We start from the raw sequence: 115343 nt of genomic DNA on the forward strand, positions 1-115343 counted from the left end.
AAACTATCAGAGAAATGATCCCGTGTAAATTGGAACTGTCTATTATCTTACCAGTATCTAAATCAAACACATACTTTTCTTTATGGGCTGTCTCTAAAATAAGTATATTATTTTCATCATTAACATCTATCGATTCGTAATATGTAAGAGAATTATTAATTTCCATTATTTTCATAAAATTAATTAAATCTGACTTTTGATAATAATTAACTTCTTGCCCATTTTTGTAGAATGTTATGTCTCCTTTTTTATGATTATTAAAACGAACGATACTACTACCGTCTAGAGACATATATACCATGAACGTGTACCAATCGATTGTCCAAATTGGATTAGATGTATCTTCGATATTGTACAAACCACTCTTGTTATATATTAATGAATTGCCTACATTTTTTCTTTCACGCTCCAATTGTTTTGGATCAAGGGCATTCATAATAAATATATGTTTACCATCTCGAGTTTTCTGTTTCCAAGAATAAGGTGAATTTTCCACCAGTCCCTGACATAGAAAAGGGGCAATTAGAATTACAAATAGTAGTTTTTTCATCATTTAAAAATTATAGTATCCGCTGCTTTTACATTATATTGTAAACGACCGTCTGCAGCATCATTTATAAATAATCTTTTTGGGCGATAACTTCCCATTATAAAACCAGTAATTGTGTCAGAATTGTTGATTAATTGCGTATTTGATGGGTACACCGGTTCTTTACTATCAATTTGACTCTTATTAGGCCAATCTCCCCCTGCCTCATATGTTCCATCAGAATTAAAGTATGCATAATCATCAATACTAATTTTGGAACCGTGTGATGTTTCGTGAATAATGATCCATTTTCTATGGTTATCTGTAAAGGCTTTAGTCCAAAATTGATTAGATAATAAATACTTTCCAAACAAACCAGTGTATTGTTCACTTTGATACCCCGCAACGCCAGCACCGAGCTCTATAAACTGCTGACATTTGAAAGAAAGTCCATCTTTAAACTCATCTAACATACCTTCTAATACTCCGTAAACCCTTTTTATATCATCTACTCCTAAATCTAAACTCGAGTTAGGATTATTACCAAAACCTGCCGCAAAATATCGGTTAACGTCAGAAGTGTTCGGCATCTTTGGTCTTTTTTGAGAAAAACACCACGAATCGCAAAAAATGAAGCGCACCTAAAGGCTTATCTCTAATTCTATAAAACACCTATCAGAATTAAGGTCTCATCCGGGCAGGGGTAGATTACAAGACCCCTGCGAAGCATGCGTCTATATTTTAGTTTTGTTTACTTTGTGCAATTGCATCATCAAGTTCTTCAACTGAGGCATAGCGCAGGAAAAAGAACTGTATCATCTCCATTTGTCTTAAAGTTGGTTTCTTGCCAAACAAGTCAAACAGCATGATGGCGGCGATAAGCGCCGAATACATTTGTATTGCGACACCATTGGAAGATTCAGCGAGTAGTTTGCGACAGCCTAAAATGGATTTAAGCCATTTAAAAAACACTTCAATTTGCCAGCGCTGACGATAAATCGTACTGATAATAGCGGCATTCAGTTTTTCAGGAGCTTCTGAGGTTACCAAAAGGATTTCTTTATCATTAAATGCGCCCGTTCTTACCAGTCTTATTGGCTTGAGTTCGCGATCAGTGTCCCCAAGGTAGACTAACTGGTCAGAGATTACCCCTTCCTTGCGATCCTTTTCGGTGATTTCATACTCTTTGATCACAGTAAGTTTGGGTTTATTGCGAATGCGAATAGTAAAAAGTGCTCCACGTTGTTGAAGCTCTTCAAATAACTGTAATCCAAGCCGTAATAACGGTCGCAAACATACATGACGCCTGGTTGAACCATCTTGAGAAGAGCTTTCCGTTCACAGCTATTCCCGGCAGTTATAACAGCATCAACAGCACTTTGCTTTAGTAGAGAAAAACCCAAATGAAGCTTTGCTGCTTTGTGGTTTTCATCGAGCCATTCAGCCCAGAGCACCCTCGTTAAGGTTTGAAATAAAGATCCATCTACTGCAACTAAATCCTTGACAGCAGCTAAGAGACTTCGATCCTGGATTTTATTAATGGGAATTTTTGAGGATAACTTTTGAACTAAATGTTGTAAAGAAGTCGCATCAAAAACATGTTGTGCCTCGGAAAAGCTTCCTAGACTTATTTTTCCAAGGGTCACATGTTCTTGAACTTTTTTTAACTCACTGGCAGCACAAAGCCCTCGCATAGATTTCAACACAGGGTTAAACAAAGTAAAGAGAATAGCTGAGGCATAATCGAGGTAATGCAATTTGCGTCGAGGGTCATCTTCGGAGGGGTGACGCGGATGGTGCTCAAGCTCTTTTGTCAGTTTCTCTCTGAACTCTTGAACCAAGCACCAGCGCTTAAGGTTTCGTTCTTCTGTTTTGGTCATCTTCTTCATAGTTAGGAAGATATAGATATAATCCAGAAAGTAAAGTGTTCGTAAAGCGTTGATTTAAAGCAGTTTACAAAGTCTACAAATAGAGTGACCCTAAGTACAGTTAGTCTCTTTTTTTGATCATGACAGAGGAAGAGTCGTGTTAATTACTTACGAGTGCGGTGTACTAAGCCTCAGGACGAAAATAAATTCACCTATAAAAAAATCGCGAATTTTGGCACAATTACTGGTGGGATTAAAAAGGTTTAACTTTTTTCAAAATGCTTAAGCACTAACTTAAGCATTTTCGATGCCGAACACTTCTGCGGTTAACGTTTAATTCAGTTCTTGCTGTCGTTGGATTCAGCTCTTCTTTGTTAACCAACTGATGTACTAAGGCTGAAACCATAACATATGACTTATATGTTTCTTTATACGCTTCTGATATTAACCTTTCTAAAACTTTAGCAGCTTCCTCTTCAGAACAACAATTTTCAACTTCAAATGATATTTTTCCAGTTTTATGCCTCTCAAAATCATATTGATCAAAAGCTCCTGCCGAAACTTTCACTGAAAATTCTCTTTTTAATTTTAAACCACTGGGATCTACCCCAAACTGTCTCGCAAAATACCCACTGTACATATTCATGCCGTCTACATACTCAAGTGGATCACGAGATATGAACTGGCCTAGTTCAGTTGAGTAGTAACGGGCTCTAAAGTCATCCGAATTGGCATCATAGGCATTGTGTGGACTTATGGAATCGTATTGCTTGGGGGAGGCGTCGTAGTTGTATGAGAAGATAAGGAATATAATGCAATAAGGGGTTGGGCTGTAGAGGATGTTGCAATTTCGATTTAGTTTGAGTGTGGTGCGATAGTCGAGAGTAGAGGTGCGGGTATCGTAGGCATAGTCTAAAGCAAGAGTATTACTATTGGGTCGATGAAGTTTTACGGGGAGAAGGCTAATGTTTTGGGAGTCGTAGGTATAGTTTTTATCTAGGGAGAGACGTAGAGCGTAGGCATTTTGATTGAAGAAAAATGCCATGAGTAAAATAAAGGAGGTGTGAGTAATTTTAATGATATTATGCAGCTTTATAGATTAGGAGGTTTCGTTGTGAAGGTGGTGGCAGGCGACTTGGTGGTTGGTTTCAATTGCTTTGAGTTCCGGGCGCTCGTTCTTGCAAAGGTCGCTGACATGCGGGCAGCGACTGGCAAAGGGGCAGCCGCGAAGGATTTCGGATGGCGAGGGGATTTCGCTATTATCCATTTGGATTGAGGGGCTTTCTCGTTCGCGTTTGGGGTCGGGTAGTGGATTCGAAGAGTTGAGCTTTTGCGTGTAGGGATGCTTGGCGTGGAAGAAAACTTGATCCGCAGGACCAATTTCCATGATTTGACCTAAGTAGAGCACGGCAATGCGATCAGAAATGTGGCGCACCATGGAAAGGTCGTGAGCAATAAAAAGTAAAGTGAGACCAAAGTAGTTCTTAAGCTTTTGCAGGAGTTTGATAACTTGTGCTTGAACTGAAACATCGAGGGCAGAAATAGGTTCGTCACAGATCACAAATTTAGGTTCGACAATGAGGGCGCGGGCAATACCGATGCGTTGACGTTGGCCTCCTGAAAATTCATGAGGGAAACGAGAGGCATGATCGGGATGAAGTCCCACTTTCAGTAGCCAGTCTTGAACTTTCTTTTGCACAGAAGCTTTGGCTTCTTTGCGTAAGCTTAAGCCCTCCCCAATAATTTCACCAACTGTCATGCGGGGATTGAGTGATGAGTAAGGGTCCTGAAAGATCATTTGGATTTCTTTGGAGAGCCTAAGGAAATCTTTGGCCGAGTATTCATCAGGTAAAAGCTCGCCATTGTATTTGATGGAGCCCTTAGTTTTTGAATGGAGTCCCGCAATAACTTTGCCAAGGGTGGATTTGCCGGAACCGGATTCACCCACGAGGCCGAGGATTTCGTTGGCGTGAATTTCTAGGCTGACTTCATCGAGAGCTTTGATGTGTTGCCCCTTAGAGAGGTGAAAGTGTTTGGAGAGCTGATTGATTTTGATCATTTGCGATCTCCGCAAAAAAGTTCAGGCTGATCTGGAGCTTGAGGGTGCTGTAACCAACAACGACTCAAGTGATTTTCTTCGGGCTCAAAGATTGCTGGGGCGCGATCTTGGCATACTTGATAAGCCATGGGGCAGCGAGCGGCGTAAGCACAGGCTTTGGGAGGTGAGAAGAGGTCGGGTGGGATGCCATCAATGGGGATGAGTTCGGAGGATTTTCCCTCTTGTGAATTGGGTAGGGCTTGTTTGAGACCGAGAGTGTATGGGTGAGCGGAACGATAAAAAATGTCGTCAACGGAACCGGTTTCTACGATTTGCCCAGCATACATCACGGCCACTTGATCAGCCATGCGAGCGACAACACCGAGGTCATGGGTAATGAGGATGAGTGACATTTCGTATTCTTTCTGGAGATCTTTTAATAAGGCTAGAATTTGGTCCTGAATTGTCACGTCGAGTGCGGTGGTGGGTTCGTCAGCAATGAGCAATTGCGGTTTGCAGGCAACGGCCATGGCAATCATCACGCGCTGGAGCATTCCACCAGAGAATTCGAATGGGTACTGATTGAGGCGTTTCTTGGCTTCGGCAATGCGTGTGAGTTCAAGTAAGCGCAAGCTCTCTTTGAGCGCCACATGTTTGGTCATGCCTCTATGGATGATCAGCGATTCAGCGATTTGATCACCAATCTTTTTTGTGGGATTAAGGGAACTCATGGGGTCTTGGAAAATCATGGCGATTTGCGAACCTCGCAAACGGCGCATTTCACTTTCTTTGAGTTTGAGTAAATCTTGTCCAAGAAAGTTGGCGGTACCAGAAGCAATGCGTCCTGGAGGCATAGGAAGTAAACCCATGATTGACTGAAAGCTGACTGATTTGCCGCAGCCCGATTCACCAACGACGGCTAAAGTTTCTCCCTTAGCAACGCTGACATCGAGTCCGCGCACGGCATGCACCACGCCACCATAGGTATCGAACTCTACATGAAGATTATTTATTTCGAGTACATTTGTCATTCTCGTGACCTCATTTTTGCGTCGAGTGCATCTCGTAGACCATCACCTAGGATATTGAAAGCGAGTACGGTGATACTAATAAAAACAGAAGGGACAATGAGTAAATAGGGGTAAGTGATCATCAGTTTGACGCCTTCGTTACACATGGAGCCCCAAGAAGTATCGGGCAGAACGACGCCCATGCCGATGAAAGACAGGAAGGCTTCCGTGAAAATACAGGAGGGAATCGCAAAACTTAAGCTCACGAGGATGACCCCAAGTGTATTGGGAAGTAGGTGCCTGAAGATGATGTAGAGCGGGCTACCACCTAGGAGGCGTGACGCTTGTATGTAAGGCTCTTCTCTGAGTTGGAGGACTTGGCCGCGAATTAAACGTGCACTTCCTGGCCACGAGAGGATGATCAAAGAAATTAAAATGATATTAATCGAGTTTTCTGATGAATTGCCTGCGGCGACTTTAAAAAGGATCATGAAGAGGAGGAAGGGCAAGGCAATGACAAAGTCTGTAAAGCGCATGATGAGGCCGTCGGCTTTGCCGCCGAGATAGCCGGAGATGCCACCGATGAGGATGCCGAGGAAGATGTAGATGAGTGGGGCAATAATGCCGATGTAAAGTGAGACTTGCCCCCCTTTCATGATGCGAGCGAGAAGGTCGCGACCGAGGCTATCTGTGCCGAGAGGATGCGCGTTGAGAGTGACGGTATCGCCGACTTTTACATCGTAGCCAAGTCGTTTGGCATCGGAAAGACTAAAGGCCTGTTCAACATTAACTTGCAGGGTGCTGTAAAGCGGACTTTCTTCACCATTCTGATCAATGGCGACCACGGAGTAATAGTAGTCGATGAGTTCGAGTTTAAGGGCGTCGCGGTATTCTGTGCCTTTGACTCTAGCGAGAGGAACGCCAAGGGTTTGGCGATCGAGAGGGACTAATTCATTGCGGTAAATTTGGAAGGCATGGGCACATGGGGGTGCTTGCCAAGATAAATGAATTTGTACTGTGCTCGCTAAGCCGCGGGTCTCAAGGCCAGAAACGGCTGAGTTGAGTTCGCCAGCTTGAGGAATAAAAGTTTGTGAATCTGAACTGTCGGGGTCGGCAATGATTTTAGCTGCGCGGCCTTGGAAACTCCAAGATGGCGCCTGTAGAGCTTCGTTGAGTTGCTGTTGGTTAGGGTCCACAGTCCAAATGAAGGGGCCAAGTAGGCAAATGCATAGCATGAGAATTAAGCTGAATGCGGCGGCCATGGCGCGCTTGTTTTTGACAAAGCGACGCATGGCGTCCTGCCAATAGGATTGCGAAGGGCGCATTTTTTCATCGGCAGCATCGACTTTGGGTAATGGTGTGAAGTCGAGTTCGGCGATCTCAGGAATTTCGGTAGATTTTTTCATTTTATTTCTCCACCTGGATACGTGGGTCAATGAAACCATAGAGGATGTCCACGGCTAAAACAGTGAGGACTAAAAAACTTCCGTAAAAAACGGTGGTTCCCATAATCACCGTGTAGTCGTTTTGCTGGACTGCTTGAACGAAAAATTTTCCGAGCCCAGGAATGGTGAAAATCGTTTCGATAACAAAACTCCCTGTGGTAATGGCCGCAATAGCAGGGCCAATAATTGTGATGACGGGAAGTACTGCATTGCGCAGTTCGTGGCTGAAGAAAATTTGTTTTGGACTTAGACCTTTGGCGCGTGCGGTACGGATATAATCTGAGTGAATGACTTCAAGTAGCGAAGATCGCATAATTCTTGTGAGGAAGGCCATGGTGCCAAGGCCTAGGATCATGGCGGGAACAATTTGCGAGACAAATGATTCGGTGCCACGGTAGGGTAAATTCCAGCCAGTGGCAGCATTGAGTTTAACAATGAGTAATTGAGTACCACTGGCAAAGACAAAAGAGGGCACAGAGATAAAGAGGATGACGAGAATCATGCTCGTATAATCTGGTAGTCGATTGCGGTATTTAGCAGCAATTGCACCCCACATGATGGCGCCTGTGGTGGCAAAGAAGATGGCGAGTAAGCCGAGCTTAGCTGAAACGGGGAAGTGATTAGCAATAATATCATTGACTTTTGTGTTGCGATTCGTGTAGGAGAAACCGAGATCACCTTCGATAAAAGTCTTTTTGAGGAAAATGCCGTATTGAATCGCAATGGGTTTATCGATGCCATATTCGGCTTCAAGGGCCTTGCGAGTTTCGGGTGTAATCGCTTTTTCACTACTTAGAGGATCGCCCGGAACCATGTGCATGGCAAAGAAAGTGGCGGTAGAAATAAAGAGGATGGTGATGATGCCGTGCCAAAGTCGCTTGAGAAGATATTTTTTCATTCTTCAATCCTCGCATAAGTGAAATTGGGGTCACCGCCAGAAATGACGCGGAGAACATTTTTCAACCTTGAGTCTCTAACGTAGATGCCACCGCCTTCGAGAAGTGGGTGAATGGGACATTCTTCTGTGAGGATTTGGTGCATGCGATGAAAATTACGACTGCGCACATGGGGGTCAATAGATTTATTCGCTTCGATCACGAGTTGATCGTATTCCTCGTTTTTAAATTTGCCGCGATTATTATCGTTCCAGCTCGCGAAGAGGTCACCAAAAGTCATGGGGTCATAGTAGTCTGGTCCCCAGCCCGCACCAACGAGGTCAAATTCGCCGCGGTTTGATTTTTCGATACGCAGTTTAAAAGTTTGAATATCGAGGTTGAGGTTTATATCGAGCTTGTCTTTGAGTTGGAATTGAATGTATTCTGCAGTTTTGATTGAGCCAGGAGAATCGGTGACTAGGTAGTTGAGCTTGATTTCGTCAATACCTAATTCTTGGCGAGCTTCGGCAATGAGTTTTTGAGCTTTATTGTAGTCGACGGGATTGGGTACGAAGTTGTGTTCGCTATGGAGTTCCTTTTCGGCTCCAGGAAGCCAGGAAGGAAAAATACTTGGGGCAGTTAAGTTGCCTGGCGTACCGAGGACTTTATTGACCACGTCGTAGGAACTAACGACCAATGAAATGGCTTGGCGAAGTTTTTTGTTCTGCGTGAGTCTTCCTTCACGTTGGTTGAATTCCACATAGAGCACAAAACCCGATTTATAGGTCAACATGGGGAGGCGTTGTTGCAGGGCACTTTTGATATTGTCGGCATCCAGGGAAGCCATGCTGACATCTTTAGAAACAAACATATTGAGAACCGTTTTTGGTTGGTCAATGATGGGCATTTTGATTTTGTTGAGCCAGACTTGGTCGCGATTCCAGTAATGCGGATTCTTGGTGAGGTTGATTTGAGTCTCTTTGGTCCAGCGAGTAATAGTGAAGGGGCCATTGTAGAGGATTTTCTCGGCGCTAGAGGCGTATTCGCGACCTGGGAATTTCTCGAAAAAACTTTGTTTAATGGGCATGAAACTAACAAAAGTTGTGAGGGTAGGGAAGTAGGCGCAGGGATAGGCGAATTCTACTGATAGGGTGTGGTCGTCGAGGGCTTTGACTCCCAGTTGATCAGGCTTGAGCTTCCCTTTTGCGACTTCCGCAGAATTTTTTAAGGGCGCCATGATGAAATTATATTCGTTCTTGGGCGAGCTGGCGATGCGCCAACCATAGACGAAGTCGTGGGCAGTTACTGGGGATCCATCGGACCATTTGGCATTTTTGCGAAGTTTGAAAATGGCGGAGTCTTTTTTGATATCCCAAGATTCAGCCACTCCACCTACAAGCTTTTTGTTTTCATCCATGCGCATGAGGCCTTCGTAAATGTGTGCTTGCACCGTAAAGGCGACGGATGAAACGGGACCGATTGAGCTTAGTGTTGGGGGTTCTTGGGAGAGTGAGTAGGAAATACTACGCTCAGTAAAGTTAACGCCTTCACCCTCTTGTTCACAAGAGCAGAATGCTAATGCGAAAAGCGCAAAAGTAATGATGCGAAAAAATGACAAATTGACAACTCCTAATTGATCTATGTATTTTAATCGGATCGAGCCTGTATTCAAGCGAGTTTTTAGGGGAGGCGAAGATTATCTGAACTCTTATTTTATTGAAGTTTTCTGTTTTGAATAAGCAAAATTTTTCTCTAAGCAAAGATAAAAGGATAATTTCGCTTGTAGAAGGACTAAGTTTTCACTACATTTTAGTAAGATAAAGAGGAGTGTTTATGTATAAGTGTCCAGGATGTAATAGCGAAATTAGTCTAGATGATGTGAATGTGAGTACTGATATAGCTTTGTGTAGGGCTTGTGGTCAGACGAATTCTTTCGCCGAAATGAACGAAACTGCGGGGCTTCCTGATTTTAATGAATTAAAGCAACCTAAACATATTAGGATTGAGCCCGACTTTAGCGATGGGAAAAGTTTAGTTTGTAAAAAAATGAGTCCGATTGCGCTGTTTCTGATTCCTTTTACTGCCGTGTGGAGCGGGATGTCGATGTGGGGGATTTATGGGACACAGTTTATGAAAGGGGAATTTAACCTAACCATGTCATTGTTTGGTCTGCCCTTTTTATTTGGGACAGTTGTTTTAGTGAGTGTTTGCCTATTTTCTCTTTTTGGAAAACGAGTAGTGACTATGGGCAATGGGCGCGGCTTAGTTTTTGTGGGCGTTGGTCCTCTGGGATGGAAACGTCGCTTCTTATATACAAAAAATTTAAAAGTCAGCGTGGACTATTCGGCTATGCGACAAAATAACCGCCCAGTAAAATGTATTTACATTAAGGGTGGATCGAAAGAACTTAAATTAGGCTGGGGAATGAAAGATGAGCTTTTGGAATACATTGCAGCTTTCATCAGATACGAAGCCGATAAAGCTTAAAATCATAGGATAAATATGAGTAAATACGATAAGATAGATTTGTGGGGTGACTTATACCCAAACTTGCCGAAAAGAGTAACTTTAACGCCTTTTGCGCTCGAAAGTGGTGAAGATTTTGCAGCCGTCTTAGTTTTGCCTGGCGGTGGTTATGGTTTTTGTTCCGAGCAAGAGGGTGACCCCGTAGCCGCTTGGTTTAATAGTATGGGGATGAGTGCTTTTGTGCTCGACTACTCCGTTGAGCCTTGCAGGTATCCTCAGCCCTTAAATGATGCTCGCCGTGCAATGCAGTACATTCGCACCCATGCTAAAAAGTTTAATATTGACCCGAATCGTGTGGGTGTAATTGGTTTTTCAGCTGGTGGTCATTTAGCTGCTAGCTTATGCAACCTGCATGATGAAGCCAATATAGAGTTAAGTGATGAGCTTGAAGCTGTGAGTGCACGCCCAGATTTATGTATTCTTTCTTATCCCGTTATTTCTTGGGGAGAGTTTGTACACGAAGGTTCTAGAGGAAATCTTTTGGGCGAAAACCCAGGTGAGGCCTTGCTCGATCACACGTCTATGGAGAATGCAGTGAAGCCATCAACGCCACCGACCTTTTTGTGGCATACCGCTGAAGATGAACCAGTTCCCGTGGAAAATTCTTATCTCTATGCAATGGCTTTACAAAAAAATAAGGTCCCACATGAATTGCATGTGTATCCTGATGGTGAACATGGAGTGGGATTAGGTATGATTGATTACCGTCGGGATGCTCACTACAGTCAGTGGCGTCATTCTTGTGAGAAGTGGCTCTTAAAGAATGGGTTTTAAAACACCTTTGTTTTAAAGGGTTTACAACTAATTTCGGTTAAATGTATAAAAGAAGTGTAAGGAATTGCGGTAAAAAAGGAATTGTCTACAGATCTTCAAAATTAGATAGGATAGAAAACATGAATAAACTTTTACTCTTACTTTGCTTCTTTGCGAGTCAGATGACTTGGGCGCAATTTGGTGCTCCGTCGTATGAGGAGCTGATTACAACAAAAATCATTCCTGAGTATAGCTCTTGGGAGAAAGAGACTCAGAGAGTCTTAGTTAAAACCACAATTGCAGATGGTTTTAGTTATTACTGGCGAAATGGTGGTGAAAGTGGGGTGCCATTCAATATAGAAGCTAACTTACCTGAAGGTGTGGAGCTCGTCGAAGTCCTGTGGGGCTCTCCTAAATATAAAATGTTCTTTGGTCAAAAAACTTTTGCCTACGTGGGGGGCTCTTATCATCTTCTAACGGTAAAGAAGAATTCGGATCTAAGTGGTGAATATGATTTTGATCTGAATAATCTCTTTCAGGTCTGCAATGATGCGAACTGCTTTGCTCCCAAGCGAGTGAAATTTACTGGTAAATTCAATATAGGGTCAGAACAAATTAACCCCGAATTTGCTGAGTACTATAAAAAGGCTCAAGCTTATTTACCTCAAAAACCAAGTGATGATTTGGGGATTTCTGTAAAGCGCGATGGCAGTGGTTTTAGCTTAAATTTAAATAAGCAGGCAAGTGATGATAAACTCTTTTTCTTTAATGACTCAGAGAATCTCGTTGCTTTTGGACAAGAATGGAAGGAAGAGGGCGAGTCTCAAGTAGCGCGTCTCGATTTTAAGGAGGATTCAGAGCTTAAAGAAGAAGTTTTAAAAGGAACTTTGCTCATTAAGTCAGCTGCTGGTCAAAAGGCTTACTTAATTGATAGTTCAAAGTTAGCTGATGGTGCAATGCTAAGTGATGCTTCCGCAAAAGAAGAAATTCCTGTGGATGAAATGGTTGTCGAAGGTGAGAAGCCAAATTTCTTTATTACGATTGCTTACATGTTTATTGGCGGTTTACTATTAAACTTAATGCCTTGTGTATTCCCTGTTTTAGCCTTAAAAATTCAAAGCTTCCTCAATCAATCGTCTGAAGGTAAAGGTAGTGCGCTTAAGCACGGTTTGGCTTACTCATCTGGTGTGTTGATGTCCTTTTGGGTACTCTCTTTAGTTATAATTATTCTTAAATCAAAGAACGGTAATTTGAACTGGGGTTTCCAGCTTCAAGATCCTGCCTTCGTACTTGGCATGGTGGTCTTACTCTTTGTCATTGCCTTGAATTTCTTCGGCGTCTTTGAAATGGGTGTTTCTTTAACCGGAGCAGGACAAAAAGTGAAAAAGGAGGGTGCGGGCGGATCTTTTATGAGTGGAGTACTCGCCACAGTCGTTGCAACGCCTTGTGCAGGTCCATTCTTAGGTGTGGCACTCGCAGCGACCTTCAGTATGTCTTCGTTCCCCTTATTGCTATCTTTTACCGCGATGGGCTTAGGTCTGAGTTTTCCCTATTTGATTTTGGGTGTAAAACCCGAGTTGCTTAAGTTTTTACCTAGGCCAGGAGCTTGGATGGAGCGCTTTAAGCAATCAATGGGCTTTTTGATGTTGCTCGCAGTGGTTTACTTCTTTTGGACTTTAGCCGCAATGATTGATGTGGACTGGGCGGTAAGAGTGTTGGCTTCTTTGGTCGGCCTTGCTTTAGCACTTTGGATTTACGGTGCATGGGGCGCTCCATGGGTAGCTGCAAAAGTTCGTTGGACATGCATAGCTTTAGCCGTCTTAGTGGGTGGTTTCAGTGCGGTGTTTGCGTATGACGCCAGTCAGCAAGGTGGAGTTATTACTACAAAAGCTCCTGATGAAATTGTATGGCATCCTTATAATGAGGCGGCAATAGAAAAAATTGAAGCCGAAGGCAAGCCGTACTTTGTCGATTTTACAGCTAAGTGGTGCAGTATTTGCCAGTGGAACAAAAATACAGCCATTCGCAAAGAGGAGACTTACCAAGCGTTTATTGCTAAAGGTGTAACTCTTTATGAAGCAGATTTAACCAAAGAAAACATAGAGTTATCTAAAGCCATGAGAAAGTATGGCCGTACAGCAGTACCAGTTTATGTATTATTTGATGGTAAGGAATGGAAGATCTTGCCCAATACTTTGACTCAAGGTTTACTCATTGACGCAATCAATGAACTTCCATAAGTACAAATAACAATCATAAAAAAAGCCCCGCATCAATGATACGGGGCTTTTTTATAAAAAAGAAATGCTCTTAAAGAACTGTAAGGTTTACAGCTTGAGGACCTTTCTGTCCGTCTTCAACATCAAATTCTACTTTTTGTCCTTCTTCAAGAGTTTTGAAACCTTGACCTTGGATTGCGCTAAAGTGAACAAAAACATCTTTGCCACCATCTTGTTCGATAAAGCCGAAGCCTTTCGTTTCATTGAACCATTTTACACGGCCTTGTACTGTAGACATAAATAATCTCCAATTTTTTAATATTACCATGTGATACAAAGTACCACAACGACTGGAAAGATGCAGAAATTATTTACTTACCAAGAACGGAACGACTTCACTAAAAGTTGTGTTGCTATAAAGTAGATACTGAAATCTTACCTGCAGAAAGGTACAGGGTATTTTTTATAATACTCAGTCAACTGCATTAAAACATTATTGATTTTTCGCAAATTTTCGATGAAAATGAGCTAAATTCCTCAGAATTTGAAGAAAAGAGGGATAATTATCGCTGAACATGCAATCACAATGAGTGAAAGAGGAAGTCCACTTTTTAGGTAATCAGAGAATTTATAATTACCGGGTGCATAGACCATCATGTTGGTTTGGTAGCCAATGGGAGTGGCAAAAGATGCGGAGCCCGCAATGGCGAGGCCAATCACAAAAGGCAATGGCGAGACAGTCATTGAATTGGCGACATCGACCACAATCGGGAAAGTGAGAGCTACAGCAGCGGTATTAGTGATGAGCTCAGTTAAAAACCAAGTGAGTAAGCAGCAAAGAAGTAAAGCGAGATGAGGATTGTCGGCGGGGATTAAAAAAGTGAGCCCATGGGCAATTTGTGCAGCAGCACCACTACTTTCTAGTCCAACCGAGAGTCCGAGTGCTGCACCAATAACAACGAGGATGTTGAGATCCACTGATTTTAGGGGGCTGACTTGAAGGTCTTTTTCTAGAGCAATCATCAGTAGGGCAGCCGTTAAAGCGGAAGTCATGATGTTAATGATTCCCAAAGCTGGTAAGGCTGACATGATGGCTGTAATTAAAATCGGGTATAAAGGTGGACGACTTTTTTTCTCTTCAGTTTCTTCAATCTCTGATAAAATAGTGAAATCTGAGCTGTTTTTCCAGAATTCTACAAAGGTTGGGCGAGCTGCAATGAGCAGGGTGTCGCTCGTTTTGAGCGAAGTACTGAAAAAGTTGTCGATCTCTTGAGAGCCACGGTGGAGTGAAAGTACGGCAGCCATGTAGCGTTGACGGAACCAGATTTGCTCAATGCTTTTACCGGTGAGAGCTGAGTTTTGTGGGATCAGCAATTCATAGAGCTGATATTCTTCGCTATCGGCATCTAAATCAACGGGGACGAGCCCAGGAATATCCTGTAGTTCATCCATGTGACTTTTTTCACCTGAAAAAGTCAAGATATCACCACTGAGCAAGATCCAATTTCGAATATTGGTGTTGGCCGTATTGCCGGAGGGACGGCTGGCACTCATGATAACAAGGCCATCGATTTTTTGTAGGTTGGTTTCTTTGACGCGCTTGCCGTCGACAGGGCTTACGGGGCTTACTTTCATTTTCATGATATAAGTACGAATTTGTTCGCTATCGTGACTGTTGTTTTTCGGAAGTAACTTAATGGCGAAAAAGATGATCCAAATGATACCGAGGGCGAGGCAGAAGAGGGCGACAGGAGAGAGTGTAAACATACCGAGGCCCTCTTCGAGTGCAGGGATGCCAGAGCGGCGCATTTTACCATGGACAATGAGGTTGGTTGATGTACCGATAAGTGTGCACATGCCACCCAGAGTCGTAAAAAATACCATGGGGAGCAGCAGTCGTGAAGGAGAGATTTTATGTTGATTCGCCCAGCGCTTAATAGCGGGGATAAACATCGCCACAACGGGGGTGTTGTTCATAAAGGCCGAGAGCGGGGTGACAACACAGGCGATTCGGAGGGCAGCTTTTTTCTCATTAGTTTCATTATTGAGGATTTTTTGTGAGGCATACTCAAGCCAGCCACTGCAGCGGACCCCCTCGGCAACAACAAATAGGGCGCCTACGGTGATGAGGGTTGGTGAGCTGAAGCCAGAGAGAAGTTGACGGCTGTTTTCTAGGACTTGTTCACTTGTGAGGCCATGTTCCTTGTCGTAGATAACTGAACCGAGAAGCAGGAAGGTGAAGCTACCACCAGCGCAGATGGAGGGTTGTGCCACGTCTTTAAAAATTGACAGGAACATCAACCCGGTGAGTAACATGGTGAATGTGGCAAAGGAGAAAAGGTCTAGAGTAAACATGGCGATGAGGATCATGCCAGGAACAATTAAGTAAGTGCAGATGCCACCAGGTTTATTCACTTTTAAGCACCTCGATACAGTCATTGACGAGAGTCTTGATTTCGGGGAGTTTATTCTTGCCATCTTCTTGGCGCGGTTGGATGAATTTTACTCCTAAATCAGCGAGGCTTTTCATTGAGTCAACGAGGATTTGGTTATGCATGATACCATTCATGCAAGGAGCAATTAAAATCGGAGTTTTCCGAAATTCTAAACAGCCAAGGGCGCAAGCCATAGCAGTCGACAATGCATTGTCAGCAATTCCCTGTGCCATTTTGTTGATGCTATTGTAGCTGGCGGGAGCGATAAGAAAAAGATCGTAGGGATAATCAGATTCGAGGTGCTCTGCGTCGGCGCTTAAAGAAGTGATGACTGGATGGGTGGAAGTCCAGTGAAGGCTGGTTTCGCTGACGAAGTTGAGGGCGCTTTCGCTAGCAAAGACTGTGACAGATGCGCCATTTTTGCGAAGTTCGCGAATGAGGTCGGGGCAGCGGTAGGCAGCGATGCTGCCAGAAATGAATAGAGCAATATTTTTACCTGATAGAGCTTGGCTGCTGGGCTTAACGGCATGATCACTTAGATCACTGAAAGCGGGAGGTGAAAAATTCCACTCACTCATTTTGACTATCCTATTAATTTGGACTCAATATAAGACCTTGTGCGAAAGTCGCAAGTTTAGCGGGATGAGCTATCGGCTAAATATGAAGAGGGTTTCTCGGGAGATGAGAGAGGGGCTTACTTTACAACCGTTGCAGCTTCTGTGTTACCACAAAGAATATTTTTAAGTACGCCTTCTTGGTGGAAGTCAAAAACAACAATCGGGAGTTTGTTATCCATGCATAAAGTGAAAGCGGTTGAGTCCATAACTTGAAGTTGCTTGCTTAAGCAATCGGTATAAGAGATCTCTTTGTACTTCACTGCATCGTCGTATTTGACGGGGTCCTTATCGTAGATGCCATCAACTTTTGTACCTTTAAGGACAAGTTCAGCGTTGATTTCGTTAGCTCTAAGAGCCGCAGTTGTATCAGTAGAGAAATAGGGGCTGCCAGTTCCGGCAGCAAAAATCACGACGCGACCTTTCTCTAGGTGTCTTACGGCTTTACGTCGGATGTAGGGTTCGCAGATCTGCTGCATAGCTATGGCAGATTGAACGCGAGTGGGGATGCCAAGACTCTCCAAGCCATCTTGAAGAGCCAGGGCATTGATGCAAGTTGCCATCATTCCCATGTAGTCACCTGTGGTACGATCCATTCCTTTGCGAGAAGCACTAAGGCCGCGGAAAATATTTCCACCGCCAATAACAAGCGCAACTTCGACGCCCATGTCAACAACTGATTTGATGGCTTCGGACATTTCTTGAACGATAGCCGGGCTAATGCAGTTGTCGTCGGAGCGAAGAACTTCGCCACTGAGCTTTAGGATGATTCGTTTATATACAGGTGACATGGGCAATGATTACTTGCCGATCTTGCAGAGAGCGAAACGCTTTACAGAAGCTTTAGGGTAAGCTTGTGTAATAGTGATTTTGTCATCCATGATCCAAGGTTGGTTAACGAGACATACGTCTTTGAACCATTTTTGAACTGAACCATTAATGATTTTGTCAGCGATTTCAGCAGGCTTGCCTTTTGCTTTTTCAGCGAAGATATTTTTTTCTTTTTCGATGTCTTCAGCAGGAACGCCAGTTTCATCAACATAAGAAGGGTTGAATGCAGCGATGTGCATGCCGATAGCTTTGAGGCCAGCTTCGTCGATTTCGCCTTCAACGTCAACGAGAACGCCGATGCGACCGTTACCGTGAATGTAAGTGTGGAGTTGACCTTCAGTAGTCCAAGACTGAGCTGAAACGATCTGCATATTTTCGCCAATAGTAGCGATCATAGTTACGAGGTCTTCTTTCTCTTGACTTGCTAACTCTTCAGTAACGTCGCCGTTAGAGTCTTTAGCAATAGTCTTGTCGAGGAGTGAAGCTGCATAGTCGCGGAAACGGTCAGTGTTACCTACGAAGTCAGTTTCACAAGAAAGTTGAGTGATAGCAGCTTTGTTACCGTCAACCTTAGCAACAACTACACCTTCGTTAGCTTCGCGACCAGCTTTTTTAACAGCCTTAGCTTGGCCTCTTTTACGGAGGATTTCAACAGCTTTATCGAAGTCGCCTTCAGATTCAGTGAGTGCTTTTTTGCAATCGAGGAGGCCGCAGTTAGTAGCTTTGCGGAGTGCAGCGATGTCTTTAGCAGAAATAGCCATTTGTCATTTTTCCTTAAGTTTTGTTTATGCGACCCGAAGGTCGCATGGTATCAAAAAGTTCTTACGCTTTAGCTTCAGGCTCAGCAGCCTCTTCAGCTTTTTCTTCTTTAGCAGGAGCAGCTTTTTCAGCAGTCTCTTTCTTAGGAGCGGCTTTTTTAGCTTTAGTCTCTTTCTTAGGAGCAGCTTTTTCAGCTTTTTCTTCCTTAGCAGGAGCAGCCTTTTCAGCTTTAGCTTCTTCAGCTTTTTTAGCTTTAGCGTCAGCAGCTCTCTTAGCTTTAGCTTCTTCAGCTTTTTTAGCCTTTTCAGCTTTAGCTTTCTCAGCTTTCTCTTTGTCAGCTTTGATTTTCTCAGCTTTTTCAGCTTTGGCTTTCTCAGCTTTGATTTTGTCTTCTTTAGCTTTTTCAGCAGCTTTAGCGTCAGCAATACCTTTACCCGCAACAACAGCAGCGCTGAGTTGGTCGAAGATAACTTGTACTGAACGTACAGCGTCATCGTTACCAGGGATACCGTAAGCAACAGTGTCAGGATTTGAGTTTGAGTCGAGGATAGCAACTACTGGAATACCGAGTGATTGAGCTTCTTTAATAGCGATGTGTTCTTTGTTGATGTCAACAATTACAACAACTGCTGGTGGTTTTTGAAGGTCAACGATACCAGAAAGAGAGTTCTCAAGTTTAGTTTTTTCACGACGGATTTGTGAAGCAGCTTTCTTCTTCATTGCGTCGAGAGTGCCGTCTTCTTCCATCTTAGTGTATTTTTTAAGCTTAGCAACACTCTTACGGATAGTAGTAAGGTTAGTAAGTGTACCACCTAACCAGCGGTATGAGATGTAGTGCATGTTGCTTGCTTTTGCAGCTTCTTCCACAATCTCTTGTGATTGACGCTTAGTACCAATGAAGAGTACATCGCCGCCATCAGCAACTGTTGAATAGAGGAATTTACAAGCATTATTAAGAGCAACCATAGTTTTGCTCAGGTCGAAAATGTGGATACCGTTTCTAGAACCATAAATGTATGGCTTCATTTTTGGGTTCCAGCGACGAGTTTGGTGGCCGAAGTGTACGCCGGCTTCAAGTAGGTCAGTAATTTTGATTGACATATCTCTTCCTATTGGTTTTGAATGCTTTGGTTTCGGTAGTCAAGCATTCTGGATTAAATTTTATTTTTGGTAAAGTTAAATTATTTGCTAGCTTTATTTAAAGCGAGATTAAGACGTGATTTTCTACGGTCAGCAGTTGCTCTTTTGACGACGCCTTTTTTAACGGCTCTATCGTATGCAGAGAAACAAACTTGAAGAGCTTTTTTAGCTTCTTCAGTGTTGCCTTCAGTAAGTGCAGCGTTGAACTTCTTTTCAAGAGTCGTGATCGCGCTTTTGCGAGCCTTGTTGCGGACGCGTTTTTTCTCGTCGGCTCTTATATGTCTTTTCGCAGAAGGTGCGTGTGCCATATTTAATTCCTATGATTTTGTTTATAATTATGCTTGTCCTCATGTCCTGAGACAAAAGGTCGCGGAAAATAGCGTTTCTTCTATGACTTTCAAGCTAGTAAAATACTTTTTTTTAAGTCTGTGGAAATGAAGTGATTTATGTGAGAATTTTGACCTTTGAATAAAGCTGTTTTTATGGACTTATAATGAAGTGCTGTTAACCCTATATTATTTGCAACATAGAGTTTATATATTAACTTAACTACAATAAATAAGTTTAAAGGGTTTCATGAAAAAGTTCATGGTTTTATCGGCGTGTCTCTTATCGGGAGTGTTATCAGCAGAATCAACAGTGGCTGAGCAGGCGGAACAGATTTTTAAAGAGCGTTGTACGGCTTGCCATTTGGATGATGGCCATGGCTTGAAATCAATGAAGGTGGCTTCGATTGCGGGTTTGCCCCGCTGGTACGTAGCACAGCAATTACGGCATTTTCGCGATGGCAAGCGTGGTGCGCATATCAATGACGTGGAAGGCAAGATGATGCAAAGCATGACTCAAACATTAGATGATAAGAGTGTGGCTTTTTTAGGAAAGCACATCCAGGGAATGAAGCCCCTTAAAAAACGTCAGACAATAAAAGGAGGCGATAAAGTCGTAGGTGAAAAGATCTACAAAAAGGATTGTGCTTCTTGTCATGGAGAAAATGCTGAAGGTGTAAGGAGTTTGCTAGCGCCGCCTTTGACAGTTCAAATAGATTGGTATTTAGAAGGCCAACTCAAGAAGTTTAATGAAGGCATTCGCTCACATGTTGAGGGGAGCAAGAATCCTACGAAAGATCAAACAAAAGATTTGCTAGCTTATTTATCGAGTATAGATAATAGCAAAGATGAGGAAAAGTAAGGTAAATCGAAACTCATTAGGGGGTTTTTGATTTCTTATAAAAATCCAAAACTTCTTCAGCTGAAAAAGCGCGTCGATGAATAGAGAGGAAGTCCACCTGTCCAGGTGTACTTCTGATATCTTGAGAATTTAAAGGAACCCAATTCATTAAGTCGCACCAACCGATAAAAGGTGGTGTCATTGATTGTTGGTGAATTTTTGACTGCTTGTCAATACTTTTACCATTGAGGTAAAGATGAATTCCTTTTTCTTCTATGTTAAAGGTAAATGAGATTAAAAGCCACTGCCCAAGGATTTGTTCAGGTTTTAAGAAAATGCTGTTATGGACAAAATTTTCTCGACTATCAATTTTGAAAAAAGCACCTTTCGGCAAAGTAACATACTGTAAAGTGATCTGATTGGGATCCCATTTTTCACTTAGGAAAATTCCCAGGTGATTGTTGTTTTTATTGAGCTCATCTATTTTTACCCACATATGATAGGTCATGGCATCGAACTTTTCATTTAGGAAAAATTTGACGCGATCATTGGGGCTGTCGAATTTTAAACTACTGGTACCAGGGAAGCGTCCTTGATCCCAGTTTGCGCCAATGATTTTACCATGAGCGGGCTCGACTTCACTGCGATGTACTTCTTGGATGAGTTCCTGAGGGTTGTTGATATTTGGAGCAAACTGATAGAGGAAAGCTGTGTCGGGATCATATTTAAGTTGATGAATATAGCGACGCCAAGCAGCTAGCTTTTCTTTTGAAGCAAGTTGAGCTTCTGCACGAACACTTTCGGTGCTTTCGTAAATTTCTTGCTCAATGAATTTTTCATCTTTTAAAGAATAGTTTTGACCTGCATGGATCATTTGCACCAGTTCGCCATCAATAAACGCGACTTCTCCAGTGAAGCAGTTGCTCGTTGCAATAGAATCTTCGATGTGAACGCCAAAATCGGCTCCTTGATCACTGAGCTTGCCGTGTTTGGTGATGACTGAAAAGCCTTTTCTTGCCAATGAAGATTTAAGTCGCATTTTTCCATAGTCTAATTTTAGAGAGCTACTATCGATGAGTTCGATTTTTGCAGGAGCCTCGACACTGATTTCCATGCCACTACTCATTCCTAGGATAATTTTCCCTTTTTTGAGGGTGAGCCAGCCAGCTTTGAGGTCTTGGCCTTTTTTGAGGCGAGAATCAAAAGTGTTTATACTTGAGCTAATGGTGGCAATGTGATGTTCAAACTGGCTAGGGATGTCTTCTAATGTGGGCTCAATTTTTTCAGAACTATGATTTGATTTCAGAGAACCGATTGCGAAACCCGCAGCTAAAAGGCTGACGATAAGAAATAATTTCAAGAAAAATTTTGAGGACTCTTTGGGTTCTTGAGGGGAATCGACAAAGCCCAAGACCTGATCATTAGTACGGCGATTTTTTAAACGTTCGTCGAGACTGATGTGTTGATCACGTATGCTGAGAAAGATGAGGCGAAGCTCTTCGCTTTCTTTGAGTAGGGTATTGAGCTCAAGCACTTCTTTCTCATTGAGTTCAGCTTCATGGGATTGATGGATGAGCTCAAAAAGCCGACGTGATTGACGGTTAAGTTTTAGTTTTTCCATTAGGCATCACCTCTTTTGCTACGTACGCAGAGGTAAAGGTTTTGCCTAATTTTTTGCAAAGCTTTACTAAGAGCATTGGCTGTGGTGTTCTGCTTTTCGGCGAGATCATTAATTTTGCCATCTTCGCAATAACGATATTCGATGAGACGACGGTCGCTATTTTTGAGTTTACAGATGCATTCATCTAGAGAGGCTTTGAGATCATCGAGTTGGGATGAGTACTTTTCTGAGGTGTCGACTAGTTGATCAATGCAGTCGGGGTCGAGGATGAGTTTTTTCGTTTTCTCGTTTTTGCGGTAGTAATTGCGCATTTCATTATAAGCAAATTTATAAGCCCAAGGAAGGAAAGGTTGATCCTCTTTGTATTGTTCGTGTTTTTTCCACAAAAGCATGGCAGTACTCTGCATGATGTCTTCGGCATCACTAGAATTGAAGACGAGTCGCTGAATATAAGCGCGGACTTGGCCTTCGTGGCGGATGTAGAGATTAACGAACTGTTCTGAAGGATGCATAAAATAAATTGACTTTTTCTTTATTATCGTGCCTAAAATAAGAAATCTGCTTCAGTAAATGATAAAAAAGTGAAAAAAATTTCAAAAAGCTAGGCAGATTGATGAAATCATTGACGAAAAGAGGTGGAATGAACGAAAAAGGAACCCTAATGAAAAAAGTATTTATCTCCACCTTCTTACTCTTCAGCCTCGTTTTAGGCGCAGAAGAAAAAATTAGTTTTAATGAACAAGTTCGCCCAATTTTGGCCGACCGCTGTTATCATTGTCACGGGCCAGATGCCAAAGAAATTAAAGGTAAGCTTCAACTACATACAGAAGACTTGGCCACGCAGGAAAGGGTTTACAAAACAAAGAGTGGGCGCGAACGCCGTCGTGATGCAGCGATTATTCCTGGCAAGCCTCATGAGAGTATTGTTTGGCAGCGTCTTATTACAGATGATGAAGATGAGATTATGCCGCCGATTGATAGCGTTGCAAAGCAATTGACTAAGGATGAGAAAGAAATTATTCGCAAGTGGATTGAGCAGGGTGCCAATTACGAAAAGCACTGGGCCTTTGTGCCGCCTCAGAAAAAGAAAGTTGATCTAAAGAATGATGACTGGTGCAAAAATGATATCGACCGCCATATAGGTCGCCAACTTGAGGACTTAAAGCTTCAGCCCAATCCGGAGGCAAGTAAAGAGCAGCTAATTCGTCGTCTTTCATTGGACTTGAGAGGTACGCCACCGAGCCTTAATGAGGTTGATGCCTTTTTAGCGGATCAAAAAGAGGGTTCCTATGAGCGTCTAGTCGATCGCATACTGGCAGATAAAGCCGTGGGAGAACGCTTGGCTGTTGAGTGGCTCGACGTAGCGAGTTATGGAGATTCGCAGGGGCTTTTTGAAGATGGAGCCAGAAGTATGTGGCCTTGGCGTGACTGGGTCATGAAAGCCTTCAATGACAATAAACCTTTTGATCAGTTTATAACTGAGCAGGTTGCAGGTGATTTACTGCCGAACTCTAGCCGCGACCAAAAAGTAGCGACGGGTTTTTATCGTAATAATCCTGTGTCAAATGAAGGTGGAATTATCGACGAAGAGTACCTCCTTCAGTATGCTGGAGATCGCGTGCGCACAACCTCAGTTGCTTTCTTGGGCATGAGTTTAGATTGTGCTTCCTGTCACGATCACAAGTACGACCCCTTAAGCCAGAAAAATTTTTATGAGATGTCAGCCTTCTTTAGAAGTATTGATGAAAAGGGTAAAGTGGGCAAAGGTGCTGCTGCACCATTTATTAACTTACCTTCTAAAGAACAGTCAGGAAAGAAGACGAGCTTAGAGGAACAGATGGCTCAGCTTCAAAAAGATTTAAAGGCTGAAAACGATAAGGCAAAAGCTGAATCTATCTTAGTGAAGAAAGTTAAGCTCTTTAGAAATGATAAGTCTCCACTCATTTTAACGGGTGTGAAGTTTTTAGACTACGTGGGAAACAATCCAAAAGTGAAAGCCTCTAAAAAAATTAAGTCAGATCCATTATTTCTTATTGATAATAAAGATGAGGTTCGAGTTAATGGTCACAAGGCCTTTATCGAGTTTGAATTTGAAAAAGAAATTCAAATCTCTGGCTTAGAACTACGAGCGACAAAGAAAAATATACGCTTCTTAAAAGATGCAGAGATTCATTACTTTGATGCAAAAGGCAAGCTTGTGAATCAGGATAAAATCTTAGAAAGCGCTGAAGTGTTAGTTCGTAAGCCTAATACAAAGAAATACATAAGCTTATTAGCGCAACTCAATAAAGCTGATCGGGAATTGAAAAATTTGAATGGCACGATTCCGACAACGCTTGTAATGAAAGAGCGTAAAGAGCCGCGTAAAACTCATATTCTCGAACGTGGTAGCTACGAAAATAAAGGCGAAGAAGTTTTTCCTGGAGTGCCAGAAAGTATCTTAGTTATGGATCCTTCTTACCCCAAAAACCGTTTGGGTTTAGCCAAATGGTTAGTAGATGAACGCAATCCCCTAACTGCAAGAGTTACCATTAATCGTTATTGGCAGTTGCTCTTTGGTCGAGGCATTGTGAGAACGGCAGAAGACTTTGGACTTCAAGGAGATTTGCCTACGAATCAAGCCTTACTAGATTACTTAGCCGTAGATTTTGTTGAGAATTCTTGGGACCTTAAGTATATGATCAAGCAAATGGTGATGAGCGCGACCTACCGTCAATCGAGTACCCAAGTGAAGAGTAAAGTCCAAGTTGACGGTGAAAATAAATACCTCAGCTACTTTAGTAGAAGACGTTTGGATGCTGAGTTTATACGTGATAATGCCTTAAGTATTAGCGGGTTATTAGTGGATAAAAAAGGTGGACGTCCAGTGAAGCCTTACCAACCCGCAGGGCTATGGAAAGAAAAGGGGAATGCAACCTTCAAGCAAGACAAGGGTGAGGCTCTCTACCGTAAGACGGTTTATACTTTCTGGAAACGCACGGTACCACACCCTTCAAGTGTTGTCTTTGATGCGACTGATCGAACAACTTGTGTAGCCCGTAGGAATCCGACAAATACACCACTACAAGCACTTGTGACTTTGAATGATGTTCAATACGTCGAGGCAGCTAGAGCTTTAGCTCAACGCATGATGCTCGAGGGGGGGAGTCAGTTAGATCAACGGGTTCAGTTTGGCTGGCGCTTAGCGACCGCACGCAAAGCAAACTCAGCAGAATTAGCACTCTTGAAAAAAGAATTTAATTATCGCTTAAATGAATACAAGAAAAACCCTGCTTTAGCCAAAGAGCGACTCACAGTGGGAGATTCAGTTCAAGTAGCTTCATCAGATAAAAATGAATTAGCCTCTTACATGGCAGTCGCTCAGTTACTATTGAATTTAGATGAAACAATTACACGGAACTAAGGAGAAATAAGATGAAAAACAATTTTGCTAAACCAATGGATCGTCGTGGATTTTTCAAAATGGGTGGAGCTGGCTTGGGAGGCCTAGCTCTAAGTTCCATGATAAACCCTGAAGCCATGGCAGCTGACATCCAGAAACAATTACCTCATTTTGCGCCTAAGGCCAAAAGAATTATTTTCCTCTTTATGAATGGCGGTCCCTCACAACACGACCTCTTTGATCACAAGCCACTTCTTCGTGAACATCATGGTAAAGAACTCTTTATACGCGAAGGGAAAGAGGGGGGCTTTATTAAATCGGAACAGCGTTTAACGGGCATGAGTTCTGGACAAGCAAGTTTTCCGATTGCGGGCCATCAATGGGATTTTAAACAACATGGCAAGAGCGGTGCCTGGATAAGTGACCTGATGCCACATACGGCTAAGATTGCCGATGATCTCTGCTTTGTGAAAAGTATGTATACCGAGGCGATTAATCATGATCCTGCCGTAACCTTTTTTCAAACGGGTCATCAGATTCCGGGTCGTCCTAGTTTTGGCTCTTGGTTGAGCTACGGCCTAGGTACTGCCAATAAGAACTTACCAGATTTCTCTGTTTTGGTTTCTCAAGGGACGGGCCGCCCAGGTGGTCAGCCAATTTACACGAAACTTTGGGGCAATGGCTTTTTGCCTTCAGTTCATCAAGGTGTTCAATTTCGTGCGGGTAATGACCCTGTACTTTATTTAAGTAATCCCAAGGGTGAGCGTCGTAAAGACCGTCGTCATTTATTAGATAATTTAAATGGACTGAATCAATTGGCGATGGAGCAGCATCATGATGCTGAGACCCAGACGCGTATCGAGCAATATGAGATGGCCTACCGTATGCAGATGTCGGTTCCCGAGGCGCTTTCCTTGGGAGATGAGCCCAAAAGTACTTTTGAGCTCTATGGTGAAGCTTCGAAAACACCGGGTACATTTGCGGCGAACTGTATTATGGCACGTCGCCAAGCGGAACGAGGCGTACGCTTTATTCAGCTTTATCATCGCGGTTGGGATCAGCACAACAATATACCTACAGCTTTACCGAAGCAGTGCATGGATGTGGATCAAGCTTCTGCAGCTCTTGTAACAGATTTGAAGCAACGTGGCTTACTTGATGACACCCTAGTTGTTTGGGGCGGAGAGTTTGGCCGTACGGCATATTGTCAGGGGAAATTGACTGAAGATGAGTACGGACGCGATCATCACCCGCGTTGCTTTACTTATTGGATGGCTGGCGGCGGTATTAAGCCAGGTATCACTCATGGTGAAACGGATGAGTTTGGGTATAACGTGGTTGATGGTGGAGTACACGTACACGACTTCCATGCAACGATGTTGCATCAGTTAGGGATTGATCACGAAAAACTCACTTTTAAGTATCAGGGACGTGCTTTCCGTCTCACAGATGTTCATGGGCATGTGGTCAAGGACATTTTAGTTTAATTTCAAAAGATTTTTTTTGGTCTGAATGAACTTATTCTTGTGAGTGTTTAAAAACTTCTTCCCAGAAAACGGGGCTCAAAAATGAGTCATGACCCCCAGGAAGGATTTTGAAACTTAAGCCCCGATGGCAATGCTTTTGCAGTTCTTCAAAGGTTTCAGGGGGAGCGACGCTATCAATTTCACCAGCGTAGAGGTGAAAGTTTAAATGAGGCGTGTTTTTTAAAGCTTTGGCAATGTCTTTGGGGCGCAAAGGGTCGGCCGGGCCTAAATCATAGCTGTCCGCCAAGTTATGCATAGGAGCATCTATGCAAAAATGCATGAGCGCTTCTTCACCCATTGACCATTTGTCAGTGTCGATGTCCTGCTTTTTGAGTTTAGTAATAATCTCTTTATAATAGTTACTAAGTGATTGGCCAACTTGCGTTACATAGGCTTCATGACGATTGAAAACCACATTGAGAACATCTTGTTCTTTACCGAGGTGAAGAAAGCTTTTGTTGAAATAGAAGTTGTTGATCATGAGTTTTAATTTATGGGGATCAACGGTGTTCTCTGGGCAAATCATCGTTAAAATATTTGATAAATCCTTCCAGTAATTGGGTGCAGAGAGAAAAACCATGCCAGCAAAGGAGAAGCTATGCCGTCCCTGGATTTTGATTTGGGGTTCATTTTTTGGCGAAAACGTATTTGTTTTGCAATATTGAGCAATCAATTCCAAGCGCTTTTTATCTTTGGGATACTTCTTGAGATACTCATTTAAGACTTCTTTGTGTTTAATTATGCGCGCTTCTGCAAAGGGTGTGGGTAAAGACGTGGCCGCAAAACCATGTGCATGGGCCGAGTAGAGTGAGTTTGGGTACATAGTGATATACCGTTGGATAATGAGCGAGCCAAAGCTTTGGCCAGTGACCACCCAAGCTTGATGATCAAAGATTTTTTTGCGAATGATTTCAGCATCTTGGACAATGGCTCGACTCAGGTAGTTTTTATAGCGCAGGATATCGGAGTCGTGCTGGATTTTAGGTAGGGGAGAAGAAAGTCCAGTGCCTCTCTGGTGGATGATGAGGATGCCATTCTCTTTGGTCATGGGCAGTAAGGAATGCACCGCTGAACGAGGATCTAGCCCAGGACCACCATAAAAAAAGCAAATGGGACGTTTGTTTTTATCTGTTTTTTTTGGAAGGCGGTATTCGTAAAAAACTCTAAGTGTTTCACCGTCTTTTATTTGGTGACTTTCAGGAACTTGCACCCAATCAAATATGACTTGATCCGGAAGCTTTTCTATATAGTGCCGATCTTGCGCACTCAGCTCAGATTTTAAACTCTCATAAGGAAATTGCGAGTTTGCTGCTTGCTCTCCCGCATGAGCAAACAAGTAAAGAAAAGCGATACAAATAAATAAACGCATAAAGACCTCCTAATTAATCAATCTCTTACTCTGTTTTGTACTTCATACATTGCAAGGGAAATGAATTAAAAGCTCTTTGAAAAGCAAGAGACTCAGAGCGTGATTTAGAAAATTATCATCGCTCGGTCTAATAAACTGTATTTTAGAGTTTAGTAAGATGTAAATCTTTAATTTGAAATTTGCCGTGAAAAGCCCCGAATTGAATAGAGATATGGGGGCGGTGTTCTTTTGAAGCTAATTCCTTTGCAGTAAAGGTGTAGGAATGGTTCTGCCAAGTCTTCTGAGGGCTTACATTTTTAGTGAGGCCCATGGGAACAAAACGGTTAAGTTTGATTTTTTTTGCTTTAAGATCCAACGGTGGCCTAGATACGAGGCTAAATCTTAATTCGCCTTCACCTTGCGCCAGAGTGCTGATATTAAGTTCATAAGTTTCTCCGGGTTTTACGTCTACTTCAGTAATTAATGAGAGATAAAAGCTTTCTGAACTATGGGGAGTTTGGATGGTGAAAAGGTTTCGTGAAAATCTAGGTTTCACCTTAGAGAATTCAGGTTTCTTTTTTAAAATCCAGTATTTTTCCTTGTGCTTAAACTGAGGGTCTTTAAATAGTTCCTGGGCACTTAGGCAAAAACAAAAAATTGTTATAAGTAGAATAAATTTTTTCATAGTGTTCCTAGTAAAAAGTTGTGAATTGATTGGAGTGAGAGATTTCTTTCTCAAGTTGATTGACGCGGTCTTTTAACCACTTTATGGCATTCTGTCTAAACTCATCTGGCTGCGATTCGATTTCTTGTGCAGCCCACATATTATAGGAGTGGAATTCGTGCCAAAGGCGAGTTTTGTGTCCTGATTTTTGATCGATGATTCCAAAACCTTTGAATTTGTGATTAGGGTATTTTTTTGATTCAATTTCTTCATTATGATGGATGCCCCACCACAGCCAGAAAGGGGTTCCCCATTCCAGATTAACTCGAGCAGAAAGTAGTGCTAATCTTGCCTGAATGAGCTCGGCTTCCCGTTCTTTGACTTTGTAGGAATTCATAACGTGAACGATTGGGTAACCGATTTCTCCAATTCCGATGCGTTTACCGATAATTCCAGGGCGAGGCGGAAGTGAATTTTCTACATAGTTGAGGTCATTATAGAGGTCAGCTTTTAATGAATCTGCACTGTGAGGACTCGCCCAGGCTACGATTCCTTGAGTTTCATAACTGGAGATAGATACATAATCCAGGTATTCACAACGTGGGAGCACGCTGTTGGTCATGCGCTTGAGTCCAGTTTTGCGGGAGTGGCGAACTAAGTTGACTTCGGCATAGAAAAAAACTTTTACATTGTTGTGAGCCACTGTTTTTTTTGCATCGTCGATGGCTTTGCCACGGATATTCATCCAGCTAACCATTTTATCGATTTGTTCGGGAGTCATGTCTTCGTTTTGACCCACTTCCTTCGCTCCCATGAGCCAATCACCTTCCCAGTTACCAATCATGAAAGTTTTACCGGATTCGTTATAGTTCTTCAGTAGGTAGGAAGTAAATTCGTAGAATTCATCATAAATTTCCTGATCCTTAGAGGGCTTATAATACTTGAAGAGGGTTTTTCCGTGGGCCCAAAAGAAGGCTAAACGATAGGGAAGATCCAGACTATTTTGATAAACCTGATGTTGAGCTAAGTCGGCGAGACTTGTGTGTTTGTCGACCTTATACCCTTGTTTGTGAAGGGTTTTGTGGCTTAAGCTGAGTTTAATAATGTCTGATCCGAGGTCCTTTGTGAGGTGCTGGGTCGTCCAAAGTAAAGTCGCTGTGTCACCATGAATTTCAGGGTTGCGTTCTTCCAAGGGGAGTGCGTGGGGTTGCTGCGGAGCAATCATAAAGCTCTGCAAAGTATTTTCGGAGGTGATTTTTTCTTGAAGAACGGATTCTTCTTTTACAGTATTTGAAACTGACTTTGTGTGGTTTTGAGTATAAAACATTCCTGGTTGATCGCAGGAAATTAAAGTGAAAAGTGTGATGAAAATAAAGCGCATGGGAAACCTTAATATTTGTCTTTATTACTTATTCGCGTGTGAATGAGAAAAGGGACAGGTTATTGAGATTTCTTTTGAGAAGGTCGCTTCCAGTTGATCTGATTTGCTTTGGAGAGGTAAGCATCCATCGCTTTGCGCATGTCGCTAAATTTTTCAGGGTGTTTTTCACTCAAGTCTTTTTTTTCAAAAGGGTCATTTTTGAGATTAAAGAGTTCGTATTGAGATTTTTTACTATTGTTAACCAATTTCCAGTCATCTATTCGCAGGGCATGTTTTTTATAAATCTGAAGCCAGGTATAAAACTGCTTTCGTTTTGTGAAATTTTCTTGTTGACCAAATAGAAGCTCGGGTAAAAACGATTTGCCATCCATGTGCCCAGAGTAATCAATATTGACTGCATCCAAAAGGGTGGGCATGAAATCCATCGTCATAGCTCTAAAATCTGATAGGCTTTTGGATCTGATTTTTTCAGGCCAAGTGAATGAAGTACAGACGCGAAGACCACCTTCATACATGTGAGTTTTATCAGCGCGTAATTCGCCATTGTCTGCACCATATTTGATTTTTCCGCCATTGTCGGAGGTGAAAATAACTAGAGTGTTTTTGTCGATTTCCAGCTCATTCAAAGTATCTAACACACGCCCTATTGAGTAGTCGAGGTGTTCGATGAGACCACCAATCTTGGCGCGTTTTTCACTCGTGTTTGGCTGTTTCTTTTTAAAATATTCGTAATATTTTTTAGGAGGGTGGATGGGGTCGTGAGGAGCGTTATAGGAAAGGAATTGAAAAAAAGGTCGCGGATCTTTTTGTGCCTGTTTTATTTCCTCGATTGCCCAATTTGTAAACAGTTCTGTGGCGTGGGTGCCCTTTGTTTCAACTGCTGTTGAATTATGGTACATATAGGCAACTCCATGTCGAGTGTGCTCCCAATAGTCATCCATCATATCCCCAAGGAAACCATGGAAAATTTCGAAGCCACGCTCGTTAGGGTGGTTAGGCGATTGCAGTCCAAGGTGCCACTTGCCAATAAGACTCGTGCGGTAGTTATTGCTTTTGAATACATCGGCAATGGTGACGGCTTCTGGGTCGAGGTAACCCCAGGAATTATGGTCATGGGTTCTAACGACGCCTGGGACGCCAACCATGTCCTGATTGCGACCTGTTAAGAAGGCGGCTCGTGATGGGGAGCAGACACAACTATTCGCAGTGAATTGCGTAAAGCGCATTCCTCTATCCATAAGTTGATCTATTTGTGGGGTTTGAATATCCTTGGAACCATACGCCGAGAGGTCACGGGAGCCTAGGTCATCGACCATGATGAAGAGGATATTGGGTCGTTCGTTGCTAAGTGATATTTGAGCTAGAAGGAGTAAAAGTAAAGTAAAAGATTTATGGAGCATGGAAAACACCTTTTTAATTTACTTGTTCGTCACGAATTGAGCTGACGGGACAGGTCGTTTATAAAACTTCTATGTAGATCGATGTTTTAAGTTTATTAATCTGTTTTGATGGCAGTTGACCCCGATGAATAATAAGCTTTTTGAGACTTTTAACTTTATAGATTTTATCGAGCTGCGATATACCGCTATTACTTATGTCCAAGGTAGAGATTTTGAGGCCTTCAACTTCAGTAATATCTTGTATTGAGGTCTTAGAAATTTTTAAGGTGCTTAGGTTGAGAAAAGAGAGTGGGTTTTTTCCGGAGGCGTAATATTCGGGACTCTTGAGGAATTCAATACCTTGTGAATTTATGATCAAGGATTGCTCACGATAGGAATAGTTAAAACCCTTCGCATCCCACTTGGGATTGATCATTTTTAGTAATTCAATGACGACTTGGTCATAATAATTTGGGTTCCCTCTCACACTGCTGTCGTAGGCAAGTAATCGCAAAGCCACGGGGTAATCGTATCGTATGTTATTACGGAGGTCGGCTATTAGTTTAGCTAGAGATTCAATTTTTAGTAAGCCAATGGGGGCTCGAGTTGCATCTACATATTTTTTGCTGAGGTCGCGAAGTGTTTTGGATTCTTTATAAGGCAGCTCGTTGATTTCTTTGAATCGCTGCATGAGAAAAAGCGAGAGGATTAAATGATGCCTAGCAGCTATGTTTTTAGGATCTATTTTCAGGAGCTCCTTGGCATTGGTGAGGGTTTTGTTGAGAGATTGGCGGGGGTACTCATAGATAAAAGTTTTTGAAGTTAATTCAGATTCGGAAAGGAAGCTGTTCATAAGGCGATTGACGAGTTCTTTACTTTCTTGGAGTAATTGATCTGATTTGTTTTTTTCTTGTTCAAGATTATGAGCTGATTCTTCGGCTCTCAAGGTTTCTATTTGAGCCACTTTGACTTGTTCCTGAAGGGCATTGATGAAATAAAAGCAGAGTGCAAAAATGATCAGAAGAGCACTGAAGCTGGTAACTGAAGCAGCTTTATTTCGCTTGATGAGGAGTCTTAGTTCTTTGAGAAGACTCGCTTCTTCAGCTTCAGTAGAAAAGCCTGAGAGATATTTTTGTATATCGAGTTTAACTTGAGCGACGGAATTATAGCGTTCGTCTTTGTTGACTTTCATACACCGTTTAATGACGGCAAGTAAACTTTGTGGAAGAGGTCGCCCTAAATTATTTGACGGTTCAAGAAAATCACCCTGGCGTGTTTTTTTCAAAATATCCTCAAAAGTACTCCCTGAAAATGGAGGCTTTAGACAGAGGATTGAGTATAGCATACAACCAAGAGCAAAAACATCTGCTTTTTCGTCTAGTAGGCTTTTAGTTTCTGTTTGTTCTGGTGCCATGTAGCCCGGTGTTCCGATGATCTCGTTTCTTTGAGTAACGTGATTGAGTAGATCGGTATTGAGAAGAAGCTCCTCGAAGTCCTGAGTTTCATGTTGGTTGAGTGTTTTGCCGAGGCCCCAATCACAGACGAGGACCTCACCAAAGCGACCCACTTGGATGTTAGCAGGCTTGAGGTCTAAATGGATGATTCCACGAGAATGAGCAAAGGAAATTGCATCACAGATTTTTATGAATATGAGAAGAAGTTCATGTAGAGGGTAAGTGTTTTCATAATGCTTATCACTTTGACTAAGTCGTCGAAGGATGTCTTGGAGTGAATTGCCTTCCTTGAGATCCATTGTGAAAAAAGGGAGACCTTTTTCATTGACGCCAATATCGTGTATTGAAATGATATTGGGATGCTCGAGCATAGCGGTTAAGCGAGCTTCTTTGAGGAATAATTCATTGAATGAGGTGTCAATATCAGGGAGGAGCTCAGCCATGGCGACATGACGAGAGGTCGATTGATCAAAGACTTTGGTAATTTTTTTCATCCCGCCGGTGGCAACGGTTTCGACAAAGCGGTAGCGACTTTCGATGTCTTGAAGTTCCGCATAAATGGGGGTGTTTTCAGCGGGTTCTTCGTGAAAGAGGTCGGAGAATTTTCGAGCAAAGTCTTGGTTATTATTACTCATTAAAAAGGTGCATTTCCTGTTTTAAAACTTGGATTTCACTTAGAAGTCTTTCTTTGACTCGGTTTTTTAGTTTGTTGACCGAGTTGCGTTGCAAGTCGAGTTTTTCTGCAATGACATCTGAAGGGATGCTTTCCATACTCATCTTAAAGACTTCCATCGCTTTCCCGGAGAAGATGGGAGTGACGCGATCCATGGCGGCTTGGACAACATAGACTTCCCACTCAGACTGAATGAGTTTTTCAATTTCAGGCTGAGAAATCGGAGCACTCAACTCCTCTTCGTTACGAAATTTTTCGATTTTATTTGATTGACGATGGACTTTTCGATAGTGATCCATGACACGGCGGTGGATAATGGAACTCATCCAGGTGCGGAACCTGGCGCGATTGCTATCAAACTCTAGCTTTGGCAAAGATTTCCATAATGAGATTAATACTTCTTGTGCAAGATCGGCTTTGTCGTTTTCATTTACGCCCATTTGATGAAGGATGACCATGACAAATTTATGATAGTAGTTGGCGAAGTCATCCCAAGCCTGCTCATCGTCAGGGTTCTGTGCTCTTTGCAAAAGAGTTAATCGTGTATTCCAATCACCTGCGCTCATAAAATGCCTGCTTTTCTATTCTAAAGATAATCTTATTTAATATTTTAAAACCTGTGAAGGAGAAAAACAATTTAAAGATTGGCTGGTGATACAAAGAGTTCTTTGTTTTTTCCAGTACCACCAATACGATTTTTAAACCTTTTCCATTGAATTGACAGGGCTCTCTTGATTGATTCTGCATCTTGCTTTTCCATGAAGTACGCAAGTTTTTCAGGTGATTGACGATTTTTCATGGCCTCAAGAGCATAATCATTGATTTTAGTCATGTGTTGAGTGAGTTTCATGCGCATTTGTTTAAGTTGATTGAGGTATTCAGGGTTTTGAGCGAGATTGTTGAGGCAGTTAGGGTCTTTTTCTAAATCATAAAGTTCTTCAAGTTCTCTATAGACAAGGTGATTGTAGCGTTTGGCAAGCTCGGAGTCAGTTTTTGCCAATTCTTTAATGACCTTGTATGATTTATGGAATGAAGAAGCACTCGTAAAAGATCTGCTACCATCAGACCAAGGATTGAAGACGTAGGCAAATTTTTTATTATGAACAGCGCGTGTGGGGAAGACATTGCCGATGGCATTTTCGTTGAATTCTGCAAAAATATGATCGCGATGTTTTTGGGTTTTTCCTGCGAGAATCGACGCAAATGAGCGACCTTCTAGCCCTTTGGGTTTGCTGATCTCGCAAATATCTAAGATAGTTGGCATGAAATCAACTGCAGAGATCATGTGTTCGGTGTCGACTGATTTCGGTTTAATTTTATTGGGCCATTTGATAACCCAAGGGGTTCTAATGCCATGTTCATAAAGAGATGATTTGGCAAAGGGCAGGGGCATGCCGTGATCAGAGATAAAAATGACGACAGTATTGTCTTCGTATGTGCTCTCTTTGAGGCTCTTGAGTATAGCCCCTACACAGTCATCGGCACGTTTAACAGAGTTGTAATAGTTGCGCATTTCAATGCGCACACCTGGGTGTTTGGGGAGGAATTCAGGAACGGTAATTTCCGAGGCAGCGTAAATGCGGCTGGGACCATATTCATCGAAGCCAGATTCAGTGGATTTTGGGTCATTGAAAAAGGGTTTGTGTGGGTCAGCAATATTGACGACACAGTAAAAGGGCTGTTGCTTTTGATCGACGATAGCAAAAAACTCATTCATTCCTTTTTCATAAGTTATTGCGCCACGCTTTTCTGCACCTTTGAGAATAGTGGAGTAATCCCAAAATTGTTCGTAATTCCCGTGAAAACTCGTGTCGCGAGGTTTATTAATAACGGCGGTGAAATAACCCTTGTTTTTAAGTACTTCAGGGAGCATGGGATAATTGGCATCGACCATATAAAAGCCGCGCATGCCACTGCTACTTGGGTAACGTCCGCTTTGGAAAACGACTCTTGAGGGTGAGCAGTTAGAAGCTTGTACATAAGCGCGTTCAAAAAGCATGCCTTCAGTAGCTAAGCTATCTATATGTTGAGTGATTTCTGGAATTGGACAACCATAAGCACCAACGGAGTCCCAGTTCATGTCATCTACAGTGATGAAGAGGATGTTGGGTTTTGCGGACTCCGCAAGGAGTAAGGGGATTTGGGAAATGAGCAAAAGCGTAGCTGTGAGTATCTTGTAAAACATAAATAACCTTTGGATTAAGTGAGCTTAGTTAATAACTTCAGCTTCGTGATTGGTGATGTATTTTTGACTAGGATTTGAAACGTCTTTAATCTTGTTTTTAGGAACTTGATGTTGAGAACGTAGTTTTTGCAGTTCTTGTTTCATGTGGGTGAGCACGGAGCTGTATTCTGGGTTGTTAAATTGATTGGTCATTTCTTCTGGATCAGCTTTTAAGTCGTAAAGTTCCCATTCGTCAATATCGTAAAAATACATGAGTTTATAACGACCATCATAAGCTCCTTCATGACGTTGAACCATATGCCACCCTGGGAATTCATAATAATGGTAGTAGTGGCTTTTTCTCCAATGTTTTGGGTCCTCTCCTTTGAGTAATGGAACGAGGGATGCACCCTGCATATCTGAAGGAATCTCTTCTCCAGCAATCTCTAAAAATGTTTCTGCAAAATCTAGGTTAGAGACGAGTTTGCTAGTTTTTGAGCCTTCCTTCGTGTGTCCAGGCCAGCGGATAAGCAATGGTGTGCGGTAGGATTCATCGTACATGAAACGTTTGTCAAACCAGCCATGTTCACCTAAATAGAAGCCTTGGTCAGAAGAGTAGATGACAATGGTGTTTTGAGCGAGGCCTGATTCATCGAGGTAATCGAGGAGTTGGCCAAGCGAGTCGTCTACAGACTTGATGCAACGCAAGTAGTCTTTGACATAGCGTTGATATTTCCAACGAATCAGATCTTTTCCTTGAGGTTTTGCCTCTAATAAAGCTTGGTTTTTCGGTTCGTAGGCTGCGTTCCAAGCTTTGAGTTGTGCAGCTGTCATACGTTTATGAATACGTCCTGCGAGATGACCTTTTTTGTCAAATTCTTTAACTTTTAAGTCTTTGCCGAGTTCCATAGAAATATCAATAGACATGTCTTGGTTGCGGGCGGCTTTTCCCCGTCCTTCATAATCATCAAAAAGACTACTAGGTTCTGGCATCTTTACATCATCAAAAGCATTGAGATACTTGAGGGCAGGTGACCATTCGCGATGGGGAGCTTTATGCTGAACCATGAGCATGAATGGTTTTGATGAGTCTCGTTCTTTTTTGAGCCATGTCAGTGCTTTGTCTGTGACGACTTCGGTGCAGTAGCCTTCTACTCTTGAGCGTCCTTGTGGGCTATCAAAGTCGGGATTATAGTACATGCCTTGTCCAGGAAGAATGTCCCAGTGATCGAATCCAGTTGGCTTGGATCCAAGGTGCCATTTTCCGATGATGGAGGTTTCATAACCCGCTTTTTGAAGGAGCTTGGGGAAGGTTTGTTGTGCGCCATTAAATGTAGTTTTCTCATTCACCATAAAGCCATTGAGGTGACTATATTTTCCCGTGAGTATAGTCGCGCGACTGGGGCCACAGATGGAATTGGTAACCATGCATCTTTTAAAGAGCATACCTTCGTCAGCAAGACGATCTAGATTGGGTGTGGGTGCGACTTTAGCAAAGCGTCCTCCGTAAGCACTGATGGCCTGAGTGGCATGATCGTCACTGAAGATAAAGAGGATATTAGTTTTATTGGCAAGTAAAGAAGAAGCCAAAGCAAGGCTAAGAGTGAGAGTTTTTTTAATCATTTAAAAATCCAAAGTTAAATTAGGGAATCCAAAATTCAGTCGTGTTGGCTTCGCTACCAATAATCAGTAGTTGACTACCAGTGAGAACGCTTACATGTCCATCCAAGTAAGCTATATTAGCGCGACTTTGGTGGCGGATGATAGCCTGTTGATCGTCGGAATCATAGACCTTATTCTCGACAAGATTGTATTTGAATAGAGTGTTTTTTACGTACCATGAATCCATGTAGGAAACTGTTTTGTTGCCATGAGTGCTAGTGATCGGGTAGGGTGTGTATGTTGTACCATTTTCATCAATATGACCTAATCGGTAATTTTGTGAATAATTGTTTGTGTAGTAAGTGACAAGAGCTGACCCATTGGGGCATTTGTAGGGGCTAGAATTCTCGTTGCTGGTTGACGCAGTAATTTCAGGTAGATAGCCTTGCTGAGAAAGTCTTGCTGACCAATATCCATTATTCGAAGCATCGTTGAGCGGTGCGTAGTTATCATTGTCATCAGAATAAATGAATGATGCTGAGGCAATTTGTTTAAGCTTGTTCTTACATAGACTTGCCTGCGCTGTTTTTCTAGCGTTTGCTAATGAAGGTAGAAGTAGGCTAGATAAAATACCAAAAATGGCGACAACGACGAGCAGTTCAACGAGACTGAATTTTTGTTTTTTCATTAGGCGACCTCAATTTTGATTACACATACCAGTTCGTCGTTTAGAAAATAAGAGGGACAGGTAATAATTAATTTTTCTAATTTAATTCATTTTTCATCAAAAAGGAAGTCTAAGGTATCCAGAAATTTGTAGTTGAGGCTTCACTTTCTATTTGGATTAGACGAGTTCCGTTCATAGATTCTATGTGGCCATCAAGGAATGAGGTGTTGGCTTTTTGTAGATGTCTTGCAACACTTGTATTTGGGTCAGCATTAAAAACTTTATTTTCTTGTAGGTTTCCCTTCCATAGCGTTATAGCAGTTCCGAAGGAGTCCATGTGCAAGACGGTGGAGGAGGCATGCTCACTACTCATGTTATATTTTTCGTAGGCTACTCCGCCCTCAGACCTTAAGCCCAATCGAAAATTTTGTGAATAGTTACTGGTGTAATAGCTGTCGAGTTCGGCACCTTCTGGACATTTATAGGGGCTCGTATTTGCATTGCTATTAAGTGTATTAATTTCTGGTAAGTAGGCTTGGGTAGAGAGGCGTCTTGTCCAATAAGATGTTGCAGAAGAATCATTGTAAGCGGCGTAGTTATTGTTGTCAGTTGAATAAGCAAACGTGGCCATGCCAATTTGTCTGATTTTACTTTGGCAGAGAGTTGAACGTGCTTGTTTTCGCGATTTGCTTAGTGTGGGTAATAAGAAACTCGCCAAAATGCCAATAATGGCGATTGAGACCAATAATTCGATAAGAGTGAAATGTTTTTTCATGTTGCTCCAGCTTTTGTTGTTTTATAATTTTTCGCTGGCTGTTACTTTTGGGGGACAGTGGTGTAATGGTTTTATGTAAAAGATTCTGAATTTTAAAACCTAAAGGAATGTCAATGAGAATAAAATTTGCTGTTTTATTTATTTTGTTTGCGCTCGTCGCAAAAGCTGAAAAACCGAATGTGATTATCATTTTTGCTGATGATATGGGTTACGGTGATATGAGCTGTAACGGTAATCCATCAATTAAGACGCCACACCTAGATAGGATGGCCTATGAAGGCCAGAAGTGGACTAACTTTTACGTGGCAGCGCCAGTCTGCACGCCGAGTCGTGCGGGGCTTTTAACAGGCCGTTTGCCTATCCGCAATGGCATGTGTTCTAATAAGAGACGGGTGCTTTTTCCTGATTCTCAGGGTGGCTTGCCACAGAGTGAGTACACGCTCGCGGAAATGTTTAAATCGGCAGGTTACGAAACGGGTATGGTGGGGAAATGGCACTTGGGTCATAAGGCTGAGTTTTTACCCATCAAGCATGGTTTTGATTCTTGGTACGGGATTCCTTACTCGAATGATATGGATGCCAATCGTGAGCTGATTAATAAAGTGAAAAAAGATAAATCTTTACCCTGGCACAAGGGCAAGCACTGGGAAGAGCCGAAGTCTGAATACTGGGAAGTCCCCCTCATGCAAGGTGAGACTGTTTTAGAACGTGCGCCAAATCAAGAATTACTTACAAAGACTTATACTGAGAAGTCGCAACAATTTATTAGGGTCAATAAAGATAAACCTTTTTTCCTGTACTTAGCGCATAGTATGCCGCACGTACCCTTATTTCGATCAAATAAATTTAAAGATATGAGTACAATGGGTTTGTATGGCGACGTGATCGAAGAACTCGATTGGTCTGTGGGGCAAGTTCTCAAAACTGTTAAAGAAATGGGTTTAGAGCAACAGACTATTGTTGTGTTTACATCTGATAATGGACCATGGTTGAGCTTCAAGACTCAAGGTGGGATAGCAGGCCCATTACGAGATGGCAAAGGTTCGACTTGGGAAGGTGGCATGCGGGAGCCCACAGTGATTTGGGGGCCAGGATATGTGAAGCCGGGGATTATTCATGATTTGGGAAGTACTCTTGATATGATGGCGACCTTCGCAAAAATGAGCGGGGGTAAAATGCCAGAAGTGAAACACGATAGTTATGATCTCAGCTCAGTGTTGCAGTATAAAAAAGCAAGTCCGCGCAAAGAGATGTTTTATTACCATGGCGAAAAACTTCAAGCAGTGCGTTCAGGTCGACATAAAGCTATTTTTAATCAAGCTGGCAAAGCGACTGAGTTATATGATCTTAATCTCGATCCCGGAGAAAATTACAATCTCCTAGACAAGAAACTTGAAGTGATCACAGAGATTAGTTCATTGCGTGAGGCACACCTCAAGGGCGTAGAGAAAGCTAAAAATCAGCTTATTTTGCGTTAAACTGTCAATTTTCACCTCTTTTTGATAATAAATATCTTTAGAGGCGTAGTTATCTTAGATTAGGTGACGAATAAATGCCGAAGCTTCTATTAATTTAATTAAATTCAAGGATCCAGATGAAAAAAATTCTTTCTCTATGTACAATGTTTACTATGGCAACGAGCTTGATGGCTCAAAAACCTCATGCCCCTGAGAAGCAGGCTGAGTTAGATGCTCAGGTTGTCAAAGCTATGCCGTCGGTGAAGGCACTTGCGAAGCCCGCAAAAACGCGCAAAATCCTCGTCTTATCCAAGGTTGCGGGTTGGTACCATAGCTCAATTGAAACGGGAAAGACTTGTTTCAAAGAAATGGCTAAGGTAAGTGGTGCGTTTGAGGCGGTATTTAACGATGATTCATCTTATTATACAAATGCGAACCTCGCAAAATATGATGCAATTCTTTTCAATAACACATCTTATTCACAAGATTATTTTAACGCTGAACAGCGCAAGGCGATTCTTGACTTCATTCGCAATGGCGGTGGTTTTATTGGCGTTCATGCAGCGTCAGATTGTGGGACTTCAGCTAAAAAGGCAAAAACGACTTGGCCTGAAATTACAGAGATGATTGGTGGTGCGTTTGATGGCCATCCCTGGACGAGAAAAGGCATGTATGGAATTCGTAATGAGGATCCCGAGCACAAAATCCTTCAGCCCCTAAAAGGTAAAGGCTTTAAGATTTCCGATGAACTTTACAAGTACAAAGATTACAAACGTGAGAATCAGCGTGTTTTATTGACAATTGATATGGAAGAGTCCTATCACAAAAATGGTCGAAAAGATCACGATCACGCCCTTTTGTGGGTTAAGAATTATGGTAAAGGGCGTGTTTTTTTCAGTGCCTTCGGTCACAATGAACATGTTTTCTATAATCCAATGATACTTCAAACATGGTTGAATGGGATTCAATTTGCACTCGGTGATCTCGATGTAAAAACGGAAGCGTTACCAATTCCTAAAGAGCATAAGGATTTTAAGCCGCAAGAAAATAAATAATTTGCTGTTTGGAGATTTGTTATTTTTTTAAATATCCATTGATTTATTAAAAATGGATATAGAAAATGTTTTATAATACCTCATACAGAAACAAAAGTATAGACAAAGAGATTGATGGTCACTTGGGAGAATCTTACGGCTTAATAAAAACATTTCAGTTAAGGGGTAAAGGTTCTGGGAGGATGTTAATTGAAGAAATGAGTCAAAAGTTATTTGACAGTTTAGATGGTCACGCTGGGATGCATTTCACAAATATTGAGCAGAGACCTAAAGGTGTATTGCTTTTTTTTAAGAGAAATACAAGTGAATTCACTTGGGCAGTGCCCTTTCATCATTTATCGGTTTTTAAAACAAATACTTACAATATCCATGCTCAGGGACAGTATGTGAAATTGCGATTATCCACGGTGTTTCCCTATAACGAAAAGTTTTTAAAAAGAATGCTGAAGTTTCGTAATGATTATATGGAACTAGGTATTTGTGGATAATAGAACTGGCTAGTTTTATTAAAGATCACGCTTAACTTTTTTTTTGATGTTTCCTGTTTCATTTTAATTTTCTTAAAATGAAATGACTCTTCGGCCAATTTTAATATTTGACCTTTCCTTTTAAAAATATATTGGCTTATTTTCTTAAGGCCGTCAGGCATTCCTTAAATCTAGCCTTTTTTTTGCTGTAAAACAATTACCTCATCGCGTAAGTCAGTTTAAATCTAAAATTTAATTAAAGTTTTCTAGGTTTTTAAGCTTCGGTCAGTTCACTGACAAACTCTTCGGCTAAATGATCTTTTTTTTTAACTCTAAATTTTAAATCTTTTTCTTGATTGCGCGCGATATCTTTTTACGTGTTAACTCCTCTGGGCCATTGCTCACAAGCATGCGTTGTTATTCATAGGAATGGTCTGGATGGCTATCTAACTCGTCAGAAAATACTGATACCTCGGCTCTTTCGAATCAATGACTTTTATTAGCTAAAGCTTCTCTGATCTACTAATATGTTCTCTTACTTATTTTATTGATATATAAAGTGTACTTATTAGCTTATTGATAAAAACACCATAAAATCTGACTATTTCCTCACATACTTTTCTACTTTTAAGTTTACTTTTTTAACATATCAATACAAACAAATGTGTAAAAAATGGATAAAACAAAAAAAAAGACTGCAAATAAGATGATTTTGATAGGCACCAACTTATGTAAAAAAAGTGACCTTGGAATACACAACAATTTATTTGGCGGCACTATGCTTTCTTGGATTGATGAAGCTGCAGTAGCCTATTGCGCAGCGGTTTGTTATACTCCAAACCTTGTTACTCTCAAACTTGATGAAGTTACTTTTAAAGCTCCAGTAAAAGAAAATAACCTAATTAAGCTTTATGGCGAAGTCATAAAAGTGGGAGGTTCAACAATAACTATCCACGTGGAAGCAAGAAAGTTTAACGTCTATACTCATGAAGAAACAACTGTAACAGATACTAAACTAATTTTTGTTAGAATAGATGAAGAGGGGAATCCAGTGCCAATTGCCGAGCATGTAAGAGAACGTTTTTAAACTAAAGCGATTGATTTGAAGTTAGACTTAAAAACGAAACTTTATTTGTGTAGACGCAATTACTTGTCTTAAAATCAATTTTTTGTTTTAGGACTTAAAAAAGTATAGTTTCTGGTATAGCACTTAGGATTTCCTGTCATATCAAAAAGTACGTAACTAAAAAATACTTTTTGTAGTTTTTGATTTCTAGCTTATGACTTTGTGCTACGCTGTTATTGTTCAGGTTAGTGTTTCGTTTGGGTTATTAAAACTCAAATTCACAACATCTCAATTTTGAACTTTTAAGTGACGAAGGACAAATAGAACAATACTATATCATTGTAAAGTTGTTGAAGTCTTCCTTTGAAATAGACTTTTTATCAAACTCATTTCCAGGGAGATATTTTTAAATTGTAAATACTCATTTCTTTTTATAGCTATGTTTTCAAGATTTATTTCAGAGCTATATTAGCGGCTATATTTAATTTAGGATTTACCCATATGGACTTTACTGATTTAATCGGCAAGACACCGCTACTAGAACTTAAAAACTTGTCTCCCAATAAGAAGGTTAAGGTCTTTGCGAAGCTTGAGGGGAATAACCCAGGTGGTAGCGTTAAAGATCGTGCTGCTTTTTATATGATTTCTGATGCGGAAATGCAGGGCACCTTAAAGCCTGGAATGAAAATCATTGAGGCTACTAGCGGCAATACTGGTATTGCTTTGTCAATGATTGCTTCAGTTAAAGGTTATGAAATTGAGTTGGCTATGCCCGAAAACTCTACTCAAGAACGTGTTGATGCTATGAAAGCTTTTGGTGCGAAAGTTACTTTGACAGAGTCTATGGAGACGGCCATTGACTATGCGAAAAGCAAGGTGGAAGAGGGCGGTTATGTGATGCTCAATCAATTTGGTAATAAAGCTAACCCTGAGGCGCATTATCGTGGGACTGCTCCAGAGATTTGGGCTGCGACTCAAGGTCAAGTAACTCATTTTGTATCTTCAATGGGAACAACTGGTACAATTATGGGAACTTCACGTTATTTAAAGGAACGTAATCCAAATATTCAAATTGTGGGCTGTCAGCCTGCAGATGGAGCAAAAATCCCTGGTATAAGACGGTGGCCTAAGGAATACCTTCCAACAATTTATGAGGAGGACCGCGTCGATAAAATTTACGATATTAGGCAGGAAGATGCCGAAGAGATGATGCGTCAGTTAGGTCGTCAGGAGGGCGTCTTCTGTGGTATCTCATCAGGTGGTTCTGTATGGGCCGCAATAGAGTTAGCAAAGACTTTGGAAGAGGGCTTAATTGTTGCTATTGTTTGTGATCGTGGTGATCGCTATTTATCAACAGGGCTTTTTGGTCAATAATTTTTTAATTAAGGAAGAAACATGAAAGCACATTTAGAACAAATGAAAGAAGAGCTAGCAGCTGGTACAGCACAGCTTCTCGACGTAAGAGAATTTAATGAATGGCAGGAAGGCCACCTCAAACAAGCTCTTTTCGCCCCTCTATCAAATCTCGAAGCAGGTGATGAACCTGATGATGTAGATTTAGAATTAAAAACATACCTCCATTGCCGCAGTGGTCAGCGTGTGCACATGGCTGCTCCACTTCTCGAAGACCTTGGCATTAATGAAGTCATCCCACTCGATGAAGGTTTTGTTGAATTAGTAACAGAAGGTTTCGAAGCCTAATGGAAATCAAATTAAAACGCGTTGAGGGAATGCAGTTTGACTGCGTCAGTGGTGAAGGCCACACAGTAAGAATTGATGGTCCTCCTTCAATTGGTGGTACGGATACGGGTCCTCGCCCAATGGAAATGGTTTTAGTGGGCCTTGCGGGTTGTTCAGCAGTTGACGTGTTGATGATTTTAGGCAAGCAACGCCAAAACCCTGCTGATGTTGAATTGACTGTCACGGCTGAACGCGCAGATGCCGTTCCTGCGGTATTCACAAAAATTAATATCCACGTAAGTTGCATTGGTGGTGACGTTAGCCTCAAAAAATTAGAGAAAGCTTGTGAGCTTTCTATGGAAAAATATTGTTCTGTTTCACGCATGCTTGAGCCAACGGTAGAAATCACCCATACTTGCGCTGTAAAATAGTATTAATTTTCATGGTTGAGTCGAATAGAGTCACTGTGATTTCGAAAGTTTATTCTTGTACTAAAGCTAAAGCTAAAGATAAGTGAAATAAATGAAAAAAAAGCTCCTAGTCATTAATGCGGTCGGTTTAACGGAAAGTTTAATTAACGATGACTGCCCTAACCTTAAGTATTACTTCGAAAAAAATCGTCAGTACTTAAAGCCGCCGCTTCCAGCGGTGACTTGTACATCACAGGCAACGCTTTTGACCGGGAAGAGTCCTCAAGAACACGGCATAGTTGCCAATGGTTGGTACTTCCGTGATTTAGCTCAAGTCTGGCTTTGGAGACAGTCGAATCAGTTAGTGGCTGGAGATAAAGTTTGGGAAACTCTTCGTGAGAAAGATCCTAGCTTTACGACCGCTAAAATGTTTTGGTGGTACAATATGTACTCCAGCGCCGAGTGGTCAGCCACACCACGACCCATTTATCGTGCCGATGGCGCCAAGCACCCCGGTTCTTATACCTACCCCATGGAGCTCAATGATGAATTGGAAGCTGAGCTTGGAACCTTTCCCTTGTTCAAGTTTTGGGGGCCGATGACGACGATTGAATCGACGAAATGGATTAGCGATAGCACAATTCATGTGATGAAGAAAAATAAACCCAATTTATCACTTGTTTACTTACCCCATTTGGATTACAATTTGCAGAGATTAGGTCCCAATGACCCTGCGATGGCCAAAGATGTCCGTGAGCTAGATGAATGTATTGGCGATTTACGCAAGTGCGCCGAGGAGCTTGATTACGAAGTTCTTATCCTCTCCGAATACGGTATACAAGAAGTGGATAAGCCGATCCATATCAATCGCGAACTTCGCAAAGCTGGACTTATTAAAGTTCGCATGGAGTGCGGTGAGGAACAATTTGATGCGGGGGCTTCGGATGCTTTTGCAGTTGCCGATCACCAGCTAGCCCATGTCTACGTCAATGATAAAACTAAGCTTGCAGAAGTAGAAGAACTTTTAAAGAAAGTCGATGGCATAGCCGATGTATGCAGTGGTGCGGATCGTGCAAAATATGATTTAGATCACGAACGTTCAGGTGAAATTGTGTGCTTAGCAGAAAAAAATGCCTGGTTCACTTATTATTACTGGTTAGATGATAGTTTAGCACCTGATTATGCGCGAGCGGTGGATATTCATCGTAAGCCAGGTTATGACCCCGTTGAACTCTTTATGCGCAAAGGCGGTGAACTGAGTGCGGCAAAAACACTTTTAAAGAAAAAATTAGGTTTTCGTTATTTGATGGATGTGATTCCATTGGATGCAACTCTCGTCAAAGGTTCGCATGGAGTGCACCCTGAGAAGCTACAAGATGGTCCCTTGCTAATTGGGGACTTGAGCCTAGGAGATGAAAAAATTCGTGATATGAAAGATTTTAAACAACTTGTCGAAGCTTACTTCGAAGCATAAAAAAGGATAGAGATGAAGTCACTGTACATAGCTGCAACCAGCCAACACGTAGGTAAGACAACAAATACATTGGGGATGCTAGCTGCTTTGCAGAAGCGCAATGTGAAAGTGGGTTATTCAAAACCTTTGGGACAGCAATTTCATACAGTTAAAGGAAAACGTGTAGACAAGGATGCGGTTCTTTTTTCCGAAACTTTGAAGACTTTTGAACTTATCCCAGATATTCATTCGCCCGTCATTTTAGGGCCGGGCGACACCGCGGAACTTTTGGATGATCCAAAAACAGATGTACTTGAACGTAAAATTCTCCATGCGGCGGAAACCCTCAATAAAGATTATGAATTCACTCTCTACGAAGGGACTGGGCATCCTGGTGTTGGTTCCGTTGTGGGCTTGTCGAATGCACGTGTTGCGGAGCTCTTAGAGACCCGTGTGGTGTTAGTTCTCGAAGGTGGAATTGGTAATACGATTGACCGCTTGGCCCTCTGTAAAGCTTTATTCGATGCTCATGGTGTTCAGATTGTTGGCGTCATTCTCAATAAAGTACTACCTCAAAAAATGGATAAAATTCGTCAGTATGTGGAGCCTTGGATCGAAGCCAATGGAATGCAGTTGCTCGGACTAATGCCTTATGATTCACAGCTTGTTTATCCATCGATTAAGCACGTCGTTAAAGTCGTAAAAGGTGAAGTGATTAGTGGAGCTCAGGAAACGATGAACACTCTAGTGCATGAAGCTTTGGCGGGTGGTACTTCAAATCCTAGTGGCGATCACCCTCCAGAAAATCTTCTTTTGGTCGTGAGTCGTGGCCGTTTCTTAGAGTCTTTGCATCATCAACAAAAATTAGCAAGTGAGCAAGGTCGTGACTTTAAGCTCGCAGGTGTGATGTTAACTTCCAAGGGGCATGTGAGTTCAAAAGCTCTGAAGATATGTGAAGAGCAAGGCATTCCAGTGATTACAACTGATTTTGATACCTATCAGGCAGTCGTTAAGATGAGCCACCTCGTGGCAAAGATTGATACCAAGAGTCCTGCAAAAGTTCAGCGAGCTATCGATCTTTTTGAAGAGAATATTGACATGGAAAAGCTTCTCAAGCTCGTCGAATAAATTATCGACAAGTCATAAAGAAGATGACGGCGATAACGACGCCTATAATGCAGCCGACGTTATTGTTTTTCTCTTCGGGACTTTTGTAGAGTTTCTTCTTGGATGAGAGCTTAAGTTTTTTCTCGAGTTCACCCTGAAGTTTATTGATAATGATTTGTTGACCTTCGATGCGCTTTTGGAGTGCTTCAATCTGAGAGTCTTCTTTGGGTGAGGCCTTTTTTGCTGAGAATTCGATGCGCTCTTTATTGAGTTGTTCTTTTTCTCCGACCCAGCGCTTACGTTCTTTGAGGAAGGCCTCATTGGTTTGACTTAGGTCATTTTGGAGTTTTTGGATTTCCTTTTGAAGTTTTTTGATTGTCTCTGATTTATCTTCTGAAGTTTCAGCCTTTTGCCTGTCGAGATCGGTTTGCAGTGATTCACGGAGCTTCTGTTCCTCTTTGAATAATTCCTCTTGTTCGCAGCGTAGGTTCTCTGAGGCTAAGAAATTATTTTTCATTTGGGCGAGTGATTTGCGAAGCTTTTGGTTTTCGAGATCGCTGGCCATGAGTTCAATATCGCTTTCTCTATCGCTATCATCATCAAAGTTTGAATCTGATATGATGTCGACTGAATCAGAGCTTAAATTGATTGGGTCTGATGTGATTTTTACTGGATCAGAGGAGGGCTCTTTGCGTGCTTGTTCCATCGCGATAATCGCAGATTTTTTAAATTCGTCTATGGCATTTTGAACTTCTTCTAATTCATTTTCGATGAGCTCTTTGATATTGGGCTCTTTACGTTCGATCTCACGCATGGCGCGTTTGGCATCGTAGGAATTTACCCCTTTGTCTTTATCGATGTTGAGTAGGTAGTGATAGGCTTTGGTGCCACCAATTTTCCCGAGGGCTTGAACGGCATAACGGCTATTCATACCTTTGCCTTGGGTGATGGGAAAAATGACGTCGGAAGCTTGATAGATTGCCATGTCCCCGGCAATTTTAAGGCAATCGCGTTGGAGTGCTTCATCCTCCATGTTCTGGACGAGCTTAATAACAGAGTTGGTGAGTTCTAAACCTTTTTTCGCTGTGCGAATTTTTCTGAGTGCGGTTCTTCTGACAACAATGCTGACCGACACATCCAGAGCGGTTTTGATTAGATCATCTAAATTATACATAAATCCTCCTGTAGATTAATCCAACATACCATAATGGAAGCCTTAGATCAAATGCAGATTAGAGATAGCAGCGTTGGACGAAGGGAGTTTGATTGAATATTGGGGGAGAAACTCGATCAAATTGTTTAGCAATAGCTGGGGAACAGTCAATTATTTTACACTTAGGGTAAAGCTTGCTAATTTCATCTTTAATAAGGTGATAATGCGTACAAGCTAAAGCAATGGTGTCGAGTTCTGCAATATTTGCGAGGGGCGCAAGTTCTTTGCTAAGTGATTCCTGGCAAAAAGATTGATTAGCGACGTAGTTTTCACTAATGCTGGCTAAGAGTGGAGTCGGGATGAGATGGATTTTTGCGTCTTGCGCAAAATCGTTAATAAGTTGTTTTGTGTAAGAGCTGTGAGTTGTTGCCGGAGTGGCGAGTAGTGCGATGCATTTGTTTGGGCTATTAGCGACGGCCAGTTTAATAGGCGGAACAGTGCCGATGACGGGGCAATCAAGGATGTTTCTGAAAATTTCTAAGGCATGAGTACTGGCGGTGTTACAGGCTAGGATGAGAGAAATAGGTTTTGTGTTCTTGATCGTCTGAGCTATTTCTCTGAAATTTTCTTCAAGTTGGGCAATGCTTTTGTTGCCGTAGGGAAAAAAGCTTTTGTCTTCTATGATGATATAATTTGAGTTGGGACGGAGTTTTTTACATTCACGACAAATACTGTGTGCCCCCGCACCAAAATCTCATATCATGACTGCCGATTGCATCATATCGAGTTCACAGAATTTGACGAGCTTGGGCAATGTCATGTTGGATCTGCTTTTTTAATTCATCTGGTGAATCAAACTTTTTTTCGTCTCTAATAAATCTATGGATATGAATACTCACTTCTTTGTCGTAAAGTTCTCCTGAAAAGTCAAAGATATGAAGTTCCACATGTTGGTTGTGTTGCTGTTTTTCTAGAAAAGTAGGCGCGGAACCAATATTTAAAATTCCTGTGTAAACTTGGCGATCAATTTTTGCGTGAACGGCAAACACACCCGATATCGGCAAGAGTGGGATGCCAGTATCAATATTTGCGGTTGGCGTTTTTAGTTTTTCGCTAGCGAGTCCAAGGCCTTTGACGACTTTGCCCGAAAGATACCACTTGTGGCTGAGCAGGCGCTCGGCTTCGGCGAACTTGTGTTCTTCGAGCGCTTTGCGGATGCGAGAGCTAGAAACTGCTTCGCCATCGAGGAGGTATTCGTCTACGGGGTGAGTGGTAAAATGGTCTGAATATTCTTGAAGAAGATTGATGTCGCCCTTACGGTCTGCACCAAAGAGCCATTCGCGACCAACGCAAAAGTCAGTCAAATTGATTCCACTTTCTAAAAGGTGATTTTTGATGAAATCACGAGGTGGTGTCTCGGCTAATCCTTTGTTAAAAGGGAGGATGACGAGGGCTTTGATACCCAGTGACTCAAAAGTCTTGAGTCGCCTCTCTAATGAGGAGAGGGTGGGGATGCATTGGCCTGTAAAGAATTCTCGCGGATGTGGAGAAAAACTTAAAACCACTGGTGTGGAATTGTTTTCTTTCCCTTGATCGATAGCTTTTTGGAGAAGCTTGCGATGTCCGCGATGAATTCCGTCAAAGTTTCCACAGGCAATGCTGACATCATTGATGCCATGGTTTTGAAGTTCCTGTAAAGAATGGCAGAGGAGCATTTTAGTCTTCGGCTATTTCCACTTGATCAATAGGGATAATAAATTTCTCAGCGTCTTCGCGCTCAATTGTTTTTAAGTGAGCGACTTCAACGGCATTATCGAGTAAGAATTGTCCGCTTTGCGTTCTTCGCAAATTGCTCATGTATGCGGCTGTCTCAAGCTTTCTTCCCATGTCGTGGCAAAGAACCCGAACATAGGAGCCTTTAGAACAATGAAGTGTGAAGTGAACTTTTGGGAGATCAATTTTATCGATGTCTAGACTATGGAAAGTGACGGGGCGAGCTTCGCGTTCAACTTCAATTCCTTGGCGTGCGAGCTCGTAAAGTTTTTTCCCATCTTTTTTGAGAGCAGAAACCATGGGCGGAATTTGCATTTGATCGCCAGTGAAATCTTTGGCGCATTGCTGGATTTGTTCTTCAGTCACGTGATCAAAGCTCGCTTCGCGAGTTGTTTCCCCTTCTTCATCATGAGAGGCTGTCTCGCGACCTAAAGTCATTTCAGTGATATAAGTTTTATCATCGGAAGTAAGTTTGCTAGCGAGTTTTGTGGCTTTGCCAATAACGACGACAATGAGCCCCGTCGCTAAAGGATCGAGTGTGCCACAGTGGCCAACTTTGTTAAATCGGTAACGATTGCGAACTAAGTTGACAACGTCATGAGATGTCCACTCTTTGGGCTTGTCAACGAGGAGGATGCCATCAAAATCTGGTGTGGGGTTTTTTCTACGGCGACGTCCCATTTAGTCTTCGTCTTCGCTAGGGATATCAATAGAATCGATGAGTGAAGAAAGACGATCAGCCGTTTCTGGTGTGTCATCACAATGCCAGTGAATCACTGGGGTGAACTTCATGCGAATACGCTTACTGAGGTGATTAAAGAACTCTTCTGAGCGGTCGCGGAGAAAACGAATGACGTCTTCTTTTTGTTGGTTTGACCCCATCACGCTGACGTAGACGTTGCAGTGCCTGAGATCAGCAGATGTTTTAACGCCAGTTACGGTAATGAGGCATTCGAAGCAGGGGAAGACCTCTCGGATGAATACTGAACTGAGCTCTTTTTGGATCGTTGAATCCACGCTACGCATTCTGTCTTTTGACATTTGATTTTCCTTTATTAAATAAATTTCGAGCAATATAGGCTCAAAGTATCGATTTCCTAATTAAGCCGAGTAAAAGAGCTGAGTATTGATAAAAGTGAATCTGAGTAGTGAAAATATTTCTTTAAATTAATGGAAAGATGGAATATGCTTAGGCATGAAATTAATAAATCGAGGGAAACGACATGCAATCAGAAATTGAACATATTGAGTCATTGGTAAAGCCGGGGGATTTTGTTTTCACGCGCATTGATAATATTCTCTACAAAAAGGTGGCAGATACGAGTTGCAGTTGGAGTTCTCATGTGGGACTTATCATAGATCAAAATGATGATGGTTCTTTTGTGGTGGCCGAAAGTAAAGTTCCTCGCAGTACCTATTCAGATTTTCGTAGTTTTGTGGATCGCTCTGAAGGGGGGCGCTTAGAAGTTAGGCGCTTGAAGGGTGGTTTAGAAAGCAAGCAGTTACTCAAGTTACAAAAAGAAGCAGAATCTCGCATGGGTTTGTGGTATCATTTTCGATTTAATTATGATAGTAAAAAGCAGTTTTGTTCAAAGTTTGCCTATGATGTTTATCGTCACGCTCTAGGAATTGAAGTAGGGCAGATCGAAACCTTTACAGAGCTTTTGCATAGGAATCCTCAGACGCCAATGGGCTTTTGGAATTTATGGTTCTTTGGTCGCATTCCCATGGGTCAGCGCACCGTAACTCCAGCAAGTCAGCTGGAGTCCGATAAACTCGAGACGGTTTATAGCAACCTCCATAAGTTCTGAGGATGTTAAGCCTTTAGAGTCCACTTAAGCTTTTTCTCAATAGCATAAATCATTTCTGCAGCGATGTCTTTGCCCGTGGCGGTTTCAATTCCTTCCAAGCCTGGAGAAGAATTGACTTCTAGAAGAAGAGGCCCGCGACTCGAGCGAATAATATCCACACCAGCTACTGCGAGGCCTAAAGTCTTTGCTGCTTTCAAGGCAATTTTCCTCTCATCAGGAGTGACTTTTACAACTTCTGTCGACCCACCTTGGTGAACATTAGCGCGGAACTCGCCAGGAGCAGCGGTTCGCTGCATGGCGGCTACGACTTTTCCATTGATAACAAAAAGGCGTAAGTCTTTTCCATTAGCTTCTTTAATGAATTCCTGAACGAGTAGGTTTGCGCGTAGTGATTTAAAGGCATTGATAACCGATTCTGATGCTTTCTTTGTTTCTGCAAGTACAACGCCACGGCCTTGAGTACCTTCAAGTAATTTAATGATTAAAGGAGCTCCACCAACCATATCGATGAGGTCAGTTGTGTCAATTGGTGAGTTGGCAAAACCGGAAGTTGGAATCTGTAGGCCACTGCGCTGAAGTAGTTGTAGTGAAAAAAGTTTATCTCTAGACTGAGTAATAGCTTCTGCAGTGTTTAGTGGATAAATACCTAGGCTTTGAAAATGTCGCGTTAGAGCACAGCCATAAAAGGTTAAGCTAGGTCTGATTCTTGGTATGATGGCATCTAAGCTATTTAGTATACTGCCACCTCGATAGTGAACTTCAGGTGTTTCGGCATCGAGTTTTAGGTAGCATTGCTTGATGTTGAAAAAGGTAATTCTGTGCCCTCGTGATTCGGCGGCTTCTATGATTCGGCGATTACTATATAATTCCGGATCGCTAGCTAGAAGGCCAATGTTTAGTCCATTGGGTTGGCTATCGGATGAGCCGTAGAGTTTGTGCACTTCATTAGAATCTTTATCTCCACCCAAAAAGCTACTTGAAGGGTCGACAAGAATTCTGTCATGCATAGCCTCTCTTCCAAGAAGCATTCTATAGCCCATCGAGTCGCGATTTGTTAAGGTGAGTTCCACTTCCCAGCTTTCTCCATTGTAGGAGATGGGGGTGCGAATGACATATCGTCTTTCTGTTGTTCCATTGGAACTTTTAATTAGGCGTTTATCAATGACAGGAGCCTGGCAATGAACGACTGTTTTTCTATTGTTTTGAACAGGATGGATATCAAAGCTGACCCAAGTGCAGGAATCCCTTTTAAAAGTTTTGATATTAAAAGCGTGAATTGATGAAGTTTTGGCACCGGAATCTACTCTTGCTTTAATTGCGGGTACTCCAAGTTGTGAAAAACCGCACCACTCCTCGCTGCCGACGATAATTTTATTCGAAAACATTTCTATCTCTATATAAGTTTTAATCTAGTTAGGGGAATGTGTGACGCAGAAGTTAAAAAGGACGATAAATCATTAGGAAGAGGTAAACACACATTTGAATTCGTTAAAATATAATTATAGGGTGAGTCAAGTGCAAGAAAGATAAAGAATGATTTTGGTCATTTTTCTGTTAAGAACTATGGCTAAAGATTAACTTTCTTTTGGCTTTTCAGCCTATTCGTATAGTTTTGAATTGGTAGCAGTGTTCAGAGAGTCTTTATATAAAATTGTTTTCATCTTTATTGATGTGTTTCGTTAACTGAAGCCTGCAAAGACTAAAGTGATATTTAACAAAGTATATAAAATTTTGGAAATTATGAAAAAAGTCCGACTCCTTTTACTTTTATCCATGTGTGTTGTCTTGTGTAGCTGTGGAAGCTTTTTTCAAGACCTAGATGATGACGATAAATATTCTTACCGTAGAAATAGTGCTTACAGCAATTTGACGTGGGAGCAAAGAGTCCAGAAAACCATTGATGGTTTTTGGTATTGGTTTATTGCTTTGGACGATGTTTATGAGGGGCCGATTTATGACTGGAAATACAATTCGTCGAAATCGGTAGAAATCTTTGGTGCTAAGTTTAAAATCACCGAAATTAATGGCCTCAATAGGGTGCCGATGAAGCGTTGAATTCTTTTTTAAAACAAGGCGACTTTCTGCTTTTGAAAAAATGACTTTGGCGTGTAAACTTGCTTGCTCTTAAAATCTAATATAATATACACAGAGGTTTATTAATGAACTACTACAATACTTTACCCCAGAGAATTAAGCTGGAAGAACTCGGTACTTGCCGCTTTATGTCAAAAAGCGAATTCAACGGCGTTGAAAAGCTTAAAGGCAAAAAAATCGTTATCGTTGGTTGCGGTGCTCAAGGTCTTAATCAAGGTTTAAATCTTCGCGATTCAGGTCTTGACGTTTCTTACGCACTCCGTGGCGCGGCAATCGAATCTAAGCGTCAGTCTTTCCTTAATGCGACTGAGAACGGTTTTGTAGTTGGTACTTATGAAGAGCTCATCCCATCTGCGGATCTCGTAGCTAACCTCACTCCTGATAAACAGCACACAAACGTTGTTGAAACAGTTATGCCTCTTATGAAAGATGGTTCGACTCTTCTTTACTCACACGGTTTCAATGTTGTAGAGGAAGGGATGCAGATCCGTGAAGATATCACGGTCGTAATGGTGGCTCCTAAGTCTCCTGGTTCAGAAGTTCGCAACGAGTACAAGCGTGGTTTTGGTGTGCCAACTCTTATCGCCGTTCACCGTGAAAATAATCCTAACGGCGATGGCCTTGATATTGCTAAGGCTTACTGCTGTGGTACTGGTGGCGATCGTGCTGGCGTTCTCATGTCATCTTTCGTTGCTGAAGTAAAATCTGACCTCATGGGCGAGCAAACAATTCTTTGCGGTCTACTCCAGGCGGGTTCTATCCTTTCTTTCAACAAAATGGTTGAAGAAGGTATCGATGCTGGCTGGGCTTCTAAGTTCATTCAATACGGTTGGGAAACAATCACTGAAGCACTTAAGATTGGTGGTGTAAGTGGTATGGTTGATCGTCTTTCTAATCCTGCAAAAGTTAAATGTTTCGAGCTCATCACTGAGTTGAAAACAATCATGCGCCCACTTTTTGAGAAGCACATGGATGATATCATTGAGGGCGACTTCTCAGAAGGCATGATGGCTGACTGGGCTAAGGACGATATTAAGCTTCTCACTTGGAGAGAAGAAACAGGTCAAACTGATTTCGAGAAAACTCCTGCTGGCGACGTAGAAATTTCTGAGCAAGAATACTTCGACAAAGGTGTTCTTATGGTTGCTTTCGTAGCTGCTGGTGTGGATCTTGCTTTTGATGCAATGGTTGAAGCTGGTATCAAAGAAGAGTCGGCTTACTACGAGTCACTTCACGAGACTCCACTCATCGCTAACACAATCGCTCGTAAGAAGCTTTACGAAATGAATCGTGTTATCTCTGATACGGCTGAATACGGTTGCTACCTTTTCTCACACGCATGTGTGCCACTCCTCACTGATTTCATGAAGTCAATCGACACTTCAGTTATTGGTAAAGAGTACAACGAAGGTGGTTCAAACTCTGTTAATAATAAGCAGATCGTTGAAATTAACCGCGCTCTTCGCAGTACTGGCTGTGAAAAAGTTGGTGAAGAACTTCGTGGTTACATGACTGCAATGAAAGAGATTATTTAAGTTTTTTACTTAAAATAGTTTAAAAAAGCGAGTGCATATGCACTCGCTTTTTGTTTTTATGGAAAAATGCGGTATGTTCTGAAAAATTGTAGGCAATTGATATAATAACGCAAAGGAAAAAAAAATATGAAAAAATTAATGTTACTTGGTATGGCTTGTTTCATGGGTTCAGCTACCTATGCAGAAAGTGTAGATGACAAAGTTTTAGCTATTATGGAAGAGCTTGGTGCAGCTAAAAAACTTAAGCGTTTGGATAAGAAAAAAGATTATAAGAACGCTGATTGGAATAAGTACTCGATGGAACTCATCGAAGAGTATAATGGTATGAAAGACATTAAGCATAGCGAAAAAATGTTCAATGATTTCAATGTAAAAATGTTAAAAGCTCTCGAAGACTACAAGAAAGTTCTCGAAGGTAAAGACTATGATGCAATTGCTAAGAGCTGGAAAGACGTTGGCGCTGCATGTAAAGCTTGTCACGAAGAGTACAAGTAAGTCTCACTCAACGTAAAAAAAATGGCCTCTCGTTTGAGAGGCCATTTTTTTTATTTAAATTAGTTCTATTGAATCATAAAGATTAAAAAGTAAAATAGGGCAAAGTTAACACCTGCCAAAATGCTGATGACAACTTGGCTTTCAAGGCTTAGTTGTTTGCCTTTAACTTTGTCGACTTGTGGAGCGTTATAAAACTCTTCGTCTTCGACAACTATTTCTTCTATGGCGTTCTTGCTTCTCTTCATTACTGTTCCTCCAGTATTAATATTTCGTCCATTGAGAGTGACATTAATACATGGAGCTTGTAGAGGCAAATTTTAGTTGTAAAGCTTTGGGGTAAAAATATTCCGTAAGGTAATTACTTGGAATAAATCGGTGGTAAAGCGTTGTTTGAGTCGTTTTAGACTTTTTCTAAAGTGACAAAGCTGTAGTCATAATCGTTTTTGCTATCGGCTTTATGGCGCTCTCGAGAAGTTTCTTTCCACTGGCTGTGGTCGAATTCAGGGAAGAAAGCATCTGCTACGATTTCGGCATCGATTAGCGTTAGATGGAGTGTGTCGACTTCGTCAAAAAGGATTTCGTAAATTTGTGCCCCGCCAATGATGAAGACTTCTTCTTCCTGAGCACAGTTTTCACGAATCTCATCATAGGACGTGAAACATTCAGTTCCAGGGATTTCTAAATTTGGATCACGTGAGAGAATTAAGTTTCGTCTTCCAGGTAAGGGGCGTCCAATAGATTCGTAAGTTTTACGACCCATGACAATAGCCTTGCCCATAGTGAGAGCTTTGAAATGTTGGAGGTCATTGCTGAGTCGCCAAGGTAAAGTGTTTTTATAGCCGATACCACGGTTGCTCGCCATGGCACAGATCATGCTTGTTTTCATATGGCAACCGGAGCCTTAATGTGAGGGTGGGGGTCATAGCCTTCTAAAGTGAAATCTTCGAAAGTGAAAGAGAAGATATCTTTGACATCGGGATTGATTTTCATTGTCGGCAGAGGGCGTGTGTCACGGCTGAGTTGTAGTTTAGCTTGTTCAAAATGATTGCTGTAGATATGAGCGTCACCAAAAGTGTGAACGAAGTCGCCGTATTCTAAGTCGCAGACTTGAGCGACCATCATCGTGAGTAGAGCATAGGAAGCAATATTAAAGGGTACGCCTAGAAAAATATCTGCGGAACGTTGATAGAGCTGGCAAGAAAGTTTGTTATCGGCAACATAAAACTGAAACAAGCTATGGCATGGAGGTAAGGCCATGTTATCCACATCAGAGACATTCCATGCACTTACAATGAGTCGGCGTGAATCAGGCTTAGTTTTAATCGTTTCAATAAGCTGTGCGATTTGGTCAATTGTACGGCCATCGGGAGTTTTCCAGCTACGCCATTGGTAGCCATATACGGGCCCGAGATTGCCTTCTTCGTCAGCCCATTCATCCCAAATTGAAACGCCATTATCTTTTAAATACTTAATATTGGTGTCTCCGGTGAGAAACCATAATAACTCGTGAATAATCGATCTTAAGTGGCATTTTTTTGTGGTGACTAAAGGAAAGCCATCTTGAAGATTGAAGCGCATCTGGTGACCGAAAACACTACGTGTGCCTGTTCCAGTACGGTCACTTTTGTCAACGCCATTTTTTATGACGTGATCGAGTAAATCGAGGTATTGTTTCATTGCGTTATTTCCTAAAATTGAGCAGTTTCAATCAATCTAACTTAAGTTTGAAAAAATCCTATCGTAATAGGCAATGAATTAAGGCTGCGTAAATTGTGAAAAATGTAAAGATTTTCATGACTTATTCTGCATTTGAGAAAGGGATTTTTTGACAAAGGCACATAGATTAGTTAATGAACCAAAAAAATAATTAATTGCACACTATCGGAGTTCAATGGAAATTTTCATCTACGTTCTTCTGGGGATAATCATTTGTATATTAGTGGTTATTCACTTGTTGAAAATACGGGAGTTACAGGAAGCCAATCGCCGTTATGGCGAAGATCGCAAAGCTGTAGCGAATTTCCTGAATCGTTTTGCCCACTCGGTAGCAATGGCAGGTGGGAATATTGATTCCACGATGGTGTCTTTGGGACGCTTTATTGTAAGTACGATTCACGCTGAATCACTTTGTATATTTTTCACCAATGATGATGAGAAAACGATGGACGCCGTTACGTCAATAGGTCCCTTTCCTTCAATGACAGCTTTTGAGGGTGGAGAAAAAGTTGATATTGCCTCAATTCTCGAAAGGAAATTTGTTATTGGGGATGGTTTTTTTGGGAAGATATCTAAAAACATGAAACCGACTTTGGTGGGTGAGTACGAACTCTCAGAAAGTCAGGTGGAAGCAGGAATCAAATCATTGATGGTCGTTCCCATTGTCTTGTTTGACGAAATGCAGGGTATGATCTGTGCCGTGAATTCTCAAGGTGTGAGTGGGCGTTTTGAGCAGGATGACTTAGAACTTTTTGCCTCCTTAGCGGTGGTCGCAACGCTTTCTAAAAATATGATCGAAACTTATAGTCAGATGGCCGATCAGCAAAGAATGCAACAAGAGCTTGAGTTCGCGAGACAAATTCAGCAGACTTTGACACCAGAAGAAATGCCCAATTTCGCTCACTTAGATATTTTTGCTCATAATATTCCAGCCAAGGAAGTGAGTGGCGATTTTTACGACTTTATTAAAATTGATGAGCATCGAACTTTGTTTGTACTTGCAGACGCTAGTGGTAAAGGTCTACCGGCTTGTCTTATTATGATTATGACTCGTTCAGTATTGCGAGCAATTTGTTCTCGTTTTACTGACATGGAAAGTTTACTCTTAGAGTTGAATCAATATTTGGTTCAAGATACCGATATGGCGCGTTTTGTGACCATGGTCTTCTGTTTAGCGGATTCGAGTAATAACACTATGGAAATGGCTCGTGCCGGTCATACTGAAGTGCTCCTTAAAAATGAAGGCGGTGAAGTTTTTGAAATTGTTCCAGAGGGTCCTGCAATTGGCTTGATGCCAAATGATATGGGAGTGAGTTTCGATACGTTCTCAATGGCTATGCAAGAAGGGTTTTGCTTCCTGTTCTACACGGATGGTTTAACTGAAGCTGAGAATGAAGATGGAGCGGAATATAGTTTGCCTAGGTTGAAAGAAACTTGGTGTCATCATGAGGGGAGTAGTAAAGATCAGGCAATGGGGCTACTGAATGATATTCAGCGTTTCACTGGTGATTATCCTCAATCCGATGACCAAACAATCATGATTATGTCTGTGAGTGACCTTTACCGTGATTAAGTGGTTTAAGGCAGGCTTGTCTTTTGTCCTCTTTTGCGTTGTGGTTATTTTGGCACTGCCAAAGCTTTTTCCTGCCTTAGACCCCTTAATAAAAAGTTTTTTCAGCCCTTTTTTACCTGAAGAATCTTTCGTCACAGAAATGACTGTACGTGAAGAGAACCGTGAGTTTCGTCGTCAGCTATCACAGAAAACATTTGACGAGAATGAATTGCTTCGCCTCAAAGAAGAAAATAGTGAGTTGCGTAGGCAACTCAAGTTAAAAAACATTAATTTCTATACGACAGAAGTCCTTCCCATCTATCAACGTCATCCCAAAACATGGAACTATGAATTTAGTGTTCAAACGGCAGGCTCGAAAGCCATTAAGCAAAATTACGGAGTGATGATAGGGGGCTATTTAATTGGTAAAGCGCGACGAGAGAATAAGGAGAGTTTGCGCATAAAAACATTTTTGAGCTCAGAAGAAGAGTTTGCGGTCAATATAAAAGGTACGCCTTGGAATGGCCTTTTGAGAGGAGAGTATCAAAATGAATCAAAAAAATCTGGACGTTTGCTGTGCCTCGTAGATTACTTGCCTCGTGACGCTGAAATTAAAGAAGGAATGCTTTTGCAAAGTACGGGCACCTTGGGTATTCCGAAAGGCTTACAAATTGCTCGCGTAGTTAGAACTGAGCGTGATGAAGTTGTTCAGAGGGCTTATGTAGAATTACTTGCTCCCCTAACCGAGGCAGGCTATGTAAGTTTAATTGTGGATGCTGAAAAATGATTTTCCGGGCCTTAAGTTTTTACTTGCTTAACTTTTTTTTTGTGGCTTGGGCGGAAAGCTTTTGTGCTAGCAAAGGTTTTTTCTTGCCTTTATCTGCGATTTATGTCTTCTACCTCACTGTTTCTAGGGGGATTTATCAGTCGCTAATTGCTTCGGCTATTTTGTTGGTTCTAGTCAGTGCAATATGTTCGTATAATAATGCTTTGTTTAGTTTAGGTGCCTTTTTTGTCGCCTACCTTTGGCGTGATATGGGGGATTGCCAAAGCTTCCCTCCTCAGATATTGCCTATTTTTTGTGCTCTATTGCCCGCCTATCTTTTGGAGTTTGGACTTTCATCACCGTGGTTAATGACGAAGTTTATGCTGCCTTCAATTATTATTAGCTCTTTATTAGCGCCGCTTTTTTTGTGGTTTTGGGATTTTATTTCCGATTCATTGACATTGCCTCGTTTCTCTGTTTTAGATAATTATGCAGAAGATGTTTGAGCGATGAGTTTTAAGGAGAGGTTCAACAAGGAGTTTAGTCCAAGGATGTTGGTTTTGCTGATTTTAGCAATATTAATGTCAGTGGTTTTGGTTTGGAGGCTCTATTATGTCCAGTTACTCGATCGCGGTGAGTATACAGATGAAATGAAAAAACAAATCATTCGACCCGTTAGAAAACCGCCTGTACGCGGGAGGATAGAGGCTCGAAAAGGTGAAATCTTAGCTAATAATCAACCCTCGTTTTCATTAGATTTTTATTTGCCTGAATATCGTCGTCCAGGTGTGTCAAAATATTGGACGGCAGCAGAAAATGTGACTCTCTTTGTCAAAGAGATCGAGAAACGGATTCATCATAAAGCAAAACTCAGTACTTCGATGATTGAAAAGGATTTGAGAAGACGAGAGAAAGATCTCGGGATCACGCAGAAAAAAAAACCTAAGGATGAGAAACTTTATAAAAAATATAAAGAAGAAAACAAAAGTTTACGTCAGCAGAAAATAGCAACTCGTCTTGTTTTTAGTGGCGTATTGCCTGGTCTTATTGATCAAGTGAAAAGTATTAACTTACCTGAGTATTTAGAATGGCAAGATGATCAGTTGCTGTGTCATTTACACAAAGTTCCCGTGGATGAGGGTTTGGGTTCTTATAGCCGTACTGCTAAGGCTTTAATTCAAGAACTTGATGCCTTGTGCTTAGCAATGGATAGATCTCATGAAGTGACGATGGATGATATAGTCAGGCACCTCTATCGTAAACCTGCACTACCTTTTCGAGGCTTAAGCGATTTGAGTCTTAAGGATCGTTCAATTTTAGCGGGGCGAAAAACAAAGCGTTACCAAGTTGTGATGACGCCCAAGAGGATTTATCAAAATGATTATGCTTTTTCTCATATTACGGGCTACACGGGCCGCAGAGAACCCTCGACTCATGAAGATATAGATGAGTATTTTTATTTTACTCCAGAGTTATGGGGGCGCACGGGAATTGAATATGCCTATGATAAACTTTTAGCAGGAAAGGGGGGGAAGGAATTACTATATGTTAATCGTACTGGCTTTGCTGTTGATAAAGTTAGAGATTTAGAGGGGAGTGATTCACTAATCGAAGCCAAACATGGTGAGAATATAAAGTTGACCATCGATGAAGAGGCTCAGAAAATTGCTTATAATCTCATGAAAGATAAGCATGGCTCTATGGTGGTGATGGATATATATACGGGTGCTATTCTAGTGATGGTTTCGACTCCCTCTTTCGATTTAAGTCGAATTAGAGAAGTGGATTATTATAGACAAATAGTTTCCGATGATAAGACAAAGCCTTGGGTTCAACTGCCTCGTCCCATGCATAATCGTGCTGTACAGGGAGCTTATATGCCTGGATCTATTATAAAGCCCTTAGTAGCTGGTTTGGCTTTGGAGCGTGGAATTATTGATGAGCATAGTACATATGATTGCGATGGCGCCTATCACTTAGGACCTCGTAGTAGAATAAGATGTGCGGCTAGGTGGGGGCATGGCAAGATTAATGTGACGAAAGCTTTGGAAGTCAGTTGTAACCCGTTTTTTATTGACCTTGCGGTGCGCTTGGGGATGGAAGATTTGGTTGGCTTTTATGAGCATGTAGGTTTAGGTAAAATGCCGATTTATGAAGAGGGCGTCCATAAGCGTTTGTCTTATGAGAGCGCTGGGACTTTAGCAGATGTGGAAATCCACAATCGAATAGGTGAACTGGCTTACCTTGGTATCGGGCAGGGCAAGATTGAGCTCAGTCCTGTGCAGGCTTGTGCGTATATTGCGGCTATCGCAAATGGAGGCAAACTTGTTAAGCCCTACATTGTTGATGAGGTATGGAATTCATTAGAAGAAAAGATGATCAGTAAACACAAAAATTACTTTCATGGAGATTTAAATTTCTCACCAAAAACAATGAATTTAGTGAGTCAGGGAATGTATGATGTGATTCATGGTCGCAATGCTTCTGCAAAAACAGCGCGTTCTGATGATGGCATTGTTTTAGCGGGTAAGACAGGTACGGCACAGGTGCCCTATTATGAAAAAAATGCCGAGGGTAAAACAAAGCTTGGTCCAGATGGTAAAGCTATAAGGAAAATCCAAAAGAATTGTTGGTTCGCAAGTTATGGCCCCTATAAAAGTCCAAAGTATGCAGTTATTGTTTTGGTGGAAGCAGGAGAGAGCGGGGGTACGAGTGCGGCCCCAGTGGTGCGTCAGTTTTTTGATACTTGGAGCGAGACAAAGCCTGCTGAGTAAAGAATTTAGGCAAAAAAAATGACAAGAACAATAGTCGCTCAGTCTTATAATAACTTTAGGGCTGCAAGGCCCGGATGCATGAATTACACAGAGGATTGTTCTTGTCGTATTAATATAATAATCATAAAAGAATGAATAGCAAATAGCTGTCGTAAAGAAAGTGGGAATATTCTGTAACTGATCTGTATAAAGTATCCTTGAGCAGGACGAAAAAAGCCGAACAGAATTTGTTCGGCTTTAAGAGTTGTCTTTAGCGCTTGCTTATTCCCAAGTGCTGATCTCATCACCATCTTTGTCTAAACACCAAAGAGCGACTTTGTCAGCGACGTCTTGGTCAGAATTTTTGCCTATGCCAGTGATTTGATTTGTGTAGTCATCGTCTACTGCTAGGTTGTAGACACCTCCCCAAGGGTTTTGGTTAAGTTCACCCTTGATAAAGGATTGTTTTCTAGCATTCGTCGGGTTGCTTTTATAGGGGGCTCCTGTCAAATATGCCCATGTAGTTTCCCAGGCAGGGTCGTCGCTTTTGATACTTGTTCCGGTAAATGGAAACTCCTTAAAGGTTGATAGGTATTGCGTAACCGCCATTTTAATTTGTTGCATTTCTGCTTTAGCTCGGGTTTCTCGTGCGGACTCACGGGCAATGCCGATACCAACGAGTAGCATGCCGACAATCAAGGAGATGATGGCGAGGACGACTAACATTTCGATAATTGTGAATTGTTTAGATTTTTTCATAAGTGTTTACCTAATTAGTTTTAAATCTTATTAAAAGCTAAGACAAGGGGCTACGCTTGTAAAGCGAGTTTGTGTGAAATCTATGTGACGCTTCGTCGAATTTTAGATGAAAAAGCAGTTTAGATGAAAAAAAGAGCGTTTTAAATAAAGTTAGGCCCTAATGCTGAAAAATTTGCCTTTGGTCTCGTGGTGCATAAGTTTAAATATAATCTTAACGAAAAATAGGAGACAAAATATGGGTTTACACGGACGTGGTAAAAAGCCAGTCAAGGCTTATGAAAATATGGATTTCATCAACTCTTCAGATGGACGGCTTCTGCGGATAATGTCGGAAATGATTGAGCCTCGCCGAAGGTTTACTAAGCAGAATGTACGCGATAGTATAGCTTTTTTTGGTTCAGCTCGACTCTTGTCTAATGAAGATGCGGGGATTATGCTCGAACGTGCAGAGCTTACGGGTGATGAAAGAAAGATAAAGAAAGCTCAAGCAGCAGTGAAAATGTCGCGTTATTACGAGGATGCGGCTGAGTTAGCGGAGATGCTAACCAAATGGTCTATAGAAAATGACTTCGGTTATTATATTTGTTCGGGTGGTGGCCCGGGAATTATGGAAGCCGCCAATCTTGGAGCGACTCGCGTCGAAGATGGACAATCAATTGGTTTAAATATTTCCCTGCCTTTTGAGCAAGAACCAAACCCCTATATTAGCTCTGAATTAAATTTTGAATTTAATTATTTCTTTATTCGCAAATTCTGGTTCACTTATTTAGCCAAGGCGATTGTGGTTTTTCCTGGCGGTTTTGGAACTTTTGATGAGTTTTTTGAAATATTGACTTTAATTCAAACGGGTAAAACTACCAAGACTATTCCAATTGTACTCTACGGTAAAGAGTTTTGGAGTAATATTGTGAATTTTGATTACTTGGTTGAAGCAGGAGTCATATGTGAAAAAGATTTAGATCTCTTTATATGGGCAGATAGTCCAAAAGAAGTGTTCGATTACTTAACTGCAGAACTTAAACTGCAGCGTCGTTTACATTCTGAATTCTATCAGTAATTCACTGATTATTATCTCGAGCCCCTTGGTGTTGACATCAAGGGGCTTTTCTTGTTTGTAAGCTTGCAAAAGATCAGGACTTTGAGCTCTCGGCTTGCAAAGTTCCAAAGGAGGTTTTAATTCTCCCGAAATAAAGAATAATTTTAGGTTAAAAATGATTGATATTAGCGAACGCGTAGAGCGCCTACGAATGCGATTTAAGCAGGTGGAAAGTGAGTTGTCAGATCCATCAGTTTTTGACGATAAAGACCGTTATCAGGATTTGAGTAAAGAGCACCAACGTCTTTCGTCCTTAGTACAGACTTATGATCGTCAAGAAGAAGTAAAAGCTGAGCTTGCAGATAATAAAGAAATGCTTTCAGGTGAGTCTGATGAAGAGCTCAAAGAAATGATAAAACTGGATATGGCGGGTTTAGAAGAAGAATTGCCCCTTCTTGAAAAGAAACTCATGATGCTCATTGTTCCGCCCGACCCCAATGATTCTCGCAACTGTATCGTAGAAATTCGTCCTGCTGCAGGTGGTGATGAGGCGGCGCTATTCGCAGAAGATTTAATGAAGATGTATCAGATTTACAGTTCGAATAAAAGCTGGAAAGTCGAGGTTATGGAATACACTCCTAGTGACCTTGGTGGTTTAAAGGCTACGGTATTCAGCGTTAAGGGAGAAGATGTATTTCGTGAATTAAATTTCGAAAGTGGTGTTCACCGTGTCCAGCGAATTCCTAAGACTGAAACACAGGGGCGTGTCCACACGTCAACTGTGACTGTAGCGGTGCTTCCCGAAGCCGAAGAAGTTGATTTACACATAGATCCTAAAGAATTGAAATTTGATACCTATCGTTCTAGTGGTGCTGGTGGTCAGTGTGTAAACACAACTGACTCGGCTGTTCGCGTTACTCACATTCCTACCGGTTTAGCTTGTTACTCACAGCAGGAGCGTTCTCAGCACCAAAACAAAGAAATTGCTATGCAGTTACTACGTTCAAAATTACTTGATGAAAAAATTCGTCAAGAAAAGCAGAAGATGTCGGATGAACGCCGTGGCCAAATTGGTACGGGTGACCGTTCAGAGCGTATCCGCACTTACAATTACCCTCAGAGTCGTATTACTGATCACCGTTTTGGTGTGACAGTGCACAACCTTCCCGATGTGATGGCAGGGAAGTTTGCTGATGTGATGGATAAAATCCTCGCAATTGATGCTGAGCAACGCTTAGCTGAAGAAATGTAGTCGCGGTAACTAGAGAGTCTTATGTTTCGATTTGATAATATTCGTAAAGCCTATGCGGGACGCATGGTCTTGGATGACACTAGTTTTCACGTTCATCCAGGTGAGCGTGCTGGTTTAGTTGGCCCTAATGGCGCAGGTAAAAGTACGATTTTCCGTATCCTTACGGGGCAAGAAAGTTCTGATAAAGGTGATGTGAAACTTCGCAAGAATATTCGCATCGGTTGGTTGCGTCAGAATATTCCCGATGAATTGAAACATTTACCCCTTTTAGAATTCGCTTGTAAAGCGCGCCCGGATTTAGAGGCCATTCAAGAAAGAATTATTGAATTAGAAAAAGGTTTTTCTCAAGCAGCTGATCAGGATAAACTCTTGGCTCAAATTGGTGATCTTCAGCACGAGTTTGAAGCAGGTGGAGGTTACCTTATCGAAACGGCGGCTCGGACGTGCTTGTCTGGCCTAGGTTTTAGTGAAGCTGAATTAGAAAAACCTATTTGTGAATTTTCTGGTGGTTGGCAAATGCGTGCCGAGCTGGTGCGAGTGGTGATTTCTGATCCGGATTTACTCTTACTTGATGAGCCAACAAACTACCTTGACGTACCTGCAGTAGAATGGTTACGTGAGTTTATGGTGAACTTCCGAGGAACTTTATTGCTGATCTCGCATGACCGATACTTACTCAATGAATTGACTGATGTGACTTATGAAGTTTACGGAGGTCAGGTGACGCGTTACCCAGGTAATTATGATCAATACAAAAAGGTTCGCGATGAACGCATGGAGCGTTTGGAAGTTGAATCAGAAAAACTTGAGCGCAAAAAAGAGAAACTTGAGGGCTTCGTTAATCGCTTTAAAGCAAAAGCGAGTAAAGCCACACAGGCTAAAAGCCGCATGAAACAACTCGAAAAGCTTGAGAGCGTTGACACAATGGTGAAAGTATCGAGTGTGGATCTTCGTTTGGGTACACCGCCTGCGGGAAGTCCCGTTCCGGTTGAACTCGAAGATATGAGTAAGACTTACGATGGCGAGCGCTACATTTATCAAAATCTTTCTATGGCGATTCAAGATGGTGAAAAAATTGCTGTGGTTGGTTCTAATGGTATGGGTAAATCGACTTTGTTAAAGATTTTGGCTAATAAGCTTCCTATTGAAGAGGGTAAAGTGAGCTTTGGACATAAAACAACTATTGGTTATCATGCGCAAGAGCTAACTGAAAATTTTAGTAACTCCCTTAATTTGATCGAGCAATGTAAGTCATTTGCAGCTGACACGACTGAAGGTCGTTGCAGGCAGTTGCTCGGTAGTTTTGGTTTTCATGGGGATGATGTTTTTAAATTGACTGGCGTTTTATCTGGTGGAGAGAAAATTCGTCTTTCCCTTCTTAAACTTTTGCTAGCTCCGCAAAACCTTTTATTACTCGATGAGCCCACAACTCACTTGGATATTCAGGCAGTGGAGTCTTTGCAGGATGCCCTCAAAGAATTTCCAGGTACAGTTTGTTTTGTGAGTCACGATATTGAGTTTATCCGAGGCGTGGCCGATACGATTTTTGAAGTGACTCCCGAAGGTTTTAGAAAGTTTCATGGTGATTATGATTACTATATGTCGAAGATCAAGGATGAAGTGACTTTAGAGGAACAGCAAGAAAAATCGAAAGTTCAGGAATCATCTGGTTTAAATCGTAAAGAGCAGCGTCGTAAGGAAGCTGAAGAGCGTAAGAGCTTGAAGAAAAAACGTGGCCCTTTAGAGAAGCGTACACAAGCCCTTGAGAAACTCATTGCTGATTTAGAGGCAGAGGAATCGGCTTTGGTCGAAGAGTTTTATCAGGAGCCTCCTTCAGATCGGATGCAGGTAATGAATAATCGTTTAGATGAAATCTCTACAGAAAAAGAATCTGCTGAAGCAGAATGGGAAGAGAAGTTAGGCGAACTCGAGCTCGTTTTGGCTCAGATTGAGGAAGGGAGTTGAGCCCAGCGATCCATGCATCGCTCTTAGTCGTCGTTATTTCTGCAGCTGGTTTTATCGCTCATAGAAAAGAGGTCATTAAGCAAGGGCATAGTTCGAGCTTAACGAATTTACTGATAAAAGTTCTTATGCCAGCACTCATTTTTTCTTCTATCACACAAAATGAAAGTTTTTTGACTTCTAACTTGGTGTTCATGGCGCCGATCATGGGCTTTGCTTTTGTATCTATTAGCTTCATTGTGAGTTACATTTTTGCTAAGCTCTTTTTGCGAGGTAAAGATCTTAGTGATTCGGAGAATATCAGAAGTTTTGTCACTGCCTGCGGGATGCAAAATTATGGTTTCGTGGCCATTCCAGTTATTGTCACATTATTTCCCAATGAAAATCTAATTGGCCCTTTATTGATGCATAATGTTGGAGTCGAAATCGCTATGTGGACGGTTGCTTGTTCAACTTTGCGTGGGAATTTTGATAGAAAGTCCTTAGGACAGATTTTGAATATGCCCTTTATAACGGTAATTTTTTCTTTAATTGTCTTGTTTTCCGGTGTGTATAAGTATATACCCGCTTTTTTTGCGGATGCCGCGAAAGCAGTCGGTCAGACAGCGATACCCATTGGTCTGATTTTAGTGGGAGCGACTTTAAGTGAGCTTATTAAAGAAGGTCTATTTGAAGGGAAGACAAGCCGTGTAATCAAATTGTTGAGCTTAGGGCTGATTAACCGTCAAGTTTTACTTCCCCTCATTTGGTTTGCCTTGATCGCAATTATTCCCATGAGCGCGGAGTTAAAAAAGATTATGTATGTTCAGGCAGCAATGCCGGCAGCTTTCTTTACTATTGTCTTGGCGAAGCATTTCGGAGGCAACGTAAGAACGGTGGCCGGCGTTTCAGTGGCCTCTTTTATCTTGTCACCCATCTCAATCAGTATCTGGCTGAGTTTGGCGCCAAGTTAATTACTCTTCGCCGAAGCGGATTTGTTTGTAGAAGTAATTGTTGTGGTAGTCTGCCAAGGCGCGCTCGAGTGAGCGGTAGTTGTGGCGGAAGCCAGTCTTCTTGAGACGTTCCATATTGAGTCCAGCAGGAAGAATCTTGTAGTGCTGAGGGAGTTCAATACTAGGGTCGAGAAGGTGAGATTCTTTACCGCAGGCTTTAAGACAGAGCTTGGAGATTTGGCTCAAGGAAAATGAGGTGCCTGTGCCGGCGTTATACAGCCCATTGAGTTCGGGGTTGTCCATCAAGAACAGCAGGATTTCCACGGCGTCTTTCACATAGATCAAATCAATGACATAATCTTTGTCTTCATCTTCAGCCGTATAGACGGTTTTTCCATCATCAATCGCATTAAAGTTATTGGTGATGAGGCTAGGCATCTCTGTTTTGTGATATTCATTAGGGCCAAAGACGTGTGAGAATTTGAGGCCGCTGATACGATTGAGGATTTGGTTTTTGTGTGCCCACATATCAAACATCTGCTTTGAATAAGCGAGAGGTGTGGTGGGGCGAAGTTCTTCGATTTTTTCTTCACTATCATTTAGCGAGGCCTGGCCTTTGCCGTAAGTAATTGCGGAAGACGCATAAATAAAGCGAATATGTTTATTTAAGCAGTAGCTGGCTAGGGCCTGAGAAAACTTAAAATTACTCTCGGTTAAATAGGATTTATTTTTTTCTAAAGGGTCAGTACAGGCGCCAAGGTGAATCACGGAGGTGATGTTGTCTGGGAGTGCATCGCTACTCATTGCCTGAAGAAAGGAGTCTTTCTCTATGTAGTCAATATAACTAAGTGGGACGAGGTTGCGCCATTTTTCTGATTCGCCCAAGTGATCAACAATGAGGATGTTTGAACGATTTCGGCAGTTGAGTGCCCAGACAAGTGCGCTTCCAATAAAGCCTGCGCCGCCAGTTACTACAATCATAATGAACCTTTAGATAAATTGAGTTAGATTAATAAAGTCGCTGAGAACTAGAGAGAAAAGAATTCTTTCCAAGTTTCTTCTTTAAAAGCGACCATGGCTTTGTCGCCATCAATCACAAAGGGACGCTTAACGAGGTTGCCGTTGCCCATGAGTAAATCGAGTTGTTCGTCTAAAGAGAGCTCAGCAAGCTTTTTGCCGAGTCCTTGGGCGCGGTAGTCTTGGCCGGAAGTGTTAAAGAGTTTTTTGATGTTGCCGTCATAGGCATCGAGCATTTGGAGGAGTTCGTCTTTACTTGGTGCTTGCTCGCGAATGGGGATGGAATCATAGCTGATATTATTGGCTTCTAGAAACTTGATGGCTTTAACGCATGTGCCACAGCGTTTGTATTGATAGATTTTTACTGACATGGCTTAAGTTCTTTGTTAATTAAAGTGAATGAAACTAATTTACTCCCTCACTTGCTTCTTTATATAGAATGTGTGTAAAAAGTCGTGGTTTTTTGACTTTGATTTGAGCGTGAGTTTTAAGTGACTAGTTATTGTTGATGGGGGCCTAAAAGAGTCATGGAAAGGTCGTTTTCTTAAGTTGGTAATTGTTAGTGGCTTATAAATATTGACTTGCGCTGGATAAAAGCGATAAAGCTATTTGCGCTTTTTGCATCTTCGGTTACTTTACCCGTCTCCGAAATCCCTAGGGGTTAATAGGTGCTTTTGATTCTTAGTTTTCAATTAAAGCTAAGATAGGTATCTAAAAGAAAACAGCAGAAAGCTAAACAAGGAAATAAACATATGGTCAAAATCAGACTGACAAGAACGGGTAAGAAGAATGCCCCCAGTTACAGAATTGTTGTAATGGACGCTCGCGTTCGTCGTGACGGTGCTTACATTGAAAAACTCGGTCACTATGCGCCACTTCGTGATGAAGAAGTTGTGAATGTTGAAAGAGCAGAATATTGGATCGCCCGTGGTGCTCAACCTTCAAGCACAGTAAGTGACATTATTAGAAGAGCAAAAACTGGCGAAGCAACTCGCGGTCTGAAAGGCCAGAAAAAGAGTGAAGAGCCGAAAGCTGAAGTTAAAGAAGAAACTGCTGAAGCAGTAGAAGAAGTAGCAGAACAAGTAAAAGAGGCTGCTGAGGCGGCTGAGTAATGCTAAGTTTTCTCAAAAAACTTTTTGGTCTTGAGTCATCTAATGCTGGTGATTTTTACCCTCAGCCTGTAGGCGGAGATGAAGATTTGGTGCAATTGGTGAAATTCATGGTCGTACGTATGGTTGATGAGCCTGAAGCAGTTCAGGTTCGTGGCGAAAACAACGACAAAGGATTTCAGATTACTGTAAAGTGCAACCAATCGGATATCGGTAAAATCATTGGTAAAGCTGGTAAGAATATTCAAGCTTTACGTGCCCTAGTCAGCGGAGCTGGCGTTCGTGGTAGTCGTAGAGTGAGCGTTGAAATAGAGGATTAATCCCCATACTTCATATAGATATCATTACCTTATTTCCGGAAGTTTTTACTGAACCCATGTCGAGCTCCATTATTGGACGGGCAGTTGAAAGCGATTTAGTAAAAATTTCAATCCACAATTTGCGTGAGTATAGCACTGATAAACATCGCAGAGTGGATGACCGCCCTTACGGAGGTGGACCGGGAATGATTATGTCTTGTGAAACGATTTTTAGAGCTGTTGAAGATTTAAAAACGCCCACAAGTAAAGTTATCTACATGAGTCCAAGCGGTGAAGTGTTTAAGCAACGCCTAGCCGAAGAACTTGTTGAAGAAGAGCATTTGATACTTCTTTGCGGTCATTACGAAGGTGTTGACCAGCGAGTTTTGGATGGAATTATCGATAGAGAGATATCGATTGGAGATTATATACTCAGCAACGGAAATCTTGCTGCAATGGTTATAAGTGATGCAGTTATTCGTTTGATTCCAGGAGCCCTAGGCTGTAGCGAATCAGCAATTGACGAATCTTTTAACCAAGAAGATGGACTGTTGGAACATCCGCAGTACACAAGACCCGAAGAATTTAGACACATGCGTGTTCCAGAAGTTCTCTTATCTGGAAACCATAAAAAAATTAAAGAATGGCGTAGTGAGCAATCCTACCAGAAGACGCTGACTCGCCGACCTGATTTATTAAAGGAGAAATAAAGTGAATAAGATGCAACAAATTGCTCGCGAAAACGAGCGTACAGATCTTCCTGCATTCAATGTAGGCGATACTTTAAAAATTCAATACCGCATTGTTGATGGCAATAACAGCCGTTTGCAGGCGTTCCAAGGTAGCGTAATCGCTATTAAAAATAGTGGTAATAGCAAGACTTTTACACTTCGTCGTGTAACAGCTGGCCAAGGTGTAGAAAGAACTTTCCCTTTCAATTCACCTAACCTTGATTCTGTTTCAGTAGAAAGAAAAGGACGTGTTCGTCGTTCTAAACTTTACTACCTCAGAGAGAAGATTGGTAAGTCTGCACGTATCAAGGAAGCTAACTAGTAGCTTAGTCCTTGGACGAATTATTTACCATGCCGGAGCCGGATATGTTCTTTTTCGAAGAACATTACCGGCTTCTTGGTTTTCAGGCCATTGGGGGCGTCGACGAAGTCGGACGTGGGCCACTGGCAGGCCCTGTAGTGGCGGCCTGTTGTATAATTAGAGAAGGAGTAGTATTGCCCGAAGGGGTAGATGACTCAAAGAAGTTGAGCAGAAAAAAACGCCGACTTATTTACGATCAGCTACTAGAGGTAGAAGGTGTGAATTACGCCTTGGGAATCGTAGAAGCTGAAGAAATTGATGAAATAAATATTTTACAAGCCAGTCATTTGGCGATGCGAAAAGCAGTTAAAGCGATGAAGGTTAAGCCAGATTATCTATTGATTGATGGTTTGCCTGTCCCGGGTTTTGAGCAAGATAGCCGTAGTATTGTGAAAGGGGATTCCCGTTCGGTATCTATTGCAGCTGCGAGTATATTAGCGAAAGAATTTCGCGATGATTTAATGATTGAGTATTCAAAAAAGTATCCCGAATATGGTTTTGAAAAACACATGGGTTATGGAACCAAATTGCATATGGAAGCTTTGAAGAATTGCGGTCCTTGTCCACTTCATCGACGTTCCTTTGCTCCAGTGAGAAAGGCAGAAGATGAATTTAAGTGATTTACAGAAAAGAGATTTAAAGCATTTGTGGCATCCTTGTGCTCAGATGAAAGATTATGAGAGTTTTCCTCCCATGGAAATTGTTTCGGCTAAGGGAAGTTTACTTCAAACGGCAAATGACGGAGAAATGATTGATATCATTAGTTCATGGTGGTGTAAGAGCTTAGGGCATGGTCATGAAGATATTCAGCAGTCAGTGAAAAATCAGATGGACAAGTTTGAGCATGTAATTTTAGCAAATACCTCCAATGAACTCATAGTGAATCTATGTGAAAAAATGATTGCTTTAAATCCTGCTTATGATAAAGTTTTCTTTGCAGATAGCGGTTCAGATGGTGTTGAAGTGGCCGTTAAGATGTCCCTGCAATACCAACAGCAGAATGGGCAAGAGCAGCGTAAGAAATTCATGTCTTTACAGAATGCTTATCATGGCGAGACAATACTTACCTTAGCCTTGGGTGATTGTGGTCTTTATTCAGCTCCTTATGCAGCGTTGATGCCCGAAGTAAAAAAGATTTTAGATGTTCCCTATGTTACGGGACGAGTTGAAGACTTGGAAGAAGAAGATTTCTCAGAGCTGTTAAAGCCTCTTGAGGAATATGAAGACGAATTAGCGGGGATTGTTATAGAGCCGGTTCTTCAGGGAGCAGGTGGAATGTTGTTTTATCACCCGAGTTTCATAAAAGCCTTGCGCGAATGGACCAGTGAGCGAGGAGTTCACTTGATTGCAGATGAAATTCTAACTGGTATAGGGCGTTTAGGTAAGGCGCGTGCTTGTGAGTTCGCAAATGTAGTTCCAGACTTTTCGGTCTTTTCGAAGAGTATGACGGCTGGTTTTACTCCGATGAGTTGCGTTTTGACCACTAATGAAATTTTTGATGGTTTCTATGACGAATACGAGAGTGGCCGCGCTTTTATGCATTCGAATACCTATACAGGGAATGCGATTTCGGCTGCTGCTGCAGTCGCTGCTATTGATTATTATGAGAGGGAGCAAGTTTTTGCGAGAGTCGCAAAGGATTCTGCTTATATGCACCAGCTTTTTGAGGATGTGGCAAAAGACACAGGTGCACTGCTCAATGTGAGAAGTTGTGGCTTTGTAGCTGCCGCTGATTTAGATGTGAGCTTGAAGGGTTTAGATAAAAAGCGTTGTGGTTATAGCCTGTATAAAAAGGCTGTTAAGAAAGGCTTACTCCTAAGGCCGTTGGGGGATACGGTTTACTTCCTGCCACCGTTAAATACTTCAAATGAATTGCTTGCGAAATCCGCAGATATTATGAAAGAGCTTATTTTTGAGGAGCTTCGTTCTTAGCTTCATCTTTGGCGGGCTCCTTGCATTGCTCGTCTTGATCAGAGCAGCAGGGGCCGTTGTGGACTTGTTCGATCCAAGCTTCTATTTCTTCGGGGCTTAATTTTGACATTATTTGCTCTGTGAAGCGTACCAAGCAGCGGCTTTTCTGAGGCCATTAACGAGGTCGGTTTGAGGCTCATAGCCGAGGTATTTTTTGGCGCTCGAAATATCGGCTACATAATGAGTGACTTCACCAACGCGCGAAGGTTCAAAGCTGAGGTCGGCCTTTACGCCAAGTTCTTCTTGGAAAACGTCTGCAACAGTTCGCAGTGGATTGCCAGAGCCATGGGCGAGGTTGAAAGTTTTGTTTTGTACTTCGCCAGTAAGGATTTTATCGACACCAGAAGATATACCCGCAACACAGTCATCTACATAGGTGAAATCAAGGACTTTATCTTCACCATAAATAGTGATGGGTTCGCCATTTTTGATTTTCTCATAGAAGAGGGGGATGACACGTTCCATTCTTTCAATATCATTATCGTAGCGACCGTAGACGTTGCTAAAACGGTAGCAGATATAGGGTAGGCCGTAGCATTTTGAATAGGAGTAGAGAAAAGCCTCTCCAGATATTTTACTTGCTGAGTAAGGGCTTTCAGTCGTATGGAAACTTGCATCAGCCTCGTTGGTTATGTAGCGCTGGATATCGCCATAGACTTCACGAGTAGAGGAGTAGATGATAGGGATGTTGTTATTTCGACAGTATTCAATCATGTTGAAAGTCATCATGAAGTTATCTAAAGCTCGTGTTGGGTATTCGACTAATTCATGGACTTTGGCATTTGCCGCTAAGTGAATAACTAAATCTACTTTCCCGTAATCTAGGCAGCCGAGGCCGTCTGTGAAGTTGTCGTAACGGCTAGATAAATCTTGGTGGACTGTCGTGAGGTCATTTGTCCATGTGTTCTGTCGTTTATCAATACCAAAGATTTCGAAACCTTTGTCGATGAGATTGTAGGCTAGGTTTGTTCCGATTTGGCCACTAATACCAGTAATTAAAATTCGTTTCTTCAAAGTATGTCTCCGATTAAAATTCAAAGTCGTAGTATTTCGCACCAGGGTGCTTAGCTAAAGGTGAGTTCGATATGCTGATGTTTTTGGAAGACATGAGGTTTTCTAAGTCTACTAAAGGGAGTGCCTTTGGGGCGTAGTCAAATTCACTAGGGTTGAAGTCGATTTTAGGGTGCTTCCATTTATTAGCAGCGAGAATGTAGCCATTGTCTTGATAGATTCCGGCAGCAATTTCTTTGCGTTTAACGGGGAGCGCAATTTGAATGGCTTGCTTGCGAAGGCCTTCTACAAGTGTTGTTGTGGGCATCCACTTATTTCGATACATAGATATGCCGTATTTTACATAGATGCCTTTACGGATTTTGTCTTTTATTGCAGTAATTTGGTTTTTCTTTTTAAAATTATAGTCATGCTCAAGTCCATTGGCGTAGTTTTTGACAAGTTGAACAGCCTTTTCGGGAAAGAAGCGGGCGGTGTCTCTTCTGCTGATATCAATTACAGGGATTCTTTTGTTGCCAATCTTTAGCATGCCATAAGAGTCGACGCCGTAGAATTTGCCTTCAACTTTAGGGTTGCTGCCAAGGGATTTTGTCTTATAGATGGTGATTGTGTCTCCCTTCTTATAAGGAGCATAGTATTCTTGTGCTTCTGCTAAAAAATCCTTAGAGCTTTTTGCGTCATTTGATTTTGAATACTCCTTTTCAGCGGCAAGTACTACGAGTTTTTCTGTTTCAGCAATGCTTTGTGCTTTTGGGGCAGGCCAAATTATTTTGTGTTGAGCGGCGATCTTTTCAGTTGTGATTTGTTCTTTTAAAGCTGTGGCGGCGGCTTCTCTTGCCTGGGAAATGATTTCTTGGTTAGAGAGGACGGTTTGGTCTTGTGCTTGAAGGGCAAAGATACTGAAGAGTAGGCAAGGAAATAATTTCACAAAAGCTCCCTAAATATTTTTGTTGAATAGATTCTTGTTGTTGGTAAAGTACCTATAACCCGAAGTGAGGGTTATATATGCAGTAACAAGCATGAGGATGTTGATGAAAGTAGATAGGTTTTTGTTGTGGATGACTTGAGTGTTGCCTTTGATAGTCCAAAATAAAGCAATTATGCCAAGATAGGTGAACTGTAAAACAGTTTTTATTTTTCCAAATTTATCGGCTTGGATGATTATGTTTTTACTGGCGGCAATTTGCCTTAAGCCCGTTACTGCAAATTCACGTGTCACAATAATAATGGCAAACCAATCGGGTATTACGCTCTTTTTACACAAAACAAAAAATGCTGCAGCGACTAAGATTTTGTCAGCAAGGGGATCCATGAGCTTGCCGAAATCAGTGATGAGCTTGTGTTTTCTCGCAAGGTAACCATCTAGGAAGTCGGACAGTGCCGCAGTGATAGCAACAAGGAGGGCTGCCCAGCGAAAGAAGGCATTTGAGTCAAACTGAGCTAACACGACAAATACTAATGTTAAGCCGAAACGGCTCACTGTGATTTTGTTGGCGATATTCATTCTGCGAAAACAATTTCCTTTTGGTTTTGACTGTACTCAATATATTCAATGGGTAGATAATTGCCATTGGTATCAAGGTGGAGTTGGCCTTTTTCATCGATTGCAAAGCGTCCAGAAGCGAAATCATTGACTGATGGAGGGAATACAATCCAATCTCCATCAACTTTAAGGGCTTCTTGGTTTTCGTTTGCCATGTCACGAAGAGCGTCCTTTGCTTTGCCTTGGCGCTGTGCATAAATGGATTTGTATGACTCGAGATCTGTGTTTTTGAAATCTATGTCAACTTCAGGGGATAGGCCAATGATTGAGCCTTCGTCCATGCCTGCCCCTGAGCTGCTATAGGCACTGGCTACGATGACGGTAGTTCGCATGTGATCGAGATTGTTGATGACAGCAAGTTCGATGGGGATAGCATGTAGGCCAACTAGTAAGCGTTGCTTGTTGTCGTCGACCACTGTTAAGTCTCCCGGGTGCACGTTGAGGCATGGGAGTTTTTCTGTGATATTGCAAAGTGGAATGAATCCTGCGAAAATCGCAAATTCTAGAGGGAATTGTTCGAGTTTAGTGATTAGCCCTTTGGTCCAGGCTTCTCTGGCTATTCGTCCTTCTTCTGATGCAAGAGAGATGGTCTTGAGTCCAGCCTCTTTATAAAATGTGAAAATATCATGTTCTATAAGCGGGATATTGAACTGCTTTGCTATGTCACGAGCAGCGCATCTTTCGGGTCTATCGGTAACGATGCAGGAGGGGATGAAGTTGCAGTTTTCGGGGTCTTTTTGCCAAAACTCTAGGATTTTGACTGCATTGGTACCGGAACCACTGATAAAAATGGCTGTTCGAGCTTTGCCATTGGGAGGGATTTCGAAGAATTTTTTCATACAGGTCTTTGTGGAGCTTGATTTCAGATTTTATTTACAAGGATCAACACTATATTGAAATTGCATTTGCCTCAAGCAGGCAGGGAAAAATAAAGATTAAATTTAAGGTTCGTTTTTTCATGAGGAATTTATTAAAAGTTTCAACTATTTTCGTATTAGCACTCTTTTTTGTTCTACGCCCACAAGCTGAAGCAGCAATTGAGAATAAAGAAAGTGATGTGAGTACACTGATTGTTACAGGTTATTCATTGCATTCACGTTTGTTAGCAGATCTTTTGCAATTTCATACAAAGCAACCGGTGATTTTCATTACGAGTCCAAATGCTAAAGAAGTTTTATTTGTCCCAGCACAGAGGAAAGATGTGCCAGCTCAGAAGCCATTGAAGGTTTTGGCTGCTGAGTTTCATAATTTTGTCAACTTCGCACATCCAAAGCAAGTGGTGCTTTTGGGGGAAGAGAAATTCATTCCAAAGCACTATCGTGATGTACTCAACCCCAATATCAAAACATATGCATTGACGGATAAAGATTGGAAAATCATTGCGACTCAGTGTGAAGAGCTCTTCGGCATTAGTGGCCTTGCGGCTAAATTCCAAGCTGAACTTGATCGTTTAGCACGTGGTGGAGCCAATATTGGTACACAAGAAAGCCGTGAGCCTCAAATCGTTTTGCCAAAGAAGTAGCAAGCGAATTTGCACAATACATTCCACATCGCGCGTGGAGCTTTTTTAGAAAGCCTAAGAGATCCCGCAATTATAGTGATCTTTTTTGTTACGGCTTTAATTAATATTATTTTACCAGTAACAGCATTGTTTGTATTTAGAGAGCAGTTCCGCATGATTGTCGATAATTTCATGGCCACTATTTTATTGGGTGGTTTGATATTATCAGTTTTTAGTGCCGATCGTGTGATGGGCAAAGAAATTTCTCAAGGAACAGCGGGTTTTATTTTTTCTAAACCTGTAAGCCGTGTTGAATATGTCTTAGGTAAATTGTTAGGTGTAATGACTCTGATGGTATTTTACGGTTTCTGCAGTTCAATGGAACTGTTGATTTCTTTAAGGTGTGCAGGAGACCAGTTTAGACTTGAATGGGGAATTTACGCAATGCTTATTGTTGCGAGTTTAGTCCTTCCTTATTTAGGGGGAGCTTTACGCAATTTTCTAAAGGGTGGAAACTTTTGTCAATCTAGTATGCTGATATTGCTAGTTTCATTAATAGTAGCGACTAGCATTGCTCATTTCTTGCCAGGCCACTCAAAAGGAGAAGAAGGACTTAATGGGCAAGTGGCCATAGGTTTTATGATACTGAGTTTTGCTTTAGCATTAATGGGTAGTGTTGCGATAACAATGATGACCCGCTTACGAGTTACAGGAACCTTTATTATGATGTTTTTAGTTTTTTTAGGAGGCGCCACTGCGGATTACTTCTTTGGGATTGCAGCTGATAAAGGAAATGTTTTTGCTCGCCTCATGCATGTAATGCTGCCGAATTGGCAGTCTTTTTGGCAGGCTGAAGCTCTGGCAATTAAGATTAATATACCAACTGCCTATCTTATATGGTCTTTTATTTATATGTTGACTATGATTTGTTTCTTTTCATCATTGGCATGTTTTTTATTTCAAGGCAGAGAATTACATGGAGAAGCGAGTTAATGAATATAAATCTACATCATTTAGAGTTGTTCTATTATGTTGCTGAAGCAGAGGGAATTTCCAATGCAGTAAAAGTAATGCCTTACGCTATTCAACAACCCGCAATTAGTCAACAGATTGTGAGTTTGGAGAAGCATCTAGGGGTCAAGCTATTCGAAAGACGACCTTTTTGTTTAACAGATGCGGGTCGAGTTCTTATTGCGGTAGTGGCTCCGTTTATGGAAAAACTAGCTACAATAGAAGATGAATTGCGAGACCTAGATAAGCAACGTTTACGCTTGGGTTGTGCTTCGCTCATTGCTGAGCATTATATACCTCAGATTTTACCAGATTTAATGAAGAAATATCCTAAACTGATGCCCGTAATTAACGAGCTTGAAGGGCGCTCCCCATACAGAGACTTAATTAGTGGGGATCTAGATGTGGTGATTTCCTCAGAACCTTTGCCGAGAAGCAAAAAATTTAATAACGAGACTTTGCTTACTATTCCCTACAGAGTGATTGTTAAAAAAGAGAGTCCTTTGGTGCAAAATTTCCAATGGTCGGAGCAGTGTTTAGATTCAATGAGTTGGGTTGCTTTACAGGAAGATAGTTATAGTATGAACTTGCTCAAGCAAGAGATGAGGAAGCATGGTTGTGCCCCCGTATATGGAGCCTTGACTAATACAATTTCTGCAGCTTTAAAATATATTCAGCTTGGTTTGGGAGCTGGTTTTATGATTACTCCGCCAAAGTTTTTGTTAGAAAGTCATGGTTTAGTTGCACTCAATACAGATTTTCTTGCGGAAGCAGAAATAGGTCTAGCCTGGCGAGAAAAAGATGAGCTCAAAGATATTTTATCGTCGTTTCGAGAGTTAGCACGTGATTTGATTATGAGTCGCCGTAGCGATTTTGTGTCATGAAAAAAGAAGTTTTATTAGCGACAGATGGGGCATGCAAAGGGAACCCAGGGCCCGGAGGATATGGAACAATTCTAATATTTAATCAATATAGAAAAGAGTTTGCGGAGGGATTTCGCCTCACAACAAATAACCGTATGGAAATGCTAGCGGTTATAAAAGGTTTGGAGGCTTTGAAAGAAAGCTGCAAAGTGAAAGTACTAAGTGATAGCAAGTACATCGTAGACAATGTCAAAGGGGGTCATCCTTGGAAATGGCAAGCACGGGGCTGGGTATTGGCGAGTAAAAAACCTGCAAAGAATTCTGATTTGTGGGAGGATCTTTTAAACTTACTCGCTAAACATGAGGTCGAATTCGAATGGGTGAAAGGCCATAGTGGGCACGAACTGAATGATCGAGCTGACGAGTTGGCGACTGGCGCAGCTGAACAGGGAACTTTGCTAGAAGATTACGGTTTTGAAAAATAAATATGATTAAAAAACTTCTATTATTAGTCACTGTGATTAATTTGGCTTTTGGAGCTTACTACTATTATAAAAAGAATTCTATGAACCCTAAGTTTAGTGAAAATTTTTATTTACTTGAAGAAGCGAGTGATAAATTAAAGAGTTCTTATGTGGACGAAAGTAAAGTTGGGAATGAGGATTTGACCAAGGGCGCCTTGAAGGGGATGCTTAAAGGTTTAGATCCTTATTCGACCTATTACACGCCTAGTCAAAATAAAGATCAAGAAGAAGATCTCAAAGGGAAGTTTGCTGGGGTAGGGATTCTTTTTAGAGTTGAAGATGATGGTGTTTATGTAAGGAAGGTGTATGAAGATTCTCCAGCAGAAAAAGCTGGTGTTCAAGGTGGGGATTACGTAGTACAAGCTAATGAAGTTAGTCTAGTCGGCCTTGATAGTCGTGGTGTAGTTGGAGAGTTAAAAGGTGAGCCAGGTTCAAAGCTAGATGTGCATGTAATAAGGGGAGAGGATAAGTTGACTTTGACCTTAGAGCGTGGGTATGTAAGTGTTCCCACAATTAAATTGGCCAAGATGTTGGACGATGAAATTGCGTATATGTATATTTCTCAATTTGGAGCATCAACCTCGAGTGAATTTAGAAAAAAAATAGGTGCATTAACTGAAGCTGGTATGAAGGGCTTGATTCTTGACTTGAGGTTCAATGGTGGCGGTTATTTGAACTCCGCAGTGGGGATTTGTTCAGTCTTTTTAGAATATGGCTCTTTAGTAGCTTATAAAGAAGGTAGAGATGCGGATAGAGAAGATCTTTTAGATATGACGGATGAATCACTGGATCACATTCCTTTGGTTGTGCTAGTCAATGAAGATAGTGCGTCAGCTTCTGAAGTTACGGCGGCTTGCCTAAGGGATTATGAGAGGTGTATTTTGGTAGGCGAAAAAACTTTTGGGAAGGGGTCAGTTCAAGTTATTACGCAGTTGAGTAATGGTGGTAGTATTCGTTTTACCATTGCGAAATATTTTACACCAGGAGGTTATATAATCCATGGTAAGGGTTTAGATCCTGATGTCGAAGTGGAATTGAACTCGACTGAGAAACAGGATTTGAGCAAGCAAATATCAAATTATTCTACAGTGGATTCTGAAGATCCGAAGGATAAGCAATTTGTTAAAGCTTATGAGGCACTTCAAGTAGAATTGCAGTCCTCAAGAACTAAGGCTCCCTTTTTTGTTGAGTTAACGAACGATGAAAAGTGAAGACTTAGAAAATCCTTTAGAAGAGAAGCCAAATTCTCGCCCTAGGTTTATGAGTTGTGTCTATAGTGCGACACTATTCTCAGCTAGTATGCTAGTCAGTTCAGTTATTTATGCATTTTTTGTAATCTATTTTGTTCCAACAGATGTTCTAGAAAGTGAAAATTGGCAAGTCTTTTCCGCGTTTGAACACCTTGGAGTCATAATGCTTGTGAGTATGATTATGATGCCATTTGTCGTTCTATTTCAATTAATTACGGGTGTGTGTTTATCGCGAAAACGCTTTTTGATCGAATGTATAGCTTTTCTTTTAAGCATCTTATTTTGTTCGCTTTTTTTCTGGCCAGGCATTTTTGTGTAGATTTCAGTAAACAAAAGAGTTCTTTTTATGAAATTCAGAATTTGTAACCTTTTATTTGCTATTTTAGTCATGTAAATTATCACCGAAATTAAGGTGAGTGTCGTTATGAATTTTGCAGATTTATTAAATCCAAAATTAATTTTATGTGACCTTCAGTCAGAAAGTCATGAAATGGTGTATCTAGAAATGCTAGAAGCACTTAAGGGGCAATGTAAAGATATTGCGGAGCCACGTGATATATTAAAAGATATACTTGAGCATGAAAGCTTAGTTGAAATGCCTTATAACTCGGGTTTCGCTATTCCTCATACGCGTTCGGCAGGAGTAAATGATCTTCATTTAGTTCTGGGGATTCACAAGCAAGGAATTAAGCTTCAAGAACATGATTTAGAAAAAAGTAAGATTATTATTTTATTTTTAGTTTCTAAAGAAACTTCCAAAATTTACTTATTAATTCTTAAGGCTTTGGCACGTTATTTCTCTAATCCAGGTGTGAGTGACCAGCTCGCTGAATGTGCAACGGCCCAAGAGGTTACGGACGTTTTTCAAAAGGATAAAGTTGAGGTAAATCATAGTATTACAGCTGAAGATATCATGAGTGACTCAATGGACTGTATGCCGGGATCAGGAATGTTGGGTTCAGCGATAGATGTACTGGCTCAAACCAAGCGCTTACATATTCCTATTGTAGATGGGGATGGAAGATTGATTGGAGATTTTAATATCGATTCCATTCTCAAAGGCTCCGTGCCTGATTATATAAAAATGATGGATAATCTAAGTTTTTTACCAGAATTTGAACCCTTTGACAAAATTTTAAAAAATGAAGATAAGACACCCGTTGATAAATTTATTGATCATGAACCAAAATTTTGTAAACGTGAGACGGCATTGATGGAAGTTGTGATTCGCTTTATTAAAGATCAAGTCAACTGCCTGTATGTGGTAGATGAATCAATGAGGCCTGAAGGTATCATTACCAAGCATGAACTCATAAATAATTTGTTGAGGTCGTAGATGTTCTGGATAGGAACTCTAATATTTGTGGGGACATATATTGTTATTGCAAGTGAGAAAGTTCACAAGAGTGCAGCTGCCATGGGTGGTGCTATGCTTATGCTTTTGTTTATACTCGAAGGTCCCAGTCATGGAAAGAAAGCCGATGCAAGTTTAGATCAGAATGGTCAGACTACAGAAATTGTGCAGCCGAGTGAACCTTTGGTTTCTCAGTTAGATTCTTTCGCTCAAAATATCAATTTCGATGTTATATTTACTTTAGCGGGGATGATGGTTCTCGTTAATATCCTAAGTGAAACGGGTTTATTTCAGTATGTAGCTATTAAATCAGCAAAAGTAGCAAAAGGTTCTCCGCTGAATACGCTGTTGCTTTTAGTGTTTGCAACGGCGATTTTATCTGCATTTTTAGATAACGTGACCACCATTTTATTAATTGCACCTGTGACATTAGTTGTTGCTGCTGAATTGGAAGTCCCTCCAATCCCTTTTTTATTATGTGAGACGATGGCATCCAATATTGGGGGTACCGCAACCTTGATTGGTGATCCGCCCAACTTAATTATTGGTTCCTATGCAGGTCTATCTTTCAGTGCCTTTATGGTTAATTTGTCCCCATTTATTGTGGTTGCTCTTCTGATTTATATGTTTGTCTTATGGTTCTATTACCGCGATAAAATGAAGGTGACCATCGAGAAAAGAGCTCGGATTATGGCCTTTAATGAGAAAGAAGCTATCACGGATAAAAGTAAACTTCGTAAAGGTGGTCTCATTATGATTTTTACTTTAATTGGCTTCTTATTACATGGGATGTTGCACTTAGAGCCTTCAGTTGTTGCCATGGCGGGAGCGACCTGTGGTTTGATTGCCTGTTGTGATAATGTGGACCATGCTTTAGAGAAAATTGAATGGGGAACTCTATTCTTTTTCATTGGGTTATTTATTCTCGTGAAAGGAGCAGAAAAAGCTGGTTTAATGGCCGAGTTAGGTGAACTCCTTGTTCATATGAATGACTGGCACCCATTAGCGATTATGCTGACAATTATGTGGGTTGGCGGTATATGTGCAGCGATTATGAATAATGTATCATTCACGGCGGCAGCCGTAATTATCATCGGTCAGTTTATGTCCACACATGAATTCTTCCAAATTCGACTACACGAAGAACTTCTCTGGTGGGCTTTGGCTTTAGGTGTTTGCTTAGGTGGTAATGGTTCGGCTGTTGGTGCGGCGGCTAACATGTGTGCAATTGGTATTGCCGAGAAAAATGGTCATAAAATATCTTTTAAAGACTTTTTGATCTATGGTGTTCCTGTTACTATTGTTAGTCTTATTGCTGCGAGTCTTTATGTGTCTCTGAGATATTATCAGTTGGATTTATAGACTTATAAAACTCATCCCAAGCTTCACGATTTTTTAACTGCTGTTCTAAAGGCAATTCTTTCATCGTATAGAGAGGGCGAGAAGCTCTCATGCCTAAATAGGAACCTTTGTCATTGTTAGAATGCGTAAAACGCATGGCAGCTCTGGAGTACTTGAGATCCATAGCCCAAGCACCACCACGTACTATTTGGTAGCCACTTTTATAGCGCTTGTACTCGTTGTAGCCCCATATTTCTTCGCCAGGATTCCAAGTGAAGTCATTGTTTTTGTCGTTGTAATAAAGGTTTCCATTAATGCCACGTATTTGGTCGAATGTAGAAGTGTCAGTTTCTCTGTTTTGGTCTCCTCTCCAGATGAAGGTGTCCCTATTTTTTTTGTAAACGGGATCTAAAGAATCTTTTGTGGACCAAATAATTTCACTGTTTGTCCAGAGGCCATCGCCATTAGCATCATGAAAGTAAAGGCCTGTTTGTCTCCCTTTCGTTCTGATTTCGACATTAAAATTATTTCTTGGCAGGTCAATGTCTTCAGGGTGGTCACCATCGTATATTTTAAAGTCCCAGGAATGGGCATACTGATTTTCTTTACACTCATAGATAAAAAAGGGTGAGCGCGTAAACTCTTGCATGTTGCCGTGAGTATTGAAAAGGCCAAAAGCATTTGGTAATAGGTGACCTTTTTCATATCGTGGATCCACATTATATTTTGATATTACATAAGCGGGGGCTAATGATTGGTCGTCCCCAAAATGCCAAGGGGTATTTGAGCCGGCGCGAGTGGCGTATTCCCATTCTTTTTCTGAAGGGAGGGTGTAGCTATGTTGTTCGAGTCCCAGTTTTTTGTTGAGTTCTTGGAAAAAGATGAGGCAGTCATTAAAACTCACATCTTGGATGGGGAAATTGAGTCGAGGCTCCTTTGCGGGGTTTTGCTTACGCACATCGACCCAGGTTTTTTGAGTCGTTTCAAATTTTTGTAAATAGAAGGGGTACTTGATTTCACTCTCATGGAGAAGTTCAGTGTGGGTACGGCCCACTTCATTCTGTGGACTGCCCATCAAAAATTGGCCAGGAGGGATAAGTCGAAACTTCATTCCAAACTGATTTTCAACTTCAAGTGGTAGCCCGTATTTGATAAGGCTTTCTCTCTGCAAGATTAGGGTTTCGTGCATTTCTGGATTGTCTTTCGGAGCAATGATAAAGCTATAAACATCAGAGCTTTTTAAGTCAGTAGGTAATTGTGAAAATGGTGGAGAGAAGTTGGCTTTCTCCACATAAGAAATGAGTTCACTTTTATCTATGTGATGAGCGATAGCAACTTTTGAGCTTCCATCCAAGAAAGATAAAGCTAGAGCTAGACTAACTAATAACAGACCAGCGAGTATAAAGATGCTCTTGTTACTCGATTTTTTTACCGTGTTTAATTGGTTTTTTAGTTGCTGTTCAGCTAATTTGACCTTTAAGTCTTGAGCTAATTTTAGTTGTTCTTTGCTTAAGTTGTTTTTTTTACTCATGGGTTCAGTCCTTTAAGCTTGTGAAAAGTCCAAAGCTTATGAATATAAATGTGCCAATACCCGCAGCCATCATGGGTGGGAGAATGTCGTTGCGACCAAGATTAGTGAATGCACTATTTATAATGTAATAAACAAGCATGATACCAATGGCTCGTGATGCAGCACTCATGCCCGGAGAGCGCTGGCTACTTGTGGCTAAAGGTATGCCAAGTAAAACACCTATGAGGCATGAGAAAGGGGAGAATATTAAGGAATATTGACGTGTTTCTAGGAAAGCTTTTCTTTTTGTATCGACAGGACGCCCAGAGTTGAGCTCGCTTTTGATTTGAGCAATTGAAGGAGTGCCTTTTAATTCATCAATATTACTAAGTATAATGGGGTCATCTTTTATGTCATTTCTCAAATAATTATCATGTTTTTCAATTTTTTTGATCCGATGATCTTCTGAAAATTCGGCTATGCTTACATTTTTGAAATTCCATCCTATTTCAGAGTTAAACTCGCCAGATAGCGCTTCGATTTCTCTAGTTAAATTATTGTTTTCATCATATTCTAAGATTTGTATGGCTGAAAAATTATTATCTTCATCTGAGCTGACTGCCCATTTACGTTTTTGCTTGCCATCAAAGGCAGTGAAAATATGAAATTCATGGCTCCGATCCATGGACTCTGCTCGTGTATTGAGCTCAAAAGTTTTAAGTCGACAATAAGGTTCTAGGTACTGACTCGATAAATAAAGTGAAATGCCGACCAAAACAGAAAAAAGATAAATGGGGGCACTGAGTTTAGTTAAAGAGAGGCCAGCACTTCTCATTGCAATCACTTCGTGGTTACGGTTGAGACTTGAGAAACAATAGATAGTGGCGAGTAGCAACGACATCGGTGCGATGTACGTAAACTTATCAGGTATGAGCAAGAAGTAATAGATGATAATATCTTTTGTATTATCAAGTTTTAGCATATCTGATAGATCATCTTGAACATTGGCAATGAAGAAGATGAAAATGAAGCCGCAAATACAACAAACAAAAGGGAGAAGCATGCTGCGCATAATATAGCGCGAGAGAATGGAGAAGAACATTTTTGTCTAGCCGAACCTTACATTCACTATTTTAGTTCCTGATAATATCTCATGTAAACTCTTCTTTGTTATATAAACTACAAAGGGTTCAAGTGGTAGAAACAAGAAGAAGAAAACGGCATACAAAAAGGATTTAAGGAGCATGACAGGCTTATTGTCGGTGCTTACAGCCATTATGCCATAAAAGCGCTGGCCGGGTGTTTGAGCAAAAAAGCCGATGTTAATCGTGTAATAAAGGACAAAGATAAAGTAAATACCTGAAATTAAGTAGGCTATAGAGCTGCCATAAGCTTCGGTTGCTTGTGCAGTGTCTGGGCTTAAGTTGAGGCCGCCAAGGTGAGTATTTAGCACAAAGGCGAGTGCATAAATGATGCCGTAAATAATGGCTAAATCAATGATGAATGCAGTCAAACGATGTTTTTTGATCGCTAATTTTATTGAATTAGCCGTTCGGTTCAGCGGTTTCATCTCAACGGGGCCACTGTCTTCAGCTTTATTCTCTTCTTTGACGACGTCTTTTAAAAAAGGTAGTTTTTTGGCTTCCTGTGTTCGCTTCATTAAAGAATTGCGAATAAGTGTAGAGGCATCTATGTCGCCACTTTTGGCCATATCAATTAGAACCTCTTCGGGATAAGGTCCGAGTTCGGTGTTTTTATCTTTGACTATGAAGAAATTCATTTAAATCACTTGGCTTATTTTTTATGTGTGTCTAATGTGGTTTAGTAATACTCTTAAGATAACTCTCAAAAATCAAAAAGAAAGAATCTCGCACTGTGGATAAGCATAAAAATCACTTAGTATCATACTTACAAAGTACTTTATTAGTATTTGTGATTCTGTGCGTGAGCTCTGTAGAGGCGATTTACTTGGGAGTGTACTCACTTATAGCAGTTGTATTAGTTCTCCTTATTCAGGCAGCTTTTTCACGGATTTATTTATCGAAAAATGAAGAGAGTCAGTATCCACTGCTCTTATGGGTTTTTTGCGCTTGTCTCATTCCCTTTTCAAAGTTTTATAGTGATTATTCCTCAGATACCTATTTTTTGATCATGAATTGTATCGCAGGTGTGGCTGTAGGGCGCTTGTTAGCGTGTTTTTGTAGGGGTTTGGCTGATAGTTTTGAGAGTTTGGATGAACAGAATTTAGTTGGCGAATCGATTATTTTTGCGAGAGCGTTGGAACTCTTACCAATGGCCTTTGTTGTTATACTATTTTATTTACTTATGAGTCTACAAAATGGGATCAATGGCTTAGTACTGGTCGGCGATTTAACCCTAGTATCAAAATTTCCTATAATAATGTTGATTGGATCGGTATTTCCAATGATCCTCATTATGAAAGCTTTGACGATAATTCACAAAAGAGAAAGAAGTAATGACTAAATTAATTGTGGCTTTAGATGTAGATTCTTTAGCAGAAGCTGAAAAAGCTGTTGATAAACTAGGTGGTAAAGTTGAATGGTTTAAAGTTGGCAAGCAATTGTTTACGGCTGAAGGACCTGCAATTGTAGAGATGTTGAAAAAGAAAGGATTTAAAGTTTTTCTTGATCTTAAATTTCACGACATTCCAAATACGGTGGCTCAAGCAGTGAAATCTGCCTTGTCCATTGGAGCTGACATGGTTAATTTCCATGCTACAGGAGGAAGTGAAATGATTCGTACTGCCGTTGAAAAGAATCGTCCCAACTACCCTAATGCGGAATTAATAGCTGTTACAGTATTAACAAGTAGCGGTCAGTCAGTATTAGATGAACTTCAAGTTGCAGGAACACCAGAGGATGCGGTACTTCGTTTTGCGGGTCTCGCAAAAAACGCTGGAGCAGATGGCGTCGTTTGTTCAGCGCTAGAAATTGAAGCGCTAAAAAAGGCTTATGGTTCGGAATTTAAAGTGGTTGTGCCAGGTATTCGCCCCAAAGGTAGTTCCGTAGATGATCAGAAGCGCATTATGACTCCAAAGCAAGCATCTGATCTAGGCGCCGATTATATTGTAGTAGGTCGCCCAATTATGAAAGCAGCTGACCCCGTCGCTGCAGCCGAAGCTGTGTTAGCAGAATTGAGTATATAATTATTTCTTAATTGAATTTAGTTTTGAAATATAGTCACGCACTTTTTGCGTGGCTTTTTTTTCGCCTAAATAATGGATTAGGAAATAAAGCCTATCACTTTTGCTCCAGTTTTTTGTACGACGATTAAAGATCGCTATATCCTTTAAAGAGCTATTGCGATCTAAATAACTAATTCTGGCTCGTTCTAAATCAATGAATTTACAAGGCAAATCATTGTCTCCAGTGAATTGCACATTAAATAAAGACTTATGAACAAAGATGTGCTTGGAGTAGAGGCTTTGAATTTTTATTTTTTTATCGTGAGCTTTAGCAACTAATTGAGCACAGTGATAAACAATATTTCTTTTTTGCTTTTGGTTTATTTGATCAAGTTTTAATTTTTGCTCAACTACATTTAAAGGGAGGTAGTCTGAGAGAGACTTGGTAATCAATATGGCATAGTGATTGCCATTCTTTTTTTGCATTCCAAAAAAAGCAGCATCTAAGCTAGGGATGTCGAACTTTTTAAATAAACAGATATTTTTGAATTCTTTGTGAGCGAGGTTTTCACCCAAGGGGTGAAAAAAGTTGGCCTTTGTATAGTTCTTCTGTTTTTTAATGAAAAAATCTTGGCCTTCTAAGCTTATTTTTGAAACACCACTCCAGCTATTCTTATTCTTCCCTTCATTTGGAGCTTCAAACCACTCGACTTTCTTATCCCAAAGTTGTTGGAAATCACCTAGTTCATTTCTCTGAAACAATTCAGCTATATAATTATTTTTAAACATTTTCCACCTTGATTTGATCCCAGATTTTGTCGAGTTCTTCTAAGGTGTATTCTTTCCATTCTTTGTCAGAATCTTTTACGACGCGTTCAACTTTTCGAAAGCGTTGATCAAATTTGTTATTGGCAAATTGAAGCGCTTCATCGGCTTCAAATTTGAGGCTCCTCGCGAGGTTGGTCATAGAAAACATCAGGTCGCCAAATTCTTCTTTGGCTTTATTGAGCTCATTGTTTTCAATTTCTATTTTAAGCTCATTGAGTTCTTCTTGGATTTTGTCGAAACTTCCTCGCCAGTCTTCCCAATCAAAACCCACTTTTGCGGCGCGTTTTTGTATGGTTTGCGCTTTTCGCAAATTGGGAAGGTGTTTAGGTATGCCATCTAAAACGGAGTCTTTTTTGCCCTTTTCTTTCTCTTTGACTTCTTGCCAGATTCGATCCACATCTTCTGAGTGTTCAGCATTTTCGTCAGCGAAAACGTGTGGATGTCGACGAATCATTTTTTCGGAGATGTTTTGGGCAACATCGTGAATAGAAAATTGCTTGTTCTCTTGCGCAATTTGAGCATGAAAGAAAATATTCATAAGCAAATCACCTAACTCATCTTTCAATTCGTCTGGGTCTTTGTTATCGATTGCATCGAGAACTTCAGAGCATTCTTCGATGAGGTATTTTTTCAGTGTGTCGTGATCTTGTTCTCGATCCCATGGGCATCCATTAGGCGCTCTAAGTTGTGCCATGATTTTTGCGAGTTCTAAAAGCCAATTTTGATTCATGAATCTTCCATTTTTGTGCCAAAAATTTTTTTGTGGAGTTTTGTGTAGAATTGATCAGAAAGCTCCTCGTTACCATTTGGCGTTACGTAATAGGAAATAATTGTATCCCAGAAATAATGTTGAGTGAATCGTACTCTTGCACGCTGGTCTTTGCTTATTTTAAACCAAATTTCGGTGTGATTTCCGTCTTCGTTGACGATCACGCCTGAATAGCGCATCTCTTGTATGATTTGTTTTGTTGAAATGACGGCAAGTTCTTTGTTGCAATTAAAGGTTTGATAATATTCCCCATTAGATTGCGCTAGTTTTCTGTCAATCCATGAACAAGAACTCGTTGTAGATAGCGTAATCACAAGGCTGAGTGTTAGGAGTGAAATTCTCATTCTTAGATTTTTCCTGAAAGTTTAAATTTCATGGATCTAAAAGCAGAGCGAATGAGTTTTGGAGGACTAAAACTTATATCGTTTATGTAACTATGGATAAAGTTCTCAGCATGAGAAAAGTTGGGGCTACTTAAAGCCTCATCACAAGACTTTTCGATGTCTCTAAAAATTTCATCTGGGAGAGCCGCAAATAAAGGTGTTTCCTTAAGCTTATAATTTGCCATTGTCGCAAAAACGTAGTCGAGCTGAAGTGGGTTGTCACTAATGATGATTTTCCCAAAAGGGTGACTCTCTCCGCCTCTTGGTCCCTTGATGTGCATAGCTTCGATTCCGTCGGCAATATGGAGGATCGCTTGAGCTTTGCGCGCATTAGCCAGAATCATTTCAGCGAACTTCACAGGCTCATTTTTACAGAGGTTATGCAAAAGGATTTTTTTCTTGCCTGCAACGCATCCATAGAGGTTTTTACATGCGCCTGTAAAATGCATTTGTTGGTGAACTTTAAGCTTTGGTAAATTAATCAGGAAATCCCATTCCTTAAGTTCCTTACAAATACTAAGGGTAGAGTAGGGGCCTTGATGCTTAAGACCTGGATAGTCTTGATTATTCGAGAATTCCACGACTTCAATGCCTTTTTCAATAGCTTCATCATAGACGCCATGTGTCTTGAGTGCTTTTTTGCATGAGCCGAAGGCTGGAGACTCGCCGATGCCTACCTTAAAACCCTTATCAAGAAATATTTGAGCTATTGCCATGTAGAAATTAGGTTGTGTGCAAGAGGAGTCGCCCACTGGTGAAGGCATGACAAAATTCGGTTTGAGAAGAATCGACGATTTTTCTGGGATTCTACCAAAAAAATCACATTGCTCCAGTTGTGTTAATATCTCACTGGAGATTAGGTTACGGTCGTATGTGTCGATGGGTACAATATTTATCATGTTTTCGCTCTTGTTTATTGCGTCACAATAGCTCATTGAGCCAAAAATCAATTAATTTTCTCGAATTCAAAAAAGAAAATTTATTTTCTTAGGGGCTTATTGCTTACTTTTTGAAAGAAGCTTGAAGTTCTTTGGCATGTTCATAAACGAGCTTACTGTTACTTTCTCCCCCAAGCATACGTCCAATTTCTTGAGTTTTTTCATCTTGTTCGAGGGAGCTTATGGAGCTGACACTTCGTTGCTTGATTTCAGATTTTTGTACAAGGTAATGAAAATCCCCTGCAGCAGCAACTTGGGGCAAGTGTGTAACGCAGAATAGCTGTCGATTTTGTCCTAATTTTTTTAATTTATGTGCTACTTTCGAAGCAGTAATGCCTCCGATATTGGCATCAATTTCATCAAAAATTAGCATGGGTATTGAGTCGACTTTGGCTAAAATACTTTTTACGGCAAGCATGACTCGAGAGATTTCACCGCTGGATGCAATGTCGCTCAGTAGTTTAGCGGGCTCGCCTTTGTTTGGGGAGAATCTGAACTCGATCAAGTCGATGCCTTTGGAAGATGCTTTATTATCTTTGACTTGAATATCAAACTCAGAATTAAGGAATTCGAGTTCTTTGAGTTCAGTCGAGATGTCGATAGCTAAATTTTTGGCTGCTTTTTTTCGTTTAAGGCGGAGTTTTTTAGCATTGTCAAGAAATGATTTTTTTGCTTGTGCAATCTCTTCTTCGAGTTTGCTGTACTCGGAGTCGAAATTATCTGCGAGATCAATTTTTTCAGTGATCTCTTTGAGGTAATTTAATACTTCTTCGAGTTCTGTTCCGTACTTGCGTTTGATCGAGTTATATGTCTGCATTCTTTCTTCTAGATATTCTAACTCTTTCGGGTCAAGTACAATCTCGCTCGTGTAGTTTTCGAAATCCATATGCATGTCACAGAGTTCAGCAAGCAGGGATTCGATTCTTTCAGCAAATTCGCTTCCGGATTTTTTATCTAGACGAGCTAAATCTTGGGCATTGGCTAAGCACAATCTAAGGGAGCTAATGGTTCCAGTATTATGCTCATTTTCGAAAGAATAACTGAGTTGTTGGGCGAGTTCCATTCTTTCTTGGCCAGAAGCAGCGCTTGAGTATTGATCGTAAAGTGTTGCTTCTTCATCGGCCTTAAGTTTAGCTTCAATTATCTCGTTGTGTTGGAAACGTAAAATTTCTAATTCCCCTTTAGATGGAAACTGCTGTGCCATTTCTTCGAGCTTCTGCCGAAGAGCTTTCCAAGTGGCAAAAGCCTTTTTTGTATTTTTGAGTTCATTTGTTCCTCCCATGAACCTATCCAGGATAGATAGTTGTTGGGAACTGTCGGCTAGGCTGTGCTGTTCACCAGCGGAGAAAATATCGATAAATTGTTCGCCGATTTGCTTAAGAACTTGTAGGGGGACAGGAGTGGAGTTAATGAAATTCCTACTATTGCTTTGGCTGATGACTCGTCTTAGAATCAGTTCATTTTTTTCTTCTATCTCAATTTCCTGCTCTTCGAGGACGGAGAGTATTTTCTCTTGTATTTCACTAGGGATTTCGAGTATGGCACTAATTTCAGCTTTTTGTTCCCCGCTTCTAATGAGGCTCTTTTCAGCTCTTTGGCCCATAAGCAAGCGCATAGACCCCATGATGACTGATTTGCCGGCGCCAGTTTCACCCGTTATGATATTGAGACCTTGATCAAAATCGATGTTTTGTTGGTCGACGAGGGCAATATTCTTAATGTAGAGGTTTTTTAGCATTGTTTAGTGCGCTTTTGAATTAATTGATTGTCTCAGACTATAATTGATTGACGGAGTTTTGAAAAGATTAAAATACTCTGTTTTTCTAATCTAGTCGCATCGGATTCACTTGTTTTCAATTTATGTTCGGACTACTGTTAAACACTATATTATAAATAAGGGAAGATATATATGAAATATGCAATGTTAATTTTAGTTGGTGCGGTTCTCGCTTCATGTGGGCCGGATACAAAAAACATCGATATGAATGATGATAGAGCTGATGCAGTTATGGCTTTAGACCATCGTGATTTTACTAAAGCTGCAGACACAATGATCAAGTCAATGTTAAACTCAAATGCGCTTAACAAAAAAGATGGTTCGCGTTTCGTCGTTGCACTAAGTACAATTAAAAATGATACTATGCAGAGAATTGATACCTCACAGCTCACAGCTAAGATTCGTAGAGATTTACTCAACTCCGGGAAATGCATCATGACTACTGCTGTAGGAACTCAACAGGATGCCATGAATATTGAAGCTCGTAAATTGCGTGAATCGGCCGAGTTCAACCAAGAGACAGTACAAGAACAAGGTCAATTAGTCGCTCCAGAGCTAAGTTTAGCGGGTAAAATTTTCCAAAGAAATATCAAGCTTGATAATGGTGATCAACAAGTAGAATACTACTTCACTTTAATGATGACAGATTTAAAAACAGGTTTAGCCATCTGGGAAGATGAAGTGACCATGGGTAAACGCGGTAGCGGGAAGTCTGCAACTTGGTAGTCATTTAAAGAGCTGCACTAAGGCGCAGCTTTTATTTTTTTTTATGAAAAATATTTTTTATTTCTTATCTACCCTTTTTCTTCTCACTGGCTGCATGAGTGGGAAGTTAGATAAATTCGATAAAGAGATGTCGAGTGGGGATTATGAAGCTGCTAAGGCTGTCGCTCAAAAAGAAGGCAAAGATCTTTTGTGGACTTTACAAGCGGCAGCGGCCAGCACAGCTGCGGGGCAGCATCAAGAGAGTAACACGCTCTTTGATAACGCAGAAGATATGTTTATCGCGGCACGCCGAAAAAGCAATGCTGCAGATCGTATGGGCACTTTGGCGAAGATATTAGTCAATGATAATGCAGTGGCTTATAAGGGGGAAATGTACGACGGCATCCTCATCAATACTTACAAAGCTCTCAACTTTATGTTTCTCAAGGAGTGGGATTTAGCGCGGGTTGAACTAAATCGCGCTTATGATCGCCAAAGACGTGCGACGGACTTTTATGCCGAAGAAATTAAAGAACAAGAGGAAGCTGCCAGCAAAAAAGGTTTTAGAATTGATGTTTCAAAGGTTATGGCTAAGCCCGAAATTCAGCGTTTAAGTGGGCTTGAAGCCTACGCCGATTACGTTAATCCCTTAGTGAACCTAATGGAAGTTATCTACCTTAAGCACAAAGGTGATGTGAGTGATGCAGAGCGTTTGCGACAAACGCAAAATCGTCTACTGGCTATGACAAAATCAAAACATCTTCAAAAAGAACTGAATCCACAAGATCCATGGACTTGGGTTGTCGTCGAAAATGGTCAAATGCCTAGAAGGGTTGAGTGGCGCTTGGATTTTCCAATAGGAATATTTTCTGGTTTAATCAGAGAAATGGATAATTTATCCATTGTGAGTATTGCCATTCCAAAGCTCCAAACCATTCCAGCAGCTTATAATCAGTTTGTCGTTAATGGAGAAAATGTCGATATGATTGCCGATATGGATAAAATTATTGAGGCAGAATACAGTCGTGCGCTTCCAGGGATTCTTACAAAGGCTTTAGTGTCGATGGCAATAAAAACTATTGCTCAGTACCAAATAGGTAGAGCCAAAGGCCATACTACTGCTTTTTTTGTAGGTTTGCTACAGGCAGCTTCAACCCAAGCCGATGTGCGTACCTGGTCTGCTATTCCTAAGAACTATCACTTGGCGATTGTTCAAAGTGGCACAATAAGTTTAACGAGTCGCGGAGGTACTCTAGGCTCGACCGAAACTAAGGGTAATTCACTAGTGTTTTTTAAAGTTTCTCGTGGTGGTCATGTGACTTCTCAAACATTAGTTTTGGATTGATTCTTAGCTTCAATCCATTTGCTCATGAATTTTGTGCTACGATGACTATTGTGCTTGAGGACTTGACCTAGAAAGTTGCCGCTGCGGTGTGCTTCGATATCTGTCTCAATTTTTTTAATTTTCTCGTAAAAGCCTTCTGCGAAAAGTTCTTTCTGGAACCTATTATTTAAAATTGTGTATCCATCCTTTTGTTTTTCAATCCAAGTCGATTTGTTCGAGTAGATTTCAATTGCGGACTTCGCAAATTCTTCGGCATGGTCACAGATTGCACCTGACCAAGGTAGAATCCCCTTCATTGCTTCAGCTCCGATCTTACTAGTGATACTTGGTGTTCCACATTCCATCGCTTCGAGTAATTTCCCTTTTAGGCCAGCTCCAAAACGTAAAGGGGCGAGGCATAGTCGTGCCGATTGCATAACGGCTTTGGCGTCTAGAGCCTTGCCTAATACTAAGAAACCTTCTTTTTCATTGTGAAGTTGCTCTGCTTTAGGAGGAGTGTAGGCACCATATATTTTCATTTTAGCCTCGGGAAGCTCTTTGCGAATGAGTGGCCATATATTTTCCTTTAGGTTCCTGACGGAGTCCCAATTCGGCTTATGTAAGAAGTTACCAATACTTATGAAATCTTGGCGCTCTTCGTAGTTGAGGTTTGAGAGTTTGGGTGATTGCTTAAGTAAAAAGGGCAGATAATGAATGATGCTCTCAGGGACTTTAAAAATGTTTTTCAAGAGTTCGACTTCGTACTCTGAAATCATTATACTTAAATCGCAACGCAGTATAGAAGAAATTTCGCGTAAACTCAATTCGGATTTGAGTAGTGATTCTGCATTAAAATCTATATTCTGATTAAAAGCTTCTTCGCGCGCGTAGCGCAAACAGTGTAGGTCCTCAGTGTCTAGGATTTTGATTGCATTAGGGCACTGTTCGTGAACTCGCCAAGAATACTGTTCTTCAGTCATGAAACGATCAAACATAACGACTCTTGGAGAGAGTCCTTTTATAAAAGAATCAAAGCTAGATGAGTTGAGTTCTATCTGTTTTTGATCAATTGCATATTCGCAAAAATCAATAGCGTTATCACTTGGGTTTGCATGACTTGCAAAGGTAACTTGATACTGCATATCTTGAAAGAGTTCGATGATCTCTAGCATTCTGCGGCCTGCTGCTGAGGAAGTAGGTTCTGGCCAAACAGAACCAATCACAAGCAGTTTTTTCATAACTTATGTCCACAAACCTTACAGTGAATAGCGTCGTGTTCATGAGAATCATGGGCACAGTTGGGGCATGATTTGGTGTTTGTGAACTGGTTTTTGACAGCTTGTGTAAGTTCGGAAGTGACAATTCCACTTGGGACTGCGATGATCGCATAACCTAAGAGCATGACGATCGATGCAATGAATCGTCCTAGATTTGTTATAGGGGCCATGTCACCGTAGCCAACAGTTGTGATGGTTACAATGGCCCAATAAATACTATGGGGTATACTTTTGAATACAGGGTTAGTGGGGCTTTCAACGATATACATGATAGAGCCAAGTATAGTTACTAATACAATGACAGTACAAAAGAAAACAAATATCTTCCTTTTACTAGCGTGTAAGGCAGTGACCAATATACTGGCTTCTTTTAAGTATTGAGCCAGTTTTAAAATCCGAAAAATGCGCAGTACTCGCAGTAATCTCACAATGGCTAGGTAATGACCTTGCCCCGTGATTAGAAGGCCAAGATAAGTTGGTAGGATCGACAGTAGGTCAATAATGCCTAGGAAACTAAAGATATATGATTTAGGTCGTTTAATACAGACTATTCGTAATATGTATTCTATCGTAAAGGCAATAGTGAAGGCCCATTCGATTTTATAAAGAAGTGTGCCATGGACGGCATTGATTGATGGGATGCTATCAAGCATAATTGCAATAACAGAAAGAATAATACTAGCAATAAGAGCTAGGTCGAAAAGTTTGCCAGCAGGAGTATCTGCTTCGTATATGATTTCGTGTATCTTGTCCTGCCAAGTATTTGAGGCCATCTTCAATTCCCTTTGACTTCCATCTTCTATATTAAATTCAATATAGTGGAGGTCTAAATTATTTAAACAAAAAAATCCCTAGTGAAATTCACTAGAGATTTTTTATAGGTAAAACTTTTAGAAAAAAGGCTTAGTTAGTCTTTTTACTTAAAAGCATACTGTCTTTACCGATTGTGTGAAGCTTGATAAGGTTTGTGTTACTTGTCTTATCAAAAGGTAAAGCTGCAGCCAAGATGACTTGGTCACCATTATCTAAGAATGGGTGACGATCAAGAGCTTCTTCCATTTGAGTGAGGGTACTTTCGTCATAGGTTAAATCTTTAAGTGGCATTGGAACAACCGCTTTAGGAAGGGAAAGCTTACGCAATACATTGTTTTCGTGTGAAGCAAAAGCAAAGATAGGACATGCTGGACGGAAACGTGCAATTCTCAACGCAGTTTTACCAGTATTAGTGATACAGATAATACCTTTAACATTGAGTGTCTCAGAAAGGTCAACAATAGATTTACATAAAGCATCAACATCATTACGGATTTCTGGTTGCTCATAGCCCCACATGCCCGGCTTAGTCATGAAGTTTCTTTCAGTTTCACGAATGATCTTAGTCATCATTTGTACAGCTTCAACAGGGTAAGAACCACTAGCAGTTTCACCAGAGAGCATAACGGCTGATGCTCCGTCGAGTACGGCGTTAGCAACGTCAGATGCTTCAGCACGAGTGGGGCGTGGGTTGCGAATCATTGAATCGAGCATTTGTGTAGCAACGATACAAGGTTTTCCTTGTTCAATACATTTGCGAATCATTGTTTTTTGCGCAACAGGAACTTTCTCAGAAGGGATTTCTACGCCAAGGTCACCACGAGCAACCATGAGGGCATCAGATTTTTCAATGATAGCGTCAATGTCGACGAGTGCAGAAGGTTTTTCGATTTTTGAGATGACTGGCTTTCTTTTGCCTATCTTATCCATAGCTGCGTGGATGATATCAAGGTCTTCCCCTTTACGGACAAAGGATAGAGCAACAAAATCAATAGCATCATTTTCAATGATGAACTTGAGGTCTCTTTCATCTTTTTCAGTTAAGGCAGGGCTCTGGATGTCAGTTTCAGGAAGGTTGATTCCCTTGTTTGAAGTGAGTTTGCCTGCGACAAGCATTTTACAGAAAATTTCGTTTCCTTCAATTCTTTCAACAACAGCTTCAAGTAAGCCGTCATCCATAAGGATTGGATCGCCAACTTTTACTTCACGAGGCAAGGCTTGGAAAACAGTAGAAATACGACTTCCTTCACCAAGAATTTCATCAGTTGTGATGACGAGCTCTTGTCCAGCTTCAAGCTGAATGCCGCCTTCAATGATTTTGCCACAACGAATTTTTGGGCCTTGAAGGTCGCCGAGAATACCAACGGTACGTTTTAATTCAGTTGCGGCGGAGATAACTTCTTGGATTCTTTCTGCATGTTCTTCGTGTGAGCCGTGTGAAAAGTTGAGGCGAAAAACGTCGACGCCTTCTTCGATAAGTTCTTTGAGACGACCTTTAGTCGTTGGGCCTAATGTTGAAACAATCTTAGTTCTACTAAGTTCTCTCATGTATTTCTCCGTATGTATTTTTTATTTTTGATTGCACTGATTATAATTGCTCTTGATTAGAATACGACACATCGTTAACTCAGTTTATCTGCTTTCTGTGTCACCTCAAGTATGGTTTCTTTACACGTGTAAGTAATAGGGGGCTTATATATAATATGTGTAAGGCGTGTTGTTCTCTGATGAGAACGACGCATTCCAAAGAGTGAATTGCTTAGCTTGAAGATAGGTCATTTAGTTCAGGACTAATAGCGATGGCCTTATGTTTTGTGACAAAACAAAACCTGATTCTACAAAGTTGTAAAAGAAACCGATTGTTGATTTAATAGAGCTTAGTCCTTGTTTTGAGTAAGCAAGATAAATATTTGAATGTGTTATTCTACTAAAATGACTTTTCTTAGAAAAAGATCACTTAGCATCAAAAAGCTCTAAGTGATTGATTTAAAAGGTTTATGTCTAAATGGGGACAATTGTGATGTTAAGTTTTTTAAGAAAAAGTCAAGAAAAGATTAAAAAGCGGGTTGCGGAAAAAAGAACTGGCGATAACCTAAGGGCCTCGTCAGAAACGACGGGAACAAAACGAAGCCGAAAGCGTGCTAATCGAGTAAGAAAAAAGAAGATGTTTGATAGTTGAATTATATGATAGTAACGGGCTCCTAAATCATTTAGATGATTTAAGAGTTAATTTTTTCGAGAGAAAACTCAATATAAAAATATAAGTAATTAAGTCGGATACAAACACAATCAATTGATTGGAGAGTTTGATCCTGGCTCAGAATGAATGCTGGCGGCATGGATTAGGCATGCAAGTTGAACGAGAAATTCACTTCGGTGAATGGAAAGTGGCGAAAGGGTGAGTAACGCGTGAATAATCTGCCCCTAAGTTTGGAACAACAGTTGGAAACGACTGCTAATACCGGATGTGACTATTAAGACGCATGTTTTGATATTTAAAGGTTACGCTTAGGGATGAGTTCGCGTGCCATTATGCTAGTTGGTAAGGTAACGGCTTACCAAGGCTATGACGGCTAGGTGGTCTGAGAGGACGATCACCCACACTGGGACTGAGACACTGCCCAGACTCCTGCGGGAGGCTGCAGTCGAGAATCTTCCGCAATGCGCGAAAGCGTGACGGAGCAATGCCGCGTGATCGAAGACGGCCTTCGGGTTGTAAAGATCTGTCAGGGGGGAAAAACGATGATGGTACCCCCAGAGGAAGCCACGGCTAACTACGTGCCAGCAGCCGCGGTAATACGTAGGTGGCGAGCATTATTCGGAATTACTGGGCGTAAAGGGTCCGCAGGTGGTTTACTAAGTCAGATGTGAAATTTCAGTGCTTAACACTGAACCTGCATTTGAAACTGGTAGACTAGAGTATGTGAGAGGTAAGCGGAATTTGTGGTGTAGCGGTGGAATGCGTAGATATCACAAGGAAGACCAAAGGCGAAGGCAGCTTACTGGCACAATACTGACACTCATGGACGAAGGCTAAGGTAGCGAAAAGGATTAGATACCCTTGTAGTCTTAGCAGTAAACGTTGTACACTCGATGTTGGTCTGGTTAGTCGGATCAGTGTCTAAGCTAACGCGATAAGTGTACCGCCTGGGAAGTACGGTCGCAAGACTAAAACTCAAAGGAATTGACGGGGGCCCGCACAAGCGGTGGAGCATGTGGCTTAATTCGAGGCAACGCGAAGAACCTTACCCGGGTTTGACATTGAGCGACGTTCGGTGAAAGTCGAATTCCCTTCGGGGCGCAAAAACAGGTGCTGCATGGCTGTCGTCAGCTCGTGCTGTGAAGTGTTCGGTTAAGTCCGGCAACGAGCGCAACCCATATCCTTACTTGCTAACAGGTAATGCTGAGAACCTTAAGGAGACTGCCCGTGTTAAGCGGGAGGAAGGTGTGGACGACGTCAAGTCAGTATGGCCCTTACACCCGGGGCTGCACACGTGCTACAATGGCCGGTACAAAGGGCAGCGACATAGTGATATGGAGCGAATCCCCAAAACCGGTCTCAGTACGGATTGGAGTCTGCAACTCGACTCCATGAAGATGGAATCGCTAGTAAATGGGCATCAGCTACGGCTCATTGAATACGTTCCCGGGCCTTGTACACACCGCCCGTCACATCATGGGAGCTGAGTTCACCCGAAGTCGTTGCGCCAACCTGCTTGCAGGAGGCAGACGCCGAAGGTGGGCTTAGTGACTGGGATGAAGTCGTAACAAGGTAGCCGTTGGGGAACCAGCGGCTGGATCACCTCCTTTTTAAGGAATGAAAAAGACTAACCTCTTTAAGGCCTCGGCCAGACAAGAGTGCTTTTTACAAGACTTATTACCCCGTTACTATCGTATAATTCAAATATCAAGCGCTGAGAACAGCACTTCGATATAAGATCTTTGAAAGGAAGAAAACAATAGAATGAAAGAGTCAAAGTATAATTGAGGTCTTTTAACTTTTATAAGTTAAAGGAACCAACCAAAAAACAATTTATACCAAGATCGCAAACCAAAAGAATACAAGACAAAGAAAGACTTAGTAGAGATTAGGTGTGTCGCTGAAGATATTATTTTTAATATTTTTGGTGGACAAGCTAGTAAGGGTGTATGATGGATGCCTTGGCACTAACAGGCGATGAAGGACGCGTTAAGCTGCGAAAATCCTCGGGGAGCTGCAAAAGAGCTTTGATCCGGGGGTATCCGAATGGGGAAACCCAACTGGAGTTATGTCCAGTTATCCCTAACTGAATAAATAGGTTAGGGAGGCGAACCTAGGGAAGTGAAACATCTCAGTACCTAGAGGAAAAGAAATCAACCGAGATTGCGCTAGTAGCGGCGAGCGAACGCGCAAGAGCCTAAACCTAAAAGCATGCTTTTAGGGGTTGCGGGACCTGCAACATTGTATTGAAGAGATAGCTGAATAGTTTGGAAAACCGAACCACAGAGGGTGATAGTCCCGTAAGCGAAATTTCTTTAATATATAGCGGGTATCCCAAGTAGGGCCGGACACGTGAAACCCGGTCTGAATCAGGGAGGGCCACCTTCCAAGGCTAAATACTCGTTAGTGACCGATAGTGAACCAGTACCGTGAGGGAAAGGCGAAAAGAACCCCGTAAGGGGAGTGAAATAGAACCTGAAATCATACATCTACAAAGTGTGGGTCATCTTTATATGATGTACCGCATGCCTTTTGCATAATGAGTCTGCGACTTACTGTATACGGCAAGGTTAAGTTATTAAACGGAGCCGAAGCGAAAGCGAGTACGAATAGTGCGATTTAAGTCGTATGCAGTAGACCCGAAACTGAGTGATCTATCCATGAGCAGGTTGAAGCCCGAGTAACATCGGGTGGAGGACCGAACCATTGCGTGCTGAAAAACGCTTGGATGACTTGTGGATAGGGGTGAAAGGCCAATCAAACTCAGTGATAGCTGGTTCTCTCCGAAATAGCTTTAGGGCTAGCCTTGAGTGCTTCTTTACGGGGGTAGAGCTACTGATTTTTCGCGGGCCCTTACCGGGGTACCAACAAATATCAAACTCCGAATACCGTAAATTTATGAGCTCAGGAGTCAGTCTATGTGGGACAAGCCGCATAGACAAAAGGGAAACAGCCCAGATCGCCGTCTAAGGCCCCCAAGATGGGCTAAGTGGAATTAAGGATGTGGAGTTGCTTGGACAATCAGGATGTTGGCTTAGAGGCAGCCACCATTTAAAGAGTGCGTAATAGCTCACTGATCGAGTGATTCTGCGCCGAAAATAATCGGGACTAAAGCCCATTGCCGAAGACGCGACCCAGCTTGCTGGGGGTAGGAGAGCGTTCTATGCAGGAGTGAAGCTTGATGGAAACAACAGGTGGACCGCATAGAAGTGAGAATGCAGACATAAGTAACGAAAAACCGGGTGTGAATCCCGGTCACCGAAATCCGAAGGTTTCCTGGGCAAGGTTCGTCCCCCCAGGGTTAGTCGGACCCTAAGGCGAGGCCCAACGGCGTAGTCGATGGACAACAGGTTAATATTCCTGTACTAGCTAAGTGTAGTGATGAAGGGACGCGGAAGGAAAATGTTAATGACTGATGGATTAGTCATACCAAGCAGGCAATTCGTAGAGTAGGAAAATCCGCTTTACATAAGAACCAACTGTGATGGGGCGAAGAAACCCTCGGGTGGAACCGTCTAACATGGAACCATGCTGCCAAGAAAAGCTTCTAAGCGTCTGATGCTTAGTTATCCGTACTAAAACCGACACAGGTAGGAAGGTCGAGTAGACTAAGGTGCGCGAGAGAAACCACGTTAAGGAACTCGGCAAATTAGCCCCGTAACTTCGGGAGAAGGGGTGCCCCCTCAGGGGGGCCGCAGTTAAGAGGTCTGGGCGACTGTTTAGCAAAAACATAGCACTCTGCAAACTCGAAAGAGGAAGTATAGGGTGTGACACGTGACCAATGCCAAAAGGTCAAATGGAGAGGTTAGCCTTCGGGCGAAGCTTCGAAATGAAGCCCTGGTGAATGTCGGCCGTAACTATAACGGTCCTAAGGTAGCGAAATTCCTTGTCGGGTAAGTTCCGACCTGCACGAATCGTGTAACGATCCAGACACTGTCTCAACGTGGATCTCGGTGAAATTGTAGTTCCGGTGAAAATGCCGGATACCCGCAGATGGACGGAAAGACCCCATGAACCTTTACTGTAATCTGATATTGTTGTTCGGACTAATATGTGTAGCATAAGTGGGAGACTGTGAACTTGCGTCGTCAGGCGTTTGTGAGTCGTCAGTGAAATACCACCCTTATTAGTTTGGGCATCTAACCCCACGTCCGTGAATCCGGATGGGGGACAGTTTCAGAGGGTCAGTTTGACTGGGGCGGTTTCCTCCTAAAATGTAACGGAGGAGCTCGAAGGTCTACTCAGCATGGTCAGCAATCATGCGTAGAGCGTAAGGGTAGAAGTAGGCTTTACTGTAACACCGACAGGTGGAGCAGTTGCGAAAGCAGGACCTAGTGATCCAGCGGTGGAAAGTGGTATCGCCGTTGCTCATCGGATAAAAGGTACTCTGGGGATAACAGGCTTATCGCACCCAAGCGTCCATAGCGACGGTGCGGTTTGGCACCTCGATGTCGGCTCATCACATCCTGGGGCTGAAGAAGGTCCCAAGGGTCCGGCTGTTCGCCGGTTAAAGTGGTACGCGAGCTGGGTTCAGAACGTCGTGAGACAGTTCGGTCCTTATCCTCTGCGGGCGTAGGATATTTGATAGGAGCATTCCCTAGTACGAGAGGACCGGGAATGAGTGACCTCTGGTGTTCCAGTTGTACCGCCAGGTGCATTGCTGGGTAGCTAAGTCGCGAAAGGATAAGCGCTGAAAGCATCTAAGCGCCAAGCCCCCCTAAAGATGAGATATCCCAGGATTTATCCTCTAAAGGCTACAGGAAGACTACCTGTTCGATAGGCTGGAGATGTAAGCATAGCAATATGTTCAGTTGACCAGTACTAATCAGCCGTGAGGCTTGTCCACCTCTTTTTTAGTTGTCATCACTCGATGCCACCTAAAAAAGATAATAAGCACACACACACTAACTCATACTAAGTTAGGTCTTATGTCTTGCGATCTTATCTTTCATCACTAAGTTTTCTTCCCAACATTTTCCGGCTGGTAACCACAGCGGAGGAGCCACACCCGATCCCATCCCGAACTCGGTAGTTAAGACCTCCAGCGCCGATGGTACTGCAGTTAAGACTGTGGGAGAGCAGGTCGTTGCCAGCCTTTTTTCTACTGCCGTAGGGGCGGATAATTCTACTAGATAGTTTTATTTCCCTATAGCTAGGCTTCAAGCCGAAATTTTTAGAGCGCATATCTTAGGATATGCGCTTTTTTTTGTAGTATTACCACAAAGGCGGATGAGTCTATTAGATAGAAATCATCCTGCCCTAGAGGTAGATCTGGCTAAGTCCGGAAGTGCTACCACACAGGTAGTTCAGGCTTCAAGCCGAAATTTTTAGAGCATCCAAACGTTAGTTTGGATGCTTTTTTTTGCCTGCGTAGGGGCGGTAAGTTTTTATCAACTTATAAACCTATAGCAATCTGGCTAAGTCCGGAAGTGCTACCTGTCAAGTCCTGAAAAATAGTTGTCACTTTTGTTTATGTTAATTGACTAATATTTATGCACATTGTGTTTCATGAACAACACTTGGAAATGAATATTCCAAAGCTGTATGAGGGCGACAATTATTGTATAAGTAAATAGCCTGCTTAATTGCTTTTTTAGCATCTTTAAAGTTCTTAAATGTTTCGCGTAAATGATATTCATACTTCAGTATTCCGTTGACTCTTTCAGCTTTTGAATTTTCATAGCAATGGTTTTCTTCAGTCATACTGACAGGAAGATTTCTATTCGTCAAGATTTCAATGTAATCGTGACAGCAGTACTGAGACCCACGGTCAGAGTGATGGATGGGGTATGACCCTTTTGGGAGACTTTTTAAAGCCATCTTTAATGCTTTGATACATCCTACAGCTTCTAAACTCTCTCCCACATTATAAGCAATAATTTTTCTAGAGAAGGCATCTGTGATTAACGCTAGATAAACAAAGCTTTTTGCAACTCTGATGTAGGTTATATCACAAACCCACACCTGGTTAGGTGCGGTTAACACCTTATCCTTTATTAGATTTTTGTAGACTTTAAAACGATGCCTAGAGTCAGTAGTTCGACAGTACTTCCTCTTTCTTTTGATTAATAGGCGTTCTTCGCGAGCTATATCGAATAAGCGATCTCGTCCTATCTGTATAGAATTCTCTTTGAAGTTATCTACTAACATATTCTGCAGCTTTCGAATTCCGAGCTCAGATTGAATGCAACGTTGTTCTTTAATAAGATCGATCACAAGTTTTCTATCTACTTCTTTTTTGGTGCTTAAAGATTTATTTTTATAGAAATTTTGCCGACTCATATGGAGGTGATTACAAAGTTGTTTAACAGTAAAGTGGCTATTCATTGATCTGACTCTTTTGACCGCTTCACACCGACTTTTTTTTTGAAGGCTTCTTTATCAGATACGCCGAACTCATCACAAGCTATATCAAAGTAAGCTTTATTCATAACATCACTTATCGCTAGTTCGGTTACTGTTTTCTCTAACTCAGCAATATGCTTTTTAAGAGCTTTAATCTCATCAATATCATTTTCTGTTTCCACTTTAATCACCTTTGGTAATAAGTCTGTTCTACCATACTTTTTGACCCAGGCTCTTACTGTACAAGAGCCTGATATCCCATAAGCTTGGCTCGCTTCTCCACAGCTTATAAATTTACCTTTGGAGATCTCGTTTACCACTTTTTGTTTAAATGATTCACTATATCTTATTGTATCTTTCATAGGTTTTTCCTATTTTAGATGACAACCTATATCAGGACAAGACACCTGCCACCTGCCACCTGCCACCTGCCACCTGCCACCTAAGAACTTATTAAGCTTCTATCGCCTTCTTTGCTAAACCACAGCAGAGTTCTGTGAAGCTGATGCCATCGCGTTTGGCTGCCTTGGGAAGGAGTGAGCTAGAGGTAAAGCCGGGCATAGTGTTGGCTTCGAGGATTATGAACTTATCTGAATCAGGATTCCAGATCATATCAACGCGCATGAGGTGGCGACCCTTGAGAACTTTGAAGGATTCTTCCCCACATTTTTTAAGGCGTTCAGAGACATCTTCGGGAATCTCTTTTGGTGGGCAGTTATACTGAGTTTTACCTTTGCTATAAGTGTATTTAGCATCGTAGTCAAAAAAGCCTTCTGGAGGAATGATTTCAACGACGCTCAAGGCTTTGCCATCAATGAGGCCTACAGTGCATTCTATCCCCTTAAAAAAGCTTTCTACGAGCACTGTGTCATCATTTTCAAAAGCGAGATCAATGGCTTTTCTAAGATCTCCTTCTTTTTCCACGAGGCTGAGACTTATACTTGAGCCTTGACGATTGGGTTTGACGACGCAGGGCAGCGTGATGTTCTGTGAGATTTCTTCATCTTTGGATCGTAAGACAACTGAGTCGCAAACGGGTAGGCCTGAATTGCGCAGTTCGCAAACGGCGGCGTCTTTGTCGATACAGAGTTCACTCGAAGTGATATCGCAGCCCACATAGGGGAAGCCCTGTCCTTCGATAAGTTTTTGCACTTGTCCATCTTCACCAAATTCACCATGTAAAACGGGGAAAACGAGATCGATGTCTTTTGAGATTGCGGGGAGTGAAAAATCGGTAATATCTATTTCAGTGACTTCGTGACCACCATCGCGGAGGGCTTTAGCAACGGCCTCAGCAGATTGAAGGGAGATGGGACGTTCACTGGAGGGACCACCTTTTAAGACGGCGATTTTGAGCGCCTTTACCACATTGATTTTGCGCTTGTCACTAAAGACAACTTCTTGTTGCAGGCGAATGCCACAGGCATCGTAGACGCCTTGTTGAACGTATTCCATGAGGCGAGCATATTCATCGGCGGAGCATTTGTTTTCATTGACAAAAAAGTTGGCGTGTAAATCCGATACGGCACAATGGGGGAAGCTAATGGATTTAAATCCATACTTATCGATCAATTGACCAGCCGCCACATCACCTGGATTGCGAAAGGCACAGCCGGGATTTCTTCCGCCGGGTTGAGTTTTTTTGCGGAAGTCGCGTGTGCTTTGCACAATTGCTTTGGAGCGTTGGGGAACGGCTGCTTTGAATTTCATGTCAATACTCGTGACGATAAAATCGTTTGGTAATGAGCAGGACCTGTAGTTCCAAGTGATTTCATCGTTTTGGTAAGATTTTACTTTGGCGTCTTGGTCGATGCCGTGAACAGCAATGACAAATTCGGATGTTTCTTGTCCTTGCGCACCGGCATTCATGCGAATGCCGCCACCAATAGAGCCGGGAACAGCTGCCAAAGCTTCTGCACCACCAAGATTATCTTCTTGTAAACGTTTGATGAGTTTGAGCCATTTGACGCCGGCACCCACTCGGGCGTTTTTTCCTTCGATTGTGATTTCGCTGAATTCACCCAAACGCAAGCGTATGATAATGCCATCAAAAAGTTGGTCACAGCCCACCATATTGGAGCCTGCACCCAAGATTAAAGTTTTGAGTGAGTAACGCTTAGCAAACCTCATGAGTTCTTGAAGTTCTTCAACTGTCTGTGGTTCATAGCAAGCGTGTTGAGTTTTGCCGGCACCAAGAGTGGTGATTTCTGACCATTCAGGTTCGTGCAAGATATTCAAATCGGGAAGGCGTTCAGAGATGCTATGAGAAATGAGTTGGTTTTTGAGCCAGGGGATGATGTCTTTGATTGTAGCGGCACCAATTATGGTAATAATGCAGTGCTCAGTAGTCGGGGTTTGGGCGAGTACTTTTTCGGCATTGTATTCCCAGTCTTCGCTCTCAAAAACCTCTGCTTTTGGTCCAATTAGGACTCGTAGGGCTTCCAGAGAAGGAGTGTCTTGGCGAGATGACCAAGCCGAGAAGGGGGGAGCAATAAAGACTTTATCAAACTCTTTGAGTTCTTGAGCAAATTGCTCAGTATAGGACTCGAGACGTTCATAGCGGTGAGGCTGGAATACGGCGATTTTTCGGTAAGGATCGTATTGTTCTTCCAGTGCAGAATTCAGAGCTTTGAGTTCTTTGGGGTGGTGGGCATAGTCTTCAAATAAAGTCAGAAAAGCGGTTTCGAAATGAACCTGTGAGCGCCTTTGCACACCGCAAAATTCTTGTAAGACTTCAGTCGCTTTCTCTGGATTGATACCTTCGTTTGTGCAGGCGACAATGGCGAGGCTCGCATTGAGGCGCATGAACTCGCCTTTTTGTATGAGTTTTAAATTAGCTTTTGCGGGCATGAACTCAACGTTTTCAATTCCTTGCAGTACGGCTAGGCAGGAGTCATCTTGGGAAGCGTAAACTTTTTGACTTTGTTTCGCAAATTTGCGGAAGTTATCGAAGAGCTGATTCACACCACCTACACTCCAAGCATGATCATCGTCAGTATTGATGAGGACGCCTGTGCTAGGGCTGAGAGCTGCAATTGTGCCGTCTGATTCATCTGCTTCGATAATGAGTGGCCCATTAGGAGAGAAATGTGCAGCGGGGAAATCGCTGGAATTAAGATCGCCACCAATCATCCATGAGGCGGGTTCTTGATTTTGTTTAAAAATCCACGCACACATAGAGGTGACGGTAGTTTTGCCATGAGATCCACCCACGGCAATCACTTTTGGAAAGCATGCACACAAAGCTTTGAGAAAATCTTGGCGTGAGACAATGCTGAGTCCGATGTTTTTCGCATTCTCAAGTTCTAAATTATCTTTCTGAACAGCGCTGCTGACGATGACGAGACTGATCCCAGGTTTAATGAGTTCTCCTTCTTGATGATAGGAGATCACGATGCCAGACTCTTCGAGTTCGCGTGTTTTTGCACTCTGTGTTATGTCAGAGCCAGAAACTTTGAGCTTAGCTTGGTGGAGTAGGGAGGCCATGGCCGATAAACCAGCGCCACCAATACCTATGAAGTGAACATGCTTCCAAGGAAACATAATTAAAGTACCATTTTAACGCCATCAATGGCGGAGAAGTCGGCTCCGACAGCTCGTAAAGATTCAAGGCTGTAGATGGTGCCCGAGACAATCCAACTTTGGTAGGTGCCCTTTTTAGTTGAGTTCCCCTTTTTTGGTGTGCTTTTCAAGTCGTGTTGATCGATGACTTTTTGTAAATCTTGGGGGATATTTTCAGCATTGGCCATAGCCATAATGCGAAACTGGCAGTCGAGGGGGAATTCTAATTGTTTTCCGGGGTCATCTTGCATAGTATTTGTTTCCTGAAATTTTTCTCTCATTTTAACCCCACCTCCCCATTTTTTCATTTAAAAATAGAGGATTTCATGAGCAATAGTTATCTTAGAAATGTTTAAGGCGCAGCCCAGGTGATGGAACTTGGTTTGACAAAGTCACCCATGGCACGGATATTGCCTTTTGGATTGAGGCAGAGGATGTCGATTTTGCGAATAGCGCATTTGATAACGGCAAAGTTATCGTAAGGAAGTTCGCAACTATCTTGGTTGCTAAAGGAGAAAGGTTGTTTGAGTGCAGCGCCTGGACTCGGTGAAGCAGCGTAGCAGGTTTTGCTGGATTCGCTAAGTTTTTTCCAGTAGGCCTGACAGATGAGATCTTGATGATGAATACTCACGCTACATAAAGCGGTGAACTGAAGCCCTAAATCAGCGTTGTAAAAACAAAGGCTCACTTCGGGTTTGGCTTCTAGCGATTGGATTTTTGCACTTCTTTGGTCGGTGAAAAAGGTGAGAGTTCCCTTGTGAAAGTCACGAAGCACAATTTTCATACAAAGTGGGGAGCCATTTTGATCGCAGAGGGCAAGGGTAGCCAATCGCCAAGGGTGACGCGGTTTTTTGCCCGCTTCGTTGAGTTGTAAGAGGCAAAAGTCCCGAAGAGTCTCAGCGGTTTCAAGTGCGGTTGAAGGGATTTCGATATTCATGCCTTAGACTCCTTAGCTTTTTAATTTATCAAATAAACCATCTGCAATAGCTTTTTCCAAAGCATTTTTACGGTGGCTTAGGGAGTTCTTGATTTCTTCGCCGAGTTCAGCAAAGCTTTGGTCGTAATCCTTGGGAATAAAAAGGGGGTCGTAACCAAAGCCTTCTTCTCCACGCATTTCATCTGAAATATTTCCCAAGCATTTGCCCATGCTCGATCCAATGAGTTTGCCATTTTCGTCGGCGAGGGCAATGACGCAGGCGAAGTAAGCCCATCGGTTGTCGCAATTTTTGAGCTCATCAAGGAGTTTATGGCAACGATCCTGGTCGTCGAGTCCGGGGCCTCCGTAGCGTGCGCTAAAGACGCCAGGGCGACCATCGAGTGCTTCGACACATAAGCCTGAGTCGTCAGAGAGTACGGGCATGCCCAAGTGGATAGCGGATTCAATAGCTTTTTTACTTGCGTTGCCCACAAAAGTATCGACATCTTCAATTACATCGGGAATGCCCCCCACTTCGGCAGCGGACAAGACTTCGATGCCGAGTTGTGAGAGGATTGCCTTTAGTTCTACAAGCTTATGTTTGTTGTTAGTTGCAGCGACAATTTTCATGTTTTATAGGAGGTTGACTGCGGCTTCAGCTAATTCACTACGCTCACCTTTGGAGAGCTTGATATGTGCTGCTAAGGGATTGTCACGGAAACGTCCGGCAACATAAGCAAGACCGTTTGAGTAACTATCCATGTAGGGGTGGTCAATCTGCTCAACATCACCTGTGAGGACAATTTTCGAGTTTTTGCCCATGCGAGTGACGATAGTTTTAAGCTCGAGGGGAGAAAGGTTCTGAGATTCATCAATCACCATGTATTGATTCGGGATACTACGTCCACGAATGTAGGTGAGAGGTTCAATCTGCAGTTCTTCCATGTCCATGAGATTTGACGGCAGAGTGGGTTTGGAGCTACGACGGTCAATGGAGCGGATGAGTTCGACGGCATCAAAAATAGGTTGCATCCAGGGGCGGAGTTTTTCGTCGATATCACCAGGAAGGTAACCAATATCCTTACCCATGGGCATGATTGGACGTGAGACGAGAATCTTATTGAAAGTGAAGTCGCGTAGGACTTGGCGTAAACCTGCGGCCACCGCAAGAAGTGTTTTACCCGTTCCCGCAACGCCTTGGAGGCTGACGAGTTTGATGTTCTCGTCCAAGAGCGCTTCCAAGACAAAAGTTTGTTCCATATTGAGTGGACGTAAGCCTGAGATATCTTCGGATGAAAAACGCAAGGGGATGATGATATTAGGGGCATGGATAGCTACACGAGCAAGTGCGGCAGTTTTTTCCTTACCTTTAACTTTTAAATTGAGGAACTCATTGGGACGAAGTTTAACGTCGCCTTCATAATTGAGGGTGCCGATGGCATTAAATTCATCCAATTCTTCTTGAGAGAGGTAAAGCGTGTGCCAACCGTTATAATCCATGATTTCTTCAAAGCGGTCTTTTTCGTAGCCTTCGGCATGAAGGCCCAAGGCATTCGCTTTAAGTCGTAGATTTAAGTCTTTGGAAACAATGATGATTTTTTTCTTCGGATGATCATCACGCATGTTTTTGCCGATGGTCAGAACGCTATCGCTTGAGATTCCAACTTCTTCTTTACCATTGATAGCGCGGAAAAGAATCTGTAGAGTACCTTTATTATTAAGTTCAATACCTTCTGTTAAGGAGCCTCTTTTACGAAGCGTATCCATTGTGCGGTTGAATTCACGGGCATTTTTACCCAAGTCATTCATCTCTCGTTTAAATTTATCTACTTTTTCTATGACGCTTAAAGGTATAATGACGTGTTCTTCGGGAAATGAGAAGATGGCGTTTGAGTCATTGAGAATTACTGTGGTGTCAAGAATATAGATTTTGTTCATTGAGTTTCCTTGGTGAATTTCCAGCGTTAGTTAGGTGGAGGAGCCCTATTAACTCCCTAAGATAAAATGACCTTATAACTTAAGGCTTACAAATTATTTTGACTTGAGAAAGAGATAAAGTTAGATGTTTTTCACCCTCAGCTTTTATGACCGATTAATAGGAGAAGAGCTTAAAATAAGTCTGATGGCATTTGCTGGGAGTTTTGGATTAAATTATGACCTATTTGTAAGTGAAATTACCTGACAAAGAGCTGAGCAGAACTTGTTCCTAGCAGATTTTTGATATAAGATGGGGCTAAAATTTAGGAAGTGCTTTGTTATTTAAATGTGAAAATTGTGGTGGAATGGTCGATTCCGCAGGCTGTGATTACGGCGAAGAGATTATATGCGGTCATTGTGAGGCGTCTGCAATAGTTCCATCATCAATGTTTTCGACAAATGCGATCATTGATGACTTTGTCATAGAGAAATTTCTAGGTAAAGGTGGGATGGGTATGGTGTATCGTGCTCATCAGATATCTTTAGACCGCACGGTTGCTTTAAAAATCCTCACTCCTTCAGAGGATATGGGAGCTGAAGCTGTTGATGATTTTGTTAAAGAAGCTCGAAGTGCCGCGAGTCTTAATCACCCCAATATTGTTCAGGCTTATGCAGTGGGTAAATATGAAGATATTTACTATTTTGGTATGGAATATGTCGAAGGTCAGACAGTTAAGGAACTCATGAGCAAAGAGCCTGTCCTTGATGAAGACAGTACCTTAGCCATTGGTTTAAATATTGCTGAAGCTTTGCGTGAAGCTTGGGATCGTAAAAAAATCATTCACCGTGATATAAAACCAGATAATATCATGTTGACCGATGAGGGTGTGGTGAAGCTTATGGACTTGGGACTTTCGTGTACACATACTGAAAGTGCAAATGAAAGTGATACAATAACAGGTACACCACAATACATATGCCCTGAGCAAATTATGGGAATAGAAATGGATATTCGCGGCGATCTCTACAGCTTAGGCGCTTCCATGTACCATATGATGACAGGTGAGTTTTGTTTTAATGGCATTGGTTATGATGAAATTCTAAGAGGTCATTTAGAAAGAGATGCTAAACCTTTAACAGAATTTGGTCGCAATATTTCACTAGGAGCTTGGGAAGTGATTAAAAAGCTTCTTGAAAAAGATCCCGATGATCGTTATCAAACAGCACAAGATCTAATTAAAGCGCTTCATGAGACTCGTGCAGGCAAGACGGGCTTGCCAGATACTTTAACGCCGCCTAAGGGTGTCAAGAAGCCGGAAGGCTTAAAAAAGCCAGCTCCCCTACAGCCCCCAAACACAGTCTTGAGTTCAAGTGAACTGCCAGAGAATTCCAAGAAAGACTTATTAAAATCTAAGAAGTTCATGATCATGGGTGCTGTTTTAGCGGTGCTCATTATTTTAAGACTCGTCGTAAGTTTGAGTTCTGAAGATCAAGAAGTAGCGATTGAAAAACAGCTTGAAGAGCAAGCCTTGTTAGCAAAGAAAAATCAGGAAGCCCGCAAAGCTAAGGAACAGCAAGCGAAAGAAACTGAGAAGAAAGCATTGGCCGCGAAGAACGCCCAACGGGCCGAAAAGAAAAAACTTGAAGAACAGGAGGCCGCAAAAAAAGTGGCTGAAGCTAAAGAAGCTGCGGAAGTCGCAAAAAAAGCAGCCTTGGCAAAGCCAGTTAATCCGAACGTAGATATAATTTCGAGAAGTTTTTTATGGAGCTATAATTATACCGCTAGTTCAGTTGCATCGAATTGGATGAAACCAGACTTTAATGATTCAATATGGAAAAAAAGCAATGCGCCTATTGGCTATGGAACTACGAAGCCAGCCGTAAAAACCCAGTTGCAAAGAGCAAAAAGAGGTGTGGGGA

Annotated in this window: 109 protein-coding genes and 3 rRNA genes (1 of these 112 running past the window's edge); 48 read left to right on the forward strand and 64 right to left on the reverse strand. The window is 41.7% G+C overall.

The features are described from left to right. The 10 genes from LNTAR_RS02870 to LNTAR_RS02915 all read right to left on the reverse strand — a co-directional run. Positions 1 to 553 (reverse strand): hypothetical protein (locus tag LNTAR_RS02870; RefSeq protein ID WP_040914180.1); only part of this gene is annotated, 553 nt, incomplete at its 3' end. After that, positions 550 to 1119, reverse strand: a complete 570-nt coding sequence (locus tag LNTAR_RS02875) for a M35 family metalloendopeptidase (protein ID WP_007277133.1) — start codon at positions 1117 to 1119, stop codon at positions 550 to 552. The genes LNTAR_RS02870 and LNTAR_RS02875, both read right to left, overlap by 4 nt. 151 nt (positions 1120 to 1270) lie before the next feature. Then, positions 1271 to 1822 (reverse strand): transposase, encoded by a 552-nt coding sequence (locus LNTAR_RS27855; RefSeq protein ID WP_083799926.1) that lies wholly within the window; start codon positions 1820 to 1822, stop codon positions 1271 to 1273. Further along, on the reverse strand, positions 1720 to 2409 hold the full coding sequence (locus tag LNTAR_RS27860; protein WP_040914181.1) for a transposase: 690 nt from the start codon (positions 2407 to 2409) through the stop codon (positions 1720 to 1722). The genes LNTAR_RS27855 and LNTAR_RS27860 overlap by 103 nt, the downstream gene beginning before the upstream one ends. A gap of 277 nt (positions 2410 to 2686) precedes the next feature. Further along, positions 2687 to 3442, reverse strand: coding sequence for an RHS repeat-associated core domain-containing protein (locus LNTAR_RS02890; RefSeq protein WP_007277136.1), 756 nt, complete (start codon positions 3440 to 3442; stop codon positions 2687 to 2689). A 54-nt stretch (positions 3443 to 3496) separates the two neighbouring features. After that, a complete protein-coding gene (locus LNTAR_RS02895) occupies positions 3497 to 4456 on the reverse strand; it encodes an ABC transporter ATP-binding protein (RefSeq protein WP_007277137.1) in 960 nt (319 codons plus the stop codon). Beyond that, positions 4453 to 5466: an ABC transporter ATP-binding protein gene (locus LNTAR_RS02900; protein WP_007277138.1), complete on the reverse strand. Its 1014-nt coding sequence runs from the start codon at positions 5464 to 5466 to the stop codon at positions 4453 to 4455. Before LNTAR_RS02900 ends, LNTAR_RS02895 begins: the two co-directional genes overlap by 4 nt. Then, positions 5463 to 6851 (reverse strand): ABC transporter permease, encoded by a 1389-nt coding sequence (locus tag LNTAR_RS25035; RefSeq protein ID WP_007277139.1) that lies wholly within the window; start codon positions 6849 to 6851, stop codon positions 5463 to 5465. Before LNTAR_RS25035 ends, LNTAR_RS02900 begins: the two co-directional genes overlap by 4 nt. 1 nt (position 6852) lies before the next feature. Then, positions 6853 to 7788, reverse strand: a complete 936-nt coding sequence (locus LNTAR_RS02910) for an ABC transporter permease (protein WP_007277140.1) — start codon at positions 7786 to 7788, stop codon at positions 6853 to 6855. Then, complete coding sequence (locus LNTAR_RS02915) at positions 7785 to 9383, reverse strand: peptide ABC transporter substrate-binding protein (RefSeq protein WP_007277141.1); 1599 nt, start codon at positions 9381 to 9383, stop codon at positions 7785 to 7787. Before LNTAR_RS02915 ends, LNTAR_RS02910 begins: the two co-directional genes overlap by 4 nt. 215 nt (positions 9384 to 9598) lie before the next feature. Here LNTAR_RS02915 and LNTAR_RS25040 point away from each other — a divergent pair, with 215 nt between their 5' ends. The 3 genes from LNTAR_RS25040 to LNTAR_RS02930 all read left to right on the forward strand — a co-directional run bounded on the left by LNTAR_RS25040 (position 9599) and on the right by LNTAR_RS02930 (position 13284). Beyond that, positions 9599 to 10252: a hypothetical protein gene (locus tag LNTAR_RS25040; RefSeq protein ID WP_007277142.1), complete on the forward strand. Its 654-nt coding sequence runs from the start codon at positions 9599 to 9601 to the stop codon at positions 10250 to 10252. 15 nt (positions 10253 to 10267) lie between these two features. Further along, positions 10268 to 11065 (forward strand): alpha/beta hydrolase, encoded by a 798-nt coding sequence (locus tag LNTAR_RS02925; RefSeq protein WP_007277143.1) that lies wholly within the window; start codon positions 10268 to 10270, stop codon positions 11063 to 11065. Positions 11066 to 11184: 119 nt separating this feature from the next. Further along, a complete protein-coding gene (locus tag LNTAR_RS02930) occupies positions 11185 to 13284 on the forward strand; it encodes a protein-disulfide reductase DsbD family protein (protein ID WP_007277144.1) in 2100 nt (699 codons plus the stop codon). A gap of 70 nt (positions 13285 to 13354) precedes the next feature. Here LNTAR_RS02930 and cspE read toward each other — a convergent pair whose 3' ends face one another. From cspE to rpsT, 7 genes are all read right to left on the reverse strand, one after another. After that, a complete protein-coding gene (gene cspE, locus LNTAR_RS02935) occupies positions 13355 to 13561 on the reverse strand; it encodes a transcription antiterminator/RNA stability regulator CspE (protein WP_007277145.1) in 207 nt (68 codons plus the stop codon). A 239-nt stretch (positions 13562 to 13800) separates the two neighbouring features. Next, entirely contained in the window at positions 13801 to 15678 is a 1878-nt protein-coding gene (locus LNTAR_RS02940; RefSeq protein ID WP_007277146.1) for an SLC13 family permease, read from the reverse strand. Then, the gene (locus tag LNTAR_RS02945; protein ID WP_007277147.1) at positions 15671 to 16276 is read right to left on the reverse strand and encodes a flavoprotein; all 606 of its coding nucleotides are present in this window, start codon (positions 16274 to 16276) and stop codon (positions 15671 to 15673) included. Before LNTAR_RS02945 ends, LNTAR_RS02940 begins: the two co-directional genes overlap by 8 nt. 116 nt (positions 16277 to 16392) lie before the next feature. After that, positions 16393 to 17103 (reverse strand): UMP kinase, encoded by a 711-nt coding sequence (gene pyrH / locus LNTAR_RS02950; RefSeq protein WP_007277148.1) that lies wholly within the window; start codon positions 17101 to 17103, stop codon positions 16393 to 16395. A gap of 9 nt (positions 17104 to 17112) precedes the next feature. After that, on the reverse strand, positions 17113 to 17904 hold the full coding sequence (gene tsf / locus LNTAR_RS02955; protein ID WP_007277149.1) for a translation elongation factor Ts: 792 nt from the start codon (positions 17902 to 17904) through the stop codon (positions 17113 to 17115). A gap of 61 nt (positions 17905 to 17965) precedes the next feature. Next, the gene (gene rpsB / locus LNTAR_RS02960) at positions 17966 to 19003 is read right to left on the reverse strand and encodes a 30S ribosomal protein S2 (RefSeq protein WP_007277150.1); all 1038 of its coding nucleotides are present in this window, start codon (positions 19001 to 19003) and stop codon (positions 17966 to 17968) included. Positions 19004 to 19083: 80 nt separating this feature from the next. Continuing rightward, positions 19084 to 19350, reverse strand: a complete 267-nt coding sequence (gene rpsT / locus LNTAR_RS02965) for a 30S ribosomal protein S20 (protein ID WP_007277151.1) — start codon at positions 19348 to 19350, stop codon at positions 19084 to 19086. A gap of 268 nt (positions 19351 to 19618) precedes the next feature. Between rpsT and LNTAR_RS02970 the strand changes: the two genes are divergently transcribed. Beyond that, entirely contained in the window at positions 19619 to 20230 is a 612-nt protein-coding gene (locus tag LNTAR_RS02970; RefSeq protein WP_007277152.1) for a c-type cytochrome, read from the forward strand. A gap of 16 nt (positions 20231 to 20246) precedes the next feature. Here the strand turns inward: LNTAR_RS02970 and LNTAR_RS02975 are convergent, their stop codons facing one another. Beyond that, positions 20247 to 21830 carry a LamG-like jellyroll fold domain-containing protein gene (locus LNTAR_RS02975; protein ID WP_007277153.1) on the reverse strand — a complete coding sequence of 528 codons (1584 nt, stop codon included), beginning with the start codon at positions 21828 to 21830 and terminating at the stop codon, positions 20247 to 20249. Next, positions 21830 to 22342 (reverse strand): sigma-70 family RNA polymerase sigma factor, encoded by a 513-nt coding sequence (locus tag LNTAR_RS02980; RefSeq protein WP_007277154.1) that lies wholly within the window; start codon positions 22340 to 22342, stop codon positions 21830 to 21832. Before LNTAR_RS02980 ends, LNTAR_RS02975 begins: the two co-directional genes overlap by 1 nt. A 149-nt stretch (positions 22343 to 22491) precedes the next feature. Between LNTAR_RS02980 and LNTAR_RS25045 the strand changes: the two genes are divergently transcribed. Next, positions 22492 to 25233 carry a PSD1 and planctomycete cytochrome C domain-containing protein gene (locus LNTAR_RS25045; protein ID WP_052607294.1) on the forward strand — a complete coding sequence of 914 codons (2742 nt, stop codon included), beginning with the start codon at positions 22492 to 22494 and terminating at the stop codon, positions 25231 to 25233. Between the two features lie 11 nt (positions 25234 to 25244). Next, entirely contained in the window at positions 25245 to 26699 is a 1455-nt protein-coding gene (locus LNTAR_RS02995) for a DUF1501 domain-containing protein (RefSeq protein ID WP_007277156.1), read from the forward strand. 31 nt (positions 26700 to 26730) lie between these two features. Here LNTAR_RS02995 and LNTAR_RS03000 read toward each other — a convergent pair whose 3' ends face one another. The 10 genes from LNTAR_RS03000 to LNTAR_RS25055 all read right to left on the reverse strand — a co-directional run bounded on the left by LNTAR_RS03000 (position 26731) and on the right by LNTAR_RS25055 (position 38845). After that, positions 26731 to 28107, reverse strand: coding sequence for an alpha/beta fold hydrolase (locus tag LNTAR_RS03000; RefSeq protein ID WP_007277157.1), 1377 nt, complete (start codon positions 28105 to 28107; stop codon positions 26731 to 26733). Positions 28108 to 28249: 142 nt separating this feature from the next. Beyond that, complete coding sequence (locus LNTAR_RS03005; protein WP_007277158.1) at positions 28250 to 28771, reverse strand: hypothetical protein; 522 nt, start codon at positions 28769 to 28771, stop codon at positions 28250 to 28252. A gap of 7 nt (positions 28772 to 28778) precedes the next feature. After that, complete coding sequence (locus LNTAR_RS03010) at positions 28779 to 30131, reverse strand: hypothetical protein (RefSeq protein ID WP_007277159.1); 1353 nt, start codon at positions 30129 to 30131, stop codon at positions 28779 to 28781. A 59-nt stretch (positions 30132 to 30190) separates the two neighbouring features. Next, the gene (locus LNTAR_RS03015) at positions 30191 to 31531 is read right to left on the reverse strand and encodes a sulfatase family protein (RefSeq protein ID WP_007277160.1); all 1341 of its coding nucleotides are present in this window, start codon (positions 31529 to 31531) and stop codon (positions 30191 to 30193) included. Positions 31532 to 31589: 58 nt separating this feature from the next. Further along, on the reverse strand, positions 31590 to 33599 hold the full coding sequence (locus LNTAR_RS25050) for a serine/threonine-protein kinase (RefSeq protein ID WP_007277161.1): 2010 nt from the start codon (positions 33597 to 33599) through the stop codon (positions 31590 to 31592). After that, positions 33592 to 34203: an RNA polymerase sigma factor gene (locus tag LNTAR_RS03025; RefSeq protein ID WP_007277162.1), complete on the reverse strand. Its 612-nt coding sequence runs from the start codon at positions 34201 to 34203 to the stop codon at positions 33592 to 33594. The genes LNTAR_RS25050 and LNTAR_RS03025 overlap by 8 nt, the downstream gene beginning before the upstream one ends. 71 nt (positions 34204 to 34274) lie before the next feature. Next, complete coding sequence (locus tag LNTAR_RS03030; RefSeq protein WP_007277163.1) at positions 34275 to 35822, reverse strand: sulfatase family protein; 1548 nt, start codon at positions 35820 to 35822, stop codon at positions 34275 to 34277. Between the two features lie 24 nt (positions 35823 to 35846). Further along, positions 35847 to 37424, reverse strand: coding sequence for a sulfatase family protein (locus LNTAR_RS03035; protein WP_007277164.1), 1578 nt, complete (start codon positions 37422 to 37424; stop codon positions 35847 to 35849). A gap of 19 nt (positions 37425 to 37443) precedes the next feature. Continuing rightward, positions 37444 to 38091: a prepilin-type N-terminal cleavage/methylation domain-containing protein gene (locus LNTAR_RS03040; protein ID WP_007277165.1), complete on the reverse strand. Its 648-nt coding sequence runs from the start codon at positions 38089 to 38091 to the stop codon at positions 37444 to 37446. Positions 38092 to 38200: 109 nt separating this feature from the next. Continuing rightward, a complete protein-coding gene (locus tag LNTAR_RS25055; RefSeq protein ID WP_007277166.1) occupies positions 38201 to 38845 on the reverse strand; it encodes a type II secretion system protein in 645 nt (214 codons plus the stop codon). Between the two features lie 113 nt (positions 38846 to 38958). On the opposite strand from LNTAR_RS25055, the gene LNTAR_RS03050 reads away from it, so the two are divergent. From LNTAR_RS03050 to LNTAR_RS03090, 9 genes are all read left to right on the forward strand, one after another. Further along, positions 38959 to 40323 (forward strand): sulfatase family protein, encoded by a 1365-nt coding sequence (locus LNTAR_RS03050; RefSeq protein WP_007277167.1) that lies wholly within the window; start codon positions 38959 to 38961, stop codon positions 40321 to 40323. A gap of 116 nt (positions 40324 to 40439) precedes the next feature. Next, positions 40440 to 41357: a ThuA domain-containing protein gene (locus LNTAR_RS03055; protein WP_040914183.1), complete on the forward strand. Its 918-nt coding sequence runs from the start codon at positions 40440 to 40442 to the stop codon at positions 41355 to 41357. 65 nt (positions 41358 to 41422) lie between these two features. Further along, positions 41423 to 41845 carry a hypothetical protein gene (locus tag LNTAR_RS03060; protein ID WP_007277169.1) on the forward strand — a complete coding sequence of 141 codons (423 nt, stop codon included), beginning with the start codon at positions 41423 to 41425 and terminating at the stop codon, positions 41843 to 41845. A 652-nt stretch (positions 41846 to 42497) separates the two neighbouring features. Further along, on the forward strand, positions 42498 to 42911 hold the full coding sequence (locus LNTAR_RS03065; RefSeq protein WP_007277170.1) for an acyl-CoA thioesterase: 414 nt from the start codon (positions 42498 to 42500) through the stop codon (positions 42909 to 42911). A gap of 480 nt (positions 42912 to 43391) precedes the next feature. After that, a complete protein-coding gene (cysM, locus tag LNTAR_RS03070; protein WP_007277171.1) occupies positions 43392 to 44264 on the forward strand; it encodes a cysteine synthase CysM in 873 nt (290 codons plus the stop codon). 21 nt (positions 44265 to 44285) lie between these two features. After that, the gene (locus LNTAR_RS03075) at positions 44286 to 44591 is read left to right on the forward strand and encodes a rhodanese-like domain-containing protein (protein ID WP_007277172.1); all 306 of its coding nucleotides are present in this window, start codon (positions 44286 to 44288) and stop codon (positions 44589 to 44591) included. Then, a complete protein-coding gene (locus tag LNTAR_RS03080; RefSeq protein ID WP_007277173.1) occupies positions 44591 to 45001 on the forward strand; it encodes an OsmC family protein in 411 nt (136 codons plus the stop codon). The genes LNTAR_RS03075 and LNTAR_RS03080 overlap by 1 nt, the downstream gene beginning before the upstream one ends. Before the next feature lie 91 nt (positions 45002 to 45092). Next, positions 45093 to 46454, forward strand: coding sequence for an alkaline phosphatase family protein (locus tag LNTAR_RS03085; RefSeq protein ID WP_007277174.1), 1362 nt, complete (start codon positions 45093 to 45095; stop codon positions 46452 to 46454). A gap of 12 nt (positions 46455 to 46466) precedes the next feature. Beyond that, positions 46467 to 47561, forward strand: a complete 1095-nt coding sequence (locus tag LNTAR_RS03090; RefSeq protein ID WP_007277175.1) for an AAA family ATPase — start codon at positions 46467 to 46469, stop codon at positions 47559 to 47561. Position 47562: 1 nt separating this feature from the next. Here LNTAR_RS03090 and LNTAR_RS03095 read toward each other — a convergent pair whose 3' ends face one another. From LNTAR_RS03095 to rbfA, 5 genes are read right to left on the reverse strand one after another with little or no spacing between them, the layout of a single operon-like run. Further along, positions 47563 to 48714: a hypothetical protein gene (locus LNTAR_RS03095; protein WP_007277176.1), complete on the reverse strand. Its 1152-nt coding sequence runs from the start codon at positions 48712 to 48714 to the stop codon at positions 47563 to 47565. A gap of 58 nt (positions 48715 to 48772) precedes the next feature. Continuing rightward, the gene (locus tag LNTAR_RS28415) at positions 48773 to 49423 is read right to left on the reverse strand and encodes a glutamate racemase (protein WP_083799944.1); all 651 of its coding nucleotides are present in this window, start codon (positions 49421 to 49423) and stop codon (positions 48773 to 48775) included. A 58-nt stretch (positions 49424 to 49481) separates the two neighbouring features. Further along, on the reverse strand, positions 49482 to 50408 hold the full coding sequence (gene ribF / locus LNTAR_RS03100) for a riboflavin biosynthesis protein RibF (RefSeq protein WP_007277177.1): 927 nt from the start codon (positions 50406 to 50408) through the stop codon (positions 49482 to 49484). A gap of 1 nt (position 50409) precedes the next feature. Beyond that, on the reverse strand, positions 50410 to 51147 hold the full coding sequence (truB, locus tag LNTAR_RS03105; protein WP_007277178.1) for a tRNA pseudouridine(55) synthase TruB: 738 nt from the start codon (positions 51145 to 51147) through the stop codon (positions 50410 to 50412). After that, entirely contained in the window at positions 51148 to 51507 is a 360-nt protein-coding gene (gene rbfA / locus LNTAR_RS03110; RefSeq protein ID WP_007277179.1) for a 30S ribosome-binding factor RbfA, read from the reverse strand. 182 nt (positions 51508 to 51689) lie between these two features. Here rbfA and LNTAR_RS03115 point away from each other — a divergent pair, with 182 nt between their 5' ends. Next, positions 51690 to 52277: a YiiX/YebB-like N1pC/P60 family cysteine hydrolase gene (locus tag LNTAR_RS03115; RefSeq protein ID WP_007277180.1), complete on the forward strand. Its 588-nt coding sequence runs from the start codon at positions 51690 to 51692 to the stop codon at positions 52275 to 52277. Between the two features lie 5 nt (positions 52278 to 52282). Here the strand turns inward: LNTAR_RS03115 and rimK are convergent, their stop codons facing one another. Further along, positions 52283 to 53662, reverse strand: a complete 1380-nt coding sequence (gene rimK / locus LNTAR_RS03120) for a 30S ribosomal protein S6--L-glutamate ligase (protein WP_007277181.1) — start codon at positions 53660 to 53662, stop codon at positions 52283 to 52285. A gap of 355 nt (positions 53663 to 54017) precedes the next feature. Here rimK and LNTAR_RS03125 point away from each other — a divergent pair, with 355 nt between their 5' ends. From LNTAR_RS03125 to LNTAR_RS03135, 3 genes are all read left to right on the forward strand, one after another. After that, positions 54018 to 54332, forward strand: a complete 315-nt coding sequence (locus tag LNTAR_RS03125; RefSeq protein ID WP_007277182.1) for a hypothetical protein — start codon at positions 54018 to 54020, stop codon at positions 54330 to 54332. A 104-nt stretch (positions 54333 to 54436) separates the two neighbouring features. Continuing rightward, entirely contained in the window at positions 54437 to 55906 is a 1470-nt protein-coding gene (gene ilvC, locus LNTAR_RS03130) for a ketol-acid reductoisomerase (protein WP_007277183.1), read from the forward strand. Positions 55907 to 56032: 126 nt separating this feature from the next. Then, entirely contained in the window at positions 56033 to 56401 is a 369-nt protein-coding gene (locus LNTAR_RS03135) for a cytochrome c (protein ID WP_007277184.1), read from the forward strand. 65 nt (positions 56402 to 56466) lie between these two features. On the opposite strand, the gene LNTAR_RS03140 is transcribed toward LNTAR_RS03135, so the two are convergent. The 3 genes from LNTAR_RS03140 to LNTAR_RS03150 all read right to left on the reverse strand — a co-directional run bounded on the left by LNTAR_RS03140 (position 56467) and on the right by LNTAR_RS03150 (position 58078). Next, positions 56467 to 56646: a hypothetical protein gene (locus LNTAR_RS03140; protein WP_007277185.1), complete on the reverse strand. Its 180-nt coding sequence runs from the start codon at positions 56644 to 56646 to the stop codon at positions 56467 to 56469. A gap of 155 nt (positions 56647 to 56801) precedes the next feature. Continuing rightward, the gene (locus LNTAR_RS03145) at positions 56802 to 57287 is read right to left on the reverse strand and encodes a dihydrofolate reductase (RefSeq protein ID WP_007277186.1); all 486 of its coding nucleotides are present in this window, start codon (positions 57285 to 57287) and stop codon (positions 56802 to 56804) included. Continuing rightward, positions 57284 to 58078, reverse strand: a complete 795-nt coding sequence (locus tag LNTAR_RS03150; protein ID WP_007277187.1) for a thymidylate synthase — start codon at positions 58076 to 58078, stop codon at positions 57284 to 57286. The genes LNTAR_RS03145 and LNTAR_RS03150 overlap by 4 nt, the downstream gene beginning before the upstream one ends. Positions 58079 to 58292: 214 nt before the next feature. Between LNTAR_RS03150 and LNTAR_RS03155 the strand changes: the two genes are divergently transcribed. The 4 genes from LNTAR_RS03155 (at position 58293) to LNTAR_RS03170 (ending at position 63209) form a co-directional block, all read left to right on the forward strand. After that, complete coding sequence (locus LNTAR_RS03155; protein ID WP_007277188.1) at positions 58293 to 59690, forward strand: GAF domain-containing SpoIIE family protein phosphatase; 1398 nt, start codon at positions 58293 to 58295, stop codon at positions 59688 to 59690. Next, positions 59683 to 60456: a rod shape-determining protein MreC gene (locus LNTAR_RS03160; RefSeq protein ID WP_007277189.1), complete on the forward strand. Its 774-nt coding sequence runs from the start codon at positions 59683 to 59685 to the stop codon at positions 60454 to 60456. Before LNTAR_RS03155 ends, LNTAR_RS03160 begins: the two co-directional genes overlap by 8 nt. Before the next feature lie 41 nt (positions 60457 to 60497). Next, entirely contained in the window at positions 60498 to 60941 is a 444-nt protein-coding gene (locus LNTAR_RS03165; protein WP_162026345.1) for a hypothetical protein, read from the forward strand. 75 nt (positions 60942 to 61016) lie between these two features. Then, complete coding sequence (locus LNTAR_RS03170; RefSeq protein ID WP_007277191.1) at positions 61017 to 63209, forward strand: peptidoglycan D,D-transpeptidase FtsI family protein; 2193 nt, start codon at positions 61017 to 61019, stop codon at positions 63207 to 63209. Between the two features lie 261 nt (positions 63210 to 63470). Here the strand turns inward: LNTAR_RS03170 and LNTAR_RS03175 are convergent, their stop codons facing one another. Beyond that, positions 63471 to 63947, reverse strand: coding sequence for a type II secretion system protein (locus LNTAR_RS03175; protein ID WP_007277192.1), 477 nt, complete (start codon positions 63945 to 63947; stop codon positions 63471 to 63473). Between the two features lie 235 nt (positions 63948 to 64182). Here LNTAR_RS03175 and LNTAR_RS03180 point away from each other — a divergent pair, with 235 nt between their 5' ends. From LNTAR_RS03180 to LNTAR_RS03195, 4 genes are all read left to right on the forward strand, one after another. After that, a complete protein-coding gene (locus LNTAR_RS03180) occupies positions 64183 to 65004 on the forward strand; it encodes an LOG family protein (protein WP_007277193.1) in 822 nt (273 codons plus the stop codon). A 163-nt stretch (positions 65005 to 65167) separates the two neighbouring features. Further along, positions 65168 to 66235, forward strand: a complete 1068-nt coding sequence (prfA, locus tag LNTAR_RS03185) for a peptide chain release factor 1 (RefSeq protein ID WP_052607298.1) — start codon at positions 65168 to 65170, stop codon at positions 66233 to 66235. 21 nt (positions 66236 to 66256) lie between these two features. Further along, positions 66257 to 68200 carry an ABC-F family ATP-binding cassette domain-containing protein gene (locus LNTAR_RS03190; protein ID WP_007277195.1) on the forward strand — a complete coding sequence of 648 codons (1944 nt, stop codon included), beginning with the start codon at positions 66257 to 66259 and terminating at the stop codon, positions 68198 to 68200. Further along, positions 68197 to 69150 (forward strand): AEC family transporter, encoded by a 954-nt coding sequence (locus tag LNTAR_RS03195; RefSeq protein ID WP_007277196.1) that lies wholly within the window; start codon positions 68197 to 68199, stop codon positions 69148 to 69150. Before LNTAR_RS03190 ends, LNTAR_RS03195 begins: the two co-directional genes overlap by 4 nt. On the opposite strand, the gene LNTAR_RS03200 is transcribed toward LNTAR_RS03195, so the two are convergent. Together LNTAR_RS03200 and LNTAR_RS03205 are read right to left on the reverse strand one after the other, a co-directional pair. Further along, positions 69151 to 70110: an NAD-dependent epimerase/dehydratase family protein gene (locus LNTAR_RS03200; RefSeq protein WP_007277197.1), complete on the reverse strand. Its 960-nt coding sequence runs from the start codon at positions 70108 to 70110 to the stop codon at positions 69151 to 69153. It abuts the gene before it with no gap. 47 nt (positions 70111 to 70157) lie between these two features. Then, the gene (locus LNTAR_RS03205; RefSeq protein WP_007277198.1) at positions 70158 to 70517 is read right to left on the reverse strand and encodes a Spx/MgsR family RNA polymerase-binding regulatory protein; all 360 of its coding nucleotides are present in this window, start codon (positions 70515 to 70517) and stop codon (positions 70158 to 70160) included. Between the two features lie 381 nt (positions 70518 to 70898). On the opposite strand from LNTAR_RS03205, the gene rpsP reads away from it, so the two are divergent. From rpsP to bioA, 6 genes are read left to right on the forward strand one after another with little or no spacing between them, the layout of a single operon-like run. Further along, the gene (gene rpsP / locus LNTAR_RS28345) at positions 70899 to 71258 is read left to right on the forward strand and encodes a 30S ribosomal protein S16 (RefSeq protein WP_007277199.1); all 360 of its coding nucleotides are present in this window, start codon (positions 70899 to 70901) and stop codon (positions 71256 to 71258) included. Further along, complete coding sequence (locus tag LNTAR_RS03215; protein WP_007277200.1) at positions 71258 to 71575, forward strand: KH domain-containing protein; 318 nt, start codon at positions 71258 to 71260, stop codon at positions 71573 to 71575. The genes rpsP and LNTAR_RS03215 overlap by 1 nt, the downstream gene beginning before the upstream one ends. 5 nt (positions 71576 to 71580) lie before the next feature. Then, positions 71581 to 72264, forward strand: coding sequence for a tRNA (guanosine(37)-N1)-methyltransferase TrmD (gene trmD, locus LNTAR_RS03220; RefSeq protein ID WP_040914184.1), 684 nt, complete (start codon positions 71581 to 71583; stop codon positions 72262 to 72264). A gap of 10 nt (positions 72265 to 72274) precedes the next feature. Continuing rightward, positions 72275 to 72607, forward strand: coding sequence for a 50S ribosomal protein L19 (gene rplS, locus LNTAR_RS03225; RefSeq protein WP_040914215.1), 333 nt, complete (start codon positions 72275 to 72277; stop codon positions 72605 to 72607). Positions 72608 to 72636: 29 nt separating this feature from the next. Next, the gene (locus tag LNTAR_RS03230) at positions 72637 to 73266 is read left to right on the forward strand and encodes a ribonuclease HII (RefSeq protein ID WP_007277203.1); all 630 of its coding nucleotides are present in this window, start codon (positions 72637 to 72639) and stop codon (positions 73264 to 73266) included. Then, complete coding sequence (bioA, locus tag LNTAR_RS03235; RefSeq protein WP_007277204.1) at positions 73253 to 74578, forward strand: adenosylmethionine--8-amino-7-oxononanoate transaminase; 1326 nt, start codon at positions 73253 to 73255, stop codon at positions 74576 to 74578. Before LNTAR_RS03230 ends, bioA begins: the two co-directional genes overlap by 14 nt. Here the strand turns inward: bioA and LNTAR_RS28155 are convergent. Genes LNTAR_RS28155 through LNTAR_RS03255 form a run of 5 tightly spaced genes read right to left on the reverse strand, consistent with a single transcriptional unit; the run spans position 74553 to position 78010 of the window. After that, on the reverse strand, positions 74553 to 74687 hold the full coding sequence (locus tag LNTAR_RS28155; protein ID WP_007277205.1) for a hypothetical protein: 135 nt from the start codon (positions 74685 to 74687) through the stop codon (positions 74553 to 74555). The genes bioA and LNTAR_RS28155 overlap by 26 nt on opposite strands. After that, positions 74687 to 75631 carry an NAD-dependent epimerase/dehydratase family protein gene (locus tag LNTAR_RS03240; protein WP_007277206.1) on the reverse strand — a complete coding sequence of 315 codons (945 nt, stop codon included), beginning with the start codon at positions 75629 to 75631 and terminating at the stop codon, positions 74687 to 74689. Before LNTAR_RS03240 ends, LNTAR_RS28155 begins: the two co-directional genes overlap by 1 nt. Before the next feature lie 13 nt (positions 75632 to 75644). Continuing rightward, entirely contained in the window at positions 75645 to 76556 is a 912-nt protein-coding gene (locus LNTAR_RS03245) for a hypothetical protein (protein WP_007277207.1), read from the reverse strand. Positions 76557 to 76565: 9 nt separating this feature from the next. Then, entirely contained in the window at positions 76566 to 77132 is a 567-nt protein-coding gene (gene pgsA / locus LNTAR_RS03250) for a CDP-diacylglycerol--glycerol-3-phosphate 3-phosphatidyltransferase (RefSeq protein ID WP_007277208.1), read from the reverse strand. Then, positions 77129 to 78010, reverse strand: coding sequence for a formyl transferase (locus LNTAR_RS03255; protein WP_007277209.1), 882 nt, complete (start codon positions 78008 to 78010; stop codon positions 77129 to 77131). Before LNTAR_RS03255 ends, pgsA begins: the two co-directional genes overlap by 4 nt. Positions 78011 to 78129: 119 nt before the next feature. On the opposite strand from LNTAR_RS03255, the gene LNTAR_RS03260 reads away from it, so the two are divergent. The 7 genes from LNTAR_RS03260 to LNTAR_RS03295 all read left to right on the forward strand — a co-directional run bounded on the left by LNTAR_RS03260 (position 78130) and on the right by LNTAR_RS03295 (position 85036). Further along, complete coding sequence (locus LNTAR_RS03260) at positions 78130 to 78693, forward strand: hypothetical protein (protein WP_157473179.1); 564 nt, start codon at positions 78130 to 78132, stop codon at positions 78691 to 78693. Between the two features lie 9 nt (positions 78694 to 78702). Beyond that, positions 78703 to 79665, forward strand: coding sequence for an ABC transporter permease subunit (locus LNTAR_RS03265; RefSeq protein ID WP_007277211.1), 963 nt, complete (start codon positions 78703 to 78705; stop codon positions 79663 to 79665). Next, the gene (locus LNTAR_RS25060; protein ID WP_007277212.1) at positions 79665 to 80567 is read left to right on the forward strand and encodes a LysR family transcriptional regulator; all 903 of its coding nucleotides are present in this window, start codon (positions 79665 to 79667) and stop codon (positions 80565 to 80567) included. Before LNTAR_RS03265 ends, LNTAR_RS25060 begins: the two co-directional genes overlap by 1 nt. Continuing rightward, on the forward strand, positions 80564 to 81031 hold the full coding sequence (rnhA, locus tag LNTAR_RS03275; RefSeq protein ID WP_007277213.1) for a ribonuclease HI: 468 nt from the start codon (positions 80564 to 80566) through the stop codon (positions 81029 to 81031). The genes LNTAR_RS25060 and rnhA overlap by 4 nt, the downstream gene beginning before the upstream one ends. Before the next feature lie 2 nt (positions 81032 to 81033). Next, the gene (locus LNTAR_RS03280; protein ID WP_007277214.1) at positions 81034 to 82281 is read left to right on the forward strand and encodes a S41 family peptidase; all 1248 of its coding nucleotides are present in this window, start codon (positions 81034 to 81036) and stop codon (positions 82279 to 82281) included. A 463-nt stretch (positions 82282 to 82744) separates the two neighbouring features. Continuing rightward, complete coding sequence (locus LNTAR_RS03290) at positions 82745 to 83656, forward strand: PTS sugar transporter subunit IIA (protein WP_007277216.1); 912 nt, start codon at positions 82745 to 82747, stop codon at positions 83654 to 83656. 27 nt (positions 83657 to 83683) lie between these two features. Then, positions 83684 to 85036, forward strand: a complete 1353-nt coding sequence (locus LNTAR_RS03295; RefSeq protein WP_007277217.1) for an ArsB/NhaD family transporter — start codon at positions 83684 to 83686, stop codon at positions 85034 to 85036. On the opposite strand, the gene LNTAR_RS25065 is transcribed toward LNTAR_RS03295, so the two are convergent. The 3 genes from LNTAR_RS25065 to LNTAR_RS03310 are packed head-to-tail and all read right to left on the reverse strand — an operon-like array spanning position 84984 to position 88305. Then, positions 84984 to 86546 (reverse strand): formylglycine-generating enzyme family protein, encoded by a 1563-nt coding sequence (locus tag LNTAR_RS25065; protein WP_007277218.1) that lies wholly within the window; start codon positions 86544 to 86546, stop codon positions 84984 to 84986. The two genes, LNTAR_RS03295 and LNTAR_RS25065, sit on opposite strands and share 53 nt — an antisense overlap. Before the next feature lie 4 nt (positions 86547 to 86550). Further along, positions 86551 to 87627 carry an LptF/LptG family permease gene (locus LNTAR_RS03305; protein WP_007277219.1) on the reverse strand — a complete coding sequence of 359 codons (1077 nt, stop codon included), beginning with the start codon at positions 87625 to 87627 and terminating at the stop codon, positions 86551 to 86553. Between the two features lie 6 nt (positions 87628 to 87633). Beyond that, positions 87634 to 88305 carry an RDD family protein gene (locus LNTAR_RS03310; RefSeq protein ID WP_007277220.1) on the reverse strand — a complete coding sequence of 224 codons (672 nt, stop codon included), beginning with the start codon at positions 88303 to 88305 and terminating at the stop codon, positions 87634 to 87636. A gap of 95 nt (positions 88306 to 88400) precedes the next feature. On the opposite strand from LNTAR_RS03310, the gene LNTAR_RS03315 reads away from it, so the two are divergent. Both LNTAR_RS03315 and pyrF read left to right on the forward strand, forming a co-directional pair. Next, on the forward strand, positions 88401 to 89009 hold the full coding sequence (locus LNTAR_RS03315; protein ID WP_007277221.1) for a hypothetical protein: 609 nt from the start codon (positions 88401 to 88403) through the stop codon (positions 89007 to 89009). After that, complete coding sequence (gene pyrF / locus LNTAR_RS03320) at positions 89002 to 89691, forward strand: orotidine-5'-phosphate decarboxylase (RefSeq protein WP_007277222.1); 690 nt, start codon at positions 89002 to 89004, stop codon at positions 89689 to 89691. Before LNTAR_RS03315 ends, pyrF begins: the two co-directional genes overlap by 8 nt. On the opposite strand, the gene LNTAR_RS03325 is transcribed toward pyrF, so the two are convergent. The 5 genes from LNTAR_RS03325 to recN all read right to left on the reverse strand — a co-directional run bounded on the left by LNTAR_RS03325 (position 89692) and on the right by recN (position 94326). Continuing rightward, positions 89692 to 90459, reverse strand: coding sequence for a lipopolysaccharide kinase InaA family protein (locus tag LNTAR_RS03325; RefSeq protein ID WP_007277223.1), 768 nt, complete (start codon positions 90457 to 90459; stop codon positions 89692 to 89694). Next, positions 90452 to 91228 (reverse strand): nucleoside triphosphate pyrophosphohydrolase, encoded by a 777-nt coding sequence (gene mazG / locus LNTAR_RS03330; RefSeq protein WP_007277224.1) that lies wholly within the window; start codon positions 91226 to 91228, stop codon positions 90452 to 90454. The genes LNTAR_RS03325 and mazG overlap by 8 nt, the downstream gene beginning before the upstream one ends. Continuing rightward, positions 91225 to 91611, reverse strand: a complete 387-nt coding sequence (locus LNTAR_RS03335; protein WP_007277225.1) for a DUF3568 family protein — start codon at positions 91609 to 91611, stop codon at positions 91225 to 91227. The genes mazG and LNTAR_RS03335 overlap by 4 nt, the downstream gene beginning before the upstream one ends. 2 nt (positions 91612 to 91613) lie before the next feature. Further along, complete coding sequence (locus LNTAR_RS03340) at positions 91614 to 92549, reverse strand: DUF362 domain-containing protein (RefSeq protein ID WP_007277226.1); 936 nt, start codon at positions 92547 to 92549, stop codon at positions 91614 to 91616. Between the two features lie 103 nt (positions 92550 to 92652). Next, a complete protein-coding gene (recN, locus tag LNTAR_RS03345; protein WP_007277227.1) occupies positions 92653 to 94326 on the reverse strand; it encodes a DNA repair protein RecN in 1674 nt (557 codons plus the stop codon). A gap of 171 nt (positions 94327 to 94497) precedes the next feature. Here recN and lpoB point away from each other — a divergent pair, with 171 nt between their 5' ends. Together lpoB and LNTAR_RS03355 are read left to right on the forward strand one after the other, a co-directional pair. After that, positions 94498 to 95091, forward strand: a complete 594-nt coding sequence (lpoB, locus tag LNTAR_RS03350) for a penicillin-binding protein activator LpoB (RefSeq protein WP_007277228.1) — start codon at positions 94498 to 94500, stop codon at positions 95089 to 95091. 43 nt (positions 95092 to 95134) lie between these two features. Next, positions 95135 to 96415, forward strand: coding sequence for a COG3014 family protein (locus tag LNTAR_RS03355; protein ID WP_007277229.1), 1281 nt, complete (start codon positions 95135 to 95137; stop codon positions 96413 to 96415). Here LNTAR_RS03355 and LNTAR_RS03360 read toward each other — a convergent pair. The 3 genes from LNTAR_RS03360 to pyk form a co-directional block, all read right to left on the reverse strand. Continuing rightward, positions 96394 to 97632, reverse strand: a complete 1239-nt coding sequence (locus LNTAR_RS03360) for a glycosyltransferase (RefSeq protein WP_007277230.1) — start codon at positions 97630 to 97632, stop codon at positions 96394 to 96396. The genes LNTAR_RS03355 and LNTAR_RS03360 overlap by 22 nt on opposite strands. Continuing rightward, on the reverse strand, positions 97629 to 98444 hold the full coding sequence (locus LNTAR_RS03365; RefSeq protein WP_007277231.1) for an ion transporter: 816 nt from the start codon (positions 98442 to 98444) through the stop codon (positions 97629 to 97631). Before LNTAR_RS03365 ends, LNTAR_RS03360 begins: the two co-directional genes overlap by 4 nt. A gap of 130 nt (positions 98445 to 98574) precedes the next feature. Continuing rightward, complete coding sequence (gene pyk, locus LNTAR_RS03370; protein WP_007277232.1) at positions 98575 to 100032, reverse strand: pyruvate kinase; 1458 nt, start codon at positions 100030 to 100032, stop codon at positions 98575 to 98577. 746 nt (positions 100033 to 100778) lie between these two features. On the opposite strand from pyk, the gene LNTAR_RS03375 reads away from it, so the two are divergent. From LNTAR_RS03375 to rrf, 3 genes are all read left to right on the forward strand, one after another. Then, a 16S ribosomal RNA gene (locus LNTAR_RS03375) occupies positions 100779 to 102294 on the forward strand. 319 nt (positions 102295 to 102613) lie between these two features. Then, positions 102614 to 105530 (forward strand): 23S ribosomal RNA (locus tag LNTAR_RS03380). Between the two features lie 134 nt (positions 105531 to 105664). Next, positions 105665 to 105779 (forward strand): 5S ribosomal RNA (rrf, locus tag LNTAR_RS03385). Together the 16S, 23S and 5S rRNA genes form the textbook arrangement of a ribosomal RNA operon. Positions 105780 to 106174: 395 nt before the next feature. Here rrf and LNTAR_RS03390 read toward each other — a convergent pair. From LNTAR_RS03390 to LNTAR_RS03420, 7 genes are all read right to left on the reverse strand, one after another. Beyond that, positions 106175 to 107011: an IS3 family transposase gene (locus tag LNTAR_RS03390; protein WP_007277234.1), complete on the reverse strand. Its 837-nt coding sequence runs from the start codon at positions 107009 to 107011 to the stop codon at positions 106175 to 106177. Further along, complete coding sequence (locus LNTAR_RS03395) at positions 107008 to 107391, reverse strand: transposase (protein ID WP_007277235.1); 384 nt, start codon at positions 107389 to 107391, stop codon at positions 107008 to 107010. The genes LNTAR_RS03390 and LNTAR_RS03395 overlap by 4 nt, the downstream gene beginning before the upstream one ends. Before the next feature lie 91 nt (positions 107392 to 107482). Next, positions 107483 to 110572 carry a UDP-N-acetylmuramate dehydrogenase gene (murB, locus tag LNTAR_RS25070; RefSeq protein ID WP_007277236.1) on the reverse strand — a complete coding sequence of 1030 codons (3090 nt, stop codon included), beginning with the start codon at positions 110570 to 110572 and terminating at the stop codon, positions 107483 to 107485. Positions 110573 to 110574: 2 nt separating this feature from the next. Continuing rightward, positions 110575 to 110871 (reverse strand): DUF493 domain-containing protein, encoded by a 297-nt coding sequence (locus LNTAR_RS03405; RefSeq protein WP_157473182.1) that lies wholly within the window; start codon positions 110869 to 110871, stop codon positions 110575 to 110577. A gap of 71 nt (positions 110872 to 110942) precedes the next feature. Beyond that, positions 110943 to 111527 carry a pyridoxamine 5'-phosphate oxidase family protein gene (locus tag LNTAR_RS03410; RefSeq protein WP_007277238.1) on the reverse strand — a complete coding sequence of 195 codons (585 nt, stop codon included), beginning with the start codon at positions 111525 to 111527 and terminating at the stop codon, positions 110943 to 110945. A gap of 12 nt (positions 111528 to 111539) precedes the next feature. Continuing rightward, the gene (rdgB, locus tag LNTAR_RS03415) at positions 111540 to 112136 is read right to left on the reverse strand and encodes an RdgB/HAM1 family non-canonical purine NTP pyrophosphatase (protein ID WP_007277239.1); all 597 of its coding nucleotides are present in this window, start codon (positions 112134 to 112136) and stop codon (positions 111540 to 111542) included. Between the two features lie 3 nt (positions 112137 to 112139). After that, positions 112140 to 113444 (reverse strand): PhoH family protein, encoded by a 1305-nt coding sequence (locus LNTAR_RS03420; protein WP_007277240.1) that lies wholly within the window; start codon positions 113442 to 113444, stop codon positions 112140 to 112142. A gap of 314 nt (positions 113445 to 113758) precedes the next feature. On the opposite strand from LNTAR_RS03420, the gene LNTAR_RS25075 reads away from it, so the two are divergent. Then, a protein-coding gene (locus tag LNTAR_RS25075) for a serine/threonine protein kinase (protein ID WP_052607295.1) crosses the window boundary here: on the forward strand, positions 113759 to 115343 show its 5' portion. Its footprint extends 371 nt past the window's final position; 1585 of the gene's 1956 nt are visible here — the first part of the coding sequence; the start codon lies at positions 113759 to 113761; its stop codon lies off the right edge, out of view.

Source organism: Lentisphaera araneosa HTCC2155 (assembly GCF_000170755.1).
Classification (GTDB): Bacteria; Verrucomicrobiota; Lentisphaeria; order Lentisphaerales; family Lentisphaeraceae; genus Lentisphaera; species Lentisphaera araneosa.

Bases quoted from the DNA above. Each gene is read 5' to 3' on its own strand.
- LNTAR_RS02875 (WP_007277133.1), bottom strand. From the start codon at position 1,119: ATGCCGAACACTTCTGACGTTAACCGATATTTTGCGGCAGGTTTTGGT.
- LNTAR_RS03305 (WP_007277219.1), bottom strand. From the start codon at position 87,627: ATGTTCTTCTCCATTCTCTCGCGCTATATTATGCGCAGCATGCTTCTC.
- cspE (WP_007277145.1), bottom strand. From the start codon at position 13,561: ATGTCTACAGTACAAGGCCGTGTAAAATGGTTCAATGAAACGAAAGGC.
- LNTAR_RS03390 (WP_007277234.1), bottom strand. From the start codon at position 107,011: ATGAATAGCCACTTTACTGTTAAACAACTTTGTAATCACCTCCATATG.
- LNTAR_RS03085 (WP_007277174.1), top strand. From the start codon at position 45,093: ATGAAAAAAAAGCTCCTAGTCATTAATGCGGTCGGTTTAACGGAAAGT.
- LNTAR_RS02975 (WP_007277153.1), bottom strand. From the start codon at position 21,830: ATGGAAAAACTAAAACTTAACCGTCAATCACGTCGGCTTTTTGAGCTC.
- pyrF (WP_007277222.1), top strand. From the start codon at position 89,002: ATGACTAAATTAATTGTGGCTTTAGATGTAGATTCTTTAGCAGAAGCT.
- LNTAR_RS03355 (WP_007277229.1), top strand. From the start codon at position 95,135: ATGAAAAATATTTTTTATTTCTTATCTACCCTTTTTCTTCTCACTGGC.
- LNTAR_RS02970 (WP_007277152.1), top strand. From the start codon at position 19,619: ATGAAAAAGTTCATGGTTTTATCGGCGTGTCTCTTATCGGGAGTGTTA.
- tsf (WP_007277149.1), bottom strand. From the start codon at position 17,904: ATGGCTATTTCTGCTAAAGACATCGCTGCACTCCGCAAAGCTACTAAC.
- LNTAR_RS03420 (WP_007277240.1), bottom strand. From the start codon at position 113,444: ATGAACAAAATCTATATTCTTGACACCACAGTAATTCTCAATGACTCA.
- LNTAR_RS02895 (WP_007277137.1), bottom strand. From the start codon at position 4,456: ATGATCAAAATCAATCAGCTCTCCAAACACTTTCACCTCTCTAAGGGG.
- LNTAR_RS03140 (WP_007277185.1), bottom strand. From the start codon at position 56,646: ATGAAGAGAAGCAAGAACGCCATAGAAGAAATAGTTGTCGAAGACGAA.
- ribF (WP_007277177.1), bottom strand. From the start codon at position 50,408: ATGCTCCTCTGCCATTCTTTACAGGAACTTCAAAACCATGGCATCAAT.
- LNTAR_RS03090 (WP_007277175.1), top strand. From the start codon at position 46,467: ATGAAGTCACTGTACATAGCTGCAACCAGCCAACACGTAGGTAAGACA.
- pgsA (WP_007277208.1), bottom strand. From the start codon at position 77,132: ATGAATATCGCCAACAAAATCACAGTGAGCCGTTTCGGCTTAACATTA.
- LNTAR_RS03170 (WP_007277191.1), top strand. From the start codon at position 61,017: ATGTCAGTGGTTTTGGTTTGGAGGCTCTATTATGTCCAGTTACTCGAT.
- LNTAR_RS03115 (WP_007277180.1), top strand. From the start codon at position 51,690: ATGCAATCAGAAATTGAACATATTGAGTCATTGGTAAAGCCGGGGGAT.
- rpsT (WP_007277151.1), bottom strand. From the start codon at position 19,350: ATGGCACACGCACCTTCTGCGAAAAGACATATAAGAGCCGACGAGAAA.
- LNTAR_RS25065 (WP_007277218.1), bottom strand. From the start codon at position 86,546: ATGAGTAAAAAAAACAACTTAAGCAAAGAACAACTAAAATTAGCTCAA.
- LNTAR_RS03360 (WP_007277230.1), bottom strand. From the start codon at position 97,632: ATGAAAAAACTGCTTGTGATTGGTTCTGTTTGGCCAGAACCTACTTCC.
- LNTAR_RS03230 (WP_007277203.1), top strand. From the start codon at position 72,637: ATGCCGGAGCCGGATATGTTCTTTTTCGAAGAACATTACCGGCTTCTT.
- LNTAR_RS03150 (WP_007277187.1), bottom strand. From the start codon at position 58,078: ATGAAACAATACCTCGATTTACTCGATCACGTCATAAAAAATGGCGTT.
- mazG (WP_007277224.1), bottom strand. From the start codon at position 91,228: ATGAATCAAAATTGGCTTTTAGAACTCGCAAAAATCATGGCACAACTT.
- LNTAR_RS27860 (WP_040914181.1), bottom strand. From the start codon at position 2,409: ATGACCAAAACAGAAGAACGAAACCTTAAGCGCTGGTGCTTGGTTCAA.
- LNTAR_RS02945 (WP_007277147.1), bottom strand. From the start codon at position 16,276: ATGAGTGAGTGGAATTTTTCACCTCCCGCTTTCAGTGATCTAAGTGAT.
- LNTAR_RS03000 (WP_007277157.1), bottom strand. From the start codon at position 28,107: ATGCGTTTATTTATTTGTATCGCTTTTCTTTACTTGTTTGCTCATGCG.
- LNTAR_RS25035 (WP_007277139.1), bottom strand. From the start codon at position 6,851: ATGAAAAAATCTACCGAAATTCCTGAGATCGCCGAACTCGACTTCACA.
- lpoB (WP_007277228.1), top strand. From the start codon at position 94,498: ATGAAATATGCAATGTTAATTTTAGTTGGTGCGGTTCTCGCTTCATGT.
- pyk (WP_007277232.1), bottom strand. From the start codon at position 100,032: ATGAGAGAACTTAGTAGAACTAAGATTGTTTCAACATTAGGCCCAACG.
- LNTAR_RS03200 (WP_007277197.1), bottom strand. From the start codon at position 70,110: ATGATTGTAGTAACTGGCGGCGCAGGCTTTATTGGAAGCGCACTTGTC.
- LNTAR_RS03255 (WP_007277209.1), bottom strand. From the start codon at position 78,010: ATGAAAAAATTCTTCGAAATCCCTCCCAATGGCAAAGCTCGAACAGCC.
- LNTAR_RS03405 (WP_157473182.1), bottom strand. From the start codon at position 110,871: ATGAGAGAAAAATTTCAGGAAACAAATACTATGCAAGATGACCCCGGA.
- LNTAR_RS03215 (WP_007277200.1), top strand. From the start codon at position 71,258: ATGCTAAGTTTTCTCAAAAAACTTTTTGGTCTTGAGTCATCTAATGCT.
- LNTAR_RS25055 (WP_007277166.1), bottom strand. From the start codon at position 38,845: ATGAAAAAACATTTCACTCTTATCGAATTATTGGTCTCAATCGCCATT.
- LNTAR_RS03145 (WP_007277186.1), bottom strand. From the start codon at position 57,287: ATGAAAACAAGCATGATCTGTGCCATGGCGAGCAACCGTGGTATCGGC.
- LNTAR_RS03040 (WP_007277165.1), bottom strand. From the start codon at position 38,091: ATGAAAAAACAAAAATTCAGTCTCGTTGAACTGCTCGTCGTTGTCGCC.
- LNTAR_RS25045 (WP_052607294.1), top strand. From the start codon at position 22,492: ATGAAAAAAGTATTTATCTCCACCTTCTTACTCTTCAGCCTCGTTTTA.
- LNTAR_RS03395 (WP_007277235.1), bottom strand. From the start codon at position 107,391: ATGAAAGATACAATAAGATATAGTGAATCATTTAAACAAAAAGTGGTA.
- LNTAR_RS03050 (WP_007277167.1), top strand. From the start codon at position 38,959: ATGAGAATAAAATTTGCTGTTTTATTTATTTTGTTTGCGCTCGTCGCA.
- LNTAR_RS03015 (WP_007277160.1), bottom strand. From the start codon at position 31,531: ATGCTCCATAAATCTTTTACTTTACTTTTACTCCTTCTAGCTCAAATA.
- LNTAR_RS28155 (WP_007277205.1), bottom strand. From the start codon at position 74,687: ATGTCAAAATTAAGCCCCGAAGAAATAGAAGCTTGGATCGAACAAGTC.
- LNTAR_RS03065 (WP_007277170.1), top strand. From the start codon at position 42,498: ATGGATAAAACAAAAAAAAAGACTGCAAATAAGATGATTTTGATAGGC.
- LNTAR_RS03365 (WP_007277231.1), bottom strand. From the start codon at position 98,444: ATGGCCTCAAATACTTGGCAGGACAAGATACACGAAATCATATACGAA.
- LNTAR_RS03175 (WP_007277192.1), bottom strand. From the start codon at position 63,947: ATGAAAAAATCTAAACAATTCACAATTATCGAAATGTTAGTCGTCCTC.
- rpsP (WP_007277199.1), top strand. From the start codon at position 70,899: ATGGTCAAAATCAGACTGACAAGAACGGGTAAGAAGAATGCCCCCAGT.
- LNTAR_RS03260 (WP_157473179.1), top strand. From the start codon at position 78,130: ATGAGGAATTTATTAAAAGTTTCAACTATTTTCGTATTAGCACTCTTT.
- LNTAR_RS03340 (WP_007277226.1), bottom strand. From the start codon at position 92,549: ATGATAAATATTGTACCCATCGACACATACGACCGTAACCTAATCTCC.
- LNTAR_RS02910 (WP_007277140.1), bottom strand. From the start codon at position 7,788: ATGAAAAAATATCTTCTCAAGCGACTTTGGCACGGCATCATCACCATC.
- LNTAR_RS25060 (WP_007277212.1), top strand. From the start codon at position 79,665: ATGAATATAAATCTACATCATTTAGAGTTGTTCTATTATGTTGCTGAA.
- LNTAR_RS03060 (WP_007277169.1), top strand. From the start codon at position 41,423: ATGTTTTATAATACCTCATACAGAAACAAAAGTATAGACAAAGAGATT.
- LNTAR_RS03095 (WP_007277176.1), bottom strand. From the start codon at position 48,714: ATGTATAATTTAGATGATCTAATCAAAACCGCTCTGGATGTGTCGGTC.
- LNTAR_RS03075 (WP_007277172.1), top strand. From the start codon at position 44,286: ATGAAAGCACATTTAGAACAAATGAAAGAAGAGCTAGCAGCTGGTACA.
- LNTAR_RS03005 (WP_007277158.1), bottom strand. From the start codon at position 28,771: ATGAAAAAATTTATTCTACTTATAACAATTTTTTGTTTTTGCCTAAGT.
- rbfA (WP_007277179.1), bottom strand. From the start codon at position 51,507: ATGTCAAAAGACAGAATGCGTAGCGTGGATTCAACGATCCAAAAAGAG.
- LNTAR_RS03030 (WP_007277163.1), bottom strand. From the start codon at position 35,822: ATGTTTTACAAGATACTCACAGCTACGCTTTTGCTCATTTCCCAAATC.
- cysM (WP_007277171.1), top strand. From the start codon at position 43,392: ATGGACTTTACTGATTTAATCGGCAAGACACCGCTACTAGAACTTAAA.
- LNTAR_RS03290 (WP_007277216.1), top strand. From the start codon at position 82,745: ATGAATTTTGCAGATTTATTAAATCCAAAATTAATTTTATGTGACCTT.
- truB (WP_007277178.1), bottom strand. From the start codon at position 51,147: ATGGGACGTCGCCGTAGAAAAAACCCCACACCAGATTTTGATGGCATC.
- LNTAR_RS03325 (WP_007277223.1), bottom strand. From the start codon at position 90,459: ATGTTTAAAAATAATTATATAGCTGAATTGTTTCAGAGAAATGAACTA.
- murB (WP_007277236.1), bottom strand. From the start codon at position 110,572: ATGTTTCCTTGGAAGCATGTTCACTTCATAGGTATTGGTGGCGCTGGT.
- LNTAR_RS03180 (WP_007277193.1), top strand. From the start codon at position 64,183: ATGGGTTTACACGGACGTGGTAAAAAGCCAGTCAAGGCTTATGAAAAT.
- LNTAR_RS03410 (WP_007277238.1), bottom strand. From the start codon at position 111,527: ATGAATATCGAAATCCCTTCAACCGCACTTGAAACCGCTGAGACTCTT.
- pyrH (WP_007277148.1), bottom strand. From the start codon at position 17,103: ATGTCACCTGTATATAAACGAATCATCCTAAAGCTCAGTGGCGAAGTT.
- LNTAR_RS02930 (WP_007277144.1), top strand. From the start codon at position 11,185: ATGAATAAACTTTTACTCTTACTTTGCTTCTTTGCGAGTCAGATGACT.
- LNTAR_RS03025 (WP_007277162.1), bottom strand. From the start codon at position 34,203: ATGAGCGCAGGTGATTGGAATACACGATTAACTCTTTTGCAAAGAGCA.
- LNTAR_RS03190 (WP_007277195.1), top strand. From the start codon at position 66,257: ATGTTTCGATTTGATAATATTCGTAAAGCCTATGCGGGACGCATGGTC.
- LNTAR_RS03010 (WP_007277159.1), bottom strand. From the start codon at position 30,131: ATGCGCTTTATTTTCATCACACTTTTCACTTTAATTTCCTGCGATCAA.
- LNTAR_RS03335 (WP_007277225.1), bottom strand. From the start codon at position 91,611: ATGAGAATTTCACTCCTAACACTCAGCCTTGTGATTACGCTATCTACA.
- rdgB (WP_007277239.1), bottom strand. From the start codon at position 112,136: ATGAAAATTGTCGCTGCAACTAACAACAAACATAAGCTTGTAGAACTA.
- LNTAR_RS25040 (WP_007277142.1), top strand. From the start codon at position 9,599: ATGTATAAGTGTCCAGGATGTAATAGCGAAATTAGTCTAGATGATGTG.
- LNTAR_RS03080 (WP_007277173.1), top strand. From the start codon at position 44,591: ATGGAAATCAAATTAAAACGCGTTGAGGGAATGCAGTTTGACTGCGTC.
- LNTAR_RS03125 (WP_007277182.1), top strand. From the start codon at position 54,018: ATGAAAAAAGTCCGACTCCTTTTACTTTTATCCATGTGTGTTGTCTTG.
- LNTAR_RS03035 (WP_007277164.1), bottom strand. From the start codon at position 37,424: ATGATTAAAAAAACTCTCACTCTTAGCCTTGCTTTGGCTTCTTCTTTA.
- LNTAR_RS03055 (WP_040914183.1), top strand. From the start codon at position 40,440: ATGAAAAAAATTCTTTCTCTATGTACAATGTTTACTATGGCAACGAGC.
- LNTAR_RS03310 (WP_007277220.1), bottom strand. From the start codon at position 88,305: ATGAATTTCTTCATAGTCAAAGATAAAAACACCGAACTCGGACCTTAT.
- ilvC (WP_007277183.1), top strand. From the start codon at position 54,437: ATGAACTACTACAATACTTTACCCCAGAGAATTAAGCTGGAAGAACTC.
- rimK (WP_007277181.1), bottom strand. From the start codon at position 53,662: ATGTTTTCGAATAAAATTATCGTCGGCAGCGAGGAGTGGTGCGGTTTT.
- recN (WP_007277227.1), bottom strand. From the start codon at position 94,326: ATGCTAAAAAACCTCTACATTAAGAATATTGCCCTCGTCGACCAACAA.
- rplS (WP_040914215.1), top strand. From the start codon at position 72,275: ATGCAACAAATTGCTCGCGAAAACGAGCGTACAGATCTTCCTGCATTC.
- LNTAR_RS02980 (WP_007277154.1), bottom strand. From the start codon at position 22,342: ATGCATCCTTCAGAACAGTTCGTTAATCTCTACATCCGCCACGAAGGC.
- LNTAR_RS03135 (WP_007277184.1), top strand. From the start codon at position 56,033: ATGAAAAAATTAATGTTACTTGGTATGGCTTGTTTCATGGGTTCAGCT.
- LNTAR_RS25050 (WP_007277161.1), bottom strand. From the start codon at position 33,599: ATGAGTAATAATAACCAAGACTTTGCTCGAAAATTCTCCGACCTCTTT.
- LNTAR_RS02890 (WP_007277136.1), bottom strand. From the start codon at position 3,442: ATGGCATTTTTCTTCAATCAAAATGCCTACGCTCTACGTCTCTCCCTA.
- bioA (WP_007277204.1), top strand. From the start codon at position 73,253: ATGAATTTAAGTGATTTACAGAAAAGAGATTTAAAGCATTTGTGGCAT.
- LNTAR_RS03280 (WP_007277214.1), top strand. From the start codon at position 81,034: ATGATTAAAAAACTTCTATTATTAGTCACTGTGATTAATTTGGCTTTT.
- LNTAR_RS02995 (WP_007277156.1), top strand. From the start codon at position 25,245: ATGAAAAACAATTTTGCTAAACCAATGGATCGTCGTGGATTTTTCAAA.
- LNTAR_RS03155 (WP_007277188.1), top strand. From the start codon at position 58,293: ATGGAAATTTTCATCTACGTTCTTCTGGGGATAATCATTTGTATATTA.
- rnhA (WP_007277213.1), top strand. From the start codon at position 80,564: ATGAAAAAAGAAGTTTTATTAGCGACAGATGGGGCATGCAAAGGGAAC.
- LNTAR_RS02925 (WP_007277143.1), top strand. From the start codon at position 10,268: ATGAGTAAATACGATAAGATAGATTTGTGGGGTGACTTATACCCAAAC.
- LNTAR_RS02900 (WP_007277138.1), bottom strand. From the start codon at position 5,466: ATGACAAATGTACTCGAAATAAATAATCTTCATGTAGAGTTCGATACC.
- rpsB (WP_007277150.1), bottom strand. From the start codon at position 19,003: ATGTCAATCAAAATTACTGACCTACTTGAAGCCGGCGTACACTTCGGC.
- LNTAR_RS03205 (WP_007277198.1), bottom strand. From the start codon at position 70,517: ATGTCAGTAAAAATCTATCAATACAAACGCTGTGGCACATGCGTTAAA.